Source organism: Pseudomonas reidholzensis (genome assembly GCF_900536025.1).
GTDB lineage: Bacteria > Pseudomonadota > Gammaproteobacteria > Pseudomonadales > Pseudomonadaceae > Aquipseudomonas > Aquipseudomonas reidholzensis.
In genome coordinates this window covers 55,021-169,569 of the sequence record NZ_UNOZ01000039.1, presented here as the reverse complement: position 1 = coordinate 169,569, position 114,549 = coordinate 55,021, and the positions used below count along the sequence as shown (strand labels likewise).

Sequence of the window (114,549 nt, the reverse complement as noted above, 5' to 3'; positions counted from 1 at the left end):
TGCCGCCGGTTACTCCCGAGCCACCCCAGACGCCACGAGCCCCATGAGCGATAGACCGGAATCCGACCAGCCGATGCCGCTGGTCTCGCACCTGACCGAACTGCGCACCCGCCTGCTGCGCTGCGTCGCCGCCATCTTCCTGATCTTCGCCGGGCTGTTCTCGTTTGCCCAGCAGATCTACACCCTGGTGTCGGCGCCGCTGCGTGACCACTTGCCGGCCAACGCGACGATGATCGCCACCGACGTCGCCTCGCCGTTCCTGACGCCGTTCAAGCTGACCATGATCGTCTCGCTGTTCCTGGCGATCCCGTTCATCCTGCAACAGATCTGGGGCTTCATCGCGCCGGGCCTGTACCGTCACGAAAAACGCATCGCCATCCCGCTGCTGATCTCGAGCATCATCCTGTTCTACGCCGGCATGGCGTTCGCCTACTTCCTGGTGTTCCCGCTGATCTTCGGCTTCTTCGCCAGCGCCACCCCGGAAGGGGTGTCGATGATGACCGACATCGCCAACTACCTCGACTTCGTCATGACCCTGTTCTTCGCCTTCGGGGTCGCCTTCGAGATCCCGGTGGCCGTGGTGCTGCTGGTGTGGATCGGTGTGGTCGACGTGAAGTACCTGAAGAAGATCCGCCCGTACGTGGTGATCGGCTGCTTCGTGGTCGGCATGGTCCTGACCCCGCCGGACATCTTCTCGCAGACCCTGCTGGCCGTACCGATGTGGCTGCTGTTCGAGATCGGCGTGCTGTGTGGCGGCCTGATCCGCAAGCGCAGCGACGTTGACGCGCCTGCGGCGGACGACCACAACGACCAACCGCCCGCTACCCAGCCATGAACCTGTTGCTGCTCGAGGAGGCCGACTTCATCTCGGCCGACCGCGTGGTCCTGGCTGATCGGCGCTTCACCCATATGCAGGAGATCCACCGCGTGGCGGTGGGCGACACCCTGCGCGTGGGGCGGATCAACGGGCTCATGGGCCAGGCCACGGTGGTGCGCCTGGAAGGCCACGAAGCCGAGCTGCAGGTCGGCTTCGACCAGCCGCCGCCGGCCAAGCTGCCGTTGACCCTGGTGCTCGCCGTGCCACGGCCGAAGATGCTCCGCCGCCTGTTCCAGACGGTCGCCACCCTTGGCGTGCCGCGGCTGATCCTGGTCAACAGCTACAAGGTCGAGAAGAGCTTCTGGCAGACGCCCTTCCTCACCCCTGAGAGCATTCGCGTCAACCTCATCCTTGGCCTTGAACAGGCACGCGACACGGTGCTGCCGGAAGTGCTGATCGAGAAGCGCTTCAAACCGTTCGTCGAAGACCGCTTGCCCGCCATCACCGCCGGCACCGTCGGCCTGGTCGGTCATCCCGGCCCCTATCCGGCCTGCCCGCGTGCCGTGCAAGAGCCGGTAACGTTGGCGATCGGCCCCGAAGGTGGGTGGATCCCCTACGAAATCGAGCTACTGGGCAAAGCCGGCCTGGCGCCGGTGCAACTGGGCGATCGGATCCTCCGGGTCGAGACCGCAGTCACCGCCCTGCTCTCGCGAATTTTCTGACCAATCGGTCAGTCTTTTAGCCATAAAGTTTCCCCGGCGCGAGCCGATGGCCTTTGCAGTACAACAATTATCTGCGCTGCCATCGCCGGGGAGTCGAACATGTACCAGTGGTTTGCCCAGTCTCTGGGAAATATGAGTGTCAGCCGCAAGCTCGGCTTTGGCTTCGGCCTGGTCCTGCTGCTTACCCTGGCCATTACCTTGACCGGATGGTCGGGTGTCGACAGCGTTACGACGCGTGGCGACAAGCTCGGCAATATCTCGGTCATTCACCAATACACCCAAGAATTGCGCATCGCCCGCCAGCACTATGAGCGTACCCGCGATGAAGCCGGGGTCGCCGAGCTGGACAAGGCCCTGGGCGATATCGAGCGCCAGGTCGAGCGGATGCTCGGCCAGATCGAGCAGCCCGCCGACCTGCAGCGCCTGGAGCAGCAGCGCCAAGCCGTGCGCGAGTATCAGCAGGCCTTCACCGACCTCAAGCAGGCCGGCCAGCGTCGCGAAGCCAGCCGCGGGGTGCTGGGCGACAGCGCCGACAAGGCTGCCGCACTGATTGGCCAGGTCCAGCAGCGCCTGCTCCAAGCCGGCGATATCAGCCAGTACCAGAACGCCGTCGAAGTCAGCGCCCTGCTGCAGCAGGCGCGCTTCCAGGTCCGCGGCTACACCTACAGCGCCAAGGCCGAGTTCCAGCAGACCGCGCTGGGCGCCATCGACCAGGCCCTCGCCGTGCTCAAGGCCCTGCCCGGCAAACTGCCCGCTGAATACGCCGCCAGCCTCGACGACGCCGCCAGCGCCCTCGCCGCCTACCGCGACGCGGTCAACCAGTTCAGCAGTGCCCAGGTGGCCAGCGACCAGGCCCTGCAACGCATGGTCACGCAGGGTACGGTGCTGCTCGACACCAGCCAGCAGATGACCCTGTCGCAGACCGCCGTGCGCGACCAGGGCACCCACCAGGCCAAGCTGCTCCTCGCCGGCGCCACCGGCCTGGCCCTGTTGCTCGGCCTGCTGGCCGCCTGGGTGATCACCCGGCAGATCGTCGTGCCGCTGCGCTACACCCTGACCGCCGCTGAACGCGTGGCCAATGGCGACCTCAGCCAGAACCTGCAGGTTGACCGGCGCGACGAGCTGGGCCAGTTGCAGGCCAGCATGCAGCGCATGACCCAAGGCCTGCGCGAGCTGATCGGCGGCATCGGCGACGGTGTCACGCAGATCGCCAGCGCCGCCGAGGAGCTCTCGGCGGTGACCGAGCAGACCAGCGCCGGGGTCAACAATCAAAAGGTCGAAACCGACCAGGTGGCGACCGCCATGAACCAGATGGCGGCCACCGTGCACGAGGTGGCGCGCAACGCCGAGCAGGCCTCGGAGGCGGCGCTGATGGCCGACCAGCAGGCTCGCGAGGGTGACCGGGTGGTGAGTGAAGCGATCGCCCAGATCGAGCGCCTGGCGGGTGAGGTGGTCAACTCCAGCGAGGCGATGAACCAGCTGAAGGCCGAAAGCGACAAGATCGGCAGCGTGCTCGACGTGATCAAGTCGGTCGCCCAGCAGACCAACCTGTTGGCGCTGAACGCCGCGATCGAGGCCGCACGCGCCGGTGAGGCCGGGCGTGGTTTTGCCGTGGTAGCCGATGAAGTGCGCAGCCTGGCCCAGCGCACCCAGCAGTCGACCGAAGAGATCGAAGCACTGATCGCCGGCCTGCAGAGCGGCACTCAGCGGGTGGCCAGCGTGATGGACGCCAGCCGCGGACTGACCGACAGCAGCGTCGAGCTGACGCGGCGTGCCGGCGGTTCGCTGGAGACCATTACCCGCACGGTGTCGTCGATCCAGGCCATGAACCAGCAGATCGCCACCGCGGCGGAACAGCAGAGCGCGGTGGCCGAGGAGATCAACCGCAGCGTGATGAATGTGCGGGATATTTCTGATCAGACCTCGGCGGCCAGTGAAGAAACGGCCAGCTCGAGTGTCGAGCTGGCGCGGCTGGGCACCCACCTGCAAGGGCTGGTGGGGCGCTTCCGGCTGTGATGTATCGCAGTGCCCTAGGATAATTCCTAGGGCATCTAGCGACTTTTCCTACACGATTTGCAGGTCCAGTCCCACAGCCCCTCTGCCGATGAGCAAGCATGGCCACACCCCCGTGGCCATCACTCGAATGGACGGAGGCATGCCATGTTCGGATACATCAATCAAAGGCTCGGCAACCTGAGCGTCAGGCTCAAGCTTGCCCTGGGCTTCAGCGTGGTCCTGTTGCTCACCCTGGCCACCACGGTCAGTGGCTGGCGGGCCCTCGACGATGCCATCACCCGCTCGCAGCAACTGAGCGAAATCACCCTGATCAGCGACCTGAGCAAAGACCTGCGTGCCGAGCGCATCACCTTCCGGGTGCTGGCGGATGACACCAGCAACGCGCGTATCGGGGCCATCATCGAGCAGTTGGACAAGCGGCTCAGCGCCCTGCACCAGCGCAGCAGCGTCGACGCCTCGCGCGAGCTGATCAGCGACAAGCTCACGCGCTTGCAGCAACTGCGCGCCGACTTCACCGCCCTGCTGCGTGCGGTCGACCAGCGCCGGCAGCTGCGCGAAACCATGCAGGCCCGGGAGCACACGCTCGGCGAGGTGATCGACGACCTGCAAAACCAGGCCCTGCTGAAACTCCCCGCCGACAGCCCGCAAGGCGCCATGCTCGGCCTGATGGACACGCTGTCGCGCCACGTCGACGGTGCCAATCAGCAAAGCCTGGTGCCCGCCTATACCTTCGCCCCGGTGGACGACTTCGCCAAGGTCGGCGACAGCGCCCTGAGCGCCGCTGACAGCACCCTCGCGCAACTGCTCAAAGCGTTGGCGCCGCTGGGCCTGCCCAGCGCCCTGCTGGAGCGGCCGGGGGTCGAGCTGGCCAGCTATCGGCGCAGCCTCGAGCAGTACCGCCGCGCGGCCATAGACGTGGAGCGGCTGCAGAACGACATGGAGAAGATCGGCGAAGAGCTCAGCGCCGCCAGCGTCGCCCTGGGCCAGAGCAAGATCGAGCAGCGTGACCATGAGGCGCTGGCGGCCCGCTCCCTGCTGACCAGCGTCGCCCTGCTGGCGCTGGTGGTGGGTGTGCTCGCCGCCTGGGTGATCACCCTGCAGATCACCCAGCCGCTGCGCCAGACCCTGGCCCAGGCCGCGCGCATCGCCCGTGGCGACCTCAGCCAGGTAACAGCGGTGGCGCGCCGTGACGAGATGGGCCAACTGCAGCAGAGCATGCGCGACATGACCCTGAGCCTGCGTGAGCTGATCGGCGGTATCGACCTGGGCGTTGGCCAACTGTCGAGCGCCGCCTCGCAGCTGGCGAGCGCCAGTGCCGACACCAAGGTGCGGATCAACCAGCAGAGGGAGGAGACCGACCAGGTCGCCACCGCCATGAACCAGATGAGCGCGACGGTGCAGGAGGTGGCGCAGAATGCCGAACAGGCCTCGCAGGCCGCGACCACCGCAGACCACCAGGCGCAGCTGGGTGACGAGGTGGTCAACCAGGCCGTGGCCCAGATCGAGCAACTGGCCGGGCAGATGGACCATTGCCTCGAGGCCATGCAGCACCTGGCGGCGGAGGGCCTGCGCATCGGCAGCATACTCGATGTGATCAAGTCGGTGTCGGCGCAGACCAACCTGCTGGCGCTGAATGCCGCCATCGAGGCGGCGCGCGCCGGTGAGGCCGGCCGCGGCTTTGCCGTGGTGGCCGACGAGGTACGTGGGCTGGCGCAACGGACCCAGCAGTCGACGGAAGAGATCGAGCTGTTGATCGCCAACCTGCACAGCGGTACCGACGAGGTCACCCGCCTGCTCGACAGCAGCAAGCAGCTGACCGAGCGCAGCGTCGCGCTGAGCCGCCAGGCCGGCGACGCCTTGGGCGAGATCACCCAGACCGTGTCGAGCATCCAGGGCATGAACCAGCAGATCGCCACGGCCAGCGAGCAGCAGAGCGTGGTGGCCGAGCAGATCAACCGCAGTGTGATCAATGTGCGCGATGTGTCTGACCAGACCAGTGCGGCGAGTGAGCAGACAGCGGCTTCAAGTGGCGAGCTGGAGCAGTTGGGGCAGCAGCTGCGGGGGATGGTGGGGCGGTTCAGCCTCTGACAGCAGCGCTTAGCTGCAAGCGGCAAGAAAAAGCCGAACGGTGATGGATGGGCCATCGCGGTTCGGCTTTTTCTTTCAGCTTGAAGCTTGCAACTTACAGCTGCTGTTAGAGCACCTGACGCAGGAACGCCTGGGCGCGCGGGTCTCTTGGCGAATCGAAGAACGCCACCGGCGCAGAGTCTTCGAGCAGCTTGCCGTGATCGAAGAACAGCACCCGATCCGCCACTTCCCGGGCAAAGCCCATCTCGTGGGTCACGCAGACCATGGTCATGCCTTCCTGGGCCAGGGTCTTCATCACGTCGAGCACCTCGCCGACCATCTCCGGGTCGAGCGCCGAGGTCGGCTCATCGAACAGCATGACCTTCGGGTCCATGGCCAACGCGCGGGCAATCGCCACGCGCTGTTGCTGGCCGCCCGACAACCGCGAAGGAAACTCGTTGGCCTTCTCGGCAATCCCGACCTTGCTCAGCAGCGCGCGTGCCTTGGCTTCGCGATCCGCCTTGTTGCGCTTGCGCACGACCTTCTGCGCCAGGCACAGGTTTTCCAGCACGGTCATGTGCGGGAACAGGTTGAAGTGCTGGAAGACCATGCCGACTTCACGCCGATAGGCATTGATGTCGGTCTTCGGGTCGTCCAGCTGCAGGCCGTTGATCGACACATGGCCGGCGTCGAAATGCTCCAGGCCGTTCAGGCAGCGCAGGAAGGTCGATTTGCCCGAGCCCGACGGGCCCAGCACCACCACCACTTCGCCTTTGGCCACCTGGGTGGTGACGTTGTCTACCGCACGCACTACCTGGCCGCGGGTGTCGAACACTTTCAGCAGGTCACGGACTTCAATCACTTTGCGCAAGCCTCCGCTCGAGCCGGCTGGCAAGGTGCGACAGCGGCAGGTTGATCAGCAGGTACAGGCCTGCCACGCAGAACCAGATCTCGAAGGTCGAGAACGAGGTGGTGATCGCCTCGCGCCCGCTCTTGGTCAGCTCGGTGATGGCGATCACCGACACCAGCGAGGTGTCCTTGACCAGGCTGATGAATTGCCCGGCCAGCGGCGGCAACACGCGCTTGAAGGCCTGTGGCAGGATCACGTGACGCATCGACTGGCCGGCATTCAGGCCCAGCGAACGGGCCGCCTCGTTCTGCCCCTTGGCGATCGACTGGACCCCGGCGCGGACGATCTCCGCCACATAGGCGCCGGTGAACAGCGCCAGCGCCGCCACCCCGGCGAACTCGCGCGAGAGGTTGAGCACGGTACCGATGAAGAAGTAGAAGATGAAGATCTGCACCAGCAGCGGCGTGCCGCGCACCAGCTCGACATACACCGTCGACAGGTCGCGCAGGGTCGGGTTGTTGGACAGCCGGCAGAGCCCGGCAAACAGCCCGACCAGCAGGCCCAGCGCACCGGACACCACCGACAGCCACAGCGTGGTCCACAGCCCCCAGGCCAGCGGGCCGGGCGCCCAGTGCCGGGTCACGCCAATCTGATCGCCTTCGGCGACGTCGTCACCGCGGCTCAGCTGCAGGCTGTTCTTGTCCACCTCGAGCACTTGCTCGGCGCCGTCCTCACCCTTGAGCGTGACGCGCGCGCTGTCGCCCTGCAGGACGATGTCTGCGACGGTACCGTAGCTGGCCGCACGCTGGGCGTCTTCGGCCTGGTAGGCGAAGTACTGGGGGACGCGGTTCCAGCGCCACTCGTAGGACATCATCGAGGTGGCCAGGTACAGGCTGATCGCCAGGCCCACCAGCACCAGCGCGGTCAGCGCGTGCCAGGGCCACTGGGCTTTCTTGTGTTTGATCACGTGGGGTACTTCCGTAAATGCGAACGCGCAGGGTGTGCCTGCGCGTTGGGGGTCAAAGCCGCGGCTTGTGGCCTGGGCTCTTATTCCATTTCCTTCAGCCAGTCCTTGTTCTTGAACCACTTGTCGTGGATACGATCGTAGGTCCCGTCATGCTTGATCTGGTGCAGGAAGTTGTTGATGAAGTTGACGCTGTCGTAGTCGCCTTTCTTCAGGCCGAAGGCCAGCGGCTCGTAGGTGAAGGGTTCTTCGAGGAACAGCAGCTTGCCAGCGCCGGCCTTCTCGACCGCCACGACGTTGTACGGGGCGTCGTAGACGAAGGCATCAGCCTTGCCATTGACCACGTCCATCACCGCTTCCTGCTCGTTGTCGTAGCCGTGGTACTTGGCTTTGCTGATGAGCTTCTTGGACACCATCTCGCCGGTGGTGCCGAGCTTGGAGGTGATGCGGTACTTGTCGCTGTTGAGGTCCTTGTACGACTTGATCTCGCCGGCCAGTTCCTTGCGGATCAGCAGGGTCTGGCCAACGACGATGAACGGTTCGCTGAAGTTCAGGCGCAGGTTGCGTTCCTGGGTCAGGGTCATGCCGCTGCCGATCATGTCGAACTTGTTGGTCAGCAGGGCCGGGATGATGCCGTCATACGCGGTGGAGACGGTCTCCAGCTTGACGCCCATCGACTTGGCCATGGCCTTGAGGATGTCGACTTCGAAGCCGATGATCTCGCCGCGCTTGTTGGTCATCTGGAACGGCATGTAGGTAGGGTCCATGCCCACCCGCAGGGTGCCGCTCTTGACCGCGTCGTCGATGGCGCCAGCCTGTACGGCCGATACCGCGACCAGCGCAGTGACGCCGACCAGCAGTCGCGACAGGTATTTTTTCATCATCACCAAGTCCCCTAGCAAAGGAAGAGTACGAATCTTATCGTTGGCACGACCGTACCGGCCGGCGTGGAATATCGGAGAGGGATGCTAACGCATGCGCGGCCTGGGACCTAGAGCCGGGGGGGACTTTGTTGGCCAAAATCGGTCGAGGGGGTGTCAGGCAGGAGGGTGTGAAACCCTTCGCGGGTAAACCCGCTCCCACAGGGGCTATGTATCGCCCTGTGGGAGCGGGTTTACCCGCGAAGAGGACGGATCAGGCGCCGACGAGCGTCGGTTGGCCCTCATTCTCCGGGTGCAGCGGCAGCAACGGCGAATGCGGATCGCTGTTGATCGAGTTGCGCCAGAGGTCGATCCAGGCCGCGTGGTGCTCGGCCCAGACCCGCTCGTGCAGGCGCGACAGCGCCACCGGGTCGCTCAGCAAGGCCAGACGGGTATTGCCGTCGAGCCCCTTCGGCCCCACTTCCAGCGCCTTGGCGATGCGCTCTTCGCGCAGCGCTTCGATCGGTGCGGCCTGACCGTGACGGGCGGTGCCCATGGCGCAAGCCAACGCGTTCTGGCGCGGGTCGACCACGGCCCGCACAAAACCGTCGTTCAGTGCATGCCAACGGTTCTCGTGGGTGTACTGGTCGGTGGACAACAGCTCATGCGGCGTGGCGTATTCCTCAGGGATCAGGAACAGCTTCTCGTCCTTGGCACGCAGGCCAAGACGCGTACGGCTGGAGATCACCGACACCGGGATCGACAGCACCAGCGAACCGACGATCGGCGCCAGCCACCAGAGGAAGCTCGGGTTCAACCAGGCCACCAACGCCGCCCAGGCAAAGCCGAGCAGGGTCTGTGGACCATGGCGACGTACCGCTTCGCTCCACGGCGTCGAGTCATCGTCACGCTGCGGCGAGTTCCAGGTCGCTGCCCAGCCGAGGAACGCGGCCAGCACGAAGCGGGTATGGAAGATCATCCGCACCGGCGCCAGCAGCATCGAGAAGAGCATCTCGATGAACATCGACAGGGTCACCTTGATGCGCCCGCCAAACTCGGTGGCACCCTTGGCCCAGATCAGGATGATGCTCAGCAGCTTGGGCAGGAACAGCAACACGATGGTCGTCGAGAACAGCGCGATGGCTTTTTCCGGGTGCCATTGCGGCCACAGCGGGTACAGCTGGAACGGCTCGATGAAGTATTGCGGCTCCATCAGCGTGTTGGTCGCCAGCAACGCCGTCGACAGCACCAGGAAGAAGAACCACAACGGCGCCGACAGGTACGACATCACCCCGGTGAGGAACACCGCGCGGTGTACCGGGTGCATGCCCTTGACCAGGAACAGGCGGAAGTTCATCAGGTTGCCGTGGCACCAGCGGCGGTCACGCTTGAGCTCGTCGAGCAGGTTGGGCGGCAACTCTTCATAGCTGCCCTCCAGGTCGTAGGCGATCCACACGCCCCAGCCGGCACGGCGCATCAGCGCGGCTTCGACGAAGTCGTGAGAAAGGATCGCACCGGCAAAGGCGCCCTTGCCCGGCAACGGCGCCAGGGCGCAGTGCTCGATGAAGGGCTTCATGCGGATGATCGCGTTGTGGCCCCAGTAGTGCGACTCGCCCAGCTGCCAGAAGTGCAGGCCGGCGGTGAACAGCGGGCCGTACACGCGGGTGGCGAACTGCTGCAGACGCGCATAGAGGGTGTCCATGCCCGACGCCTTCGGCGCGGTCTGGATGATACCGGCGTCCGGGTTGGCCTCCATCAGGCGCACCAGGCTGCTCAGGCACTCACCGCTCATGACGCTGTCGGCGTCGAGCACGACCATGTACTTGTACTCGCTGCCCCAGCGACGGCAGAAGTCGTCGAGGTTGCCGCTCTTGCGCTTCACGCGGCGGCGGCGACGGCGGTAGAAGATCCGCCCGAAGCCCTTGGCCTCGCGGCACACGTCCAGCCAGGCCTGTTGCTCGGCAACGGCAATGTCAGGGTCGTTGCTGTCGCTGAGCACGAAGAAATCGAAGCGATCGAGGTTGCCGCTGGCAGCGACCGACTCGAAGGTCGCACGCAGGCCGGCGAAGACCCGTGGCACGTCCTCGTTGCAGATCGGCATCACCAGCGCGGTGCGCGCCTCGGCGGCGATCGGCTCGTTGCCGGCACTGCTGCCGGAGATCTTGTACTTGTCGCGCCCGGTGAGCAGCTCGAGGAAGCCCATCAGCGCGGTCCAGAAGCCCGCCGACACCCAGCAGAAGAGGATGCCGAAGAGGATCAGGATGGACGTCTGCAAGGCGTACGGCCAGACCTGCACGACCGTGTCCCAGAGCGGCTGGTTGAGAATTTCGTCGAGATCGACGAACGACCAGCCCTGGTACGGCAGGATGCCCTTCATGTACCAGCCAGCGACGATGGTCTGGCCGAGCATCAAGGTCAGCAGGATATAGCGGCGCATCGAACCGACCCAGCGCCAGCGCGCCGGTGGCAGCTCGCGCTCGGGTGGCTGGGGCGCGTTGGGGCGGCCGGTCATGCGTCGCCACATGCGCACCAGGATGTTGGTGCGCCACGGCTCGGGCAGGACCCGGGTCCGCTTGATCGGCGGCGCGATCTTCAGGCACAGCCGGCCGTTACCGTCGACGCCGAGCATCTCGGCCTCTTCCAGTTCGGCGGCGCTGCCCACGGTCAGGCGCGAGCCCACCGAGGCCTGGACGGCCTCGCTGGGGTTGGCGCCAGGGTCGGCCGCCAGGCGCTGATGCAGCTCGCTGAACGAGGTGCAGTCAGCAAGCTGCGCGCGCTGCTCGTCGCTCAGGGGGAGGTGGGCCAGGTACTCGCCAAGCGATTCTGGCCTTGCGCTTGAATTACTCATCGGCAGGCAACTGATAGCTCCAGGTTTCGGTCAGCACCTTCTCGGTGGTGGCCGGGGCCCCGTTGGTGGACGCCGCGTCGGCGGCGGGTTGCTCGGCAGGCTTGTCAGCCTTGGCATGCTTGGCCGCGGCCTTGTCCTGCTTGGTTTCCTTGGCAGGCTTTGGCGCTTCGACCGGCACGTCCTGCAGCAGCGCTGCGCGCATTTCAGTGGCTTTGTTGGCTTCCTTGACCTTCAGTCGCAGGGTCAGGCGCCAGCCTTTGGTCTCTGGGTTATAGCGCAGATTGTTCTCGACCACCTCGGCATTGTCGCCAACGCTGATCTGGCTGCGAACCGCGGCGTCTTCCTTGAGGCTGGCCAGCGCAGGGCCGGCGAAGTCGATCAGGAAGGCCACGCTGCCGTCTGGCTGACGGATCAGGTTGGACTGCTTGACGTCACCGGTCGAACGCAGGGTCTGCTTGACCCAACCCAGGTCGGGCGCCTGGAACTTGGGCTCGTCGATGGTCCAGTGCAGGCGGTAGTTGTAGTCGACCGGCTTGCCTGGCTCAGGCAGTGTTTCCGGGCTCCAGAAGGCGACGATATTGTCGTTGGTTTCGTCGGCGGTCGGGATCTCGACCAGATCGACGGTACCTTTGCCCCAGTCACCCTTCGGCTCGATCCAGGTGCTTGGACGCTTCTGGTAATTGTCGTCGAGGTCTTCATAGTCGCTGAAGGCGCGCTGACGCTGCATCAGGCCAAAACCACGCGGGTTCTCCACGCTGAAGTTGCTCACGGCCAGGTGCTTCGGGTTGTTCAGCGGACGCCACAGCCACTCGCCGTTGGCCGCATGAATCGACAGGCCTTCGGAGTCGTGCAGGGCCGGACGGTAGTTGAGCACCTTGGACGGCTGGTTGGGGCCGAACAGGAACATGCTGGTCAGCGGCGCAATGCCCAGGCGGCTGACGTGGTCACGCAGGAACACCCGCGACTTGACGTCGACGATGGTGTCGCTGCCCGGACGCACGGTCAGCTTGTAGGCGCCGGTGGAACGCGGCGAATCGAGCAGCGCGTAGATCACCAGGTGCTTGTCGGCCGGCTTGGGCTTCTCGACCCAGAACTCGGTGAACCGCGGGAACTCTTCGCCAGACGGCAGCGCGGTGTCGATGGCCAGGCCACGGGCCGACAGGCCATAGGCGTGGCCCTTGCCGACCACGCGGAAATAACTGGCGCCAAGCAAGGTCATGATCTCGTCTTGCTTGTCGGCCTTGTTGATCGGGTAGAGCACGCGGAAGCCCGCGTAGCCGAGGTTCTCGACGGTCTTGGCGTCGTGCGGCACGTCACCGAAGTCGAAGCGGCTGGCGTCGTACTTGATTTCCTCGACCTTGGACGCGGTGACTTCGTTGATCTTCACCGGCGTGTCGAAGTGCATGCCCTGGTGGTAGAAGGACAGCTTGAACGGCGTCTTGTCCTGGGCCCACTCGGCCTTTTCCTGGAGGAAACGGATTTTCTGGTAGTCGGCGTACTTCATGTCACGGAACACCGCCGGCAGATTGCTCTTCGGTGCTTCGAACTTCTGGCCGGCCAGATCCTTTGCCTTGGCTGCTACATCGTCAAGATTGAATGCCCACAGCTGCCCGGCGCTCAGCAGGCCGACCAGTGCCACGCCAGCCGCCAGGGCCGTACGCAGCCGATTGCCGGGGATTCTTGGTGCATTACAGGGACTTACAATCACGAGCAACCCTCGCCGAAAACAGATCATGAAACCAACGGCCAGCGACCAATGCCGGGTTGGCGAGCACTGTTCGGACCCCGTGAGGGCCTAATGATTCCCCAAACGGATCCAGACAATGCTCGAGTCAAGGTGAAACGAACCTGCGAACGCAGGTCCACGCAGCGCGCGATTATCCAGCAGGCCGCGTTACAACGCATCAGGCTGTACAAACTATTTATCGTACAAACCCCCTTGTTTTCCTGCAAACAAGGGGATTTTTCGCCTCAGATTTGTAACATAAATGTTACGGGGCCATCATTGACCAGGTGCACCTGCATATCTGCACCAAAACGGCCGCTGGCGACGTCGTCGTGTGACGTCCGTGCCCGCTCCAGCAGGTAGTCGAACAGCTCGGCGCCGAGCGCCGGTGGCGCGGCCGTGGAAAACCCCGGGCGCATGCCGCTGCGGGTGTCTGCGGCCAGGGTGAACTGCGACACCAGCAGCAGGCCGCCGGCGGTGTCCTTGAGCGAGAGGTTCATCTTGCCGTCGGCATCACTGAACACCCGGTAGTTAAGCAGTTTGTGCAACAGCTTGTCGGCATGCTCGCGGGTATCTTCAGGCTCGACCGCCACCAGCACCAGCAGGCCCTGATCGACGGCGCCGACGATTTCCCCGGCAACCTCTACCCGGGCACCGCGCACACGCTGCAGCAGGGCTTTCATGCTTCTTCCAACGGCAGGTCGAGCAGGCGTCGGGCCATCTGGTCGGCGGCGCGAACCAAGGCGTCGGTGATGCCCGGCTCGGACGCGGCATGACCGGCGTCACGGATCACCTTCAGCTCGCTGTTGGGCCAGGCCTGGTGCAGCTCCCAGGCGTTTTCCAGCGGGCAGATGACGTCGTAGCGGCCATGCACGATCACCGCCGGCAGGTGGGCGATCTTGGGCATGTCACGGATCAGCTGGTTCGGCTCGAGGAAGGCATTGTTGGTGAAGTAGTGGCACTCGATGCGCGCAATCGACAGCGCCCGCTGCGGCTCGGAGAAGCGATCGACCACCAGCGGATTGGGGCGCAGGGTCGCGGTGCGGCCCTCCCAGGTCGACCAGGCCTTGGCGGCATGCATCTGGGCGATCTGGTCGTTGCCGGTCAGGCGCTTGTGGAAGGCCTTGACCAGGTCACCGCGCTCTTCCGACGGGATCGGCGCCAGGTAGTCCTGCCAGTAATCGGGGAACAGGCGGCTCGCGCCCTCCTGGTAGAACCAGCGGATCTCCTGCGGCCGGCACAGGAAGATGCCCCGCAGGATCAGCCCATGGACACGCTCGGGGTGGGTCTGGGCATAGGCCAGGGCCAGGGTCGAACCCCAGGAGCCGCCGAACAGCACCCATTTGTCGATGCCCAGGTGTTCGCGGATGCGCTCCAGGTCTTCGACCAGGTGCCAGGTGGTGTTGTTTTCCAGGCTCGCGTGCGGCGTCGAGCGGCCACAACCGCGCTGGTCGAAGGTAATGATCCGATACAGATTGGGGTCGAAGTAGCAGCGGCTCTGGGCGTCGCAGCCGGCGCCCGGGCCACCGTGGATGAACACCACGGGCAGACCTTCTGGCGAACCGCTCTCATCGACATACAACACATGCGGCGCTTCCACGGCCAGATCGTGCCGGGCGTAGGGTTTGATCTGCGGGTACAGGGTCTGCATTGCGCACTCCGTGTGAGGATTTAATCTGCCGTTGGGCATCATAAACCTGAATTGCGCTCAGAGCATGTGTCGTGGTGAATCCTGTGGATATTGTGCTGCCTGGGCCGGCCCTTTCGCGGGGCAAGCCCGCTCACAGGGTCTCTGCAATGCCCAAATTCTGGACTCAACCCGAATCCTGTGGGAGCGGGCTTGCCCCGCGAAAGGGCCGGCCCAGGCAACGCATCACTAACCCGGGTAACGCTCCCTGCCCCACGCCAGCACCGTCTCGAGCAACTGGCGCAACACGGCCTGGGTTGGCTGCGCCCGATCCTCACGGTAGGCAAACGGCTCGACCTCTTCCATATAGGTGCTCTGCGCCAGCTCCAGCTGCACCGCGTGGATATCCTGCGCCGGGTCGCCGTAATGACGGGTGATGTGGCCGCCCTTGAAGCGCCCGTTGAGCACATGACTGTAGCCCCGCGCCTGGGCACACACGCCCTCCAGCCGGTCGGCCAGCTGCGCGTCACAGCTCGCGCCGTTGAAGGTGCCGAGGTTGAAGTCCGGCAGCTTGCCCTCGAACAGGTGGGGGATGTGCGAGCGGATCGAATGCGCATCCCACAGCAATGCATAGCCGAACGTTTCGCGCAGGCGCGCCAACTCCCGGGCAAGGGTGTCGTGGTAAGGCCGCCAGATCTGCTCCAGGTAAGCCGCCCGTTCGGCGGCAGACGGCGCTTGGCCGTCCTTGAACAGCGGCTCACCTTCGAACAGCGTGGCCGGATACAAGCCGGTGGTGGCCCCGGCGTATAACGGCTTGTCATCGTCCGGGCGGTTCAGGTCGATGACGAAGCGCGAATACTCCGCGGCTACCACACTGGCACCCAGTTCACGGGCGAACTCATACAGCCGCGGAATGTGCCAGTCGGTATCGGGCAGGCTGCGCGCCGGCTCGACCAGCCCGTCGCGCACGGCGGGCGTCAGGCTCAGGCCGGCGTGCGGCATGCTGATCAACAGCGGCAACCGGCCCTGGTGAAAACTCAGTACCTTGTCCATCTCGTCTCACTCAAAGGGGTAGTTCATTGCCGCCGCGCACCACGCGCTTGGGCAGGTCGCCGCCGAGCCAGTAGGCCAGGTCGGCGGGGCGGTCGATCTGCCAGGCGACGAAGTCCGCCACCTTGCCGACCTCCAGCGAGCCATGGCTGGCGCCCAGGCCCAACGCCGTCGCGGCATGCACGGTCACGCCGGCCAGGGCCTCCTCGGGGGTCATGCGGAACAGCGTGCAGCCCATGTTCAGCATCAGGCGCAGCGACAGGCCGGGCGAGGTGCCCGGGTTGAGGTCACTGGCCAGGGCGATCTTCACCCCGTGCCGGCGCAGGGCGTCCATCGGCGGCAACTGGGTCTCGCGCAGGAAGTAGAACGCCCCCGGCAGCAACACCGCGACCGTGCCGGCGGCGGCCATGGCGATGGCGTCCTGCTCGGTCATGAACTCCAGGTGATCGGCCGACAGCGCCTGGTAGCGTGCGGCCAGGCTCGAGCCGTGCAACGACGACAGCTGCTCGGCATGCAGCTTGACCGGCAGGCCGAGCTCACGCGCCTTGATGAACACCCGCTCGACTTGGTCCGGGGAAAACGCCAGGTACTCGCAGAAGGCATCCACCGCATCCACCAGCCCCTCCTCGGCCAGCGCCGGCAGCAGCACCTCGCAGATGTGGGCGATGTAGTCGTCCGCCCTGTCCGCATACTCTGGCGGCAAGGCATGCGCCGCCAGGCAGGTGGTGCGCACGGTCAGCGCCAGCTCCTCGGCCAGGCGCCGCGCAACGCGTAGCATCTTGCGCTCGTTGGCCAAGTCCAGGCCGTAACCGGACTTGATCTCCAGCGTGGTGACGCCATCGCGCATCAAGGCCGTGACCCGCTGCCGAGCGCTGGCCAGCAGTTGCTCTTCACTCGCCGCGCGGGTGGCCCGCACGGTGCTGGCGATGCCGCCGCCCTGGGCGGCGATCTCGGCATAACTGACGCCCTGCAGGCGCTGCTCGAACTCGCCGCTGCGGTTGCCGCCGAACACCGCATGGGTGTGGCAGTCGATCAGCCCGGGGGTGACCCAGGCGCCGCCCAGGTCGACCGTGCGCTCTGCGGCAAGCGCGGGCAACTCGCCGCGCGGGCCGATCCAGTCGATCAGCCCGGCACGGGTGACGATCGCCGCATCCTCGATGATCGAGTAACTGCCTTGGGCCATGCTTGCCACATGGCAGTGCTGCCAAACGGTTGTCATAAACGCTCTCCGTGACTAGCGGTGCAGCTCGGCTTGCTCGCTGGCCAGCTGGCCCTGGCCTGCCCGCGGTTTGCACCAGAGCAGGTAGGACGCCACCAGGAACACCACCCAGACCACGCCGACGAGCAACGCCGCCTGGGTGTCGGGGAAGTAGCCGAGTACGCCAAAGATGAACAACATGAAGGCAATCGCCAGCGCTGGGCCATAGGGCCAGAACGGGACCGGGAACTGCAGCTGCGCGGCCTCTTCGCGGCTCATCTGGCGGCGCATCGCGACCTGGGTGACGAGGATCATCAACCACACCCAGACGGTGGCGAAGGTGGCGATCGAGGCGATCAGCAGGAACACGTTTTCCGGGATCAGGTAGTTGAGCACCACGCCGATCAGCAGGGCGGCGCCCATCACCAGCACCGTCAGCCATGGCACGCCATGCTTGGACAACTGGGCGAAGCCGCGTGGCGCATGGCCTTGCTGGGCCAGGCCGTACATCATCCGGCCGGCGCCGAAGATGTCGCTGTTGATCGCCGAGACCGCGGCGGAAATCACCACGATGTTGAGCACGGCGGCGGCCGAGCCGATCCCCAGGTTGCTGAATATCTGCACGAACGGGCTGCCCTCGCTGCCGATCTGCGGCCACGGGTAGAGGCTCATCAGCACGAACAGGGTGAGCACATAGAACAGCAGGATGCGCAGCGGCACCGCGTTGATGGCCTTGGGGATGACCCGCTGCGGGTCCTTGGCTTCACCGGCGGTGATGCCGATGATCTCGATGCCGCCAAAGGCGAACATGACCACGGCGAACGAGGCGATCAGGCCGCCGACGCCATTGGGCATGAAGCCGCCATGCTCGAACAGGTTGCTCACGCCCACGGCCGAACCGCTACCGACCTGGCCCATGCCGAACAGCATGATGCCGAGCCCTGCGACGATCATCGCGACGATGGCGCCGACCTTGAGCAGCGACAGCCAGAACTCCATCTCGCCGAACACCTTGACGTTGCACAGGTTGAGCCCGCCGATCAGGAAGACGATCCCCAGCACCCAGATCCAGCGGGCCACTTCGGGGAACCAGAAGCCCATGTAGATGCCAAAGGCGGTCACGTCGGCGATACAGACGATGATCATCTCGAAGGCGTAGGTCCAACCGAGGACAAAGCCGGCCATGGGGCCGAGGTAGGTGCTGGCGTAATGGCCGAAGGAGCCGGCCACCGGGTTGTGCACGGCCATCTCGCCGAGTGCGCGCATGACCATGAACACGGCGGCGCCGCCGATCAGATACGCCAGCAGCACGGCCGGGCCGGCCATCTGGATGGCCGAGGCGGAACCGTAGAAGAGCCCGGTGCCGATGGCCGAACCAAGGGCCATGAAACGGATGTGGCGGGCCGACAGCCCGCGTTTTAGACCTTGAGCTTGTTGCATATCACGTCCTTATTCTTGTTCTGGTCGTGTAGGTAACGCAGTTGGGGCTGCTACGCAGCCCTTTCCGACCGGTCCGGCGCCCCGGCAAGGCCGCTCCCACAGGGTATGTACTTGCCCTGAGGCAGGCGCGGTCCCTGTGGGAGCGGCCTTGTGTCGCGAAAGGGGCGCGCAGCGCCCCCAGGGGAGTCACAGGCTCGGCAGGACTCCGGCCGGCAGCAGGCCGGTCAGGCAACCCTCGGCCAACAGCGCACTGGCCATTTCGATGTCGGGCGAGAAGAAGCGGTCACGCTCGTAGTGGGCGACTTTCTCGCGCAGCGCCTTGCGCGCCTGCTCGAGCTTGGCCGAGGTCTTCAAGCCCTTGCGCAGGTCCAGGCCCTGGCAAGCGCCGAGCCATTCGATAGCCAGCACGCCACGGGTGTTCTCGGCCATTTCCCACAGCCGCTTGCCGGCAGCCGGCGCCATCGACACGTGGTCTTCCTGGTTGGCCGAGGTCGGCAGGCTGTCGACGCTGTGCGGGTGCGACAGTGCCTTGTTCTCGCTGGCCAGCGCGGCCGCGGTGACCTGGGCGATCATGAAGCCGGAGTTGACCCCGCCGTTTTCCACCAGGAATGGCGGCAACTGCGACATGTGCTTGTCCATCATCAACGAGATACGCCGCTCGCTCAGCGCGCCGATCTCGGCGATCGCCAGGGCCAGGTTGTCGGCGGCCATGGCCACCGGCTCGGCGTGGAAGTTGCCCCCGGAAATCACATCCCCCTCGGCAGCGAACACCAGGGGGTTGTCGGACACCGCGTTGGACTCGATCCCCAGCACCTCGGCGGCCTGGCGCAGCTGGGTCAGGCAAGCGCCCATGACCTGTGGCTGGCAGCGCAGCGAGTACGGGTCCTGGACCTTGCCGCAGTTCTGGTGCGAGCGCGACACTTCAGTGGCTTCGCCCAGCAGGTCGCGGTAGCAGGCCGCGGCGTCGATCTGGCCGCGCTGGCCGCGCACCTCATGGATCCGTGCGTCGAACGGCGAACGCGAGCCCAGCGCCGCTTCGACGGTCAGGCCGCCACAGGTGACGGCGGCGGCAAACAGGTCTTCGGCGTGGAACAGCCCGCGCAGGGCGTAGGCGGTCGAGGCCTGGGTGCCGTTGAGCAGGGCCAGGCCCTCTTTGGCGGCCAGGGTCAGCGGCTCCAGCCCGGCAATCGCCAGGGCTTCGTTGGCCTCTACCCATTGGCCCTGGTAACGCGCCTTGCCTTCACCGAGCAGCACCAGTGACATGTGCGCCAGCGGCGCCAGGTCGCCGGACGCACCGACCGAACCTTTGAGTGGAATATGCGGGTACACCTCGGCGTTGACCAGGGCGATCAGCGCGTCGATGACCTTGCGCCGGATCCCGGAGAAACCGCGGCTGAGGCTGTTGATCTTCAGCACCATGATCAAGCGCACCATGGCGTCGTCGAGCGGCGCGCCGATCCCCGCGGCGTGCGACAGCACCAGCGAGCGCTGGAGGTTTTCCAGGTCTTCGCGGGCGATGCGGGTCGAGGCCAGCAGGCCGAAGCCGGTGTTGATGCCATAGGCGGTGCGGTCTTCGGCGAGGATCTGTTCAACGCAGGCGACGCTGGCGTTGATCGCCGGGCCGGCGCTGTCATCCAGGCGCAGTTGGACGGGCGCGGCGTGGATCGCGCGCAGCTGGGCCAGGGTCAGGGTGCCGGGCTTGAGGGTCAGTTGGGTCACTTCGCTACTCCATTCGCGCGGGGCCCGCAGGCCCCTTCTTGTTATTCAGTATCGCCCTTGTTCACGCGTGCTGATCAGCCTGTGATCATCGGCAGGTCGAGGCCTTGTTCTTTGGCGCAGTCGACGGCGATCGCGTAGCCGGCATCGGCATGGCGCATGACGCCGGTGCCCGGGTCGTTGGTCAGCACGCGGGCAATGCGCTCGGCGGCTTCATCGGTGCCATCGCAGACGATGACCATGCCCGAGTGCTGCGAGAAGCCCATGCCGACGCCGCCGCCATGGTGCAGCGAAACCCAGGTGGCGCCGCTGGCGGTGTTGAGCAGGGCGTTCAGCAGGGGCCAGTCGGACACGGCATCCGAGCCATCCTGCATCGACTCGGTTTCACGGTTGGGGCTGGACACCGAGCCCGAGTCGAGGTGGTCGCGACCGATCACGATCGGCGCCGACAGCTCGCCGCTGCGGACCATTTCATTGAATGCCAGGCCAAGCTTGGCGCGTTGGCCCAGGCCGACCCAGCAGATCCGTGCCGGCAGACCCTGGAAGCTGATGCGCTCGCGGGCCATGTCCAGCCAGCGGTGCAGGTGGGCATCGTCCGGGATCAGTTCCTTGACCTTGGCATCGGTCTTGTAGATGTCGTCGGCCTCGCCGGACAGCGCCGCCCAGCGGAACGGGCCGACACCGCGGCAGAACAGCGGGCGGATGTAGGCTGGCACGAAGCCCGGGAAGTCGAAGGCGTTGCTGACGCCCTCTTCCTTGGCCATCTGGCGAATGTTGTTGCCGTAGTCGAAGGTCGGCACGCCTTGCTTCTGGAAGTCGAGCATGGCCTGCACGTGCACCGCCATCGACTGCTTGGCGGCCTTGACCACGGCCGCAGGCTCGGTCTGTGCGCGGTCACGGTACTGCTCCCAGCTCCAGCCGGCAGGCAGGTAGCCGTTGAGCGGGTCGTGGGCGCTGGTCTGGTCGGTGACCATGTCCGGGCGCACGCCACGCTTGACCAGCTCCGGGAGGATCTCGGCGGCGTTGCCGAGCAGGGCGATGGAGATCGCCTTGCCTTCCTGGGTGTACTTGGCGATACGCGCCAGGGCGTCGTCGAGGTCGCTGGCCTGCTCGTCGACGTAGCGGCTGCTGAGGCGGAAGTCGATGCGGCTCTGCTGGCATTCGATGTTCAGCGAGCAGGCACCGGCCAGGGTGGCGGCCAGCGGCTGGGCGCCGCCCATGCCGCCGAGGCCGGCGGTGAGTACCCACTTGCCCTTGAGGCTGCCGTTGTAATGCTGGCGGCCGGCTTCGACGAAGGTTTCGTAGGTGCCCTGGACGATGCCCTGGCTGCCGATGTAGATCCAGCTGCCGGCGGTCATCTGGCCGTACATGGCCAGGCCCTTGGCATCCAGCTCGTTGAAGTGCTCCCAGTTGGCCCAGTGCGGCACCAGGTTGGAGTTGGCGATCAGCACGCGCGGGGCGTTGGCGTGGGTCTTGAAGACACCGACCGGCTTGCCGGACTGGACCAGCAAGGTCTCGTCGTTTTCCAGGCGGGTGAGGGTCTCGACGATCTTGTCGTAGCATTCCCAGTTGCGCGCGGCGCGGCCGATGCCGCCGTAGACCACCAGTTCCTTGGGGTTCTCGGCCACTTGCGGGTCGAGGTTGTTCATCAGCATGCGCAGTGGCGCTTCGGTCAGCCAGCTTTTGGCGGTCAGCGTATTGCCACGTGGGGCACGGATTTCTACGTCACGGTATTTGTTGTTGTCAGTCACGGGGAAGGTCCTTTGCGTCATCCGACGGCGGTGTGTCGATGAGCAATATACAAACACACCTTTACTTGTATGTACAAGCATGGACAACCAAAAATATTGCTGTGCCTGAAATAGCTTGGGGCCGCTTTGCGGCCCTTCGCGGGCAAGCCCGCTCCTACAGGATTCAGCGCGGACCCTGTAGGAGCAGGTTTACCCGCGAAGGGGCGCGAAGCGGCCCCAGATTGCCAGATTCAGCGCGCAGTCAGTTCGACCAGGCAGAACCGCCCCTGCACCTCCAGCCCGAGCAACCCGTCATTGCCGTCGATCCGCAGACAGTCATACAACCCCAGGCGCTGCCGCTCCTGCCCCGCCATAACCTCGACATGGTTACCGCCGGCAAACAGCAACAGCGTCGAGGCCGAACTGAACACCCGCTGGGTGCCATCCAGCCACTGCAACCGTGCCCGATACCGCTGCGGCGCATAGATCAGGTTGAAATCGCGAATCGACCCACCCAGCAGCTTGCAGCTGACCTGGCTCTCGCCGCTGAACGCGAACGCGTCGAACGCCAGCAGCGGGCGGCTGGGCTGGCCATCGACCAGCAGGCGCATGCCATCGCCCTGCAGCACGCTGATGATCCGTTGATAGCCGGCAAAGCTGGAAAACCCACCGGATTCGTCGATGTCGGCAATCGACAGGCGCCAGCCAAAACCGTCCAGGCCATCGCCGGCATCGCGGGTGATCTCTTCGGTGAAGCCACCGCCGTTCTTCCACGGCATGCGCGGGTAGTCCGCGGCACGCAACAGTTGCACCTGGCTCATTTGCTGAACCGCCCTTCGAGACGATGACGCGAACCGGGATGGATCAACCGCGCGGCAGTCACCGGCTGGCGCCCCGACCAGGTGCGCCGGCGAATCAACAGGCACGGCTCGCCGCGCTCGATCTGCAGCAGTCGGCACTCTTCGGGCTCGGCCAGGATCGCCTCGACCACGTGCTCGCCTTCGGTCAGCGGGGCGACCTGGGACAAATACGCGTAGGGCGTCTGCCGAGTGAAATCCTGCAGCAGGTAGTCCGGTGCAATCGCGGCATTGACGTAGCGGTCTTCGATTTGCACCGGCACGCCGTTCTCACAGTGCACGATCAGCGAGTGGAACACCCGCTGGCCTTCGCGCATGTCCAGCGCCAGCGCCCGCTCGGAGCCGGCCGCCTCTTCGGCCAGCACCATCACCTGGCAGCTATGCTGGTGGCCACGGCTGGCGATCTCGTCGGCAATGTTGTTGACCTCGAACAGCGCCGAGCGAGTCTTGGGCTCGGCGACAAAGGTGCCGACGCCCTGCATGCGCACCAGCAGGCCATCGGCGGTCAGCTCGCGCAGCGCGCGGTTGATGGTCATGCGGCTGAAGCCCAGTTGGCTGACCAGTTCGCTCTCCGAGGGCACGCGGTGATGGGGTGGCCAGCTGCCGTTTTCGATCTGCTGGACGATCATCTGCTTGACCCGGGCGTAGAGCGGCGCCGGCCCATCGCCCATCGGGGCAACCAGCGCGGAGACAGGGGGAGTCGGCACGGCATTGGTCCTTGTGCGGTTTGAGTGAGCGGTAGCTTGCCGGAGTTTACCGGGCAGGCAAACGCCTGTATATGTATATACAAGCTAACAAGAACAGGAAATCCCCGCCATGCCCGTCTTCTTCGCCGAGCGCGCGCTGCTATCCAGCGGCTGGGCGCGCAACGTCCGTCTCGAGGTCGACCCGCAGGGTCGGCTGTCCAGTATCCAGGCCGACGCCTCGGCCGAAGGCGCCGAACGCCTGGCCGGCCCGCTGTTGCCGGGCATGCCCAACCTGCACTCGCACGCCTTCCAGCGCGCCATGGCGGGCCTGGCGGAAGTCGCGGGCAACCCCAACGACAGTTTCTGGACCTGGCGCGACCTGATGTATCGCCTGGTCGGCCGGATCAGCCCCGAGCAACTGCAGGTGATCGCCCGCCAGCTGTACATCGAGATGCTCAAGGCGGGCTATACCTCGGTGGCCGAGTTTCACTACGTGCACCATGACCGGGATGGCCAGGCTTACGCCGACCCGGCCGAGCTGTCACTGCGCATCAGCGCTGCGGCGGCCAGTGCCGGGATCGGCCTGACCCTGCTGCCGGTGCTCTACAGCCATGCCGGCTTTGGCGGCCTGGCGCCTAACCAAGGCCAGCGACGCTTCATCAATTCCAGCGAGCAGTACCTGCGCCTGCAGCAGCAGCTCTCGCCCGTGCTGGCCGCGCAACCGGCGCAGCGCCTCGGGCTGTGCTTCCACTCGTTGCGGGCCGTGACCCCGACGCAGATCGCCGAGGTGCTGGCGAGCGCGGGGCAGGACTGCCCGGTGCACATCCATATCGCCGAGCAGCAGAAGGAAGTCGACGACTGCCTGGCCTGGAGCGGCCGACGCCCGCTGCAATGGCTGTACGAGCAGGTCGATGTCGACCGGCGCTGGTGCCTGGTGCATGCCACCCATGCCGAGCCGGATGAAGTCCGCGCAATGGCCCGCAGCGGTGCCGTGGCCGGGTTGTGCCTGACCACCGAGGCGAACCTCGGCGATGGCATCTTCCCGGCGGTGGACTACCTGGCCCAGGGCGGGCGCATGGGGATCGGCTCGGACAGCCACGTGTCATTGAGCGTGGTCGAGGAGTTGCGCTGGCTGGAGTACGGCCAGCGGCTGCGCGATCAGCGGCGTAACCGGCTGTACCGCGGTGATCAGCCGATGGTTGGCCGGACGCTTTACGACGCGGCGCTCAGCGGCGGTGCCCAAGCCCTGGGGCAAGCGATTGGCGAGCTGGCGGTCGGCAAGCGGGCCGACTGGCTGGTATTGGACGGGCAGGATCCGTACATCGCCACCGCCGAGGGCGATGCCATTCTCAACCGCTGGCTGTTTGCCGGCGGCGATCGCCAGGTGCGTGATGTGATGGTCAATGGGCAGTGGGTGGTGCGCCTGGGGCGGCATGCTCAGGAGCAAGAAAGCGCTCAAGCGTTTGTCGAGGTTTTGCGCCAGTTGCTGGATTGATGAGACGCCTGACCCATCGCTTTCGCGGGTAAACCCGCTCCTACAGGGTTCTGCGCGGGCCCTGTGGGAGCGGGTTTACCCGCGAAGGTAGCGCCGCCGATTCAATGCCGGGCAGCGATATCCCGGTCGGACACGCGCCAGATCAGGCGATTGGTGTCATAGCCCTGCTGACGCGCCTTGGCCAGCAGGTTCTCGCGCTCCCAGGCCGGCAGCGACGGCGTGCGCGACAGAATCCACAGGTACTTGCGGTCCGGGCTGCCGACGATCGCCGTGCGATAACGCGAGTCGACATACAGCACCCAGTACTCACCCCTGGCGACACCCGGCGCCAGCCGCGTGAACCAGTTATCGAACTCGACCCACAGCTTGTCGGTATGCCCCGCCTCCTGCGGCCGGGCATTGCCTTCGGCGCGGATCCACTCGCCATCGAGCATCCGGCAACGGTTGAGAACCCCCAGGGTGCCGTCCGGCTTGGCGTTGTAATGCGCCTCGGACTGCGCGCAGTCACGCTGGAAGTACATCGGCAGGCGCGCCAGCTCGTACCACTTGCCCTGGTAACGCTTGAGGTCCACCGGGCCGGCGGTCTTGGGTGCCAATGTGTCACCACCGCCGGTGGCGCAACCACTCAACAATGCGACCAGGCACAGCCCCAGCAGGAAGCCCAGCCGCCTCATTTGAGGCCCTGCCCGGAATACATCAGGACCTTGTCCGCCGCGTACTGCACGCTGATGAAGCTCTTCTCGTCACCCCAGGTGCAACTGCTCATGCCAAACGCGCCCGCGCATTCGGTCGGCGTGCCGATCAGTTGCTCGACCTCGGCTTTGCTCATGCCGGCCTTGAGCTTGGAATAGTTTTCCTGGTTGATCTTGCTGCAAGCGGTCAGAACGGCGCACAAGGACAACAGGGCGAGGGAACGCAACGACATGAAGGGACACTCCTGGGACATGGGCATCAGGCGAGAGGCCTGTGGAGACCTTAGAAGGCAAAAAGCCTCCTCGGTTCCCTGAACACCGCGCAGACAGTGCGTTCAGGCCATGCCGTTGGTCGCATGGTGCTAAAACGATTAATGTTTTAGCGGGGCGAGTCGACACAGCTTCCAGCGGTGCGGCCGCTGGCCGCACCCTCCCCTTCGACGTGCTTTCGCGCAGACTTTTTGATGACCAACAACCTCAAGTTCAGCCACAAGATCCTGCTGGCCGCCGCCCTCGTGGTGGCCGTCGCCTTTACCTGCTTCGTGCTGTTCAACGACTACCGCCAACGCCAGTCCTTGCGCAGTGACACCCAGACCTCGCTGCAGGACCTCGGCAGCCTGACCGCCGGCAACATCCGCAACTGGTTCGACAGCCGCACCCAGCTACTCGACTCGCTGGCCCAGCAGGTCGCGGTCGATGGCCCGGGCAAGCCCAGCCTGGACCGCGCCCTGGCGCTGCCGGTGTATGCCAGTAACTTCCAGCTGAGCTATTTCGGCGGCCAGGACGGCAGCATGCAGTCGGTGCCGGTCGGTAACCGCGCCGCCGACTACGACCCGCGCGTACGCGGCTGGTACAAGGCCGCCAGCGCCGCCAACCAGACCATCGTCACCGAGCCGTACATCTCGGCCTCGGCCGGCAAACTGGTGATCACCCTGGCCACCCCGGTGCACCAGGCTGGCCGGCTGCTCGGCGTGAGCGGTGTCGACACCGACCTGCAGACCATCAGCAAGCTGATCAACGCCCTCGACTTCGATGGCAGCGGCCACGCCTTCATCGTCAACGGCGAAGGCAAGATCCTCATCCACCCCAAGGGCGAACTGGCGCTGAAGACCCTCGCCGACGTCTACCCGAACGACACCCCGCGAATCGGCAGCGGCCTCAAGGAAGTCGAATTCGAGGGCCGCAGGCAGTTCATCAGTTTCACCCACGTCGACGGCGTGCCCTCGGCGGACTGGTACGTAGCACTGGTGCTCGACCAGGACGCGGCGTTCGCCATGCTCGGCGAGCTGCGCACCTCGGCGCTGGTGGCGACGCTGATCGCGGTACTGGCGATCATCGCCCTGCTCGGCGTGCTGATCCGCGTGCTGATGGAGCCGCTGCACGTGATGGGCCGCGCCATGCGCGATATCGCCGAGGGCGAAGGCGACCTGACCCGGCGCCTGACCATTCACGCCCAGGACGAGTTCGGCAGCCTCGGCCAGTCGTTCAACCGCTTCGTCGAGCGTATTCATGAGTCGATCCGCGAAGTGGCCTCGGCCACCGGCCAGGTGAATGCCGTGGCCAGCCAGGTGGTGAGCGCCTCGAACGCCTCGATCGACAATGCCGACCAGCAGTCGAGCCGAACCAGCAGCGTTGCCGCGGCGATCAACCAACTGGGCGCCGCCGCCCAGGAAATCGCCCAGAACGCCGCCCTCGCCTCGCAACATTCGAGCGACGCGCGCAGCCTGGCCGAGGACGGCCAGCAGGTCGTCGGCCAGACCATCGAAGTGATGCACAAGCTGTCAGCGCGGATCAGCGACTCGTGCGGCAATATCCAGACGCTCAATGGCCACACCGCCAATATCGGCCAGATCCTCGACGTGATCAGCGGCATCTCCCAGCAGACCAACCTGCTGGCGCTCAATGCCGCGATCGAAGCGGCGCGTGCGGGCGAGGCCGGGCGTGGCTTTGCGGTGGTCGCCGACGAGGTGCGCAACCTCGCCCATCGCACCCAGGAGTCGGCGCAAGAGGTGCAGCGCCTGATCGAAGCGCTGCAGGCCGGCGCCCAGGTGGCGGTCAACACCATGAACCAGAGCCAGCAGCAGAGTGAGCAGAGCGTGGGCATCGCCAACCAGGCCGGCGAACGCCTGGGCAGCGTGACTCAGCGCATTGGCGAGATCGACGGGATGAACCAGTCGGTGGCCACCGCCACCGAAGAGCAGACGGCCGTGGTCGAGTCGATCAATGTCGACATCACCGAGATCAATACGTTGAACCAGCAGGGGGTGCAGAACCTGCAGAGCACCTTGCGTGCCTGCAATGACCTGGAGCATCAGGTCGAGCGGTTGAAACAGTTGGTGGGCAGCTTCAGGATTTAAGCTGAACCATGGGGGGCCGCATGGCGGCCCCCATGGCCTCAGAACCTCGAGCCCGGCTCGAGCAGGAAATCCATCTCTTCGCTGGTGCTCGGTCGCCCCAGCATCAGGTTGCGATGCGGGAACCGGCCAAAACGCTCGATCACCCGCTGGTGCTGCTCGGCGTAATCGAGAAAACCTTCGAACAAGCGGCGGTTTGCCTCCGGTTGTTCATCGAGCAGCAGCTGGTAGCGCTCGACGCTCAGGTTCTGCCAGTCCAGCACCTCGGCATGCTCCAGCACCAGCAGCACGAACACCCGCTGAATCGGCAGCAACTGGTAGTCCCAGTCCTGCTGCAAACCCTGCATCGCCACCACCTGCGCGCGCCGATCACCCTCGAAGGACAACGGCGTGTCGCGGTGGATCATGCGCGGCAACTGGTCGAGCAACAGGATCAGGCCGAGCCAGCCCTGCGGGCTCTGCTGCCATTCGTCGAGGCCGCCCGCCAGGGCTTGCTCGCACAGGTCGCCGAAGCGCTCGCGCGCCTCGTCGTCATGGTGCTTGCCGAACCACAGCGTGCTCTTATCGTCAGCCACGGCCTGCGGGCTCTTGCCCGGGCCGAACCACCACTCCAGCAACGGCTGCCAAGGTGCGAGCATGACTTACTCCTTGTGGTACGCGGTAACGCGCTCCACCTCTTCCTTCGAGCCGAGGATGACCGACACGCGCTGGTGCAGGCTGTCCGGCTTGATGTCGAGGATGCGCTCGTAACCGTTGGTGGAAGCGCCGCCAGCCTGCTCGATGATGAACGACATCGGGTTGGCTTCGTACATCAGGCGCAGTTTGCCTGGCTTGCTCGGCTCGCGCGAATCGCGCGGGTACATGAACAGGCCACCACGGGTCAGGATGCGGTGCACGTCGGCCACCATCGAGGCGATCCAACGCATGTTGTAGTTCTTTTTCAGCGGGCCGGTCTCGCCTGCCAGCAGCTCGCCCACGTAACGCTGTACCGGGGCTTCCCAGTGGCGCTGGTTGGACATGTTGATGGCGAACTCGGCGGTGGTTTCCGGCACCTGGATGTTTTCGTGGGTGAGCACGAAGCTGCCCAGTTCGCGGTCCAGGGTGAAGCCCTTGACGCCGTTGCCCAGGGTCAGGATCAGCATGGTCTGCGGGCCGTAGATCGCGTAACCGGCGGCGACCTGCTCGGTGCCTGGCTGCAGGAAGGCGTTTTCGTTGAGGGTTTCGTTCTGGCTCAGGAACTCGTTAGGGCAACGCAGTACCGAGAAGATGGTGCCGACCGAAACGTTGACGTCGATGTTCGACGAACCGTCCAGCGGGTCGAAGACCAGCAGGTAGGCGCCTTTCGGGTATTTGCCCGGGATCTGGTAGGCATTGTCCATTTCTTCGGACGCCATGCCGGCCAGGTGGCCGCCCCATTCGTTGGCTTCGAGGAGGATCTCGTTGGAGATCACGTCGAGCTTCTTCTGCACTTCGCCCTGCACGTTTTCGGTGCCCATGCTGCCCAGCACACCGCCCAAGGCGCCCTTGGACACGTTGTGGCTGATCTCCTTGCACGCACGCGCCACCACCTCGATCAGGAAGCGCAGATCGGCAGGGGTATTGTTGCTGCGGGTCTGCTCAATCAGATAGCGACTCAGGGTAACGCGGGACATGTATGGCTCCGAAAAGGATAGGGGGAGAAAAACCCCCGCAGTTTACAGGGAGTGGTGCGGCCTAGCGAGCGAATGCGCTTTGCCTGGCGGATCAGACGGCGTAAGCGGGGTTGAGTTCATTGGCTGCAAGGCCGGTGGTCGGTGATCGGTGTTGAATACATCGCGGGGTGCGCCGATGCGACGTGCCCCGCGATGACGCGCGTCAATCCAGCGCCTTCCAGATGTCGTTGGCATATTCACGAATGGTCCGGTCCGACGAGAACCAGCCCATCCGCGCGGTGTTCAGCACCGCCACCCGCCACCATTCCTGCGGTGTATGCCAGAGCTCCTCGACCTTGCCCTGGGCATCCCAGTAGGCATCGAAGTCGGCGCACAGAAGGAAGCGGTCATGCGCCACCAGCGAATCGATCAGTTGCACATAGCGCGACGGATCGTCCGGCGAGAACACCCCGCTGCGGATCGCCTGCAGCACATCGCCGAGGCGATGCGAGGCGCCGATCGCCGCCGTGGCGCCGAAGTCGCCGGCGCGTTTGCGCGCCTCCACCTGCTGGGCGGTCAGGCCGAAGATGAACATGTTCTCGGCCCCGACCTGCTCGCACATCTCGACGTTGGCGCCATCGAGGGTACCGATGGTCAGCGCGCCGTTGAGGCCGAACTTCATGTTGCTGGTGCCGGAGGCCTCGTAGCCTGCGGTGGAGATCTGCTCGGAGAGGTCCGCCGCCGGGATGATGCTCTCGGCCAGGCTGACGTTGTAGTTGGGCAGGAACACCACCTTGAGCAGGCCGCGCACGGTCGGGTCGTTGTTGACCACCCGGGCGATGTCGTTGGTCAGCTTGATGATCAGCTTGGCCTGGTGATAGCTGGCCGCCGCCTTGCCGGCGAAGATCTTCACCCGCGGTGCCCAGGCAGTGCCCGGCTCGGCACGGATCGCCTGGTACAAGGCGACGGTGTGCAGCAGGTTGAGCAACTGGCGCTTGTACTCGTGGATGCGCTTGACCTGCACGTCGAACAGCGCCTCGGGGTTGACCGTCACCCCCAGTCGATCCTGGATGATGCTGGCCAGCGCCCGCTTGCTGTGCAGGCGCTGGGCGGCGAACTGCTTGCGAAACGCCGGCTTGTCGGCGAACGGGGCGAGGTTGACCAGGCGTGTTTCCGAGTCGTCGAGCACCTCGATGCCCAGCGCCTCGATGAGCATGCCCGTGAGTTGCGGGTTGGCCTGGTACAACCAGCGGCGGAAGGTGATGCCGTTGGTCTTGTTGTTGATCCGCTGCGGGTAGAGCTTGTGCAGCTCGGCGAACACCGTGCTCTTCATCAGTTGGCTGTGCAGCGCCGAGACGCCGTTGACGCTGTGCGAGCCAAGGAACGCCAGGTTGCCCATGCGCACCCGGCGACCGTTGTCTTCCTCGATCAACGACACCGCGCGCAACACATCGAAGTCGTGCTGGCCTTTGGCCCGGAGGGCGTCGATATGGTAGGCGTTGATCAGGTAGATGATCTGCATGTGCCGCGGCAGCATGCGCTCCATCAGCGCCACCGGCCAGGTCTCGAGGGCCTCGGGCAGCAGAGTATGGTTGGTGTAGGCCAGGGTGCCGACGGTCACCTCCCAGGCTTTTTCCCAAGGGATTTCATGCTGGTCGACCAGCAGCCGCATGAGCTCGGCCACGGCGATCGACGGGTGGGTGTCGTTGAGCTGGATCGCTGCGGCGTCGGGCAGGTTGAGCAAGCTCTTGTGCATGTTCAGGTGGCGACGCAGCAGGTCCTGCAGCGAGGCCGAGACGAAGAAGTACTCCTGGCGCAGGCGCAGCTCCTGCCCCGCTTCGGTGCTGTCGGCCGGGTACAGGACCCGCGAGATGCTCTCGGCCCGCGCCACCTCGGCCACCGCTCCCAGGTGGTCACCGGCGTTGAAGCGCTCCAGGTGCAGCTCCTCCAGGGCCCGGGCGCGCCACAGGCGCAGGGTGTTGACGCTGGCACCGCGCCAACCCACCACCGGCGTGTCATACGCGACCGCCCGCACCGTCTCGCTGGGCGTCCAGACCTGGCGCGGCTGGCCGCTGGAACCCTGCACGGTTTCGACACTGCCGCCAAAGCTGATCGGGTAGATCACCTCGGCCCGCTCGAACTCCCAGGGGTTGCCGAAGTCCAGCCAGTTCTCGGTCTGCTCCTGTTGCCAGCCGTCGACCACCGCCTGGCGGAACAGGCCGTGCTCGTAGCGAATCCCGTAACCATGGGCGGCGATGCCCAGGGTCGACATGCTCTCCATGAAGCACGCCGCCAGCCGGCCGAGGCCGCCGTTGCCCAGCGCCGCGTCGGGCTCGAGCAGGCGGATCCGCTCGAGGTCGACGTCGAGCCCCACGAGGGCCTCGCGGGCGATGTCGAGCAGGCCGAGGTTGCTCAGGCTGTCGAACAGCAAACGGCCGATGAGAAACTCCAGGGAGAGGTAGTAGACGCGCTTCTGGCTGCGGCGATAGGCCCGTCGGGTGTGGTCCATCCAGTGGTCGACCATGTGGTCGCGGGCGGCCAGGGCAATGGCCTCGAACCAGTCATGGTCAAACGCGTGCTCCGGGTCCTTGCCGACCGCGTAGGTCAGCTTGGCCAATACAGCGGCACGAAACTCGGCCACCTCGGCGTCACGAGCTTTGGGTTCCTGGGACATGCGGCATCCTCGAGCAAGTTGACGAAAGCAGTCGGAGAGTGTTCAGACTAGACCCTTCGACCGGGACTGACAGTTCCCGTTCGCAGTTTTCATGCCGAGGGGAGGAATCGGGCAAAAGGTTGTTCACAAATTGAACAACTCCGGTATCATCGCGCGCCCCAAGACCGTGATCTGCCCCCCATAATTATGAAACCGACATTGATTGCCGCGGCCGAAGTCGACCGCCTGGACACCTGGCAGCGCTATTCCAGCCATATGTGCGGGGGCTGCCATTCGACCTGCTGCACGCTGCCCGTCGAAGTGAAGATCAAAGACCTGATCCGCATTGGCGTGGTCGATGACTTCGAAAAGGACGAACCGCCGAAAAACGTCGCCAAGCGCCTGCAGAAGGACGGCATCATCGAGCGCTTCAACCAGAAGTCGGGGATCTTCACCCTGACCCGGATGAGCAACGACGACTGCCTGTACCTGGATCGCAAGAGCCGCCTGTGCACCATTTATGACAAGCGCCCGGACACCTGCCGCAACCATCCCAAGATCGGCCCGCGGCCAGGGTATTGCGCGTACAAGCCCAAGGCGGTCACGCGCTGATCCATCTGGGGCCGCCAAGCGGCCCCGGCGCCTCGAATGAACGCACAAACAAAAACGCCCCCGGTCTCGCGACCGGGGGCGTTTTCATTCAGCCTGAACTAACTCAGTTCTTGGCTTTCTTGGCAGCGCGGGTACGCTCGCTTTCGTCCAGGATCTTCTTGCGAAGACGGATGGACTTCGGCGTGACTTCGCACAGCTCGTCTTCCTGGATGTATTCCAGGGCCTGTTCCAGGGTGAAGCGAACAGGTGGGACCAGGGCGATGGTCTCGTCTTTACCCGAAGCACGCATGTTGTCGAGCTTCTTGCCTTTGGTTGGGTTCACACCCAGGTCGTTGTCGCGGCTGTTCTGGCCGACGATCTGACCGTTGTAGATCTCTTGGCCGTGTTCTACGAACAGCTTGCCGCGAGCCTGCAGGGTTTCCAGCGAGTAGGTCAGTGCCTTGCCGGTTTCAACCGAAACCAGAACGCCGTTCTGACGGCCGGACATGTGGCCCGACTTGACGGTGTCGTAACGGTCGAAGATCGAGGTCAGGATGCCAGCACCGTTGGTCAGGGTCAGGAACTGGTTACGGAAACCGATCAGACCACGAGCAGGGATGTTGTATTCCAGACGCACACGGCCTTTGCCATCCGGCACCATGTTGGTCAGGTCGCCTTTACGCAGACCCATCTCTTCCATGACCTTGCCCTGCGATTCTTCAGGGATGTCGATGGTGACGTTTTCGAACGGTTCTTGCTTGACGCCGTTCACTTCACGAATGATCACTTCCGGACGGCCCAGGGCCATCTCGAAGCCTTCGCGACGCATGGTTTCGATCAGTACCGACAGGTGCAGCTCACCACGGCCGGAAACCTTGAACTTGTCAGCCGAGTCGCCTTCTTCAACGCGCAGTGCAACGTTGTACAGCAGCTCTTTGTCCAGACGCTCCTTGATGTTACGGGAGGTCACGAACTTGCCTTCTTTACCGCAGAATGGCGAGTCGTTTACCTGGAAGGTCATGGAAACGGTTGGCTCGTCGACGGTCAGCGGCTTCATCGCTTCGACGTTCAGTGGGTCGCACAGGGTGTCGGAGATGAACAGCTCGTCGAAGCCGCTGATGCAGACGATGTCGCCGGCAGCTGCTTCTTCAACGTCGATGCGGTGCAGGCCGTGGTGACCCATCAGCTTCAGGATGCGGCCTTTGCGCTCTTTGCCGTCGGCGTCGATAGCGACGACCGGGGTGTTCGGCTTGACGCGACCACGGGCGATACGGCCAACACCGATAACACCCAGGAAGCTGTTGTAGTCCAGTGCCGAGATCTGCATCTGGAACGGGCCGTCACGGTCGACAGCAGGCGCTGGAACGTGGTCGATGACCGCTTGGTACAGCGGGGTCATGTCTTCAGCCATGGCGGTGTGATCCAGACCGGCAATGCCGTTCAGGGCCGAGGCGTAGACAACCTGGAAGTCCAGTTGCTCTTCGGTCGCACCGAGGTTGTCGAACAGGTCGAAGATCTGGTCCAGAACCCAGTCCGGACGCGCGCCTGGACGGTCAACCTTGTTGATAACCACGATTGGACGCAGGCCGGCTTCAAACGCCTTCTTGGTCACGAAGCGGGTTTGCGGCATCGGGCCGTCTTGGGCGTCGACCAGCAGCAGCACCGAGTCAACCATCGACATCACACGCTCAACTTCGCCACCGAAGTCGGCGTGGCCGGGGGTGTCGACGATGTTGATGTGGTAGCCATTCCAGTTGATGGCGGTGTTTTTCGCCAGAATGGTAATACCGCGCTCTTTTTCCTGGTCGTTGGAGTCCATGACGCGCTCGTCGTTGAGCTCGTTACGCTCCAGAGTGCCGGACTGACGCAGGAGTTTGTCGACCAGGGTGGTTTTACCATGGTCAACGTGGGCGATGATGGCGATGTTACGCAGATTTTCGATCACAAATGTATCTCGATCAGAGGATTCGGTTTGCCGCCCAGTCTAGGCGGCCAATATGAAGGTAAAAGGCTCAGCGGGCCCATTGGTCGGGAGGGCGATGGCGGATGCTGCCGCCATACAGCCCTGGCGTCTTATGCCGGACGATAAACACGCACATTGGCATGTCCCTCACTGAGCAGGTGATGCGCATGCAGGCGACTCATGACGCCCTTGTCGCAATAAAGAAGGTACTGACGGTTGCCATCCAGGTGCTTGAAGCGGCTGTTGATGGCATAGAAAGGCATGACCTGGACTTCGACGCCGTCGATCACCAGGGGTTCGTCTTCCTGGGCATCGGGGTGACGAATGTCGATGACGATCTGGCCGGGCATGGCTTCGGCCACTTCTTCGACCTGAATGTCCTGGCCCAACTCGTCGATGACGTTGTCGATCGAAATGAAGCGGGCACGCTCAAGGGCGCGCTCCAGCACTTGCATGTCGAACTGCTTCTCTTCGTGCACGACCCGGTGCGGCTTGGCGCAGGTGGTCGGGTTCACGGAGATCACGCCACAGTATTCTGGCATGTGCTTGGCAAACTCGGCGGTGCCGATCTGATAAGCGGTATCGATGATGTCCTGCTTGTGGCTGGCCAGCAGCGGACGCAGCACCAGTTTTTCGGTGGCCTGGTCGATCACCGCAAGGTTGGGCAGGGTCTGGCTGGAGACCTGGGAAATCGCCTCACCCGTCACCAGCGCGTCGATCTGCAGGCGATCGGCGATGTTCGCCGAAGCACGCAGCATCATGCGCTTGAGGGTCACGCCCATGTAGCTGTTGTCGACCTTGCCGAGAATCTCGCCGACCACTTCTTCGAACGGCACGCTGATGAACAGCACGCGCTGGCTGCTGCCGTACTTCTTCCACAGGTAGTGGGCGACTTCCATCACCCCCAACTCGTGGGCACGGCCGCCAAGGTTGAAGAAGCAGAAGTGGGTCATCAGGCCGCGACGCATCATCTGGTAGGCCGCCACGGTGGAGTCGAAGCCACCGGACATCAGTACCAGGGTCTGCTCCAGGGCGCCCAGCGGATAGCCGCCAATGCCCTGATGCTGGTTGTGGATGACGTACAGGCGCTGGTTGCGGATTTCCATCCGCACCTTGATTTCCGGGTTCTTCAGGTCGATGCCGGCGGCACCGCACTGCTGGCGCAATTGGCTGCCAACATAACGGTCGACATCCATCGAGGTGAAGTCGTGGTGGCCGCCGCGCTTGCAGCGCACGGCGAAGCGCTTGCCGGCCAGCAGATGACCGTAATGCGCCTTGCACTTCTCGACGATGTCGTCGAAGTCGCCCAGCGGGTATTCCTCGACCTGCAGGAAGTGGGTGATCCCCGGCGTGCACGACAGACGCTCGATCATTTCGCGCTGCAGCTTCTCGTCTTCGACGCGGGTGACCACTTCGAGATTATCCCAGACACCGTCAACCTTCAGCTCAGGGTCGATATCCTTGAGCACGTTGCGGATGTTCTTCGAGAGCTGACGGATGAAGCGCTTGCGCACCGGCCGGCTCTTGATGGTGATTTCTGGGAAGACTTTGACGATAAGTTTCATGGGTAAACAGCGCGCCCAGGGCCTGCCGAAAATGAGGGGCGCGAATTATAGCGGAAATTGCTCAGGATTTGACCAACTTTTGTACAGAAAGGTTTGTAGGCCGTCAGGGCCGCCGCTTTCGCGGGTAAACCCGCCGCCTCAGGGTATTGCTGAGCCCTCCGAAGGCTAGCAGGTGCCACTTGAGCGGTGAAGAAGCCCTCAAAGTAAGCACGAAGACCCAGCGCGCACCAGCTTGGTGCGCCGCAGGCAAATTCTGCATCTTATGAGTGCGTTTTTCTTCCGCAGCCGTAGCCAATGTGCCCGCAAACGCCTGCTTTTGTCTCAGGCTCGCCATTTTCGGGCACTGGCATGCAATTTGCTCCCTTGTGAGGCAGGTAAGCTTGGCCGACTATGCGCGCCCGGCCACACCCTTTTTCCAGAGCAGCGGCCCACCGCGCTCTAGACCCTCCGGAGGACAACATGTCGAAGTCGGTTCAGCTCATCAAAGATCATGACGTCAAGTGGATTGATCTGCGTTTCACAGACACCAAAGGCACTCAGCATCACGTGACCATGCCGGCGCGCGATGGTCTGGACGAAGACTTCTTCGAAGTCGGCAAGATGTTCGACGGTTCGTCCATCGCTGGCTGGAAAGGCATCGAAGCCTCCGACATGATCCTGATGCCGGTTGACGACACTGCCGTGCTGGACCCGTTCACCGAAGAACCGACCCTGATCATCACCTGCGACATCGTCGACCCGTCGAGCATGCTCGGCTACGATCGCGACCCACGTGCGATCGCCAAGCGCGCCGAAGAATTCCTCAAGAGCACCGGCATCGGTGACACCGTGTTCGCCGGTCCAGAGCCTGAGTTCTTCATCTTCGACGAAGTGAAGTTCCAGTCGGACATCTCCGGCTCGATGTTCAAGATCTTCTCCGAGCAAGGCTCGTGGATGACCGGTGCTGACATCGAAGGCGGCAACAAAGGCCACCGCCCAGGCGTCAAAGGCGGCTACTTCCCGGTTCCTCCGTTCGATCACGACCACGAAATCCGTACTGCCATGTGCAACGCACTGGAAGAAATGGGTCAGATCGTCGAAGTTCACCACCACGAAGTGGCGACTGCCGGCCAGAACGAAATCGGCGTCAAGTTCAACACCCTGGTGAAGAAAGCTGACGAAGTCCAGGCCCTGAAGTACGTCGTGCACAACGTTGCCGACGCTTACGGCCGCACCGCTACCTTCATGCCTAAGCCGCTGTACGGCGACAACGGCTCGGGCATGCACGTGCACATGTCGATCTGGAAAGACGGCAAGAACACCTTCGCAGGTGAAGGCTATGCCGGCCTGTCCGATACCGCCCTGTACTTCATCGGCGGCATCATCAAACACGGTAAGGCCCTGAACGGCTTCACCAACCCGTCGACCAACTCCTACAAGCGTCTGGTCCCAGGTTTCGAAGCACCGGTAATGCTGGCCTACTCGGCGCGCAACCGTTCCGCCTCGATCCGTATTCCTTACGTCAGCAGCCCTAAGGCTCGCCGTATCGAAGCGCGCTTCCCGGACCCATCGGCCAACCCGTACCTGGCCTTCGCGGCCCTGCTGATGGCTGGCCTGGACGGCATCCAGAACAAGATCCACCCAGGCGACGCAGCCGACAAGAACCTCTACGACCTGCCGCCTGAAGAAGCCAAAGACATCCCGCAAGTGTGCGGCAGCCTGAAAGAGGCTCTGGAAGAGCTGGATAAAGGCCGTGCGTTCCTGACCAAGGGCGGCGTGTTCTCCGACGACTTCATCGATGCCTTCATCGAGCTGAAGAGCGAAGAAGAGATCAAGGTCCGTACCTTCGTGCACCCGCTGGAATACGAGCTGTACTACAGCTGCTGATGTGAGCGACGCCTGGCGTCGCTAAGCATCAACTGAAGACGGCCTCCCTCGGGAGGCCGTTTTCGTTTCTGCGACGGTGAGAACCTTGCCGCACGCACGCCTCCTCCCTGCCCACTGTCTTCTATGCTCTATATTGGTGCGTCATTGGGTGAGATGCCCCGCAATGCACCCCAATATGGATCACATGAATCGTTTCATCCGCAGATTCTGGCTCGCAATAGCGCATATTCAGGGCTTTATCAGGTAATACCGCTTCTTTTCGGAGCCTTGGTTTGTTTCTTGCATTTTCAAACCATCACGCGGATCACCAGCGCGCCCGCCCTTGGTTCAGCCAGCGGCGGCCCATGTGCCAAAAGAGGTCGACGACGCCCCATGACCATCAGCGATGCACAGCACCGCCTGCTTCTGGACAACCTGACCACTGCCACGCTCCTGCTCAACGCCGAGCTGCGCCTGGAGTACATGAACCCGGCTGCAGAAATGCTGCTCGCCGTGAGTGGTCAGCGCAGTCATGGGCAGTTCATCAGCGAGTTGTTCACCGAGTCGACCGAGGCGCTCAATTCGCTGCGCCAGGCCGTCGAGCAGGCGCACCCGTTCACCAAGCGCGAAGCGCAGCTGACCTCGCTGACCGGCCAGAGCATCACTGTCGATTACGCCGTTACGCCGATCCTGCACCAGGGCCAGACCCTGCTGCTGCTGGAAGTGCACCCGCGCGACCGACTGCTGCGCATCACCAAGGAAGAAGCCCAGCTGTCCAAGCAGGAAACCACCAAGATGCTGGTGCGCGGCCTGGCCCACGAAATAAAGAATCCGCTGGGCGGTATTCGCGGCGCCGCGCAGTTGCTCGCCCGCGAGCTGCCCAACGACGGCCTGCGCGATTACACCAACGTGATCATCGAGGAAGCCGACCGCCTGCGTAACCTGGTCGACCGCATGCTCGGCTCGAACAAGCTGCCCTCGCTGGCCATGACCAATATCCACGAAGTGCTGGAGCGGGTCTGCAGCCTGGTCGAGGCCGAAAGCCAGGGCTGCATCACCTTGGTGCGTGACTACGACCCCAGCCTGCCGGACGTGCTGATCGACCGCGAGCAGATGATCCAGGCGGTGCTCAACATCGTGCGCAACGCCATGCAGGCGATCAGCGGCCAGAACGAACTGCGCCTGGGCCGCATCACCCTGCGCAGCCGCGCGGTGCGCCAGTTCACCATCGGGCATATCCGTCACCGCCTGGTGGCCCGCGTCGAGATCACCGATAACGGCCCCGGGATCCCGGCGGAACTGCAGGACACCCTCTTCTATCCCATGGTCAGCGGACGCCCGGACGGTACCGGGCTCGGCCTGGCCATTACCCAGAACATCATCAGCCAGCACCAGGGCCTGATCGAGTGCGAAAGCCACGCCGGCCACACCACGTTCTCGATCTTCCTGCCTCTGGAACAAGGAGCCACTGCCTAATGAGCCGAAGTGAAACCGTCTGGATCGTCGACGATGATCGTTCCATCCGCTGGGTCCTGGAAAAGGCCCTGCAACAGGAAGGCATGACCACCCAGAGCTTCGACAGCGCCGACGGGGTGATGGGGCGCCTGGCTCGGCAGCAGCCGGACGTGATCATTTCCGACATCCGCATGCCGGGGGCCAGCGGCCTCGACCTGCTGGCGCAGATCCGCGAGCAGCATCCGCGCCTGCCGGTGATCATCATGACCGCGCACTCCGACCTGGACAGCGCCGTGGCGTCCTACCAGGGCGGTGCCTTCGAGTACCTGCCCAAGCCGTTCGACGTCGACGAGGCGGTCTCGCTGGTCAAGCGCGCCAACCAGCATGCCCAGGAGCAACAGGGCCTGGACGTGCCGCCAACGCTGACCCGCACCCCGGAGATCATCGGCGAAGCACCGGCCATGCAAGAGGTGTTTCGCGCCATTGGCCGGCTCAGCCACTCCAACATCACGGTATTGATCAACGGTGAGTCGGGTACCGGCAAAGAGCTGGTGGCGCATGCCCTGCACCGCCACAGCCCGCGCGCGGCGTCGCCGTTCATCGCGTTGAACATGGCGGCGATCCCCAAGGACCTGATGGAGTCGGAGCTGTTCGGCCATGAAAAGGGCGCGTTCACCGGCGCAGCCAACCTGCGCCGCGGGCGCTTCGAACAGGCCGATGGCGGCACCTTGTTCCTCGACGAGATCGGCGACATGCCGGCCGACACCCAGACCCGCCTGCTGCGGGTGCTGGCCGATGGCGAGTTCTACCGGGTGGGCGGCCATGTGCCGGTCAAGGTCGACGTGCGGATCATCGCCGCGACCCACCAGAACCTGGAAACCCTGGTGCAGGCCGGCAAGTTCCGTGAGGACTTGTTCCACCGGCTCAACGTGATTCGTATCCATATCCCGCGCCTGGCCGATCGCCGCGAGGACATCCCCACCCTGGCCCGGCACTTCCTTGGCCGTGCGGCCCAGGAGCTGGCGGTCGAGCCCAAACTGCTGAAGCCGGAAACCGAAGAGTTCATCCGCAACCTGCCGTGGCCGGGCAACGTCCGTCAGCTGGAAAACACCTGCCGCTGGATCACCGTGATGGCTTCGAGCCGCGAGGTGCTGATCGGCGACCTGCCGCCCGAGCTGCTCAACCTGCCGCAGGACGCGGCGCCGGTGACCAACTGGGAGCAGGCCCTGCGCCAGTGGGCGGACCAGGCCTTGGCACGCGGCCAGTCGAACCTGCTCGACAGTGCAGTGCCCAGCTTTGAGCGGATCATGATCGAGACTGCGCTCAAGCACACGGCGGGGCGTCGTCGCGATGCCGCGGTGCTGCTCGGCTGGGGGCGCAATACCCTGACGCGCAAGATCAAGGAACTGGGGATGAAGGTGGACGGCGGGGATGACGACGACGGGGATGAGCATTGATCCCGGATTGATGCACTGAATCTGTAGATTTTGGGGCTGCTTTGCAGCCCATCGCAGGCAAGCCAGCTCCTACAGGGACCGCGTCGACTTCAAGGGCGGCGCAATACCTGTAGGAGCTGGCTTGCCTGCGATGGGCCGCAAAGCGGCCCCAAGCTTTTTCAGGGCGCGTGCACCGATCCTGTGCCGAGCGCACCGCGCCAAGGCACAAATCCCCTCAAAACCTGGCAAAAACGCCGTGAAACGCAATGTTTCCGGGCTTTCCGAAACTGGCACGACACCTGCAATAACCCTTGTATATCCAGTTTCGGGGACCTCGGTACAGGCAGGCCGGGAATTCCCCTCTTTTATTCGTGCGGCTCGCTGCACACCCAAACACCCAGCGTCCTCGCAGCGGCCCAGCGCCGCACAGGGGGCGCCACGGTTCTGGGGACCTCGGTACAGGCAGGCCGGGAATCCCCTCTTTTATTCGTGCGGCTCGCCGCACACGCCAACACCCAGCGCCCTCCCGGCGGCCCAACGCCGCACAGGAGACGCCACGGTTCTGGGGACCTCGGTACAGGCAGGCCGGGAATCCCCTCTTTTATTCGTGCAGCCTCACCTGCACCCGCCAACGCCCCGCGTCCTCTGCACCGGCCCACTCGCCCTGCAGCGCACGCGCGGCCACCACCGTCAGCAGCAAACCTTCCTCACTCTTGCGCAACCGCCAGCCGACCGGCTTGCCCTGCAACATCAATTGCCCGCGCGCCGCCTTGCCGGTGGCCTGGAACACCACCGCGACGGTCCCTTCGACATTTTCGCCGTGCAGCTTGGGCTCTTCGTTGAACCACAGGTCGAGACCGCCCTGGACCACCTCGACCTGCTCCAGCACGCGCTCTTCAGGGGCGGTCAGGCGGCCGATCATCAGCCCCACCAGCACACCAAACAGGGCCAGCGAGAGCATGACCCGCAGGAAGGCTTTCGAACGCAGGTCGGGTTCGGGGGTAGAATGCCCGTCATCTTCATGCTTGGAGCCGTGCATGTTTCACGTCATCCTTTTTCAACCAGAAATTCCGCCGAATACCGGCAATATCATCCGCCTCTGTGCCAACACCGGTTGCCACCTGCACCTGATCGATCCGATCGGCTTCGAGTTGGACGACAAGCGGCTGCGCCGGGCAGGGCTGGATTACCATGAGTATGCCACGCTCAAGCGCCATGAGAGCCTGGCCGGATGCCTGGAGAGCCTGGGCCAGCCGCGGCTGTTCGCGTTTACCACCAAGGGCTCGCACCCGTTCCACGAGGTGGCCTATCAGCCGGGCGATGCATTCCTGTTCGGACCTGAAAGCCGCGGCTTGCCGGCCGAGGTACTGGACAGCCTGCCGGCGGAGCAGAAGCTGCGCTTGCCGATGCAGCCAGGGTGCCGCAGCTTGAACCTGTCCAATACCGTGGCCGTGACGGTGTACGAGGCCTGGCGCCAGCAAGGCTTTGCCTGAGCCGGCACTCGCCACAAAAAAAGCGCCCCGAGGGGCGCTTTTTTATCTCGCAGCTGCGATTACTGCAGCGACGGCGCTTCGCCAGCGGCCTGCATGCGCTCCATCTCTTGCGCGTACAGGGCGTCGAAGTTGACCGGCGACAGCATCAGTGCCGGGAACGAACCACGGGTGACCAGGCTGTCCAGGGTCTCGCGCGCGTACGGGAACAGGATGTTCGGGCAGAACGCGCCCAGCGTGTGGCTCATCGACGCGGCGTCGAGGTTCTTGATCAGGAAGATACCGGCCTGTTGCACTTCGGCGATGAACGCGACTTCGTCACCGTTCTTGACGGTAACCGAGAGGGTCAGCACGACTTCATGGAAGTCGCCTTCCAGCGCCTTCTGCTTGGTGTTCAGGTCCAGGGCAACCTGCGGCTCCCACTGCTGACGGAAGACCTGCGGGCTCTTCGGCGCTTCGAACGACAGGTCACGCACATAGATGCGCTGCATGGAGAATTGAGGTGCGGTTTCGTCGGCGGCGGCGCCGTTGTTCTGTTGGTCAGTCATGGCAGATCCTTTTCCTAATGGTTTTCTAAGCGGTGTGCATCAGGCCGCGAGAAGGCTGTCGAGCTTGCCCGCCCGCTCGAGGGCATACAGGTCATCGCAACCACCGACATGGGTGCTGCCGATCCAGATCTGCGGCACCGAGGTACGGCCGGCCTTGTGGCTCATTTCGGCACGCACCTGGGGTTTACCGTCGACCTTGATTTCCTCGAACGCCACGCCCTTGCTCTGCAGCAGGGACTTGGCGCGCATGCAATAGGGGCAGTAGTCGCTGGAATAAACGATGACGGGCTTCATATCACTTCACCAAGGGCAGGTTATCGGCTTTCCAGCTGGAAACGCCACCGCTGAGCTTGGCGGCGGTGTAACCGGCTTTGAGCAGTTCACGGCAGAGGGTGCCAGACTGCTGGCCCATGCTATCGACCAGAATCAGGGTCTTGTCTTTATGCTTGTCCAGCTCGGCCATACGGCTGATGAGCTTGTCTTGCGGGATGTTCAGGGCGCCAACGATGTGGCCGGCCGAGTACTCTTTGCTGGTGCGGATATCGATGACCACGGCCTTGTCGGCGTTGACCAGCGCAGTCAGCTGAGCGTTGCTCAGGCTCTGCCCGCCACGACGGATTTCGTTGATCAGCAGCAGGATCAGCAGAACGAAGAAGATCGCCACCAGAATAAAGTGGTTTGTGGCAAATGTGATCAGGTTGGCAACCATCAGGTGTGTTCCAGGCGATTGAAAATGTCGGCCAGTATACACAGCCCCCAAGGCCCACCAAAGCCCAGCGGCCAGGGAGCAGGACAGCTTTCATCGGCGCCGCCCGGGACCCTGCTCGACCCGTAAGAGGAATTTTCGCCTCAGATGGCGTATTTGCCCTAAAATGTGTGTCTTTATCATCTTCTAGCAACCGTGAGTGGGATTGATGACGAGCACGCCTAAACCCCTGGTCCTGATCATCCTGGATGGATTCGGTCACAGCGAAAGCCCCGAGTACAACGCCATCTTTGCAGCCAACACACCGGTCTACGATCGCCTGCGCGCTACCCTGCCGCACGGCTTGATCTCAGGCTCCGGCATGGATGTCGGCCTGCCGGACGGGCAGATGGGCAACTCCGAGGTCGGCCACATGAACCTGGGGGCCGGGCGTGTCGTCTACCAGGACTTCACCCGGGTGACCAAAGCCATCCGCGACGGCGAGTTCTTCGAAAACCCGGTGCTCTGCGGCGCTGTGGACAAGGCTGCGGGCGCTGGCAAGGCCGTGCACATCCTTGGCCTGCTGTCCGACGGCGGCGTCCACAGCCATCAGGACCACCTGGTGGCGATGGCCGAGCTGGCCGCCCAGCGTGGCGCCGAAAAAATCTACCTGCACGCCTTCCTCGACGGCCGTGACACGCCGCCGCGCAGCGCGCAGTCGTCCATCGAGCTGCTCGACGCCGCCTTCGCCAAGCTCGGCAAGGGCCGCATCGCCAGCATCATCGGCCGCTACTTCGCGATGGACCGCGACAACCGCTGGGACCGCGTCAGCGCCGCCTACAACCTGATCGTCGACTCGGCCGCCGAGTACAGCGCCGACACTGCCGTGGCCGGCCTCGAAGCCGCCTACGCCCGCGACGAGAGCGACGAGTTCGTCAAGGCCACGCGCATCGGCGAGGCGGTCAAGGTCGAAGACGGCGACGCGGTGATCTTCATGAACTTCCGCGCCGACCGCGCCCGCGAGCTGTCGCGGGCGTTTGTCGAGCCCGACTTCAACGAGTTCCCGCGGGCCCGCCTGCCCAAGCTCGCCGCCTACATCGGCCTGACCCAGTACTCGGCGAAAATCGCCGCGCCCGCGGCCTTCGCCCCGGCCAGCCTGGACAACGTGCTCGGCGAATACCTGGCGAAGCACGGCAAGACCCAGCTGCGCATCGCCGAAACCGAGAAGTATGCGCACGTCACCTTCTTCTTCTCGGGTGGCCGTGAAGAACCGTTCGAAGGCGAAGAGCGCATCCTCATCCCTTCGCCGAAAGTCGCCACCTACGACCTGCAGCCGGAGATGAACGCACCCGAGGTCACCGACCGTATCGTCGAGGCCATCGAGCAGCAGCGTTTCGACGTCATCGTGGTCAACTACGCGAATGGCGACATGGTCGGCCACACCGGCGTGTTCGACGCCGCGGTCAAGGCCGTCGAGGCGCTGGACACCTGCGTCGGGCGCATCGTCGAGGCGCTGGACAAGGTTGACGGCGAAGCGCTGATCACCGCCGACCACGGCAACGTCGAGCAGATGGAAGACGAATGCACCGGCCAGGCGCACACCGCCCACACCACCGAGCCGGTACCGTTCATTTATGTCGGCAAGCGCAAGCTGAAGGTGCGTGACGGCGGCGTGCTCGCCGATGTCGCGCCGACCATGCTGCAACTGCTGGGCCTGGACAAGCCTGCCGAAATGACCGGCACCTCGATCCTGGTGGATGCCTGATGCCGCCGGGGCCGCTTTGCGGCCCCGATTGCACGGGTTTCCAGACAAACGCCTCGCCGCAGATGCCGCGAGGCGTTTTTTTTGCAGGCCCGGGCGGGCATACTAGGCCAGTCTCCATCCCTGGTACGCCCAACCTCATGCGCCGCGCCCTGATTCTTCTAGCCCTGTCCTGCCTGCTCAGCCCGGCCTTCGCCGACGAGCGCGTGCAGACCCAGCAACAACTGGATGCCACCCGCCAGGACATCGCCGAGCTCAAGAAGACGCTGGGCAAGCTCCAGGCTGAAAAATCCGGTGTGCAAAAAGACCTCAAGAGCACCGAGACCGACATCGGCGAGCTGGAGAAGCAGGTGGAGGCCCTGCAACACGAACTAAAAAAGACCCAGGGCGAACTGGAGCGCCTTGATAGCGAGAAAAAAAAACTCCAGTCCGCCCGCACTGAACAACAACAGCTGATCGCCATCCAGGCCCGTTCGGCCTACCAGAACGGTCGCGAGGAATACCTCAAGCTGCTGCTCAACCAGCAGAATCCTGAGAAGTTCGCCCGCACCCTCACCTATTACGATTACCTGAGCAAGGCGCGCCTGGAACAACTGCGCACCTTCAACGAGACCCTGCGCCAGCTGGCCAACGTCGAGCAGGACATCGCCAGCCAGCAAAGCCAGTTGCTGGCCCAGCAAGGCGACCTCGACAGCCGCCGCCAGGCGCTCGAAGGCGAACGCAGCAAGCGCCAGCAGGTGCTGGCCAAACTCAACAGTGACCTGAAAGAGCGCGACCAGAAGCTGGCCGCCCGCGAGCAGGACCAGGCCGAGCTGGGCAAGGTCCTCAAGACCATCGAAGAGACCCTGGCGCGCCAGGCCCGTGAGGCCGAAGAGGCCCGCCAGAAAGCCTTGCTGGCCCAGCAGGAAGCCGAAAAACGCCGCCAGCAGGAGGCGCTGGCCGCCGCCGCTCGGGCAACCCCCGAAGCCGTCGAAGCGCCGAAGAAAAAGGCCCTGACCACCCTCGGGCCGCTGGTGTCCGGCGACGGCGCCAACTACGGCGGTGCTTTTTCTGCGGCCCGCGGCAAACTTCCATGGCCCGTCAATGGTCGACTGCTGGCACGCTTCGGCGATGCACGCGGTGGCGATGCCCGAGCCAAGTGGGATGGGGTGATGATCAGCGCCTCCACCGGCACCCAGGTACGCGCCGTGCACGGCGGTCGCGTGGTGTTCGCCGACTGGTTGCGCGGTGCTGGACTTCTGGTCATTCTCGACCATGGTAATGGTTACCTGAGCCTGTACGGCCACAACCAGAGCCTGCTCAAGAGCGCCGGCGACGTGGTCAAGGCCGGCGAAGCGATCTCCACCGTGGGTGACAGCGGTGGCCAGGACAGCGCAGGCTTGTACTTCGCCATTCGCCAGCAGGGCCGCCCCAGCGACCCGGCGCAATGGTGCCGTGGCTAGGCATTTTTTACCTTTTACGGTTTACGGTGGCTGCACCGTTGCTCCCCCGGGAGCACCAACAGGATCAGGAGTTCGTTCGACATGCTGCACTCGCCTCGCCTCACCCAACTGGCCCTGACCGTCGCCCTGGCGATCGGTGCGCCCCTGGCCCACGCCGCCGAGCCGGCCAAGCCAGCTGCTGCTGCGCCCGCGCCAGTGCCGGCCACCGAGGTCACGGCGAAGTCGCCGCTGCCGCTCGAAGAGCTGCGCACCTTTGCCGAGGTCATGGACCGGATCAAGGCCGCCTATGTCGAGCCGGTAGACGACAAGACCCTGCTGGAAAACGCCATCAAGGGCATGCTCAGCAACCTTGACCCGCACTCGGCCTACCTCGGCCCCGAAGACTTCCAGGAGCTGCAGGAAAGCACCAGCGGCGAATTCGGCGGGCTGGGCATCGAAGTCGGCCAGGAAGACGGCTTCGTCAAAGTCGTCTCGCCGATCGACGATACCCCGGCCTCACGCGCCGGCATCGAGGCGGGCGACCTGATCGTCAAGATCAATGGCGCGCCGACCCGCGGCCAGACCATGACCGAAGCCGTCGACAAGATGCGCGGCAAGATCGGCGAAAAGATCACCCTGACCCTGGTCCGTGACGGCGGCACGCCGTTCGACGTGACCCTGGCCCGCGCGGTCATCCAGGTCAAGAGCGTGAAGAGCCAGTTGCTGGAAAACAACTACGGCTACATCCGCATTACCCAGTTCCAGGTCAAGACCGGCGACGAGGTCGGCAAGGCCCTGGCCAAGTTGCGCAAGGACAACGGCAAGAAGCTGCGCGGCGTGGTCCTCGACCTGCGCAACAACCCCGGCGGCGTGTTGCAGTCGGCAGTGGAAGTGGCCGACCACTTCCTCACCAAGGGCCTCATCGTCTACACCAAAGGCCGCATCGCCAACTCCGAACTACGCTTCTCGGCCAACGCCGCCGACGCCAGTGAAGGCGTGCCGCTGGTGGTGCTGATCAACGGTGGCAGCGCCTCCGCCTCGGAGATCGTCGCGGGTGCACTGCAAGACCAGAAGCGCGGTGTGCTGATGGGGACCGACAGCTTCGGCAAAGGCTCGGTGCAGACCGTCCTGCCGCTGGCCAACGACCGCGCCCTGAAACTCACCACGGCGCTGTACTTCACCCCTAACGGCCGCTCGATCCAGGCCCAGGGGATTGTCCCGGACATCGAAGTGCGCCCGGCCAAGCTCACCGCCGAAGCCGACACCGAGAACTTCAAGGAAGCCGACCTGCAGGGTCACCTGGGCAACGGCAACGGCGGCGCCGATCGCCCGACGGGCAGCAGCAAGCGCAAGGATCGCCCACAGGACGATGACTTCCAGCTGAGCCAGGCGCTGAGCCTGCTCAAAGGCCTGAACATCACCAAGGGCGACTGAGCCTGCCCATGCGTTATCTGCTGTTGACGCTGTTCTGCCTGCTGGCGGGCGCCGCACACGCGGCGCCCGCCAAGGCCTACATGAGCATCATCATCGACGACCTGGGGCAGAGCAGCGAGCGCGACAGCCGCACGCTGGCCCTGCCCGGCCCGGTCACCTTGGCGATCATGCCCGATACCCCGCACGCCACCGACTTTGCCCGCCAGGCGCACAAGGCCGGCAGCACGGTGATCCTGCACATGCCAATGGACCCGGCCACCGGGCCCTACGCCTGGCACCCCGAACTGACCCTGACGGAGCTGGCCAGCCGCCTTGACGCGGCATTGGCCAAGGTCCCGTATGCCGCTGGGATCAACAACCACATGGGCAGCCGCATGACCGCCCAGCGCGAGCCGATGGCCTGGCTGATGGCCGAGCTGCAACGGCGCCACCTGTTCTTCGTCGACAGCCGCACCAGCGCAGCCACGGTGGCGGCGGCCAAGGCCCAGGCACTGGACCTGGCGCATGTCTCGCGGGATGTGTTCCTTGACGATGTGCGCACCCGTGACGCTATCCAGGCCCAGTTGCAGCAAGGCGTCGAACTGGCGCGCCGGCAAGGCTCGGCGGTGTTGATCGGGCATCCCTACCCCGAGACGCTGGACGTGCTGGAACGGGAAATGCCCCGGCTCAAAAGCCAGGGCATCGAACTGATCGGCCTGCAGCAGATGATCGCCGAACGCGGCAACCAGGCCATGCCGGCCCACGGCAAGCACGGTCGCTACAGCAACCGCTGAAATGCAAAAGGCCCGAACGCAAGCGTCCGGGCCCAGAGTCATGCACTGCCGGGATCAGCTGTAGACGCGACCCAGCACTTGCCGGTGGCTCTCGAACTGGTCGAGTACATCGCGCACCACCTGCTCAGGCGTGAAGCCCATCAGGTCGTACTCCTGGCTGCCGTCCTGCAGGTACACCTCGGCACGGTAGTAGCGCTGGCGCACTTCCGTCTCACCGTCGCTCGGTGCCTCGCTCGGCGCGGCCAGGTAGCCGTCCAGGCTGACTTCATAGACGAACGGGTTGCCCTCTTCCATCATCACCCGCAGGCCCATCATGTTGCGCGACTGGCCAACTCGGCTCTCGACCTCGAAGCCTTGGCTGCGCAGCTGCTCGGCGGCCTCTTTGAGGGCCGGGCTGACGTGCTTGTCCATGAACCGCTGGACCACCGCCTGGGTAGGCTGCAGCTCCATTGCGCTGAGGCGCTCGCTGAAGCCGCGACGGCCACGGGCGGCCAGTTCGGCGCGCTCGAGTTCAAGCTGGGCGTCCTGCTTCATGGCCTTGTACAGGCCGAACATGAACAGCACCAGCACCACCGAGAACGGCAGGCCGGCGAGCACCACCATGGTCTGCATGGCGGCGAAGTTGCCGGCAAACAGCAGGCCGATGGTGACCAGGGTGATGACCACCGACCAGAACACCACCATCCAGTGCGGGGCATCTTCGTCGACCTGGCCGCCTTTGCACGACAGGTTGGCCATCATCACCGCGCCGGAGTCGGCCGGGGTGAGGAACAGCACGAAGCCGACGAACACCGCGACACCGATGACCACTTTTGCCGCCGGGAAGAACTCCAGCAGCTGGTAGATCGACATCGAAGGCTGCTCGAGCGCGGTCTTGCCCAGTTCCACGGCGCCGTGGTTCATCACCAGGTCCAGCGCCGTGTTGCCGAAGATCGACAGCCAGGCCAGGGTGAAGCCCAGCGGGATCAGCAGCACGCCGGCGACCAGCTCGCGCACGGTGCGGCCCTTGGAGATGCGCGCGATGAACATGCCGACGAACGGGCCCCAGGAAATCCACCAGGCCCAGTAGAACACGGTCCACAGGCCCAACCAGCGCTCGGACTTGTCGCCCTCGCCTTCATAGACGTAGAGGTCGAAGGTCTTCAGCACGATGCCATTGAGGTAGTCGCCGGTATTCTGCACAAAGCCGTTGAGCAGGTGCAGGGTATCGCCGGCCAGCAGGACGAAGATCAACAGGCCGCTGAACAGCACGATGTTCAGGTTGGACAGACGACGAATGCCGTTTTCCACGCCCGACACCGCCGCCACCGTTGCCACCGTGGCCATGACCAGGATCACGATCAGCAGGTTGGTCTTGCTGTGGTCCATGCCGAACAGGTATTCCAGCCCGGAGGCCACCTGCATCGAACCGATACCGAGGTTGGTCACCAGGCCCAGCAGGGTGACGAACATGCCGAAGATGTCCACCGCATGACCGGCGCCACCTTTGACCCAGCGTTCGCCCATCAGCGGGTACAGCGCCGAGCGCAGGGCCAGCGGCTGGTTGTGCCGGTAGGCGAAGTAACCCACGGCAAGACCGACCAGGGCGTAGATCGCCCAGCCGTGCAGGCCCCAGTGCAGGAAGGTCAACTGCAGCGCCTGGCGCGCGGCCTCATGGCTGGCGGCAGCGCCTTCTGGCGGGTTGAAGTAGTGGTCCAGTGGCTCGGACGCGCCGAAGTACAGCAGCGAGATACCGATACCGGAGGAAAACAGCATGCCGGCCCAGGCGCCGTAGCTGAAGTCGGGCTTGTCGTCCTTGCCGCCAAGCTTGAGCTTGCCGAAATTGGAGAAGGCCAGAACGATCACGAAGACCAGGTAACCGCCGATCACCAGCATGTAATACCAGCCGAAGCTGCGCGTCAGCCAGGTCTGGGCGACGTTGAGCACGTCACCGGCTTTTTCCGGTACAGCGATAAGCAAGGCAGTCAGAACAAGGATCAGCAGCGCGGAGGTGATGAACACCACGCGGTTGACCCGGACCCTCTCGGCGGGGGGTTTGGTGAGTGAGGCAGAAGTCATTGCACGAATGCTCCGGGCAGTGCGGGGGTGGAGGCTAATCAGTCAATCCCGAGCAATTGGTGCAATAGCCCCACTGCTACAGGTGTTATAAAAGCACCCTGGAAACCGTGATCCCGAAGCGAAACGTTGCAAAAAAACAGGCCAAAGCCCCGCTCCGAGGGCTGGCCGCGCGGCCTGTGGCCGCTCGGCAGAATCTGTCTCTTGCATCGCTCATGCCCGTCAACGCCTTGTGATTCGGGGGTTGCGCGATTTCCTGGGGTGTCAATCAATGCCGCTTGAACGGCCCTACAGGCTGTCAATGGCACAAATTGTCGCAGAGCTTATTCTTTATTGATTGAACGTTCAATCAAAACAAAATAGACTGGCCTTCGCCGAGGCAGCCGCTTGTCGTCTGCCCGCAGGCCTGAGGAGATTTGCAAGATGCCCAAGGTCGGTATGCAACCCATTCGCCGCCAGCAGTTGATCGACGCCACCCTGTTGGCGGTCGACCAGGTCGGCCTGGGAGATGCCAGCATTGCGCTGATTGCCCGTTTGGCCGGCGTGTCGAACGGCATCATCAGTCACTACTTTCAGGACAAGAACGGCCTGATCGCAGCGACCATGCGCCACCTCATGAATGCGTTGAGCGAAGGCACCGTCGCACGCCGACAGGCCCTGCTCGACCACAGCCCGCGGGCACACTTGATGGTGATCATCGAAGGCAACTTCGACGCCAGCCAGGTGAGCGGCCCGGCAATGAAAACCTGGTTGGCCTTCTGGGCCGCCAGCATGCACCAGCCGTCCTTGCACAGGTTGCAGCGGATCAACGATCACCGCCTGTATTCCAACCTGTGCTTCCAGTTCCGCCGGGTGCTGCCGCGTGATGAAGCACGCAGCGCAGCCCGCGGCCTGGCAGCCTTGATCGACGGCCTGTGGCTGCGTGGCGCCCTGTCGGGAGATGCCTTCGACACCGACCAGGCAGTACGGATTGCTTACGAATACCTGGATCTACAACTGGCTAAACAGCAGCGCCCGGACCTTATCGGCCAGGCCTCTGAACAACCGCGCGCAGCGATTGCCCAACAAGCAGGAGCACGACGCGGCTAGCCGATCACACATTGCACTTGCGAGGACACTATGGCCCGTTTCGGAACGCAAAAACTCTACATCGATGGTGGTTATGTCGACGCTGGCACTGACGCCACCTTCGAAGCCATCAACCCGGCTACCGGCGAAGTCCTCGCCCACGTGCAACGTGCCACCGAGGCCGACGTCGAGCGCGCGGTAGAAAGCGCCGAGCGCGGCCAGAAGGTCTGGGCAGCCATGACCGCCATGCAGCGTTCGCGGATCCTGCGTCGCGCCGTCGACATCCTGCGCGAGCGCAACGATGAGCTGGCCCAGCTGGAAACCCTCGACACCGGCAAGTCCTACTCGGAAACCCGCTACGTCGACATCGTCACCGGTGCCGACGTGCTCGAATACTACGCAGGCCTGGTGCCGGCGATCGAAGGCGAGCAGATCCCGCTGCGTGAAAGCTCCTTCGTCTACACCCGTCGCGAGCCGCTGGGCGTGACCGCCGGTATCGGCGCCTGGAACTACCCGATCCAGATCGCCCTGTGGAAATCCGCCCCGGCCCTGGCCGCCGGCAACGCGATGATCTTCAAGCCGTCCGAAGTCACGTCGCTGACCACCCTGAAGCTGGCCGAGATCTACACCGAAGCCGGCCTGCCGAATGGCGTGTTCAACGTCCTGACCGGCAGCGGCCGCGAAGTCGGCACCTGGCTGACCGAGCACCCACGCATCGAAAAAGTCTCGTTCACCGGCGGCACCACCACCGGCAAGAAAGTCATGGCCAGCGCCTCCAGCTCCTCGCTGAAGGAAGTCACCATGGAGCTGGGCGGCAAGTCGCCACTGATCATCTGCGCCGACGCCGACCTCGACAAGGCCGCCGACATCGCCATGATGGCCAACTTCTACAGCTCGGGCCAGGTCTGCACCAACGGCACCCGCGTGTTCATCCCGGCCTCGATGAAAGCGGCCTTCGAAGCCAAGATCGCCGAGCGTGTTGCGCGTATCCGCGTGGGCAACCCGGAAGACGAGAACACCAACTTCGGCCCGCTGGTCAGCTTCCAGCACATGGAAAGCGTGCTCGGCTACATCGCCAAGGGTAAAGCAGAGGGCGCCCGCGTACTGTGTGGCGGCGAGCGTCTGACCGACGGTGACTTCGCCAAGGGCGCCTTCGTCGCCCCGACCGTGTTCACCGACTGCACCGACGAGATGACCATCGTCAAGGAAGAGATCTTCGGCCCGGTCATGAGCATCCTCAGCTACGAGACCGAAGAAGAAGTGGTGCGCCGCGCCAACGACACCGAATACGGCCTGGCCGCCGGTGTCTGCACCAACGACATCAGCCGCGCCCACCGCATCATCCACCAGCTCGAAGCCGGCATCTGCTGGATCAACGCCTGGGGTGAGTCGCCGGCAGAAATGCCGGTCGGTGGCTACAAGCAGTCGGGCGTCGGCCGTGAAAACGGCGTCAGCTCGCTGGCCCAGTACACCCGCATCAAGTCGGTACAGGTCGAGCTGGGCGGCTACACCTCGGTGTTCTAAGCACCCCGTGTAGTCACGCCCGTGCCGCACGGCACGGGCGTTCCCGCTTCCTGTTCACCGCCAAACGAGGGTACTTGTCATGTCCCAACAGTTCGATTACATCATCGTCGGTGCCGGCTCGGCCGGTAACACGATCGCTACCCGCCTGACCGAAGACGCCAACGTCAGCGTCCTGCTGCTCGAGGCCGGTGGCCCCGACTACCGCTTCGACTTCCGCACGCAGATGCCGGCCGCGCTGGCCTTCCCGCTGCAAGGCCGCCGCTACAACTGGGCCTACGAGACCGACCCGGAGCCGCACATGGACGGCCGCCGGATGGAATGCGGTCGCGGCAAGGGCCTGGGTGGCTCGTCGCTGATCAACGGCATGTGCTACATCCGCGGCAACGCCCTGGACTTCGACGGCTGGGCTGAACTGCCAGGCCTGGCAGACTGGACCTACCTAGACTGCCTGCCGTACTTCAAGAAAGCTGAAACCCGCGACATCGGCCCCAACGACTACCACGGTGGCGAAGGTCCGGTCAGCGTCGCCACGCCCAAGGCGGGCAACAACCCGCTGTTCCACGCCATGGTCGACGCCGGCGTGCAGGCCGGTTACCCGCGTACTGAAGACCTCAACGGTTACCAGCAGGAAGGCTTCGGCCCGATGGACCGTTCGGTGACCAAGAAAGGCCGCCGTTCGAGCACCGCCCGCGGTTACCTGGACCAGGCCAAGAAGCGCCCGAACCTGACCATCGTCACCCACGCCCTCAGCGACCGCATCCTGTTCGACGGCAAGCGCGCCGTCGGCGTGACCTACCTGGTCGGCGACAGCGAAGAGCGCATGGAAGCCCGTGCCCGCAAGGAAGTCATCGTCAGCTCCGGCGCGATCGCTTCGCCGCAACTGCTGCAGCGCTCCGGCGTCGGCCCGCGCGCCCTGCTGGAAAGCCTCGACGTGCCGGTCGTGCATGACCTGCCAGGCGTCGGCGAGAACCTCCAGGACCACCTCGAGCTGTACCTGCAGTACGCCTGCACCCAGCCGGTCTCGCTGTACCCGTCGCTGCTCTGGTGGAACCAGCCGGCCATCGGTGCCGAGTGGCTGTTCAACGGTACCGGCATCGGCGCCAGCAACCAGTTCGAGGCCGGTGGTTTCATCCGCACCCGTCCTGAGTTCGAGTGGCCGAACATCCAGTACCACTTCCTGCCGGTGGCGATCAATTACAACGGCTCCAACGGCGTCAAGGAACACGGCTTCCAGGCGCACATGGGCTCCATGCGTTCGCCTAGCCGCGGCCGTATCCAGCTCAAGTCGAAGGACCCGCGCCAGCACCCGAGCATCCTCTTCAACTACATGGCCACCGAGCAGGACTGGCAGGAATTCCGCGACGGCATCCGCCTGACCCGTGAAATCATGGCCCAGCCGGCGCTGGACCCGTACCGTGGCCGCGAAATCAGCCCGGGCGAGCACGTGCAGACGGACGAGCAGCTGGACCAGTTCATCCGCGAACACGCCGAAACCGCGTTCCACCCGTCCTGCTCGTGCAAGATGGGCACCGACGAGATGGCCGTGGTCGACGACCAGGGTCGCGTGCATGGCATGCAAGGCCTGCGCGTGGTCGATGCGTCGATCATGCCGATCATCATCACCGGCAACCTCAACGCCACCACGATCATGATCGCCGAGAAAATCTCGGACAAGATCCGTGGCCGCCAGGCCCTGCCGCGCAGCACCGCCAAGTACTACGTGGCGAACGGCGCGCCGGTCAAAGGCAAGGCCATGCGTGAAGTGAAGCAAGGCTGAGCTGTTGCGCCTGGCGAGCGCTTCGCGCTCGTTCGCGGGTAAACCCGCTCCCACAAGGGTTCACCGCAACCTCTGTGGGGTTTACCCGCGAAGAGGCCAGCACTTACGACATCTGAAAAGGCACCCGTCGCGGTGCCTTTTTTTCATATGCAGAAACGCTTTACACCCTGCCAATTCATCAGGTTAGAATCGATTGGCACGCGACCTGCTAGCTTTTGCTGAAAAGTCTGCTAGGAAGTCCTCCCCCTGCACTATCCCCCGGAGTAACGCCTTTGGATGCAAGCACCATCAACAGCCTGTTCCTGATCGGCGCATTGCTGGTGGGTGCAAGTATCCTGGTCAGCTCGCTGTCATCGCGCCTGGGCATCCCGATCCTGGTCATCATCCTGGCGGTCGGCATGGTTGCCGGCGTGGACGGTGGCGGCATCATCTTCAACAACTACCCGACCGCCTACCTGGTGGGCAACCTGGCGTTGGCCGTGATCCTCCTCGACGGCGGCCTGCGCACGCGGGTGGCGAGCTTCCGCGTGGCCCTCTGGCCGGCGCTGTCGCTGGCCACCGTGGGCGTGCTGATCACCACGGCGCTGACCGGCATGGTCGCCGCCTGGCTGTTCGACCTGAGCCTGATCCAGGGCCTGCTGATCGGCGCCATCGTCGGCTCCACCGACGCCGCGGCGGTGTTCTCGCTGCTCGGCGGCAAGGGCCTCAATGAACGGGTCACGGCGACACTGGAGATCGAGTCGGGCAGCAACGACCCGATGGCGGTGTTCCTCACCGTCACCCTGATCGACATGATCGCGAGCGGCCAGACCGGCCTGCACTGGAGCCTGCTGACCCACCTGATCCGAGAATTCGGCATCGGCGGCCTGGTCGGCCTGGGCGGCGGCTGGCTGATGCTGCAGATGGTCAACCGGATCAACCTGGCCAGTGGCCTCTACCCGATCCTGGTAGTGGCCGGTGGCCTGGTGGTGTTCTCGCTGACCAACGCCCTGCACGGCAGCGGCTTCCTGGCCGTGTACCTGTGCGGCCTGGTGCTCGGCAACCGGCCGATCCGCAGCCGCCACGGCATCCTGCACATGCTCGACGGCATGGCCTGGCTGGCACAGATCGGCATGTTCCTGGTGCTCGGCCTGCTGGTCACGCCGCACGACCTGCTGCCGATCGCCCTGCCGGCGCTGGGCCTGGCGCTGTGGATGATCCTGGTGGCCCGACCGCTGTCGGTGGTCGCCGCACTGCTGCCGTTCAAGGCCTTCCACGGCCGCGAAAAAGGCTTTATCGCCTGGGTCGGGCTGCGCGGTGCGGTCCCGATCATTCTTGCGGTGTTCCCGCTGATGGCCGGGCTGCCGCAGGCGCAGCTATTCTTCAACCTGGCGTTCTTCATCGTGCTGGTGTCGCTGTTGGTGCAAGGCACCAGCCTGCCGTGGATGGCCAAGCTGCTCAAAGTCACCGTACCGCCCGACCCGGCGCCGATCTCTCGCTCGGCCCTGGAAGTGCACGTCACCAGCGAGTGGGAGCTGTTCGTCTACCGCCTCGGCGCGGAAAAGTGGTGCATCGGCGCCGCCCTTCGCGAGCTGAAGATGCCCGAGGGCACGCGGATTGCCGCGCTGTTCCGCGCCGAACAACTGCTGCACCCGTCGGGCAGTACCGTGCTGGAAGTCGGCGACATGCTCTGCGTGATCGGCCACGAGCACAACCTGCCGGCGCTGGGCAAACTGTTCAGCCAGGCGCCACAGCGTGGCCTGGACCTGCGCTTCTTCGGCGACTTCGTCCTCGAAGGCGATGCCGAGCTGGGTGCCGTGGCGGCACTTTATGGCCTGAAACTGGACGGCCTGGACGCCAATATGCCGCTGGCGCAGTTCATCCGACAAAAGGTCGGAGGCGCTCCAGTAGTAGGGGATCAGATCGAATGGCACGGCACAATCTGGACCGTCGCGGTCATGGACGGGAACAAGATCCACAAAGTCGGCGTCAGATTCCCCGAAGGAACCCGACCTGGCCCTGGCCTGTTCCTCTAAATTCCGATTCGCCTCGATACACAAGAATCCTGCCTATGTCCCTGCGTGTGCACCTGCGCGCAGCCCTCCTCGGGCTGTGCTTGTCCCTCTCGTTTGCCGCCACCGCGGCCGAGGCCCCGACCACCGCCAGCATTCAGAACAGCCTCGACAAGATCGCCGAGCGCAAGCTCCCCGAAGCTGAGCAGAAGGCCCTGCAGCAGGTCCTCGAGCAGACGCTCAGCCTGCTCGGCACCCAGCAGGACAGCGAGAAGAAACTCGCCGAGCTCAAGCAGCAGCTGGCCGACGCGCCGCGCCTGACCAGCGAAAGCCAGCGCGAACTGGCCAAGCTCAAGGCCAGCAAGAGCGTGCTGCCGAGCCAGCGCTACGGCAACTTGTCGGTGCCCCAGCTGGAGCAGATCCTCAGCGAGCGCAACACCCAGCAGGGTGAGTTGCAAAAGGCGCTGTCCGACGCCAACAGCCTGATCATCAACTCGCAGACGCGCCCCGAGCGGGCGCAGGCCGAGATCAGCAACAACCAGATCCGCGCACAAAAGATCAACAGCAGCCTCAAATCCGGCAAGGACAACGGCAAGAGCCTCTCCAGCGATCAGCGCAACCAGCTCAATGCCGAGCTCGCCGCGCTCAACGCGCAGACCCTGCTACGGCGCCAGGAACTGGCCGGCAACGGCCTGCTGCAAGACCTCGGCAACGCCCAGCACGACCTGCTGATCGAACGTGCGGCGCGCCTGGAGCAAGAGATCCAGGCCCTGCAGACGCTGATCAACGACAAGCGCCTGGCGCAGTCGCAGCAAACCGTCACCCAGCAGTCGATCGAAGCACAGAAAGCCGGCGGCAGCAGCCTGCTGGCCAACGAGAGCGCGGCCAACCTGAAGCTCTCCGACTACCTGCTCAAGAGCACCGACCGGCTCAACGAGCTGACCCAGCAGAACCTCAAGACCAAGCAGCAGCTCGACAGCCTGACCCAGGCCGACCAGGCCCTGGACGAGCAGATCAACGTGCTCAAGGGCAGCCTACTGCTGTCCAAGATCCTCTACAAGCAGAAGCAGACCCTGCCGCACCTCAAGCTCGACCGCGACCTGGCCGACCAGATCGCCGACATTCGCCTGTATCAGTTCGAGGTCAACCAGCAGCGCGAACAGATGAGCAACCCGACCGGCTACGTCGACCGGCTGCTCGCCACCCAACCCGAGCAGGACGTCAACCCGGCGCTGCGCAAGGCCTTGCTGGAAGTGGCGGTGACCCGCAACGACCTGCTCGAACGGCTCAACCGTGAACTGTCGGCCCTGCTCAACGAGTCGATCACCCTGCAGCTCAACCAGAAGCAGCTGCTGAGCACCGCCCAAGGCCTGCGCACCACCCTTGAAGAGCAGATGTTCTGGATCCCCAGCAACAAGCCGCTGGACTGGGAATGGTTGAGCACGGTGCCGGGGCGCTTCGTCGAGCAGGTCGCCAGCCTGCCGTGGGGCTCGGGCGTCAAAGAGGTGGTGCAAGGGCTGAGCCAGCGGCCGCTGCTGTTCCTGCCGTTGCTGCTGTTGATCGGGGCCCTGCTGTGGCGCCGGCGCTACCTGTACCAGCGGCTGAGCAAGGTCCACCAGGACATCGGCCACTTCAAGCGCGACAGCCAGTGGCATACGCCGCAGGCGCTGCTGATCAACGTCTTGCTGGCGATGCCGCTGAGCCTGGCGCTGGCGCTGTGCGCGTACATCCTGCAGGTCGATGCGCGCGGGCAGAACGCCAACCTCAGCGCGGCGCTGTGGCAGATCGCCCAGGCCTGGCTGGTGTTCTACACCGCCTACCGGATCCTCGCCCCTGGCGGCGTGGCGGAGATCCACTTCCGCTGGCACAAGCCGCAGGTCGAATTCCTCCGTGGCTGGGTGCGCCGCCTGGGCAGCGTGGTGCTGGCGCTGGTCGGCGTGGTGGCGGTGGCCGAGCACCAGCCCTCGGCGCTGGCCGACGACGTGCTCGGCATCGGCGTGGTGCTGACCTGCTACGCACTGATGGCCTGGCTGCTCAGCCGGCTGCTGTTGAGCAGCCCGGCGCACCGCGACACCTCATTGTTCCGCAAGGCAGTCGGGGTGGCCTTTACCGCCCTGCCGATCGCGCTGTTCGTGGCGGTCTGCTTCGGCTACTACTACACCGCCCTGAAGCTCACCGACCGCCTCATCTACACCCTCTACCTGCTGCTGTTCTGGCTGGTGATCGAAGCCGCGTTCGTCCGCGGCCTGTCGGTGGCGGCGCGGCGCCTGGCCTACCAGCGTGCGCTGAGCAAACGCCAGGCGAGCAAGGAAGGCCTGGACGGCGAAGTGATCACCGAAGAGCCGACCCTGGACATCGAGCAGGTCAACCAGCAGTCGTTGCGGTTGATTCGCCTGGCCCTGCTGGGGGGCTTCATCGGGGGCCTGTACTGGGTCTGGGCGGACCTGATCACGGTGTTCGCCTACCTCAACAACTTCACCCTGTACGAGTACACCAGCGGCACGGGCGCCGCCGCCAGCATGGTGCCGATCAGCCTTGGCGACCTGCTCGGGGCGCTGGTGATCATCGGCATCACCTTTGCCTTGGCCGGCAACTTGCCGGGGCTGCTCGAGGTGCTGGTGCTGTCGCGCCTGAACCTGGCCCAAGGCAGCGCCTACGCCACCACCACGCTGCTGTCGTACGTGATTGCCGGGGTCGGCTTCGTCAGCACCCTGTCGACCCTCGGGGTCAGCTGGGACAAGCTGCAGTGGCTGGTCGCCGCGCTGTCGGTGGGCCTGGGCTTCGGCATGCAGGAGATCTTCGCCAACTTCATCTCCGGCATCATGATCCTGTTCGAGCGCCCGGTGCGCATCGGCGACACCATCACCATCGGCAACCTGTCGGGCACGGTGAGCAAGATCCGCATTCGCGCGACCACCATCACCGATTTCGACCGCAAGGACATCATCGTCCCGAACAAGACCTTCATCACCGGGCAGTTGATCAACTGGTCGCTGACCGACACGGTCACGCGGGTGACCCTCAAGCTCGGCATCGACTACGGCTCGGACCTCGACCTGGTCCGCGACCTGCTGCTCAAGGGTGCCCACCAGAACCCGCGGGTGCTCAAGGACCCGGAACCGCTCGTGTACTTCCTCAACTTCGGCGAGAGTTCGCTCGATCACGAGCTGCGCATGCATGTGCGTGACCTGGGTGACCGCAACCCGACCCTGGATGAGATCAACCGGTACATCAACCGCGAGTTCAAGGCGCACAACATCAAGATCTCGGTGCGGCAGGTCGAGGTGTTCCTGATGGATACGCTGGGGCAAAAGCAGCAGTTGATTGCCGTTGAAGGTGGCGATGGCACGCCGCCGCAGGGCGCTCGGCCAGTGTGACTGGACGTCAGCCAGCGTGAGCCGCAGAATCGCTGCGAGGGCTGCGCCCTCGTTCGCGGGTGAACCCGCTCCCACCAGGACCCAGTGAACCCTGTGGGAGCGGGTTCACCCGCGAAGGGCCGCAAAGCGGCCCCACTTTCGCCATGCCAGGAGCCGGCCTTTGAAAGCCCTCGACCAACTGACCTTCGACAACCGCTTCGCCCGCCTGGGCGACGCGTTTTCCACCCAGGTCCTGCCCGACCCGATCGCCGGCCCGCGCCTGGTCGTCGCCAGCACCGCTGCCATGGCCCTGCTCGACCTCGACCCGGCCCAGGCCGACCTGGCGCTGTTTGCCGAACTGTTCAGCGGCCAGCAGTCCTGGCAAGACGCCGACCCACGGGCGATGGTCTACTCCGGCCACCAGTTCGGCTCCTACAACCCGCGCCTGGGTGATGGCCGCGGGCTGCTGCTGGGCGAGGTGGTCAATGACGCGGGCGAGCACTGGGACCTGCACCTCAAGGGCGCCGGCCAGACCCCGTACTCGCGCATGGGCGACGGCCGCGCCGTGCTGCGCTCGTCGATCCGCGAGTTCCTCGGCTCCGAAGCCCTGCACGCCCTGGGCATCCCCAGCAGCCGCGCGCTGTGCGTGATCGGCTCGAGCACGCCGGTCTGGCGCGAGACCCAGGAAAGCGCCGCGATGCTCCTGCGCGTGGCGCCGAGCCATGTCCGCTACGGCCACTTCGAATACTTCTACTACACGCGCCAGCCCGAGCAGCAGCAGTTGCTCATCGATCACGTGCTCGAGCAGCACTACCCCGAATGCCGCGCGGCCGAGCTGCCGTACCTGGCGATGTTCCGCAGCATCGTCGAGCGCAATGCCGAGCTGACCGCGCGCTGGCAGGCCTATGGCTTCTGCCACGGGGTGATGAACAGCGACAACATGTCGATCCTGGGCATCACCTTCGACTTCGGCCCGTTCGCCTTCCTCGACGATTTCGACGCCAACTTTATCTGTAACCATTCCGATGACCGTGGCCGCTACAGCTATTCGAACCAAGTGCCGATTGCCCACTGGAACCTCAGTGCACTCGCCCAGGCACTGACACCGTTCATCGAAGTCGAGGCGCTGAAGGAAGCGTTGGGGCTGTTCCTGCCGCTGTACCAGGCGCATTACCTGGACCTGATGCGCCGGCGCCTGGGGCTGACTACCGCTGAAGAGGATGACCTGGCGCTGGTCGAGCGGCTGCTGCAGTGCATGCAGCGTGGCGGTGTCGACTACACGCTGTTCTTCCGCCGGCTTGGCGAGCAGCCGGTGGCTGACGCACTGAAGGTGGTGCGCGATGACTTCATCGACCTGGCCGGCTTCGATGCCTGGGGCGCCGACTATCTCGCCCGTTGTGAAGGTGAGCCGGGCAATGCCGAGGGTCGACGGGAGCGGATGCAGGCGGTGAACCCGCTGTACATCTTGCGCAACTACCTGGCGCAGAAGGCCATCGAAGCGGCTGAGGGGGGTGATTACACTGAGGTGCGGCGCTTGCACCAAGTGCTGAGCAGGCCGTTCGAGGAACAACCAGGGATGCAGGCTTACGCCGAAAGGCCGCCGGAGTGGGGCAAGCATCTGGAGATCAGTTGCTCGTCTTGAACCCGCCGCAGCCCGATAAATTCAAGGAAACCGCAATGTCCGACCCGTTAGTAATCCCCTGCCCCCACTGCAACGGCCTCAACCGCCTGCCCACCGCCCGTCTCGACGACGCACCGAAATGCGGCCGCTGCAAACAGGACGTGCTACTGGGCAAACCCTTCGACCTCACTGAAAGCACCTACGCCAGCCAGATCAAAGGCGATCTGCCGTTGCTGCTGGACGTCTGGGCCGACTGGTGCGGCCCGTGCAAAGCCTTCGCGCCGATTTTTACCCAGGCCGCTGGCCAGCTCAGCGGCCGCTGCCGCCTGGCCAAGCTCGACAGCGAAGCGAATCGCAACCTGGCCGGGCAACTGGGCATCCGCTCGATCCCTAGCCTGATCCTGTTCAAGAACGGCCGCGAAGTCGCCCGCCAGGCTGGTGCGTTTCCGCTGCAATCACTGATGGAGTGGCTGCGCAGCCAAGGGGTCTAGGCATTCTCTTCAAGCAGGCTATGCAATTCGACAAACTGCTGCGTCAGCTTGTGCCGAGGCTCCAAGTGGATGAGCGGCAAGCTGGCGTGGTGCGACTCGCGCATCTTCACCGAGCTGCTCAGGTACACCGGCAGCACCGGCATCCCCTCTTCCAGCAACTCGTCGAGCATCTGCTGAGGCAAACTGGCGCGTGACTGGAACTGGTTGACGACGATCCCCTCGACCACCAGGCCCTCGTTGTGGTCTTCCTTCAGCTCCTCGATCTCGGCCAATAGCCCATACAGCGCCTGGCGCGAAAAACTGTCGCAGTCGAAAGGGATCAAAACGCGATCAGCCGCGATCAACGCTGAAACCGCATAGAAATTCAGCGCCGGCGGGGTATCGATGTAGATCCGCTCATAGTCCTCATCAAGATCATCCAGCAGCTTTCGCAGCTTGTTGATCTTGTGCTTGGCCTCGAGCTTGGGCTGCAGGTCGGCCAGCTCGGCGGTCGCGGTGACCACATGGAGGTTGTCGAAAGGCGTCTCGTAGATATCGACTTTGTTCTTCTTGGTAAACGGCCCGCTGGACAGGCTCTGCTTGAAGAAGTCGGCAATCCCCATGGGGATGTCGTCACCGGTCAGCCCGGTCAGGTACTGGGTCGAGTTGGCCTGGGCATCCAGGTCGATCAACAGGGTCCGATAGCCCTCGTTGGCGCTGACCGCCGCCAGGTTGCAGGCAATGCTCGACTTGCCCACGCCACCTTTCTGATTGAACACCACGCGCCGCATGAGAGACCTCCGTGTATCAACGAATGCCCGAGTATGTGTGCAGCGACCAGGCTTGACCAGCCCATGTTGTCGGTTGCACCGCCACTGATCGTGCGCCCCGGCAATTTTTCCGCGAAACGCTGTCCAAGCAACAATTGCTACCACTCGCCAGCACCGGGATAATGCGCGCCACTGGAGCACATCCCTGTCTCATTCCCACGGCGAGCACATCTCCACAGGGCAGGAAGCAGATACATCGTGATCACCTTCGACATCAGCCAATGGCGCGCTTGGGCTCCAGGCCTGCAGGTGCCCGCCGATTGGCAGGCCTGGGCCGACACCGGCGTGCTGCCTACAGGCGCCGAGCAGGCGCCGGACGTCGCGTTCCTGCCGGCCATGCAACGGCGCCGCCTGAGCCCGCTGGCGCGCATGGCGTTCGCCGTCGGCTGGCCGCTGGCCGAGGGTATCGAGGCGCTGCCACTGGTGTACGTCTCGCGCCACGGCGAAACGCCGCGCACCTTCAACCTGCTCAGCCAACTGGCCGAGCGCCAGCCGCTGTCACCCACCCAGTTCAGCCTGTCGGTGCACAACGCGGTGATCGGCCTGTGGTCGATCCTGCGCGGCGAAACCAGCGAAATGACCGCCCTGGCAGCCGCCGGCGACGGTTTCGAACAGGGCATCCTCGAAGCGGCCGGGCTGCTCCACGACGGTGCTGCCGCCGTGCTGGTCATCGTTGCCGAAGAACAGCCGCCGGCGGCCTATGCGCCATTCATCGACGACGTGCCGTTCTCCTACGCCCTGGCCCTGCTGCTGACCCCCGGCCAGCAGTGGTCGCTGGCGCTCGCCCCGGCCTGCGACAATAGCCCAGCCGAACTGCCGCATGCCCTCGACTGGCTACGCGCCCAGCTCAGCGGCCAGGACCACCTCGACCACCCCGGAAAACAGCGCTCATGGACCTGGCAACGACACCCATGAGCGGCCGCCGCGATAGCTACCACTGGCGCCTGCTGGCAACCGCGCTGAGCTTTCTGCTGTTCGGCCTCGGCGGCCTGTGCCTGCGGGTGCTGGTGTTCCCCTTGCTGGCCTGCCTGCCCGGCGGCAGCGAACGCCACCAGCAGCGGGCCCGGCGCACCATCGGCTGGCTGTTCTGGCGGCTGGTGCGGTTCATGCGCGGCAGCGGTGTGCTGACTTATGAGATCATTGGCGCCGAGGGCCTCGGGCGCCCTGGGCAGATGATCATCGCCAACCATCCGTCGCTGATCGATGTGGTGTTTCTCATCGGCCTGGTGCGCAACGCCAACTGCGTGGTCAAGCAGAGCCTGTTCGCCAACCCGTTCACCCGTGGCCCGGTCCGCGAAGCGCAGTACCTGGGCAACGATGGCAGCATGCAGATGTTCGACGCGGCGGCCGAAACGCTGCGCCAGGGCCAGCCGCTGATCATCTTCCCCGAAGGCACGCGCACACCGCCTGGGCAGGCCCCGGCCTTTCATCGTGGCGCGGCCGCGATCGCCCTGCGCGGTGCGAAGATCATCACCCCGGTGACCATCAGCGTCAGCCCCACCACGCTGACCAAGAACGAACCGTGGTACCGCATCCCGCCACGCCGGGTGCATGTGCGCCTGAAGGTCGGGGCCGACATCGACCCGGCCAGTTTCAGCGCCCTCGGCCCGGCGCCGCTGGCGTCACGCCGGCTCAACGATTACCTGCACCAGTACTTCATCAAGGAGCTCGCCACAGATGAGCGAAGCACAGCAAGACCTGTACCGTGATATCAAGCAGTTGATCATCGACGCGCTCGGCCTCGAAGACATTGCCGTGCACGACATCGACGACCAGCAGCCGCTGTTCGGCGAAGGCCTGGGCCTGGACTCGGTGGACGCGCTCGAGCTCGGCCTTGCCCTGCAGAAGCATTTCGGCATCAAGATCGACGCCGATGCCAAGGACACCCGTAGCCATTTCACCAATGTCGCCAGCCTGGCGGCATTCATCACTGCCCGTCGGGCCGCCTGAGACCGCACCATGCAAACCCGCGAAGACATCTTCAACATCCTGCGCGACGCCCTGGTCGAACTGTTCGAACTGGACCCGGCGAGCATCAACGCCAACGCCAACCTGTACCAGGACCTGGAAATCGACAGCATCGATGCCATCGACCTGATCGACCACATCAAGCGCCAGACCGGCAAGAAGATCAGCGCCGAAGACTTCAAGTCGGTGCGCACCGTCGGTGACGTGGTCGACGCCGTGTTCCGCCTGGTCAACAGCGCGGCATGAAACGCCTGGTCGGCCCCGTGCTGGTGCTGGCCGGCGTGCTGTATCCGTTTGCCGTGCACCTTGGCCTCGGCCACTTCGCGCCCTGGCAATTCGCCGTGCTGCTCGGCGGCCTGTGGCTGGCGCGCGGGCTGAGTGCGCCGCGCCGGCCCGGCAACCGTTGGATGAGCGTCGTGGCACTGGGCTTCTGCGGGCTGCTGGCGGTGTCCGACAGTGCCGCGCTGCTGCGCTGGTACCCGGTGCTGGTCAACGGCTTCATGCTGGTGCTGTTCGGCGCCAGCCTGAAATACGGGCCGCCACTGGTCGAGCGCCTGGCCCGGCTGCGTGAGCCTGAACTGCCCGCTGCAGCCATCGGCTATACCCGCCGGGTGACCGAGGTGTGGTGCGGGTTCTTCCTGGTCAACGGGCTGATCGCTGCGGGCCTGACCCTGTGGGCGCCGCTGGCCTGGTGGACGCTGTATAACGGCCTGATCGCCTATATCGCGATGGGCCTGCTGTTTGCCGGCGAATGGCTGATACGACAACAGGTGCGAGGACGCGCATGAACTGGATCAACCCCGAGCACCTGCTGCGGCCACTGGATGTGCCGCGGCCGGTGACCCTGGCGCCGGCACTCGATCACGCCGACCTGTGCGCCCAGGCCCTGCGCCTGGCTGGCGGCCTGCGTGAGCGAGGCATCCAGCGCCTGGCGGTGCACCTGCAGGATGCCGGCGAGCTGGCGATTGCCCTGCTCGGCGCCTGGCGCGCCGGGGTGCAGGTGCTGCTGCCCAGTGACCTGCAAGCGCAGACCCGCGCCCGCTGGCACGACCAGGTCGACCTGTGGCTCAGCGACCAGCCCTCCGACCACGGCATCGCACAGCTGCAAGGCGCAGCGCTGCCGCCCGCCGACCTCGACCTGGATCACTGCCGGATCGGCCTGTGCACGTCGGGCTCCAGTGGCGAAGCCAAGCTGATCGACAAGCGCCTGCGCCAGCTGGGCAATGAAGTCAGCGCCCTCGAGCAGCTCTGGGGCGAGGCGCTCGGCGATGCCTGGATCATCGGCAGTGTCGCCACCCAACATATTTACGGGCTGCTGTTCCGCGTGCTCTGGCCGCTGTGCGCCGGCCGCGGCTTCAGCCGCCAACCACTGCCCTTCCCCGAAGACCTGCAGCGTGCCAGCCGCGAGCACCCGGCCTGCGCCTGGGTCACCAGCCCGGCACTGCTCAAGCGCATGGGTGACAACCTCGACTGGCCGGCGCTGAGCCAGGTACGCCGGGTGTTCTCGTCGGGCGGCCAGCTGCCGGCGCAGGCTGCCGAACGCCTGCACCAGCGCCTTGGCCAATGGCCGACGGAAATCCTCGGCAGCTCGGAAACCGGCGGCATCGCCTGGCGTCAGGGCGACGTCCTGTGGCAGCCGTTCAACGGCGTCCAGCTTGCGCTTGATGAGCACGGGGCACTGCGCGTCGCCTCGCCTTACCTCGCCCCCGGGCACTTCGAGCAGACCGCCGACGCCGCCGAAATCAACGGCGATGGGCGCTTGCGGCTGCTCGGCCGTCTCGACCGGATCGTCAAACTGGAAGAAAAACGCATTGCCCTGCCCCAGCTCGAACAGGCCCTGTGCGCCCACGCCTGGGTCAGCGACGCACGTCTTGGGGTGGTCGAAGAAGGCCGCGCCGCGCTCGGTGCGTTGCTGGTGCTCAGCCCGGCCGGCCTGCATGCGCTGCGCAGCCAGGGCCGCCGCGCCCTGCTCGACGGCCTTCGCCAGCACCTTGCTGCACATTGCGAAGCCCTGGCCCTGCCACGCCGCTGGCGGTTGCTGCGCGAGTTGCCGGTGAATGCCCAAGGCAAGCTGCCGCAGGCCCTGGTGCAAGCCTTGCTGATGGCGCCGCGGGCCAATCGACCGGAGATCCTTGAACAGCGCCATGACGGGGCGGAACTGCGCCTGTGGGTGCCGGCCGACCTGCCATGCTTCACCGGCCATTTTCCGACCACGCCGATCCTCCCCGGGGTGGTCCAGATCGACTGGGCCATCGCCCTTGGCGCCACGGTTACCCCTCCGGGACTGCGCTTCGCCGGCATGGAAGTGCTCAAGTTCCAGCACCTGGTGCGCCCCGGCGACGAGCTGGACCTGACCCTGCGTTTCGATGCGCCCCGCAGCAAGCTGTACTTCGCCTTCAGCCTGCAGGGCCAGCCCTGCTCCAGCGGGCGCATTCTGCTGGAGCCGACCGATGCATAAGCCTTGCGCGGTGATCCCGGTGTACAACCACGAGCAGCCACTGCCTGGCGTGGTCGCAGCACTGCTGCGCGCCGGGCTGCCCTGCGTCCTGGTCGACGACGCCAGCCATGCGCCGTGCGCCGCGGTGCTGCGCCAGCTGGCCGAGCAGCCACAGGTGTTCCTGGTCAGCCTCGGCGCCAACCAGGGCAAGGGCGGGGCGGTCATGACCGGCCTGCGCGAGGCGGCCCGGCTGGGCTTCAGCCATGCCTTGCAGGTGGACGCCGACGGCCAGCACGACCTGGCCGACGTGGCCACCTTCGTGGCCCAGTCGCAGGCCCATCCACAGGCGCTGATCTGCGGTTATCCACAATACGACGCCAGCGTGCCCAAGGGGCGCCTGTACGCCCGCTACCTGACGCACGTGTGGGTCTGGATCAACAGCCTGTCGCTGGCGATCCCCGATTCGATGTGCGGCTTTCGGGTCTACCCGCTGCCACCGACGCTGGCCTTGATCGATGCAGTGCGCCTCGGCCGGCGGATGGACTTCGACCCGGAGATCCTCGTGCGCCTGGCCTGGCGCGAACAGCCGATGCGCTGGCTGCCGACTCGGGTGCACTACCCGCAGGACGGCCTCTCGCACTTTCGCCTGGTGCACGACAACGCGCTGATCTCACGCATGCACGCCAAGCTGTTCGTTGGCATGTTGCTGCGCGCACCGATGATCCTCTGGCGCCGGTGGCGCCGATGAGCAGCCCGTCACGGCACTGGGCCGAGCACGGCGAGCGCGGCAGCTTCTGGCTGATGAAGCTGACCGCGCTGCTGGTGCGCCTGCTTGGCCGACGCCTGCTGAGCCCGCTGATCCATGCCATCGTGCTGTACTTCTTCCTGTTCGGCCGCCGCGCCCGGCGCAGCGCCTGGCAGTACCAGCAACGCCTGGCCGACTGGAGCGGCGGGCGCACGCCGGCACCCAGCCACTGGCAGGTGTTCCGCCAGTTCATGGCGTTTGCCGACTCGCTGCTGGACAAGCTCGACGCCTGGAACGGCAAGCTGCGCCTGCAGGACATCGCGATCGACGACCCCGCCGGCCTGCGCCAGCAACTGCGCGGCGCACGCGGGCAAATGCTGGTCGGCGCGCACCTGGGCAACCTCGAGGTGTGCCGGGCACTGGCCGAGCTGGGCGAACAGGTGACCATGAACGTGCTGGTGCACACCCGTCACGCCGAACGCTTCAACCGCCTGCTCGGCGAAGCCGGCGCCAGCCATGTGCGGCTGATCCAGGTCAGCGAGCTGGACCCGGCGGTCATGCTGCAACTGTCCGAACGGCTGGAGCGCGGCGAATGGCTGGCGATCGCCGGCGACCGCATCCCGCTGCACGGCGCGCGCACCGTCGAGGTGGATTTTCTCGGCCATCCGGCGGCCTTGCCGCAAGGCCCCTGGCTGCTGGCCGGGCTGCTCGGCTGCCCGGTCAACCTGCTGTTCTGCTTGAAGCTTCACGGCCGCTACCGGATCACCCTGGAGCCGTTCGCCGAGCGCCTGCACTGGCGCCGCGACACCCGCGAGCAGGTGATCGCCGAATGGGCCACGCGCTACGCCGCACGCCTGGGCCATTATTGCCAACAGGCGCCGACCCAGTGGTTCAACTTCTACCCCTTCTGGAAAGACCGATGACCCAGTCCGTAACCTTCGGCGAGGCGCCGCTCGCCATCGAGGATGTCCTCGCCCTCAGCCAGCGCCAGGCCACCGCACGCCTCGAAGAGGACCCTGTGTACCGCGAGCGCATCGCCCGCGGCGCGCGTTTTCTCGACACCCTGCTGGACAAGGAAGGGGTGATCTACGGCGTCACCACCGGGTATGGCGATTCCTGCGTGGTGGCGGTGCCGCCGGAGCACGTGGAGGCGCTGCCGATCCACCTGTACACCTTTCACGGTTGCGGCCTGGGCAAGCTGCTCGAGCCGGCCGCCACCCGTGCGGTGCTGGCGGCGCGGCTGCGCTCGCTGAGCCACGGCATGTCCGGGGTGCGCTTCGAGCTGCTGGAGCGCCTGCAGGCGTTTCTCGCGCATGACATCCTGCCGCTGATCCCCGAAGAAGGCTCGGTGGGCGCCAGTGGCGACCTGACGCCGCTGTCGTACGTGGCAGCCACCTTGTCTGGCGAGCGCGAAGTGCTCTACCAGGGCGAGCAGCGCAGCAGCGCCGATGTCCATCGCCAACTCGGCTGGCAGCCGCTGGTGCTGCGGCCGAAAGAGGCCTTGGCCCTGATGAACGGCACGGCGGTGATGACCGGCCTGGCCTGCCTGGCCTTCGGCCGCGCCGACTACCTGCTCAAGCTGGCCACGCGCATCACCGCGCTCAACGTCATCGCCCTGCAAGGCAACCCGGAGCATTTCGACGAGCGCCTGTTCGCCGCCAAGCCGCACCCCGGCCAGACCCAGGTCGCCGCCTGGCTGCGCCAGGACCTGGCCATCGAGGCGCCGGCTGCGCCGCTGCACCGCCTGCAAGACCGCTACTCGCTGCGCTGCGCGCCGCACGTGCTCGGGGTACTGGCCGACAGCCTGGGCTGGCTGCGCAGCTTTATCGAGACTGAACTGAACAGCGCCAACGACAACCCGATCATCGACGGTGACGCCGAGCGCGTGCTGCACGGCGGGCACTTCTATGGCGGCCATATCGCCTTTGCCATGGACAGCCTGAAAACCCTGGTGGCGAACGTCGCCGACCTGCTCGACCGGCAGCTCGCGCTGCTGGTCGACGTGCGCTACAACCATGGCCTGCCGAGCAACCTGTCCGGTGCCCAGGCCGACCGCGCCATGCTCAACCATGGCTTCAAGGCCGTGCAGATCGGCGCCAGCGCATGGACCGCCGAAGCCCTCAAGCAGACCATGCCGGCCAGTGTCTTTTCGCGCTCCACCGAATGCCACAATCAGGACAAGGTGAGCATGGGTACGATCGCCGCACGCGATGCCCTGCGCGTGCTCGAGCTGACCGAACAGGTCGCCGCGGCGAGCTTGCTGGCTGCCAACCAGGGCGTCTGGCTGCGTGCTCGCCAGGCGGATGCACGGCCATTGCCACCGGCGTTGGAGACCATGCATCAGGCGTTGCTGGCAGACTTTGCCCCGGTCATCGAGGACCGCGCCCTGGAGCGCGAACTGCGCCTGTGCCTGGCGCGCATCGCCGAGCAGCACTGGAGGCTGCATGCGTAACCCTGGGGTGTTCCACGTCGACAGCGAGATCGTCGTGCCGTTCTTCGATGTCGACAGCATGCACATCGTCTGGCACGGCCATTACGTGAAATACCTCGAAGTCGCCCGCTGCGCCCTGCTCGACAGCCTGCAGCACGATTACCGCAGCATGCAGGCGAGCGGCTACATGTGGCCAGTGATCGACCTGCAGCTGCGCTATATCCGCGGCGCCAGCTTCGGCCAGCGGCTGAACGTGCGCGCCAGTCTGGTCGAGTGGGAGCACCGGCTGAAGATCAACTACCTGATCAGCGACGCCGCCACCGGCGAACGCATGACCCGCGCCAGCACGGTGCAGGTCGCGGTGCACATCGACAGCGGCGAGATGCAGCTGGCCTCGCCGCAGGTGATGCTCGACGCGGTGCGCGGGGTGCTGTCATGAGCAGGCTGCTGCGCGCCGTTTCTGCGCTGGCCCTGCTGATCGGCAGCCCGCTGGCCCTGGCGTTCGACCTGCAAGACCTGCAGCGGCAGCTGAGCGAACCCGCCGTGGTCAAAGGCAGCTTCATCCAGGAAAAACACCTGCGTGCCCTGCCCCAGCCACTGCTGAGCCGCGGGCAGTTCATCCTGGCGCGTGACCACGGCCTGCTCTGGCTTCTGCAAACGCCGTTGCGCCAGGACTACCGGATCAGCGCTCAAGGCATCGCCCGGCGTGACCCGAGCGGCTGGCAAAGCGTGCCCAGCCGCAGCGCGGGTGCGGAGCAGAACCGGTTGTTCTTCGCCGTGCTGCAAGGCGACAGCAGCGGCCTGCAGCGCGACTTCGCGCTGACCCTGGAAGGCAGCGCCGAGCACTGGCAACTGCGCCTCGACCCACGCTCGCTGCTGCTCAAGCAGATCTTCACGCGCATCGACATCGCCGGCGGCCGTTACGTCGAACGCATCGAACTGCAAGAAACCCAGGGCGACAGCACCGTACTCCGGATGCCTGACAGCCGCGGCGCGCCGGCCTTGAGCGAGACGGAGCGCAACGACTTTGCCGAGTGAACGCCTGCTGCCGCGCCTGTTCCTGGCCTTGCTGGTAATGGTGCTGGCGGTCGCCGGCTGGCAGTGGCACGGCGCCGCACCGCTGTCGGGCGACCTGATGGCGCTGGTGCCGGGGGACACCCAGGACCCGCTGGTGCAGCGCGCCGAACAGCGCATGCAGGCGCCGCTCAACCGCGAGGTGCTGGTGCTGGTCGGCCACCCGCAGCGCCAGCAGGCGGTGGCCATGGCCGAGCGCCTGGCCGGGGAATGGCAGGCCAGCGGCCTGTTCGAAAAGGTCCAGTGGAGCGTGCAGACCGACCTGCAAGCGGTGCGCGAACAACTGCTGCAAGGTCGCCTGGCGATGCTCTCGGCCAGCGACCGCCAGCAACTGCTTGACCAGCCCCAGGCCTTTGTCGAACAGCGTGTGCAAAGCCTGTTCGACCCGTTCAGCGGCTTCAGCCTGGTGCCCAGCCAAGAGGATTGGCTGGGCCTGACTGGGCGCATCCAGGCCAGCCAGCCGAAACCGGCCAACATTCAGCTCGACACCGCCAGCGGCGCGCTGATCGCCGAAGCCGACGGCCAGCAGTGGGTGTTGTTGCGCGCGCGCAGCTTGGGCGACGCCTTTGACCTGAAGCTGCCATTGCAAGTGGCGGACCTGCTCGCGGCCAGTCGCCTGCACGCCGAGCACGACGGCGCCCGGCTGCTGGCCGTCAGCGGCCTGTTGCACGCCGCCAACGGCCAGCGCCAGGCCAGCCGCGAGATCACCTGGGTGGGCGGCGGCGCCACGCTGGGCATTCTGCTGTTGCTGTTGCTGGCATTCCGCCGCTGGCGGGTGCTGCTGGCCTTCGTCCCGGTGCTGGTGGGCATGCTGTTCGGCGCTGTGGCCTGCGTCGCCCTGTTCGGCAAGATGCATGTGATGACCCTGGTGCTGGGCTCGAGCCTGATCGGGGTGGCCGTGGACTACCCGTTGCACTACCTGTCGAAGGGCTGGAGCCTGCGCCCCTGGCACAGCTGGACGGCGCTGCGGCTGACCCTGCCGGGGCTGAGCCTGAGCCTGGCGACCAGTTGCATCGGCTACCTGGCGCTGGCCTTCACGCCGTTTCCGGCACTCACGCAAATCGCCGTGTTCTCTGCGGCCGGCCTGGTCGGCGCCTACCTGAGCGCGGTGTGCCTGCTGCCCGCCCTGCTGCAAGGTGTCGAGCTGCGCCCGGCACAGTGGCCGCTGCGCCTCGCGCAAGCCCTCACCGCGCTGCGTGAGCGCTTGCTGCGCAACGTCCACAGTGCCGTGCTGCTGGGCCTGCTGCTGGTGTTTTGTGCGGCGGGCCTGTGGCAACTGGACAGCCGCAACGACATTCGCCAATGGGTCGGCAGCTCACCGCAACTGCTCGAAGAGGCGCAGGCCGTGGCGCGTATCACCGGCTACCAACCGACCAGCCAGTTCTACCTGGTGCGTGGCGCCGACCCGGGGCAACTGCTCGAGCGCCTGCGGGCGTTGAGCGGCAAGCTCGACGAACTGGCTGCGCTGGACAAGCTCAAGGGCTACATGAGCCTCAGTCAGCTGGTGGCCAGCCCCGCCGAGCAGCAGCAGGCGCGCAGCGCCCTCGCGCAGTTACCCCGGCATTGGCAGCCGCTGCTGGCCTTGGGCGTGCCGCAGGCCGCGTTGACGGCAGAACTGGAGCACCTGCGCCAGCTGCCCGATCGCTCGATCGAGGAGGTCCTGGCCGGCCCGCTCGGCGAAGCCTGGCGGCCGTTGTGGCTGGGCCAGGACGCCAGCGGCGTGGCTGCGATCGTCAGCCTGCAAGGGCTCAACGACCCGGCCCTGCTGCGCTTGCAGACCGATGAGCTGGCGGGCGTGCAACTGGTCGACCGGCTCGGCCAGTTGAACCAGCTGTTTGCCGCCACCCAGATCAGCGCCGCCGAACTCAAGCTGCTGTCCTGCGTGTTGATCCTGGCCCTGCTGGTGCTGCCGTTCGGCCTGGGCGGCGCGCTGCGCCTGGTCGCCCTGCCGTTACTCGCCGCGCTGTGCAGCCTGGCCAGCCTCGGCTGGCTGGGCCAACCGCTGACCCTGTTCAGCCTGTTCGGGCTGTTGCTGGTGACGGCCATCAGCGTCGACTATGCGATCCTCATGCATGAACGGATCGGTGGCGCTGCGGTCAGTTTGCTCGGCACCCTGCTGGCGGCACTGACCACCTGGCTGTCGTTCGGCCTGTTGGCGCTGTCGAGTACCCCGGCGGTGAGCAACTTCGGCCTGGCGGTCAGCCTCGGCCTGGCCTTCAGTTTTGTCCTTGCGCCCTGGGCCGCACCCCGCGAACGAGAGACCCCGCTGCCATGAAACGCCTGCTGTCGCTGTTGTTGCTGCCCCTGTTGCTCGCCGCCTGCGCTGCGCAGCCGCCGCTGCCCGCCCGGCAACCCATGCTGGAGCTGCCGCAGCAACTGCATGTACAGCGCGAGCAAGACGCACAACGCCAGGACTGGCTGCTGGTGGTACAGGCTGAGAACGGCCAGTTGCGCTGGTCGCTGCTGGACCTGATGGGCATCCCCCAGGCGCGCCAACTGCTCGATGGCCACACTTGGCGCGCGGATGGCCTGCTGCCGCCCAATCCCGCTGCGCGTGAGCTGTTCGCCGCCGTGCTGTTTGCCCTGACCCCGCAAACCGAACTGGCGCGACTTTATCCACAGGCGCGCCAGAGAGGCCTGCGGCGCTCGCTGGGTACGCGTTGGCAGGTCGACTACCGCCAGGCCGACGATTTCACCCTGAGCCTCGCCCAAGGCCTGCGTTATCACGTCAGCCCTTTGCCCAACGAGCCTGCGCCATGACCGCCTACCTGAATGCTCTGGGCCTGGTCTGTGCCCTCGGCCAGGGCCAGGCCGAGGTCGCCCGCCGGTTGTTTGCCGGCGACTGCTCGGGCATGCGCGCAGCGCACGGCTGGGTGCCTGACCGGTGCCTGCCGGTCGGTGCCGTCGACGCCCCGCTGCCGCCACTGCCGCTGCCGACTCAGCAGAGCCGCAACAATCAGCTGCTGTACGCCGCGGCGCTGCAGATCGAGCCGGCCATCCGCCAGGCCATCGACCGGCATGGCCGCCAGCGCATCGGCATCGTGCTGGGCACCAGCACCTCCGGGATCGCAGAAGCCAGCAGCGGGATAGCCGATTACCTGCGCAGCGGGCAGTTCCCCGACGACTATCGCTATGACCAGCAGGCGCTTGGCGCACCGGCTGCGTTTCTCGCCGCCTGGCTGCAACTCGAAGGGCCAGCCTACGTCATCTCGACCGCATGCACCTCCAGTGGCCGGGCCTTGCTCAGTGCCCGCCGGCTGCTCGACCTGGGCCTGTGCGATGCGGTGCTGTGCGGCGGCGTCGACAGCCTGTGCGGCCTGACCCTGAACGGCTTCACGGCGCTGGAGGCGGTCAGTGCACAGCGCTGCAACCCGCTCTCGGTCAACCGTGACGGCATCAATATCGGCGAAGCCGCGGCACTGTTCCTGATGACCCGCGAAGGGCCGGGCACCGCCCTGCTGGGCGCGGGTGCCAGCTCTGACGCCTACCATATCTCCGCGCCCGAGCCGAACGGCAAGGGCGCCTTGCAGGCCATGGGCAAAGCGCTGGACAATGCCCGGCTGACGCCCGCGCAGATCGACTACCTGAACCTGCACGGCACCGCCACCGCGCATAACGACGCCATGGAGTGCCGGGCCGTACACCACCTGTTCGGCGCCAACCTGCCGTGCTCGTCGAGCAAGCCGATGACCGGCCACACGCTCGGCGCCGCCGGCGCGCTGGAGGCGGCTTTTTGCTGGTTGACCCTGAGCGAGCACAACCCCCACGGCCTGCTGCCGCCCCATTGCTGGGACGGCCAGCACGACCCTGAGCTGCCCCGGCTGACGCTGGTCGAGGCCAACCATCGCCTGCCAGGCCAAGGCCCGCGCCGGTTGATGAGCAACTCGTTCGCCTTTGGTGGCAACAATGTCAGCCTGATTCTCGGAGACGCACCATGACCACCTGGCCCTTGGCCGACCTGCTGCCGCACGCCGGTGACATGATCCTGATAGACGCCATCGACAGCTGTGACGAGGAGCAGATCCACACCCACGCCACGGTGCGGGCGGGCGGCCAGTTCAACCGTGCCGACGGCAGCCTGCCGGCCTGGCTGGCCCTCGAGCTGATGGCGCAGAGCGTGGCGGCCTACGCCGGTCATCGTGCGCGACGCCTCGGCCAGGCAGTGGAGATGGGCTTTCTGCTCGGCACGCGCAAGTTCGCGTGCAACGTCGAGCATTTTCCCGCGGGTACCGAGCTGCGCATCCATGCCCAGCGCTCGCTGGAAGACGACAACGGCATGGGTGTGTTCGAATGCCACCTGCGCGGCGATGGCATCCATGCCAGTGCCCGCCTGAATGTCTACCGCCCGCCCCAGGCGAGCCAGTACCTGGCCGAAGCGGCCCCTGAGGACCACCCGCATGACTGACACCATCCTCGTCACCGGCTCCAGCCGTGGCATCGGCCGCGCCATCGCCCTGCGCCTGGCGCGCGCCGGCCATGACCTGGTGCTGCACTGTCGCAGTGGCCGCAGCGAAGTCGAGGCGGTTGCCGAAGCCGTGCGCGGGCTGGGGCGCCAGGCGCGCATCCTGCAGTTCGATATCGCCGACCGGGCGGCCTGCGCGGCCCTGCTCGTTGCAGATGTCGAGGCGCATGGCGCCTATTACGGCGTGGTGTGCAATGCCGGCCTGACCCGTGATGGCGCCTTCCCGGCGCTCAGCGAAGACGATTGGGACCAGGTCATGCGCACCAACCTGGATGGCTTCTACAACGTTCTGCACCCGCTGATGATGCCGATGATCCGCCGCCGCGCCCCCGGGCGCATCGTCTGCATCACCTCGGTCTCGGGGCTGATCGGCAACCGCGGCCAGGTCAACTACAGCGCCTCCAAGGCCGGCCTGATCGGTGCTGCAAAAGCCCTGGCGATCGAGCTGGGCAAGCGCCGCATCACCGTCAACTGCGTCGCCCCGGGGCTGATCGACACGGCCATGCTCGATGAGCACGTGCCGGTCGAGGAGCTGCTGAAGATGATCCCGGCGCAGCGCATGGGCACGCCAGAGGAAGTCGCCGGCGTGGTGAACTTCCTCATGTCCGATGAGGCAGCCTACATCACCCGCCAGGTCATTTCGGTCAACGGAGGGCTGTGCTGATGCGCCGGGTCGTGGTCACCGGCATGGCCGGCATCACTGCGCTGGGCAATGACTGGGAGACGCTTGCCGGGCATTTCGCCAATCACCACAGCGGCATCCGCCGGATGCACGAGTGGGACCGCTTCGAGGAGCTCAACACCCGCCTCGGCGCCCCGATCGACGACTTCCAGGTGCCCGCCCACTGGACCCGCAAGCAGCTGCGCAGCATGGGCCGGGTGGCGCGCCTGGCGGTCGCCGCCGCCGAGCGGGCGCTGGCCGATGCCGGCCTGCTCGACGACCCGAGCATTCGCGACGGCCGCATGGGCGTGGCCTGCGGCTCCTCGGCGGGCAGCACCGACGAGATCAAGGCGTTCGGCAACATGCTGCTCAATTCGCGCGCCGATGGCCTCAACGCCAACTCCTACGTGCGCATGATGCCGCACACCACGGCGGCCAATATCAGCATCTTCTTTGGCCTCACCGGGCGCCTGATCCCCACCTCCAGCGCGTGCACCAGTGGCAGCCAGGGCGTCGGCTATGCCTACGAGGCGATCAAGTTCGGGCGCCTGCCGATGATGCTCGCCGGTGGCGCCGAAGAGCTGTGCCCGACCGAGGCGATGGTGTTCGACGCGCTGTACGCCACCAGCCTGAAGAACGACACCCCGCACCTCTCGCCACGCCCTTACGACAGCGCCCGTGACGGCCTGGTGGTCGGCGAAGGCGGCGGCATGCTGGTGCTCGAGGAACTGCAGCACGCGCTGGCCCGCGGCGCGCGCATCCATGCCGAGATCGTCGGCTTTGGCAGCAACGCCGATGGCCAGCACATCACTCGCCCGGAGCAGGCCACCATGCGCCGTGCGATGGAACTGGCGCTGGAGGATGCCGGCTTGGCGCCTGATGCCATCGGCTACGTCAACGGCCATGGCACCGCCACCGAGCAGGGCGATATCGCCGAGACCCAGGCCACCCACGCGCTGTTTGGCGCGCGGATGCCGATCAGCTCGCAGAAGAGCTTTCTCGGCCATACCCTGGGGGCCTGTGGCGCGCTCGAGTCGTGGTTCAGCATCGAGATGATGAACCGCGACCAGTACGTGCACACCCTCAACCTCGATCACATCGACCCGCGCTGCGCCGAGCTGGATTACCTGCGTGGTGCCATGCGGGCGATGAGCAACGAGTACGTGATGAACAATAATTTCGCTTTTGGCGGGGTCAACACGTCGTTGATTTTCCGCCGCTGGCACTGAGCAATACCTACTGAATGACTGGAGAGAAAGGAATGTCTTCGTTACTGCGCGCCACGGCATTGGGCCTGGCGCTGATCGGCCTGGCCGGCTGCACCTCGAAACCTGTGTTGAACCCTTCCGAGCAACTGGTGGCCAACCATGGCTATAGCCAGTCGCAGGTGCAGCTGGCGATCCTCAAGGGTATCGCCAACCGCGGCTGGACCGCGCAAAAGCTCGCGCCGGGGCTGATCCAGGCGGACATCCTGGTGCGCGGCACCCACTACGCGGCGGTGGATATCCACTACAGCGCCAGCGAATACCGCATCAGCTACCGCGACAGCCGCGAGATGGACTACAAGAACGGCAGCATTCACCGCAACTACAACCGCTGGGTGGCCAACCTGGACAAGAACATCCTGCGTGAGCTGAACAACCTGGCGACCGACAACATCATGCGCCAGTCGGCCACCACCCAGAACTGATCCGAGCCCTTCATCGCGGGGCAAGCCCGCGATGAAGCACTAACCGTGTAGCCCATTGCCCGTCAGCAACTCGGCAAACGCGGTGGCCATCGCTGAACCGCCTTTCTGCCGCTGCACCAGCCAGACCGCCGTCCCTGCGCCTTCATCCAGCAATGTCCGGTACACCACGCCATCAATGCGCATGCGCTGGAAAGACGCCGGCAGCACCGACACCCCCAACCCCGCCGACACCAGACCGATAATGGTCATCGCCTCCCCCGCCTCCTGGGCAAAGTGCGGGCTGAAGCCTGCCTGCCGCGCGAGGCTCAGCAGTTGCGCGTGCAAGCCGCTGCCATAGCTGCGCGGGAAGAACACGAACGGTTCGTGCGCCAGCGCGGCCATGTGCAGGCCCTGCTCGCTGCCTTCGGCCAGCGGATGCGAGGCATTGATCACCGCCACCAGTGGCTCGCGGAACAGCTCGGTAGCGACCAGCCCGGCGGGCAACGGCATGGGCCGCATCAGACCGACTTCGATGGATTCGTCGAACACCGCTTCGGCGACGTCGCGGCTGCTCATCTCCTTGAGGTTGAGGTGCACCGCCGGGAAGCGCTGGCGAAACGCGTGGATCGCCTTGGGGATCTTCGAGGTGAACGGCGCTGACGAGGTAAAGCCGATCTTCATTTCGCCCAGCTCGCCCAGTTGCGCCCGCCGCGCGACGTCGGCGGCCTTTTCGACCTGGGCCAGGACCTGGCGCGCCTCGTCGAGAAACAGCCGCCCCGCTTCGCTGAGCTCGACCCGACGATTGGTACGCTCGAACAGCCGGGCGCCGAGTTCCTGCTCCAGCGCCTGGATCTGCTGGCTCAAGGGCGGTTGGGAAATGCCCAGTTGCTGCGCGGCGCGGCCAAAGTGCAGTTCTTCGGCAACGGCGATGAAGTAGCGCAGGTGGCGCAGTTCCATGATCAGCTCCAAACGAGTCGTAAAACGTCTTAAACAGGTCGAACAATATATTGGATCTAATCATTAGCCAGCTATATGCTTTTTTCAATTCGCAACACCGGCCTTCGCGCCCGAGGTAACCCTTCGTGAAAACAGCTGTAGCCCCACTGCCTGCCGACCCTGAGCCTGCCGCCCTCAACGACATCTGGATCGAGAAAGGCACACCGGCCTTCCTCAAGACCGTGCTGGCCCTGTTCAGCGGCGGCTTCGCCACCTTTGCCCTGCTCTACTGCGTGCAACCCATGATGCCGCTGCTGTCGCACGAGTTCGCGATCAATGCCGCGCAGAGCAGCCTGGTGCTGTCAGTGGCGACGGCGATGCTGGCCATCGGGCTGCTGATCACCGGGCCGATTTCCGACCGTATAGGCCGCAAGCCGGTGATGGTCTTTGCGCTGGTCTGCGCCGCGCTGTCGACCCTGGCCAGCGCGGTCATGCCGAGCTGGGAACTGGTGCTGGCGACGCGGGCCCTGGTCGGCTTGTCGTTGAGTGGCCTGGCAGCGGTGGCGATGACCTACCTGAGCGAAGAAATCCACCCGCAGCACATCGGCCTGGCCATGGGCCTGTACATCGGCGGCAACGCCATTGGCGGCATGAGTGGGCGGCTGATCAGCGGCGTGCTGATCGACTTCGTCAGCTGGCACACGGCGATGCTGGTCATCGGCGGCCTGGCGCTGGTGGCGGCGGTGGTGTTCTGGAGGGTCCTGCCGGAGTCTCGCAATTTCCGCCCGCAGGCGATGAACCCGCGCAGCTTGCTCGACGGCTTCGTCATGCACTTTCGCGATGCCGGCTTGCCGTGGCTGTTCCTCGAGGCGTTCTTGCTGATGGGCGCGTTCGTCACCCTGTTCAACTACATCGGTTACCGCCTGCTGGCCGAGCCGTATCACATGAACCAGGCGCTGGTCGGCTTGCTCTCGGTGGTCTACCTGTCGGGCATCTACAGCTCGGCGCAGGTCGGCGCCCTGGCGGACAGGCTGGGCCGGCGCAAGGTGTTCTGGGCGAGCATCCTGGTGATGGCCGGCGGCATGCTGATGACCATGGCCAACCCATTGCCGATGGTGGTGCTGGGCATGCTGGTGTTCACCTTCGGCTTCTTCGGGGCGCACTCGGTGGCCAGCAGCTGGATTGGCCGACGGGCGTTGAAGGCCAAGGGACAGGCGTCGTCGCTGTACCTGTTCTGCTACTACGCGGGGTCGAGCGTGGCCGGGACGGCCGGTGGGGTGTTCTGGCACATGGCCGGGTGGAACGGCATCGGGCTGTTTATCGGCAGCCTGCTGGCCGTGGCGTTGCTGGTGGCGCTGCACCTGAGTCGGCTGGCACCCAAGACGGCGTGACGCCGGGGCTGCCACGCAGCCCCGAGGCACAAACGATCAGTTGATGATCTCGACGATGTCCGCATCCACTTCGCGGCTCATCAGGTTCTTCTCGACTTCGCCGGTCAGCTTGACCTTGGTCTTGTCGTTGAAGCCGGCGGCGGGCATGTCTTCATCGTCGATCTCGACCTTGATGGTGCCGGTGTTGTCCTTGAACTCGTACTTGTCGTCGTTATCCAGCTTCTTGGTGACGAAACCCTGCAGCACCACGCGGGTGTCGTCGGCGGCTTCGTTGGCAGCGGCAACGGTGGTGACCGGCTGGGCACCCGGGCCGGTGTAGGTGTTGGCCAGGGCGGCGGTGCTGAACAGTGGGGCGAGGATCAGAGCAAGGTAGCGAGCTTTCATGGGATCAGGTCCTGTATCGGTTTGGATTGGGACCAGATTAGCGACGATCGCTGAATTTAACCTTAATGCACAAAAAACCCGGCACATGGCCGGGTTTTTTATTCAGCGACGGATCACTGATGGTACTGCGCAGACAACTCGTGCACCGCGTTGATGAACACGCCGGCATGCGCGGGGTCGACCTCAGGGGTGATGCCGTGGCCGAGGTTGAACACGTGCCCCGTGCCCTTGCCATAACTGGCAAGGATCCGCCCGACTTCCTGGCGAATCGCCTCGGGCTTGGCGTACAGCACGGTCGGGTCCATGTTGCCCTGCAATGCGACCTTGTCACCCACGCGGCGACGCGCGTCGCTGATCTCGCAGGTCCAGTCCAGGCCCAGTGCGTCAGCACCCGCGTCGGCGATGCTTTCGAGCCACATGCCGCCGTTCTTGGTGAACAGGATGACCGGCACCTTGCGCCCGTCATGCTCGCGGATCAGGCCGCTGACGATCTTGCGCATGTAGGCCAGGGAGAACTCCTGGTAGGCCGCCGCCGACAGGTTGCCACCCCAGGTGTCGAAGATCTGCACCGCCTGGGCACCGGCCTGGATCTGGCCGTTGAGGTAGCTGGTGACCGACTGGGCGAGCTTGTCGAGCAGCAGGTGCATGGCCTGCGGGTTGTCGTAGAGCATCGCCTTGGTCTTGCGGAAGTCTTTCGACGAACCGCCTTCGACCATGTAGGTGGCCAGGGTCCAGGGGCTGCCGGAGAAGCCGATCAGCGGCACGCGGCCGTTGAGCTCGCGACGGATGGTGCTGACCGCGTCCATCACGTAACCCAGGTCCTTGTGCGGATCGGGGATCGGCAGCGCCTCGATGTCGGCCAGGGTGCTGACGACCTTCTTGAAACGCGGGCCTTCGCCGGTCTCGAAGTACAGGCCCTGGCCCATGGCGTCGGGGATGGTGAGGATGTCCGAGAAGAGGATCGCTGCGTCCAGCGGGTAGCGCTCGAGTGGCTGCAGGGTGACTTCGCAGGCGAACTCAGGGTTCATGCACAGGCTCATGAAGTCGCCGGCCTTGGCCCGGCTGGCGCGGTACTCCGGCAGGTAGCGGCCGGCCTGGCGCATCATCCAGACGGGGGTGACGTCTACAGGTTGCTTGAGCAGTGCACGCAGGAAACGATCGTTCTTCAGGGCAGTCATGTCGGCATCCGGAAAAATAGTGCAGGCATTTTCTCAGACGCACAGCGAAAAGGCACGGTTGTTTGTCTGCCCGTATGCCTTGGATCAATCTTTTTGTATACAAGTTACATCCGGCGAGGGCTTCGCCTCGATCGCGAAGCAAGGCCGCTCCCACAGAGACCGCGCACTCACAGGTGTACGCGGCCCCTGTGGGAGCGGCCTTGGGTAGCGAAAGGGCCGCAACGCGGCCCCAGGATCCATCAGACTTCGAGGTAGTCGAGGATGCCCTCGGCGGCCACACGGCCTTCGAAGATCGCCGTCACCACCAGGTCCGAACCGCGCACCATGTCGCCACCGGCAAACACTTTCGGGTTGCTGGTCTGGTGCTTGAACTTGCTCTGCTCCGGGGCGATCACGCGGCCCTGGCTGTCGGTCTGGATAGCGTACTGCTCGAACCACGGCGCCGGGCTCGGACGGAAACCAAAGGCGATCACCACGGCGTCTGCCGGGAGGATCTCTTCGGAACCCGGGATCGGCTCCGGGCTGCGACGGCCACGTGCGTCCGGCTCGCCCAGGCGAGTCTCGACGACCTTGACGCCTTCGACCTTGTCTTCACCAACAATGGCGATCGGCTGGCGGTTGTAGAGGAACTTGACGCCCTCTTCCTTGGCGTTCTTCACCTCTTTGCGCGAGCCCGGCATGTTCGCCTCGTCGCGGCGATAGGCACAGCTCACCGACTTGGCGCCCTGGCGGATCGAGGTGCGGTTGCAGTCCATCGCGGTGTCACCACCGCCGAGCACCACGACCTTCTTGCCCTTCATGTCGACGAAGTCTTCCGGCGACTTTTCAAAGCCCAGGTTGCGGTTGACGTTGGCGATCAGGAAGTCCAGTGCATCGTGCACGCCTGGCAGGTCTTCACCGGGGAAACCGCCCTTCATGTAGGTGTAGGTGCCCATGCCCATGAACACTGCGTCGTACTCGGCGAGCAGCTGCTCCATGGTGATGTCCTTGCCCACCTCGGTGTTCAGGCGGAACTCGATGCCCATGCCGGTGAAGACTTCGCGGCGATGGCTCAGCACGGTCTTTTCCAGCTTGAACTCGGGGATGCCGAAGGTCAGCAGGCCACCGATCTCAGGGTTGCGGTCGAACACCACCGGGGTCACCCCGGCGCGCACCAGCACATCGGCGCAGCCCAGGCCCGCCGGGCCGGCACCGATGATCGCGACACGCTTGCCGGTCGGCTTGACCTTGGACATGTCCGGGCGCCAGCCCATGGCGAAGGCGGTGTCGGTGATGTACTTCTCGACCGAACCGATGGTCACCGCGCCGAAGCCGTCGTTGAGGGTGCAGGCACCCTCGCAGAGACGGTCTTGCGGGCACACACGGCCGCACACTTCCGGCAGGGTGTTGGTCTGGTGCGACAGCTCGGCGGCGGCGAGGATGTTGCCTTCGGAGACCAGCTTCAACCAGTTGGGGATGAAGTTGTGCACCGGGCACTTCCATTCGCAGTACGGGTTGCCGCAACCCAGGCAGCGGTGCGCCTGGTCGACGGACTGCTGGGGCTTGAAGGGCTCGTAGATCTCGACGAACTCTTTCTTGCGCTGACGCAGGAGCTTTTTCTTCGGGTCTTTGCGCCCGACTTCGATGAACTGGAAGTCGTTGTTCAGACGTTCAGCCATTTTCAATACCTCTTTACAGCAGCTGCTAGCACTAGGCTGCAAGCCACAAGACGATCACGTAAGCCGGGCAAACCCCGCACTGCTTTTACCTGCAGTTGGGGGCTTGCCACTTGCAGCTGCTTTTACTGCGGGTTGGCACGGGTGCTGGACAACAACTGCTTGAGCGTGGCCGCCTTCGGCTTGACCAGCCAGAAGCGCCGCACGTAGTCGTCCAGGTTCTCCGAGAGCTCACGCCCCCACTCGCTGCCGGTCTCATCGACGTACTCGGCAAGGACCCGCGCCAGGTGGCTACGGTAGGCCTCCATCGCTTCACCACTGATGCGCTGGATTTCCACCAGTTCGTGGTTGAGCTTGTCGACGAAGCTGTTGTCCATGTCGAGCACGTAGGCAAAGCCGCCAGTCATGCCAGAACCGAAGTTGTAACCGGTCTTGCCCAGAACGCAGACAAAGCCGCCGGTCATGTATTCACAGCAGTGATCACCGGTGCCCTCGACCACAGCGTGGGCGCCGGAGTTACGCACAGCGAAGCGCTCACCCGCGGTACCGGCGGCGAACAGCTTGCCGCCCGTGGCGCCGTACAGGCAGGTGTTGCCGACGATGGCGCTGTCCTGGGTCTTGAACGGGCTGCCGGCCGGCGGCACGATGGTGACCTTGCCACCGGTCATGCCCTTGCCGACGTAGTCGTTGGCGTCGCCTTGCAGGTGCAGGTTCAGGCCACCGGCGTTCCACACGCCAAAGCTCTGCCCGGCGGTACCCTTGAAGCGGAAGGTGATCGGCTTGGCGGCCATGCCTTGGTTGCCGTACAGCCGGGCGATTTCGCCGGAGATACGCGCACCGATGGAACGGTCGCAGTTGCAGATGTCCAGGCTGAACTCGCCACCGGCCTGGTCGCGGATCGCCGGCAAGGCCATCTCGACCATCTTCTCGGCCAGCTCGCCCTTGTCGAACGGCGGGTTCTTGTCGACTTCGCAGAACTGCGGCTTGTCGGCCGGGATGTGCGAGCTGCCCAGCAGCGGCGTGAGGTCCAGGTGATGCTGGCGCTCGGTGTCGCCGGGCAGCACGTCGAGCAGGTCGGTACGACCGATCAGCTCGCCGAGGCTGCTGACGCCCAGCTTGGCCAGCCACTCACGGGTCTCTTCAGCGACGAACTTGAAGAAGTTGATCACCATGTCGACGGTGCCGATGTAGTGATCCTTGCGCAGCTTGTCGTTCTGCGTGGCGACGCCGGTGGCGCAGTTGTTCAGGTGACAGATGCGCAGGTACTTGCAGCCCAGGGCGATCATTGGCGCGGTGCCGAAGCCGAAGCTCTCGGCGCCGAGGATGGCGGCCTTGATCACGTCCAGGCCGGTTTTCAGGCCGCCGTCGGTCTGTACCCGGACCTTGCCGCGCAGGTCGTTGCCGCGCAGGGTCTGGTGGGTTTCCGCCAGGCCCAGTTCCCACGGCGCGCCGGCGTACTTGATCGAGGTCAGCGGCGAAGCGCCGGTGCCGCCGTCGTAACCGGAGATGGTGATCAGGTCGGCATAGGCCTTGGCCACGCCAGCGGCGATGGTGCCGACACCGGCTTCTGCGACCAGCTTGACCGAGACCAGCGCCTGCGGATTGACCTGCTTGAGGTCGTAGATCAGCTGGGCCAGGTCTTCGATCGAGTAGATGTCATGGTGCGGCGGTGGCGAGATCAGGGTCACGCCGGGTACCGCATAGCGCAGCTTGGCGATCAGGCCGTTGACCTTGCCGCCTGGCAGCTGGCCGCCTTCACCTGGCTTGGCGCCCTGGGCGACCTTGATCTGCAGCACTTCGGCGTTGACCAGGTATTCCGGGGTGACACCAAAGCGGCCGGTGGCGACCTGCTTGATCTTCGAGCTGCGCACGGTGCCGTAGCGCGACGGGTCTTCGCCGCCCTCACCGGAGTTGGAGCGCGCGCCGAGGCGGTTCATGGCCTCGGCCAGCGCCTCGTGGGCTTCGGGCGACAGCGCGCCGAGCGAGATACCGGCGGAGTCGAAGCGCTTGAGGATCGCCTCCAGCGGCTCGACCTGGTCCAGCGCCAGCGGCTGCTCGGCGACCTTGACCTTGAGCAGGTCGCGGATCATCGACACCGGACGGGTGTCGACCAGCGCGGTGTATTCCTTGAACTTGGCGTAGTCGCCCTGCTGCACGGCGGCCTGCAGGGTGTTGACCACGTCCGGGTTGTAGGCGTGGTACTCGCCCCCGTGGACGAACTTCAGCAGGCCACCTTGCTGGATCGGCTTGCGCGCGCTCCAGGCTTCGGCGGCGAGCAGCTTCTGGTCGCTTTCGAGGTCGACGAAGCGCGCGCCCTTGATGCGGCTCGGCACGCCCTTGAAGCTCAGGCCGACCACTTCGTCGGACAGGCCAATGGCCTCGAACAGCTGCGCACCGCGGTAGGACGCAACGGTCGAGATGCCCATCTTCGAGAGGATCTTCAGCAGGCCCTTGGAGATGCCCTTGCGGTAGTACTTGAAGACTTCGTCGAGATCACCCAGCACTTCGCCGGTGCGGATCAGGTCGGCCAGCACTTCGTAGGCCAGGTACGGATAGACCGCCGAGGCGCCGAAGCCGAGCAGTACGGCAAAGTGGTGCGGGTCACGCGCGGTGGCGGTCTCGACCAGGATGTTGCTGTCGCAGCGCAGGCCCTTCTCGGTCAGGCGGTGGTGCACCGCGCCGACCGCGAGGGAGGCATGCACCGGCAGTTTGCCCGGGGCAATGAAACGGTCGCTCAGCACCAGCTGGGTCTTGCCGCCACGCACCGCTTCTTCAGCCTGATCGGCGATGTTGCGGATGGCGGCTTCGAGGCCGAGGCTTTCTTCGTAGTTGAGGTCGATCAGCTGACGCTCGAAGCCTTCGCGCTCCAGGCTCATCAGCGCGCGCCACTTGGCAGGCGAGATGACCGGCGAGCTGAGGATCACCCGCGAAGCATGCTCCGGGGACTCCTGGAAGATGTTGCGTTCGGCACCCAGGCAGATTTCCAGCGACATCACGATCGCTTCGCGCAGCGGGTCGATCGGCGGGTTGGTGACCTGCGCGAACTGCTGGCGGAAGAAGTCGTACGGCGAACGCACGCGCTGCGACAGCACCGCCATCGGCGTGTCGTCACCCATCGAGCCGACTGCTTCCTGGCCCTGCTCGCCGAGCGGACGCAGCACCTGGTCACGCTCTTCGAAGGTGACCTGGAACATCTTCATGAATTGCTTGAGCTGGTCAGCGTCGTAGCTGGCCGCGCCCTGGTCGTCGCTCAGGGTCGCCTGGATACGCGTGGCGTGCTGGCGCAACCAGCGCTTGTACGGATGGCGCGATTTGAGGCGGTTGTCGATGGCGTCGGTGTCGAGGATCTGCCCGGTTTCGGTGTCCACGGCAAAGATCTGGCCCGGGCCGACCCGGCCCTTGGCGATGACGTCTTCAGGCTGGTAGCCCCAGACGCCGATTTCCGAGGCGATGGTGATGTAGCCGTTGCGCGTGGTGACCCAACGCGCCGGGCGCAGGCCGTTGCGGTCGAGCAGGCAGACCGCGTGACGCCCTTCGGTCATGACGATGCCGGCCGGGCCATCCCACGGTTCCATGTGCATGGAGTTGTATTCATAGAACGCGCGCAGGTCGGCGTCCATGGTCTCGACGTTCTGCCACGCCGGCGGTACCAGCATGCGCACGCCGCGGAACAGGTCGATGCCACCGGTGACCATCAGCTCGAGCATGTTGTCCATGCTCGAGGAGTCGGAACCGACACGGTTGACCAGCGGGCCGAGTTCTTCGAGGTCGGGGATCTGGTCGTTGGCGAACTTGGTGCGACGGGCCATGGCCCAGTTGCGGTTGCCGGTGATGGTGTTGATTTCGCCGTTGTGGGCGAGGAAGCGGAACGGCTGCGCGAGCGGCCATTTCGGCAGGGTGTTGGTCGAGAAGCGCTGGTGGAACACGCAGATCGCGGTTTGCAGGCGCTGATCGTCGAGGTCTGGATAGAACGCCGCGAGATCGCGCGGCATCATCAGGCCTTTGTAGATGATGGTCTTGTGCGAGAAGCTGCAGATGTAGTGGTCGGCGTCGTGGGCGTTGGCCACGGACGAGCGGCGACGAGCACTGAACAGCTTGATGGCGAATTCCTGATCGCTCAGGCCGTCACCGCCGATGAACACCTGTTCGATCTGCGGCAGGCGCTCGAGGGCCAGGCGACCGAGCACGCTGGTGTCGATCGGCACTTTGCGCCAGCCCACCAGCTGCAGGCCGGCGGCGAGGATCTCGCGGTCCATGTTGGCGCGGGCAGCCTGGGCTTTGACCGGGTCCTGGTTGAAGAACACCATGCCCACGGCGTACTGCTTGGGCAGCTCGACGGCGAAGTGCTCTTGAGCCATGGCGCGCAGGAACTGATCGGGCTTCTGCATGAGCAAGCCGCAACCGTCGCCGGTCTTGCCGTCGGCGTTGATCCCACCGCGGTGGGTCATGCAGGTCAATGCCTGCATGGCAGTTTGCAGAAGGTGGTGACTTGGCTCGCCCGTCATATGGGCGATCAGGCCAAAACCACAGTTGTCCTTGAATTCTTCGGGATGGTACAGACCTGTTTTCATAGACACATTCTCACCAGGTTCACCTCTCGACGGAGGCAAATCTCTTTTTAGTACAACCACTTACCATCCACACCGGTCGAATGCCAGCTTTTTTGCGGGGGGCAACTGAAACCATTGTTGCACAGCGACAGGGAAGCCCACAAATTTTAACGACGCTTCGTTGAAAATTTATGTCGCAATTTTGAATGTTTTTGGCCTGTCGCCGTGGTACGGCAATGACCGGAGTCTGAAGCGTTTCAGCCTGAACTGCAACACAGGGCTTGTGGCCGGCAGTCTGGGACAGAAAAGCCTGCCGCGTTCAACGCAGCAGGCTAGACGAAAGTCAGGAGTCGCTCAGCATCTGGGCGGCGGGGTGGTGCCGCCCGGAAGGTATCAGCGGGCCGTGGCCAGCTCTTGTTGGACGCTGCCGACGGTACGTGGCCAAGGTTTACCAGCCTGGACCTTCGCTGGCAAGTTCTTGATTGCCGCAACCGCTGCATCGCGGTTGGCAAAGTTGCCGTAGGTGATCACGTACAGCGGCTTGCCCTGCAGGTTTTTCTTGAAGTAGCGATAGTCGCCACCCTGCGCCTTGACGAACGACTGGGCCGACGCCTCGGAGCTGGTGCCGAGGATCTGCACCACATAATTGCCGGCCTTCTGGCCGCTGTACCAGCTGCTGTTGCCGCTGCCGCCGGCGGCCGGTTTGGCGGCGGGCTTGGCAGTGGCGACCTGAACCGGTTCAGGGGCTGGCTTGGCAGGTGCAACCGGCTTGGCAGGCTGGGTTGCAACCGGCTTGGGTGCTGGCGCAACCGGCTGGCTCGGGGCACTGGCAATCGGCTGGGCCGGCGTCACCGCAGGCCCGGCAGGCACGCCTGCCGGCGGCGCAATGGTGGTCACGGTAGGCGGGTTGGACGGCTGCAGGGCAGTGTCGCCCGCCGGGCCGGTCTCGTCGCCATCGCCCATGCCAGCGGCTTCGGCCAGCGGCTCGCGCATCACCGGCTGCGACTGGCCGACCAACGGCAGCGGCATCGGCTGGGAAGACCCGGAGAACTCGATGGCCGGGTTGCCATTGTTCGACTGGCCGGCGGCCGGCTGACCTTCACCCAGCGGCAGTTGAGCCTGGGCCGCCGGTGCGTCGGTGGGGACCTTGTCGGCGCCCTTCTTGGGCATCAGGACCGCCGCGGCAACGGCGACCACGACGACAGCAGACAACGCGAGCACGTGTTTCTTAGGCATATTGAACCCCATGGATGGTCGCTTCGCCGTACTGCGGGTGGCGATCATGGCTTCGATCAAGGTATCGCGGGCGACCTGGTTGATGGTGCCAGGCCAACCGTCCGAATGTTCATGGATATCGGCGATCTGTTCAGCGGTGAACACCTCGATGCCCCGGCCAGCACCGTCCAGGCGCTGCTCCAGGTACTCGCGGGTCTCCTCTTCACTATAGGGGGCCAGCTCGATGACGTGAAACCGCTCACCCGCCGCATCGAGCTCGTCCAACCCGGCAATCAGCGAAGGCTCACCGAACAGGAACACATGCGGACGCCCTTCCGGCACGCCCGCCGCCAACTCCAGCAACGCTTGGAGTGCCGACTCGTCGAGTTGTTCCGCATCGTCCACCAACAGATAGACTTCCTGGCCGGTCAGGGCCAGTTGCACCACCTGCGACAGGATCGACTGCACCTCGGGCTGGGCCACACCCAGCGACTGGGCGACCTGGCCGAGCACGCTGGCGGCATCGCTGGCGCCGCGCGCGGACACCACCACGCTCTGCACCGACTGCTTGTTGGTACTCGCCACCAGGGCCTGGCGCAGCAAGGTCTTGCCACTGCCCAACGGCCCGGTGACCACCAGCATCAGCTGACTGTAACGGGCCAGGTGGTGGAGTTGGCCAAGCACCGGCTTGCGCTGGGCCGGGAAGAACTTGAAGCCGGGCACACGCGGCGCGAACGGATCGTGGCTCAGCTGGTAATGGTCGAGAAACGCCTCATCGGCATGCAAACTGGTCATTGCGCTGTCACAACCTCAAAGCTGGGCCACGATCGCGCGGTAATCCGCCGCCAGCGTGGCCTGAAGGATCTCTTTCGGATAGTCGTCGGTGATCACGGCCTCGCCCAACTGGCGCAACAGCACCAGCCGCAAGCGACCGTCGAGCACCTTCTTGTCGACCGCCATATGCTCCATGAAATGCGCCGGGGTCATTTCCTGTGGTGGCACCACCGGCAATCCTGCGTCCTGCAGCAGGCGAATTCCGCGATCACGCGCGGGCTGGTCGATCCAGCCCAGGCGCATGGACATTTCCAGGGCCATCACCGTGCCCGCCGCCACGGCTTCGCCATGCAGCCAGACACCGTAGCCCATGTGGGTCTCGATGGCGTGGCCAAACGTGTGGCCGAGGTTGAGGGTGGCGCGCACGCCCGTCTCACGCTCGTCGGCACCGACCACGGCGGCCTTGGCCGCGCAGGAGCGGCGAATGGCCTCGGTCAGGGCGCTGTTGTCGAGGCCGCGCAGGGCGGCCATATTCTGTTCGAGCCAATCGAGGAACGGCTTGTCGCAGATCAGGCCGTACTTGATGACTTCAGCCAGGCCCGCCGACAGCTCACGCGGCGGCAGGGTCTTGAGGCTGGTGGTGTCGATCAGCACCGCATTGGGCTGATAGAAGGCACCGACCATGTTCTTGCCCAGCGGGTGGTTGATGCCGGTCTTGCCGCCAACCGAAGAATCCACCTGGGACAGCAGCGTGGTCGGCACCTGGATGAAGTCCACACCGCGCTGATAGCAGGCGGCGGCGAAGCCGGCCATGTCACCGATGACGCCGCCGCCGAGGGCGACCACGGTGGTGCGCCGGTCGTGACGGGCGGTGAGCAGGCCATCGAAGATCAGCTGCAGGGTTTCCCAGTTCTTGTAGGCTTCGCCGTCGGGCAGCACCACATGCACCACGGCATAGGCGCCCAGCGTGCGACTCAAGCGGTCGAGATACAGAGGCGCGACGGTTTCGTTGGAAACGATGGCAACCTGGCGCCCGGCAATGTGCGGTGCGAGCAGCTCAGGCTGATCCAGCAGGCCTTCGCCAATGTAGATCGGGTAGCTGCGTTCGCCCAGATCGACCTTTAGTGTCTGCATGTATCCCCACAATGTGCTTGGGCGCGGCATCGCCTGAGCGAGCCGCGCTAACGTTGAACCCTGCCTCCCGGCTTAGCGGGGCGGCAACTTCTCCAGGCGCTCGAGAATATCGAGCACGACCATGCGCGGCGGCCGTTCGTCGGTTTCTACCACCACGTCGGCGATTTCGCGATACAGCGGGTCGCGCGACTCGAGCAGGGCGCGCAGGGTCGCCTCCGGATTGGCAGTGCGCAGCAGTGGCCGGTTACGGTCACGTGCCGTGCGGCCGACCTGCTGCTCCACCGAGGCGTGCAGATAGATCACCCGACCGCCGGCATGCAGGGCCTGGCGGTTGGCTTCGCGCATGACGGCGCCGCCGCCCGTTGCGACGACCACGCCGTCCAGCTCGCAGAGCTCGGCGATCATCGCCTCTTCACGATCACGAAAGCCCGGCTCGCCTTCTTTGTCGAAGATCCACGGGATATTGGCGCCGGTCCGCAGTTCGATTTCCTTGTCGGAATCTTTGAACAGCAGACGCAGCTCTTTGGCCAGAAGGCGACCGATGGTGCTTTTACCCGCACCCATCGGGCCTACAAGTATCAAATTTCGCACAGAATCAACGACTCACAGCAATCGCCTGGTCACTCATGATACGCGGAGTCAGGAAGACCAGCAGCTCGGATTTTTTCTCTTGTAATGCATCGCGTCGAAACAGCCGCCCAACATACGGCAGATCGCCAAAAAATGGCACCTTGTCGACCACATTGTTTTGCGTGGTCGAGTAGACGCCACCAATGACGATGGTCTGGCCATCACCCACACGCACCTTGGCATTGAGCTCATTCTTGCGGATCGGCGGCACATCGTTCAGTGCATTGACGTAATCCGGCTCGTCCTTGGTCACCCTCACCGTCATGATCACCTGACCATCGGCGGTGATCTGCGGGGTGACTTCCAGCGACAACGAGGCCTCGCGGAACGACACCGAGGTGGCGCCACTCTTGGTGGTCTCCTGGTAGGGCACCTCGGTGCCCTTGAGGATGCGTGCGGTCTCCTTGTCGGCGGTGACCACCTTGGGCTGGGAGATGATCTCGCCGTTGCCGCTTTTTTCCATGGCGCTGAGTTCCAGGTCGAGCAGTGCATCACCGCGCAGCAGCCCGAGGCCGACCCCGGACGTGGCGCGGTCCACGCCCAGGTCGACGAACAGCCCGCTGCCTGGCGGCGCCCCCGCGACAGGCAGCGGCGAACCCCAGCGCACGCCAAGGCTTTTCTCGTAGTCGATGTTGGCCTCGACAATCCGCGCCTCGATCATGACCTGGCGCACCGGCACGTCCAGCGCAGCCACCAGGCGGCGCAACTCGGCGAGGCGGTCCGCCGGCTGGTTGGCCAGCAGGGTATTGGTCCGTACATCGACCCCAAGGCTGCCGCGACCGGTGAGAATGCCATCGTCAGCCAGGGTAGCCAGGAGCAACTCGGCCAGCTCTGACGCTTTGGCGTGATGGACCGGCAGCAGGGCCCGTTCGAGCGGCTGCAATTGCGCGTCCAGCTCCAGCCCCGCCCGCGCTTCGCGTGACTGCCCGGCCAGCTCGCCAGCCGGAGCCACCAGCAGCACATTACCCTCCTGTCGCCGGGCCAAGCCTTTGCTGCGCAGCACCAGCTCGAGCGCCTGATCCCACGGCACCTGATCCAGCCGCAGGGTGACAGTGCCACTCACCGAGTCACTGACCACCAGGTTGATCCCGGCGTAATCCGCCAAGACCTGCAGGATCGAGCGTATTTCCACATCCTGGAAGTTCAACGAGATCGGCTCATTCGCGTCGTCGATCGCGGCGGCCACCGGGACCGACAGGCACATGACCATTGCCCACACCCACAGCTGTTTGATGCACATCCATGCCCCCTGTGCCCGCGCGATTCCTCAGCGCGAGATACGTCGTGCGTTGCTGCCAGGCACCGCCGAGAAACACCCGTTCGAGCACTTCCAGCTGGTGCTCATCGACGCGCACTACCACCCCACCGTCCCTGCCCAGACGATCACCGGGACCCAGCCGATACAAGCGCCCCGCCGACCACAGCAACGCTTGATAGTCCCCATCGCGCGCCAGGCTGCCGACCATTTCCAGCTGTGCCAGCGGCACCCTGGCCAATCCATCAGCCCCGGCCGCTGACGACCAGGGTCTGAAGGGATCGGAATGCACAGCCTGCGTGGCTGGCCGCGCCGGGTCATCGGCCAGCGAAAGCGCTGCCGGCAAGCGCAGACCGGGGTGATAGGTCTGCACCTGCAGGCGAAAACGCAGCAGCGCCTGGCGCCCCGGCACCGCAGCAAGCTGCAGGCTTGAGGGCCGCAGCAGGCGCACCTGGCCGAGCCATTGATCCAGCCAACCGCGCAGTGCCCCATAGCTGCCGACAACCTCGAGCTGCAACGGCGTCGTCCGGTAATCCTCCGCTTCGACCTCTTCAAGTACTTCGAGCTGTTCGAACAGCAGCCCATGGGCATGCGCGGCATTCGCCAACTGATCGAGCAGATCGCTCACACCTTCATCCGCCGCCAGTCGCCAGCGTGCATCCTGCAGGTCGGCCATGCCGCGCTTCAGTGCGCTGCGCGCGGGGAGTAATTGCCCCGCCAGCAGTGACTTCTCGGCATGCACCTGGTCAAACCCGCGGAGCGTCTCGATACCTCGCCGATAGACTTGCTGAGCCTCGTGCAAACGAAACACCCAGCCCGCCGCGAGCACAGCGAGCGCGGCAAGCACTGGCACCGCCACTTTGAAGGCCAGTGAGCGCTCAGCGAGCCCCTGCCAGTCGGGCATCCACGCGCCGCTCACCGGCGCAGCGCCGACACGCGCGCCACCAGCAAGAACTCATCGCCCTGTGAATCCGCTCGGAGGTGCTTGAGTTCAAGCGCCTCGATTAATTGCGACTGCTGCAGATCACGCATCAACTGCGCGATAACGGCGGGTGACGCGGCCAGGCCGAGCAGATGCAGGCGCCCGTCCTGGACGGACAACTCGGTCAGCTGCAGGCCGCTGGAAAACGCCTGCTCCAACTCGGCGAGCAGCCGTGGCAGTTGCACCTGCTCGGTTCTCAGGGCCGCCAGCGAAGCAGACCGGGCACGCACGCCATCCTGCGCCTGACGCACCTCGGTGAGTTGTTCCAGCTGCCCGTCCAGCTCGACGATAGCGGCCTGGCGCTCGGCAATCGCCGCGGCCTGCAACTGCCCACGCTGGCGCGCCAGGGCGTCGAGCAGCATCACCGCGCAGAGCGCCAACAACAGGCTGCCAATCAGCGCACGCTGGAATCGCCGCACGGCAGCCAAACGTTGCCGCTCGCGCCACGGCAACAGATTGAGACGGATCATCCTGCACCGCCTCCCAGGGCCAGGCCGTAAGCCAGCGCCATGGAGCACGTCATGCCTGACAGCGCCTGCCTGTCGACCCACTGAGCCGAGGCCACCCCAGCCAAGGGCTGCAACGCACCACAGGTGATCCCCAGGCGCTGCCGCAAGGCGCTTATCCAGCCTGACGCCAGGTCATCATCGGCGCCGATCAGCAGGCCAGGCGGTCGCCCGGGCCCGCCGCCCGCCGTCAACAGCCGCACGACACGCTGCAAGCGTTGTGCGGCGGTGTCCGCGGGCTCAAAGCGTATCTCCTGACGCTCCGGTAGCCCCCCACGCGACCACCCATGCAGCGATGCCGCAGCCGTCTCGATGCGCAGCAATCGCTGGGTCTCGGGCAACACGCGCTGCAGCGCGATGCCGTCGACCTCGACTGCCGCGATCTGCAGACCCGCCTCTGCAAACAGTTGCTCAAGCACCTCGAGCGAACGCTGGCGGCAGGCAGCCACCAGCACTTCGACATCGCCAGCCGGTTCGGGCGCAGGGCCGAGCACCTGGAAGTCCATCGCCAGGTCTTCAAGTGCAAAGGGAAACAAGCGCTCCGCATCGGTCAGCAGCCGCGCTTCCATCTGGCTTGCCGAAAGCCCCGCCGGGAGGCGACAGACCTTGCAGATCACCTCGGCGCCGGGCAACGCCACGGCGACCCGGCGACACTTGCTGCCACTGCGCTGGTAGGCGTTGCGCAAGGCCTCCAGCAGGGGCTCGGCATCCCGCGTCCAGTCGCTGCCCAAGGGCGACGGCAGCGGCTGCCGTGCCCAGGCGATCACGCTGCAACGCCCTTGGCGCCGCTGCAGTTGCAGCATCCGTACCGAGTCGGCGGCAATTTCCACCCCCAACAGTGAACCGGCATCCTTGCCAAAGCGTCCAAGCATCGCTGCCTCCCTGCTCAATCGGCGCCAAACCGCGCGAGCCGATCCGCCCGGATGGGCCGGCCGGTCGCCCGATAAGGCGAAAAATGCTTATAATGCCCAGCGTTTTTTCCCTGTCCGCCGGACTCGCGTGCACTCCATTTCTCAATCTGGACACCCAAAAGCCTTGATACGCCTGCTGAAGTTCTTCTGGTGGTCTTTCGTCGCAGTCATCTGCGCGCTCGTACTCGGTCTGAGCGGCGCGTTTCTGTATCTTAGTCCCAGCCTGCCTTCGGTCGAGTCGCTCAGAAGCATCCAGTTGCAGATCCCCCTGAGGGTGTACAGCAGCGACGGCAAACTGATTGCCGAGTTCGGCGAGATGCGGCGGTCTCCGATCCGTTTCGCGGAAATTCCCCCACAGTTCATCCAGGCACTTCTGTCAGCCGAAGACGACAATTTCCTCAACCACTACGGGGTCGATCCGAGCAGCCTGATGCGCGCCGCGACCCAGCTGGTGAAGTCGGGTCACATCCAGACCGGCGGCAGCACGATCACCATGCAGGTGGCGAAGAACTTCTTCCTCACCAGCGAGCGCAGCTTCTCGCGCAAGACCAACGAAATTCTCCTGGCCCTGCAGATCGAACGTGAGCTGACCAAGGACGAGATCCTCGAGCTGTACGTCAACAAGATCTACCTGGGCAACCGCGCCTACGGCATCGACGCCGCCGCGCAGGTCTACTACGGCAAGTCGATCCGTGACGTCAGCCTGGCGCAGATGGCCATGATCGCCGGCCTGCCCAAGGCACCGTCGCGCTTCAACCCGCTGGCCAACCCGACCCGCGCCAAAGAGCGCCGCGACTGGATCCTCGGCCGCATGCACAAGCTCGGCAAGATCGACGACGCCAGCTACCAGACCGCCCTGGCCGAGCCGCTGAATGCCAGTTATCACGTGCCGACGCCGGAAGTGAACGCGCCGTACATCGCCGAAATGGCCCGCGCTGAAATGGTCGGCCGTTATGGCAGCGAGGCCTATACCGAAGGTTTCCGGGTGACCACCACGGTGCCCAGCGACATGCAGCGGATGGGCAACGATGCCGTGCTCAATGGCCTCTCCGATTACGATGAGCGCCATGGCTACCGCGGCCCTGAGTCACGCTTCCCCGGCAAAACCCACGCCGCCTGGCTGCAGGAGCTGGCCAAGCAGCGCACCCTCGGCGGCCTGGAACCCGCCATCGTCACCCAGGTCGACAAGTCCGGCCTGACCGTGCTCACCCGCAACGGCGAAGAGCAGAGCGTTGCCTGGGACACCATGAAATGGGCCCGGCCGTTCCTCAACAGCAACTCCCAGGGCCGCGCGCCGCAGTCGCCGGCCGATGTCGCCCAGATCGGTGACCTGGTCCGCGTGCAGCGCCTCGAAGAGGGCAAGCTCAAGTTCAGCCAGGTGCCTGGCGCACAGAGCGCACTGGTCACCCTCGACCCGTACAACGGCGCCATTCGTGCCCTGGTCGGCGGCTTCTCGTTCGAGCAGAGCAACTACAACCGGGCGATGCAGGCCAAGCGCCAGCCAGGTTCGAGCTTCAAGCCGTTCGTCTACAGCGCCGCACTGGACAGCGGCTACACCGCCGCCAGCCTGGTCAACGATGCGCCGATCGTGTTCGTCGACGAGTACCTGGACAAGGTCTGGCGGCCGAAGAACGACACCAACACCTTCCTCGGCCCGATCCGTATGCGCGAGGCGCTGTACAAGTCGCGCAACCTGGTATCGATCCGCCTGCTGCAGGCGATGGGCGTCGACCGCACGATCGACTACATCGCCAAGTTCGGCTTCAACAAACAGGACCTGCCCCGCAACCTGTCCCTGGCGCTGGGCACTGCGACGCTGACACCGATGGAGATCGCCACCGGCTGGAGCACCTTTGCCAACGGCGGCTACAAGATCACCCCGTACTTGATCGACCGCATCGACAGCCGCAATGGCGAGACGCTGTTCACCGCCAATCCGGCCCGTGTCCCGCAAGGCAACGGCCAGGATCAAGCCGGCATTGCCGCGCCTGAGCAGCCGATCAGCACTGCCGCCATGCCTGGCGAGGCACCTCCGGTGTTCGGCCAGGTGACACCTGCCCCGCAGGCGCCGGTGATCGCCGAACAGATCGTCGACGGCCGTACCACCTACATCCTCACCAGCATGCTTCAGGACGTGATCAAGCGCGGCACCGGCCGCCGTGCGATGGCACTGGGGCGTACCGACCTGGCGGGCAAGACCGGTACCACCAACGAGTCGAAGGACGCCTGGTTCTCCGGCTATAACGCCGACTACGTGACCACCGTGTGGGTCGGTTTCGACCAGCCGGAAACCCTCGGCCGCCGTGAATATGGCGGTACCGCGGCGTTGCCGATCTGGATGAGCTTCATGGGCGCAGCCCTGAAGGACAAGCCTAACCACCCACCGGCCGAGCCCGACGGCATTCTCAGCCTGCGGGTCGACCCGATCAGCGGCCGCGCCGCCACGCCGAGCACGCCGAACGCCTACTTCGAGCTGTTCAAGGCCGAAGACTCGCCGCCTTCTGCGGATGAGCTGGGCAATGGCGCGGCGCCTGGCAGCCCGCTGCCGGCGGATGAAGCGGCGCCGATGGACCTGTTCTGAGGCATGGCATCAAGTTGACGCAACGTGCATGAATGCCTATGTTCGTTGCGTCGAAGCGACTGACCGGATGAGATTGAGCGCTTCCCAGCGGCCTTGGCCGTAACCGCGCAAGGCGGTTCGCAAGTGGTGTCCGGATCTGCTTCAGCCCACAAAAAAGCCCCGACTCTCTCGAGCCGGGGCTTTTTATGAAGCTACCACCGATCAGCCGTTGAACACGTCATCCACGCTTTTCAGCGGGTAGTGCTTCGGATACGGCAGGGTTGCTACACCGCTTTCGATTGCGGCCTTGGCCACAGCATCGGAAACCAGGGTGATCAGGCGTGGGTCCATTGGCTTCGGAATGATGTACTCACGACCGAATTCCAGGGCCTGTACGCCGTAGGCATCGCAGACTTCCTTCGGCACTGGCTGCTTGGCCAGGTCTTTCAGGGCGATGGCCGCAGCGATCTTCATCTCTTCGTTGATGCGCTTGGCGCGAACGTCCAGGGCACCACGGAAGATGAACGGGAAGCCCAGGACGTTGTTGACCTGGTTCGGGTAGTCGGAACGACCGGTGGCCATGATCACGTCGTCGCGGGTGGCGTGAGCCAGCTCCGGGCTGATCTCTGGATCCGGGTTCGAGCAGGCGAACACGATCGGGTTGGCAGCCATCGACTTCAGGCCTTCTGCGCTCAGCAGGTTCGGGCCGGACAGGCCAACGAACACGTCAGCGCCTTGCAGGGCATCAGCCAGGCTGCGCTTGTCGGTGGCGTGAGCGAACTGCGCCTTGTACTGGTTCAGGTCGTCACGGCCAGCGTGGATCACGCCGGTACGGTCGATCATGAAGATGTTCTCGACCTTGGCACCCATGCTGACCAGCAGCTTCATGCAGGAGATGGCGGCAGCACCGGCACCCAGGCAGACGATCTTGGCTTCGTCGAGCTTCTTGCCGGCGATTTCCAGGGCGTTGATCATGCCGGCCGCGGTGACGATGGCGGTGCCATGCTGGTCATCGTGGAACACCGGGATGTCGCACTGTTCGATCAGGGTGCGCTCGATCTCAAAGCACTCAGGCGCCTTGATGTCTTCCAGGTTGATACCACCGAAGGTGATGGAAATGCGGCGAACGGTGTCGATGAAAGCCTGCGGGCTTTCCGATTCGACTTCGATGTCGAATACGTCGATACCGGCGAAACGCTTGAACAGAACGCCCTTGCCTTCCATGACCGGCTTGGAGGCCAATGGGCCGAGGTCACCCAGGCCAAGAATGGCGGTACCGTCGGAGATCACGGCGACCAGGTTGCCCTTGCCGGTGTATTTGTAGGCCAGCTCTGGATCACGACCGATCTCGCGCACAGGCTCGGCGACGCCCGGGCTGTAGGCCAGGGACAGGTCACGCGCGGTGGCGGTAGGCTTGGTGAGCTCGACGCTCAGTTTCCCCGGACGAGGCTGAGCATGGTATTCGAGAGCGGCGGTTTTCAAGTCTGACATGGTGGGCAATTCCGCTATTTACTGTTCTGACGGACCGCCGAGGATACGCAAAGTGCCGGAAAGCGACAAGACTGGCCGGTCACATGTGTCAAGGCCCTTGGCCTACGACTTTACGCTACAACCCACGGGGCATGCGGGCTTCAGTGTGTACAATCGAGCACTGCAATGTCTACAATTTTTTAACCAGATGTACGTTGCAGCATGCTCGGATCGGTCAATGGCAGCATCCAGCGCCGCTGGCCGGGCTTCAGGCCGCCCTTGCGGGAACGATCCAGCAGCCAACCTCGCGCCTCGACCTGGCGTCCCTTGAGGTTATCGAAGAAGCTCGCCGGGAAGTTGCGCCGCAGACGAGCGGGCACGTGCAGTACGACGCGCTCGCCGAGGTCCAGCCAGACCCCGCCGCGGGTGTGCTGAATGCGCTGGATGGTGCCGCCCAGGATGGCGAAGCCTGGCTGCCGGACATCGCGCTCGGGGCGTACCGGTGACTGCCGCCACAGCCCCGCCCTGACCGCCCTCGCGGCCTGCTCGGCCGCCTGGTGGCAGCCTGACAGGCGCACGTTTGGGGCAAACGCCACGCGAAACCCAAGCCCCTCGCTGAGCAGCACCGCCTCGAGATTGTCGCCATTGCGCCCATAGATGTGCGCCAGGGTGCGCCCGTACTTGTCCTTGGACTCGACCCCCGGCACCAGGCCCACTCGGCCATCACTGGCCTTGATCAGCGCCTGCAGGCGCTGGCGGGCGGCCTCGGCATAGGGTTCGCTGGCGCGCCCCTTGCGGCCGATCTCAGGGGTGTCGATGCCGATCAGACGTACGCTGCGACCGTCGCTCAGACGCACGGTATCGCCATCCACCACCTGGCGCACCGCCACCTGCTGCGGGCTGTCTGGAGAGGGGCAGAAGGCCAGCGCCGGCACGTGCCAGATCGCGGCCATAAAAAAAGCGCCCACAAGGGGCGCTTTTTTTGGCAACAGTGCGAGACCCGAGGGCATCGCCATGCGCATGATTACTTCTTGGCACCGAACATGCCGAAGCGATCTGCGAACTTCTGTACGCGACCACCGGTGTCCAGGACTTTCTGCTTACCAGTGTAGAACGGGTGGCACTGGGAGCACACGTCGATCGCCAGCGGCTTGGCCAGGGTCGAACGGGTTTCGAATTTGCTGCCGCAGCTGCAGGTGACTGCAACTACTTCGTAGTTCGGATGAATATTGGCTTTCATGGTCACTTCCTCGAGCTGCGTGCCGCCACCCAACACCATTGTTGAATACCGCACGTAATTAGGCGGGGAATAATACCAGAGCGCAGCGTCTACGCAAGTTGTCGCTTGCACCGACCGTCGTCTGCTAGGCTCGGCGCATCCCGAAACAGTCCGAAATGCCCTTCAGAGACCTTCTGCGTGTCCGACGTCATCCTGCGCCTTGCCCTGCCCTCGCCCCTGCGTCGCCTGTTCGACTACCGGGCCACGGCGGCGATGGCGCGCCAGCACCTGACCCCCGGCATGCGTATCCGCGTGCCGTTTGGCCGCCGCGAAATGATCGGCGTGCTGGTCGAGGTCTGCGACAAGAGTGAGGTTCCGGCCGACAAGCTCAAGCCGGCCATCGCCCTGCTCGACCCGGTCTCGCCGCTACCGCCGGCACTGTTCAAGCTCTGCCTGTGGACCGCCCAGTACTATCAGCACAGCCTCGGCGACACGCTCAGCTGGGCCCTGCCGGTCCTGTTGCGCCAAGGCGAGCCGGCCGAGATCCGTCAGGAGCGCTTCTGGCAAGTGGCCCCCGGCGCGCGCCACGAAGACCCGCGCATCGCCCGCGCGCCGCGCCAGCGCGAGGCCCTAAAGACCTTGTCGCAACATCCGCATGGCGTGGCCCACAGCCTGCTCAGCAAGCTCGGCCTGAACAAGGACAGCCTCGACCTGCTGCTGGCCAAGGAACTGGTCCAGCTCGAGGTGCGCCGCCAGCTGCCCACGGCGCGCCACGAGCATTGGCTGGCGCAGCCTGAGCTGCCGCTCAACGATGAGCAACGGGCCGCCTTCGAGGCGGTGCGCTCAGGGTTTGGCAGCTTCCACGCGTTTCTCCTGGCCGGGGTCACGGGCAGTGGCAAGACCGAGGTCTACCTGCAACTGATTCGCGAAACCCTCGAGGCCGGCAAGCAGGCGCTGATCCTCATCCCGGAGATCAACCTCGGGCCGCAGACCCTGGCGCGCTTCGAGCAGCGCTTCAACGCGCGGATCGCCTTGCTGCACTCGGCGGTCAATGACCGCGAACGCCTGGATGCCTGGCTGGCCGCTCGCGACGGCGAGGCGGACATCATCATCGGCACCCGTTCGGCGTTGTTCACGCCAATGAAGAACCCCGGCCTGATCATCATCGACGAGGAGCACGACGGCTCCTATAAACAGCAGGAAGGCCTGCGCTATCACGCCCGCGACCTGGCGCTGGTGCGGGCACACCAGGAGCGCATCCCGATCCTGCTTGGCTCCGCCACGCCGTCGCTGGAAAGCCTGCACAACGCCCACAGCGGACGCTACGGCCTGCTGCGCATGGACCAGCGCGCCGGTGGCGCGCGCCAGCCGCGCTTCCTGCGCCTGGACGTGCGCAGCCGGCCGCTCGACAGCGGCATCAGCGGCCCGTTGCAGCAGGCCATCGGCCAGACCCTCGCGGCCGGCCAGCAGGTGCTGGTGTTCCTCAACCGCCGCGGCTTCGCCCCGACCTTGCTGTGCCACGACTGCGGCTGGCTGTCGGAATGCCCCCGCTGCGATGCGCGGATGACCGTGCACCAGCGCTCCGGCGTGCTGCGTTGCCACCACTGCGGCTACGACGAGCGCCTGCCGCTGTGCTGCCCGAAGTGCGCGCATGTCGACCTGCGCCCGGTAGGCGCTGGCACCGAGCGCGCCGAAGAGCGCCTGAAGATTCTCTTCCCGGACTTCCCTGTGCTGCGCGTGGACCGCGACAGCACCTCGCGCAAGGACGCCATGCACAACCTCTTCACCACCATCCAGCGCGGCCAGCCCAGCATCCTCGTGGGCACCCAGATGCTGGCCAAGGGGCACCACTTCCCGCGGGTGACCCTGGTGGCGATTCTCGATGCCGACGGCGGGTTGTTCTCCGGCGATTTTCGCGCCAGCGAACGCATGGCGCAGCTCATCGTCCAGGTCGCCGGCCGCGCTGGCCGCGCCGAGGAGCCGGGCAAGGTGATCATCCAGACCCACCTGGCCGAGCACCCGTTGCTGGTGCAACTGACCGAGCAGGGTTACTTCGCCTTTGCCGAGCAAGCGCTGAGCGAGCGCCGCGCCGCCGGCCTGCCACCGTTCGCCCACCTCGCCCTGCTGCGCGCCGAAGCGCACAAACCTGGGCAGGCCGAAAGCTTCCTCGATGAAGCCTGCAGCGCCGCCGAGCGATTGCTCGCCGAGCAAGGCGGGCAAGGCATCGAACTGCTCGGCCCGGTACCGGCGCCGATGGAGCGCCGGGCCGGGCGCTACCGGGCGCAACTGCTGCTCCAGGCCAATGCCCGGGCCTCGCTGCATCGGCTGATCAGTGCCTGGTTGCTGGTGCTGGAGCAAATGCCGTCCGGGCGCGCGGTACGCTGGTCGCTGGATGTCGATCCGGTGGACCTGTATTGAGCCTGTGCGGCCCCACGGGCAACCCGCTCGCCCTCAAAGGTTGGCAACCACGGCTGAGCCACGGATAATGTCCAGTTTTTCCACCTGCGCATCGAAGCGCCCCGCCGCGCTTGCGGTCGAAAAGAGAATCCCATGAAAGACACCATTCGCCAGCTGATCCAGCAAGCCCTCACCCAACTCGTCACCGACGGTGTGTTGCCTGAAGGGCTGACCCCGGCGATCCAGGTGGAAAACGCCCGCGACAAGACCCACGGCGACTTCGCCAGCAACATCGCCATGATGCTGGCCAAGCCGGCCGGCATGAAGCCGCGCGACCTGGCCGACAAGCTGATCGCCGCGCTGCCCGCCAGTGACGACATCAGCAAGGTCGAAATCGCCGGCCCGGGCTTCCTCAACTTCTTCCAGAACACCGCCGCCCTGGCCCAGCGCCTCGACGCCGCCCTGGCCGACGCCCAGCTCGGCGTGCGCAAGGCCGGCCCGGCCGAAAAAGTGGTGGTCGACCTGTCGGCCCCCAACCTGGCCAAGGAAATGCACGTCGGCCACCTGCGCTCGACCATCATCGGCGACAGCGTGGCACGCGTGCTGGAGTTCCTCGGCGACACCGTGATCCGCCAGAACCACGTTGGCGACTGGGGCACCCAGTTCGGCATGCTGATGGCCTATCTGCAGGAAAACCCGATCACCAGCGACGAGCTGTCGGACCTGGAGAACTTCTACCGCGCGGCGAAAAAGCGCTTCGACGAATCCGAAGAGTTCGCCACCCGCGCCCGCGGCCTGGTGGTCAAGCTGCAGGCCGGCGACCCGGATTGCCTGGCGCTGTGGACGCGCTTCAAGGACATCTCGCTGTCGCACTGCCAGAAGACCTACGAGCTGCTCAACGTCAAGCTGAGCATGGCCGACGTGATGGGCGAGAGCGCCTACAACGACGACCTGGCCAACGTGGTTGCCGACCTCAAGGCCAAGGGCCTGCTGGTCGAGAGCCAGGGCGCTCAGTGTGTGTTCCTCGACGAGTTCAAGAACGCCGAAGGCGAGCCGCTGCCGGTGATCGTGCAGAAGGCCGATGGCGGCTACCTGTACGCCACCACCGACCTGGCCGCTGTGCGCTACCGCAGCAACACGCTCAAGGCTGATCGCGCCCTGTACTTCGTCGACCAGCGCCAGGCCCTGCACTTCAACCAAGTGTTCGAAGTGGCCCGCCGCGCCGGCTTCGTCGGCCACCCGATGCACATGGAGCACATGGGCTTCGGCACCATGAACGGCGCCGACGGCCGTCCGTTCAAGACCCGTGACGGCGGCACCGTCAAGCTGATCGACCTGCTCACCGAAGCCAAGGAACGCGCCTACGCGCTGGTCAAAGACAAGAACCCGAGCCTGGCCGAAGACGACCTGCGCAGCATCGCCGAAGTCGTCGGCATCGGCGCGGTGAAGTACGCCGACCTGTCCAAGCACCGGACCAGCGACTACAGCTTCAACTTCGAGCTGATGCTCAACTTCGAGGGCAACACCGCGCCGTACCTGCTGTACGCCTACACCCGCGTGGCCGGCGTGTTCCGCAAACTGGGCAAGGGCTATGACGAGGTCGACGGCCAGATCGTCTTGCAGGCCGCCCACGAGCAGGACCTGGCGGCGCGCCTGGCACAGTTCGGCGAAGTGCTGAACAACGTCGCCGACAAAGGCACCCCGCACGTGCTGTGCAGCTACCTGTACGACATCGCCGGGCTGTTCTCGAGCTTCTACGAGAACTGCCCGATCCTCGCCGCCGAAACCGCCGAACAGCAGCAGAGCCGCCTGCGCCTCGCCGCCCTGACCGGCCGTACGCTCAAGCAAGGCCTGGAGCTGCTCGGCCTGGAAACCCTGGAGCGCATGTAAGTTGGCTGCCAAGAAAAAACCCGCACCCAAGCGCGGCGCCAGCCGCCAACAGGCCCCGGCCAAACAGCCGATCCCCGGTTGGGTGTGGCTGGCGGTCGGCCTCACGGTCGGCGCCTTCATCGTCTTTCTGATGAAGCTCGAGCCGGGCGGCGACGACATCAAGCGCGCCAAGCCCGAGCAGCAGAAGCCGGCCAAGGTCGCCGAAGCCGCCAAAGGCAGCACGGCGACGCCCCAGCAACCGCTCAAGCCGAAGTATGATTTCTATACCCTGCTGCCAGAGTCGGAAGTCATCGTGCCGCCCGAGGCCGTGCCGGAGAAGACCCCGCCCGTGCCAGCGCAACCGGTGACCCCGGTAACGCCAGCAGAGGCGGCAAAGATCGACACCGCCCGCGCCCAGGCGGCCCTGCTGGGGCAGACGCCGCCGCCCCCGCCGCCGGTGATCAAGCCGGCCGCGACCACGCAGTTCTTCCTGCAGGCGGGGTCGTTCCGCAAGGAGGCTGATGCCGACAAGGTGCGTGCGCAGATCATCCTGCTGGGTCAGGTGGTCAAGGTGGAGTCGGGCACGGTCAAGGAAGAGACCTGGTACCGCGTGCTGGTCGGCCCGTTCAGCAACCGAGAACAGCTGACCGTGGCGCAGAAGCAGTTGGCAGGCGCGGGGTTCAACAACCTCCTGCTGCAACAGCGGCAGACCCGCCAGTAAGCAAAAAAGGCCCTGCCGCAGTCATGCGACAGGGCCTTTTTTGTGGCGACCTCAAGGCCTTGCGGCATTGACCTCGGAGATCTGCCGGTTGAGGGTCCAGAAGTCGTACAGCACGCCCACCAGGAACAGCCCACCGGTGAAGAAATAGATGATCGCGCTGATCCACTTGCCCTGATACAGGCGATGCGCGCCAAAGATGCCCAGGAACGTCAGCAGCACCCACGCCAGGTTGTAGTCCACGCGCCCGGCCTGGAAGCGCATATCGGCTTCACGGTCCATCGCCGGGATCAGGAACAGGTCGATCAGCCAGCCGATGCCCAGCAGCCCCAAGGTAAAGAACCAGATCGTCCCGGTGATCGGCTTGCCGTAGTAGAAACGGTGCGAGCCGGTAAAGCCGAAGATCCACAGCAGATAGCCGAGGACCTTGCTGTGGGTGTCGTGAAACGGCGACCCCTGTTGATAACTGTTCATTCTTAACCCTCGTCGCTTAGCCCAAAATTTTCCAAGAAAAAATGTGACTTTTTCGTGGCGAGTCGACGTATGGCACCCTGCCAGTCGACCAACGGATCATTTTTTGAGCAAAAAGCTGTTATAAAGTTGCGCGCCAACACCTAATTTTAAACATATGAGCTTCATCTATGCCGCCTTTACTCAAGACATGGCTGACCCTCTGCCTTTTATTACCACTGGCAGCCCACGCCACCAATCGTGAGCAACGTCTTCCCAACGGCTTCACGGGCTATACCACCAACGCCACCGTGAAGCGCGCACCGGCCAAAACCAGCAGCCTGCGTGCCCGCCCGAACAACGCCGCCAAGGCGCGTGATGGCGTGCCTGCCCTGGCCATGTCGGCCAAGCAGAGCAGCGATGTGCTCAGCCGCGCGGTGAACGTCCTCGGTACGCCGTACCGCTGGGGCGGCAGCAGCCCGACCAAGGGCTTCGACTGCAGCGGCCTGGTCAAGTACGCCTTCAACGATGTGGCGGACGTCGACCTGCCGCGCACCTCCAACGCCATGGCCCAGGGGCATGGTGTCAAGGTAGCACGCAACGATCTCAAGCCTGGCGATCTGATCTTCTTCAACATCAAGAGCCGCAAGGTCAACCACGTCGCCATCTACCTGGGCAACGACCGCTTCATCCACGCGCCGCGACGTGGCAAGCGGGTGAGCATCGATCAGCTGAGCAAGCCGTACTGGCAGAAGCATTACGTCGTTGCCAAGCGCGTGCTGCCCAAAGACCAGCAGGCGCAGGCGCTGCGTCTGGCCAAGGGCTGATCACCACGGCCTCTTCGCGGCGAGCGCGAAGCGGCCGGCACTGACCTACGCGGGCTCGATCACCCCCTGAGCCCGCAAGGCCTGCAACGCCGCCTCCATCGTCCGCATCCCCACCGCCCCACCCGTCTGCATCACCGAGTACAACTGCGCCATCCGACCCTCGCGAATCAGGTTGCGCACCGCCGTCGTGCCCACCAGCACCTCACGCGCCGCCACTCGCCCGCCGCCCACACGCCTGACCAGCACCTGCGCCACCACCAGGCGCAGCGAGTCGGCCAGCATCGCCCGCACCAATGGCTGCTCCTCGGCGGCAAACACCTCCACCAGGCGGTCGACGCTGTTGACGGCCGAGCGGGTATGCACGGTCGCCAGCACCAGGTGGCCGGTCTGCGCGGCACGCAGGGCCAGGCGAATCGACTCCAGGTCGCGCAGCTCACCGAGCATGATCACATCCGGATCCTGGCGCAGGGCACTGCGCAGCGCCTGGGCGAAGTCGCGGCTGTGCCGACCGATCTCGCGCTGGGTGACCAGGCTGCGTTGCCCGCTGTGGATAACTTCGATGGGGTCTTCAAGGGTGATGATGTGCAGCGCGCGCTCACGGTTGAGCCAGTCGACCAGCGCGGCCAGGCTGCTCGACTTGCCGCTGCCGGTCGGGCCACCGACCAACACCAGACCGTCGGTGTATTGCGCAACAGGTTGAAACACTTCCTCAAGGCCCAGCTCGGCGAGGGTCGGCACCCGCCCAGGTAACAGGCGCACGCTGGCAGCCAGGCCAGCGTGCTGGCAAAACAGGTTCAACCGACAGCGGCTGCCATCGGCCAGGCTCACGGCCAGGTCGAGCTCTTCGCAGGCGCGCCACTGGCGTCGCTGGTCGTCCTCGAGCAGCGGCGCCAGGCCTTCAACCAGCTGGCTGGCCGACAACGGCGCCAGGTCCATGCGCTGCAATTGCCCATCCAGGCGCAGCAGCGGTGTCTCGCCCACGGCCAGGTGCAGGTCGGATGCCCCCGCGGCTGCGGCCCGGGCCAGCAGGTCGGTAACGTCCATGAGACTCCCCAAAGGCCATCAAGCAGGTAGAATGCCGCAGACCCCTGAGCCGCCGGCATCGATCCATGTCCACCATAGCAGACAACCTTGGCGCCCTCGCCGCGCGCATCGACAGTGCGGCGCAGGCCTGCGCACGCGACCCGGCCAGCATCCAGTTGCTGGCCGTGAGCAAGACCAAACCGGCCGCCGCCGTGCGCGAAGCCTATGCGGCAGGCATACGCCATGTCGGTGAAAATTACCTGCAGGAGGCCTTGGCCAAGCAGGAAGAATTAACCGACCTGCCCTTGACCTGGCACTTCATCGGCCCCATTCAGTCGAACAAGACCCGTGCAATCGCCGAACATTTCGACTGGGTACACTCCGTGGACCGCCTGAAGATCGCCCAACGCCTGTCCGAACAACGCCCTGCCGGGCTGCCACCGCTGAACATCTGCCTGCAGGTCAACGTCAGCGGCGAAGACAGCAAGTCCGGTTGCGCGGCGGCCGAGCTGCCTGCCCTGGCCGCCGCCGTTGCGGCGTTGCCTGGCCTGCGCCTGCGCGGGCTGATGGCGATCCCCGAGCCCAGCGATGAGCGTGCCGAGCAGGAAGCCGCCTTCGCCCGCCTGCGCACACTGCAGGAGGGCCTGGGCCTTGGCCTGGACACCCTGTCGATGGGCATGAGCCATGACCTCGAAGCCGCAATCGCCCAAGGCGCGACCTGGGTGCGCATCGGTACCGCTTTGTTCGGCGCCCGTGACTACGGACGCGCATGAAACCTGTTCAACTCACTCTTTCCCTCAAGGACCTGACATGAGCGACACACGTATTGCCTTTATCGGCGCCGGCAACATGGCCGCCAGCCTGATCGGCGGCCTGCGTGCGCAGGGTCTGGACGCCAAGCAGATCCGCGCCAGCGACCCGGGCGCCGAGACCCGCAGCCGCGTCCAGGCCGAGCACGGCATCGAGGTATTCGAAGACAACGCCCAGGCGATCGCCGACGCCGACGTCATCGTCCTGGCGGTCAAGCCGCAGGTCATGAAGGCCGTCTGCCAAGACCTGCAGGCCAGCCTGCGGGACGGCCAGCTGATCGTCTCGATCGCCGCCGGCATCACCTGTGCCAGCCTGCAGGACTGGCTGGGCGCGCGCCCGGTCGTACGCTGCATGCCCAACACCCCGGCGCTGCTGCGCCAAGGCGTGAGTGGCCTGTACGCCACCGCCGAGGTGTCCAGCGCGCAACGCCAGCAGGCCGAGCAACTGCTGTCGGCGGTCGGTACCGCGCTGTGGCTCGACCAGGAGCAGCAACTGGACGCGGTCACCGCTGTTTCCGGCAGCGGCCCGGCGTATTTCTTCCTGCTGATCGAAGCCATGACCGCAGCCGGCGAGAAACTCGGCCTGCCGCGCGAAACCGCCTCGCAGCTGACCCTGCAAACCGCCCTGGGCGCCGCACGCATGGCTGTCGCCAGTGACGTCGACGCCGCCGAACTGCGCCGCCGGGTGACCTCGCCCGCTGGCACCACCGAGGCGGCGATCAAGTCGTTCCAGGGCAACGCTTTCGAGGCCATCGTCGAACAGGCGCTGCAGGCTGCGGCGACTCGTTCCGCCGAGCTGGCCGAACAATTGGGCAAATAAGGAGCTGTTGATGAATGCACTGTCCGGCGCCGCGATTTTCGTGGTGCAAACCCTGGTCAGCCTGTACCTGGTGATCGTCCTGCTGCGCTTCGTGCTGCAACTGGTCAAGGCCGACTTCTACAACCCGCTGAGCCAGTTCGCGGTGCGCGCCACCCAGCCACTGCTCAAGCCAATCCGCCGTATCGTCCCCAGCATCGCGGGCCTCGACACGTCGTCGCTGCTGCTGGCCATCGTCATCCAGGCGTTGCTGATGGCCTTCGTGATGCTGTTCGTCAATCTCGGCTACACGCCGCTGCAATTGATCATATGGGCAATCATTGGCATCACCTCGCTGTTCCTGAAGATTTTCTGGGTGGCGATGATCGTCATGGTGATCGTCTCCTGGGTCGCACCGAACAGCCACAACCCCGCCGCAGAACTGGCCTATCAGATCAGCGAACCGGTGCTGGCACCGTTCCGCAAGCTGGTGCCGAACCTGGGTGGCATGGACATCTCGCCGATCTTCGCTTTCCTGGCGATTCAGGTGATTCAGGCATACGCCATGCCGCCGCTGGCTGACTATGTCGGCATGCCGGAAATCCTCTGGCGACTGATCTGATCTGCTAGCGCCCACCAGCGGCAAGCCTTTGCTTGCCGCTGGGGGTAGCGCTCTTTAGACTTACGCCTCCGTCAAGCGTGAGCAGGGTCGATGTCCACTGTCTTTCCCGAAGATTCCGTCGGTCTGGTAACACCGCAGACTGCCCGGTTCGATGAACCGTTGGCCCTTGCCTGTGGCCGATCGCTGGCCAGCTACGAGCTGGTCTATGAAACCTATGGCACGCTGAACAGCAGCGCGAGCAACGCCGTGCTGATCTGCCATGCGCTGTCCGGCCATCACCATGCCGCAGGCTTCCATAGCGCAGACGACCGCAAGCCGGGCTGGTGGGACAGCTGCATCGGCCCCGGCAAGCCAATCGACACCAACCGGTTCTTCGTGGTCAGCCTGAACAACCTCGGTGGCTGCAACGGCAGCACCGGCCCGAGCAGCCTCAACCCGCTCACCGGCAAGCCCTACGGCGCCGACTTCCCGGTATTGACGGTCGAAGACTGGGTGCACAGCCAGGTGCGCCTTGCCGATCGCCTGGGCATTGGCCAGTGGGCCGCCGTGGTCGGTGGCAGCCTGGGCGGCATGCAGGCGCTGCAATGGACCATCACCTACCCGGACCGGGTTCGCCACTGCGTGGACGTCGCCTCGGCCCCCAAGCTGTCGGCGCAGAACATCGCCTTCAACGAAGTGGCGCGCCAGGCCATCCTCACCGACCCCGAGTTCCACGGCGGTTCGTTCCAGGACCAGGGCGTGATCCCCAAGCGCGGCCTGATGCTGGCGCGCATGGTCGGCCACATCACCTACCTGTCGGATGACTCGATGGGTGAAAAATTCGGCCGCGAGTTGAAAAGCGACAAGCTCAACTACGATTTCCACAGCGTCGAATTCCAGGTCGAGAGCTACCTGCGTTACCAGGGTGAAGAATTCTCCGGCCGCTTCGACGCCAACACCTACCTGCTGATGACCAAGGCGCTGGACTACTTCGACCCGGCCGCGGCCCACGGCGGCGACCTGTCGGCAACCCTCGCGCACGTCACTGCGGACTACTGCATCATGTCGTTCACCACCGACTGGCGCTTCTCGCCGGCCCGCTCGCGGGAAATCGTCGACGCCCTGATGGCGGCGCGCAAGAACGTCTGTTACCTGGAAATCGACTCGCCCTACGGGCACGATGCCTTCCTGATCCCCACGCCTCGCTACATGCAGGGATTCTCGAACTACATGAACCGCATCGCCCTCTGAGGACCGCATGAGAGCCGACCTGGAAATCATCCAAGACTGGATCCCCGCCGGCAGCCGGGTCCTCGACCTGGGCTGCGGCAACGGCGAGCTGCTGGCTTCGTTGCGCGACCGCAAGCAAGTCACCGGCTATGGCCTGGAAATCGACGCCGACAACATCGCCGCCTGCGTGGCCAAGGGCGTCAACGTCATCGAGCAAGACCTCGACAAGGGCCTGGGCAACTTCGCCAGCAACAGCTTTGACGTGGTGGTCATGACCCAGGCCCTGCAGGCCGTCGAATACCCCGACCGGATCCTCGCCGAAATGCTGCGGGTGGGCCGTGAGTGCGTCATCACCTTCCCCAATTTCGGCCACTGGCGCTGCCGCTGGTACCTGGCGACGAAGGGCCGCATGCCGGTCTCGGACTTCATGCCATACACCTGGTACAACACGCCGAACATCCACTTCTGCACCTTTGCCGACTTCGAACGGCTGTGCCTCGACCACCGGGCGAAGATTCTCGACCGGCTGGCAGTCGACCGTCTGCACCGTAACGGGTTGGGCGGGCGGGTTTGGCCTAATCTTCTAGGTGAGATCGGTATCTATCGCGTCAGCAGCCCTGGCCTGGCGGAACACCAGGTCGCGGTCTGACCCGCCCACCCCGGAGGAATGGCCCCATGCGTCGTCTAGCTGTTTTCCTGTTCAGCCTGTGCCTGGCATTGCCGGTACTGGCTGCCGATGCCGCCAAGCCTGAGCGCAAGGAAGTCTTCGGCGACGTGACGGTACACTACAGTGCCTTTACCTCGAGCATGCTGCAGCCGAACATCGCTGCCGCCACTGGCCTGACCCGCAGCAAGAACCAGGGCGTGCTCAACGTGGCGGTGCTCAAGGCCGGCAAGCCGGGCATGGCGGTGGTCAGCGGCACCGTCAAGGACCTGACCGGGCGCAGCAGCCCGCTGTCGTTCAAACAGATCAGCGATCAGGGCGCGGTGTATTACATCGCCCAGTTCAAGATCGAACAGCCAGAAACCCTCACCTTCGACCTGAATGTCGAGACCGGCGGGGTCAGTCACAAACTCAGCTTCAACCAGGAAGTGTTCCCAGGCGAATGATCAATTTCCAGCAACTCGTATTGGCCAGCCACAACGCTGGCAAACTCAAGGAACTCCAGGCCATGCTCGGCGTGTCCGTGCAGCTGCGCTCGATCGGCGAATTCAGCCAGGTCGAGCCGGAAGAGACCGGCCTGTCGTTCGTCGAAAACGCCATTCTCAAGGCGCGTAACGCTGCGCGGATTTCCGGCTTGCCGGCGCTGGCCGACGACTCCGGCCTGGCCGTGGATTACCTCGGCGGTGCACCCGGCATCTACTCGGCGCGCTACGCCGATGGCAAAGGTGATGCGGCCAACAACGCCAAGTTGCTCGACGCCTTGAAAGATGTCCCGGATGATCAGCGCGGGGCCCAGTTCGTCTGCGTCCTGGCGCTGGTACGGCACGCCGACGACCCACTGCCGATTCTCTGCGAAGGCCTGTGGCATGGCAGCATCCTGCACGCCGCCAGCGGCGAGCACGGTTTCGGCTACGACCCGCTGTTCTGGGTGCCCGAGCGCAGTTGTTCGAGCGCCGACCTCGCGCCGCTGGAAAAGAACCAGCTCAGCCACCGCGCCCGGGCCATGGCCCTGCTGCGTCAGCGTCTGGGACTGGCATGACCGAAAAGCCGTCCATCCAGCTGCTCCACCCCGGAGCGGCTGGCGCCAACCTGCATGTGCCACGCCTGGCACTGCCAGAGCTGCCGCCGCTGTCGCTGTACATCCATATCCCCTGGTGCGTGCGCAAGTGCCCCTATTGCGACTTCAACTCGCACCAGGCGGGCCCTGAGCTGCCAGAAGAGGCCTACGTCGATGCGCTGCTGGCCGACCTCGACGAGGAGCTTGGCGCCGTGCTGGGTCGGCCGATCAGCTCGATCTTCTTTGGTGGCG

At 64.9% G+C, this 114,549-nt stretch carries 99 protein-coding genes and 3 pseudogenes (2 of these 102 cut by a window edge); 58 read left to right on the top strand and 44 right to left on the bottom strand.

All coding sequences use genetic code 11. From position 1 onward, the window contains the following. The 7 genes and pseudogenes from tatB to CCOS865_RS28895 form a co-directional block, all read left to right on the top strand. Positions 1 to 47, top strand: the 3' portion of a protein-coding gene (gene tatB, locus CCOS865_RS27280; RefSeq protein ID WP_119146777.1) for a Sec-independent protein translocase protein TatB. Its footprint begins 370 nt before the window's first position; the window shows 47 of its 417 coding nt (coding positions 371-417); its start codon lies beyond the left edge, outside the window; it ends in the stop codon at positions 45 to 47. After that, entirely contained in the window at positions 44 to 835 is a 792-nt protein-coding gene (gene tatC, locus CCOS865_RS27275) for a twin-arginine translocase subunit TatC (RefSeq protein WP_119146775.1), read from the top strand. The genes tatB and tatC overlap by 4 nt, the downstream gene beginning before the upstream one ends. Further along, entirely contained in the window at positions 832 to 1,539 is a 708-nt protein-coding gene (locus CCOS865_RS27270; protein WP_119146773.1) for a 16S rRNA (uracil(1498)-N(3))-methyltransferase, read from the top strand. Before tatC ends, CCOS865_RS27270 begins: the two co-directional genes overlap by 4 nt. 99 nt (positions 1,540 to 1,638) lie before the next feature. Further along, a pseudogene (locus CCOS865_RS28910) lies at positions 1,639 to 2,700 on the top strand (methyl-accepting chemotaxis protein); the annotation flags it as partial. After that, positions 2,683 to 3,555: a methyl-accepting chemotaxis protein gene (locus CCOS865_RS28905; protein ID WP_415842592.1), complete on the top strand. Its 873-nt coding sequence runs from the start codon at positions 2,683 to 2,685 to the stop codon at positions 3,553 to 3,555. The pseudogene CCOS865_RS28910 and the gene CCOS865_RS28905, both read left to right, overlap by 18 nt. A 144-nt stretch (positions 3,556 to 3,699) precedes the next feature. Beyond that, positions 3,700 to 4,788 (top strand): annotated as a pseudogene (locus CCOS865_RS28900) (methyl-accepting chemotaxis protein); the annotation flags it as partial. After that, positions 4,771 to 5,643 carry a methyl-accepting chemotaxis protein gene (locus CCOS865_RS28895; protein WP_415842591.1) on the top strand — a complete coding sequence of 291 codons (873 nt, stop codon included), beginning with the start codon at positions 4,771 to 4,773 and terminating at the stop codon, positions 5,641 to 5,643. The pseudogene CCOS865_RS28900 and the gene CCOS865_RS28895, both read left to right, overlap by 18 nt. A gap of 106 nt (positions 5,644 to 5,749) precedes the next feature. On the opposite strand, the gene CCOS865_RS27255 is transcribed toward CCOS865_RS28895, so the two are convergent. The 14 genes from CCOS865_RS27255 to hutC all read right to left on the bottom strand — a co-directional run bounded on the left by CCOS865_RS27255 (position 5,750) and on the right by hutC (position 23,159). Then, a complete protein-coding gene (locus CCOS865_RS27255; protein ID WP_119146767.1) occupies positions 5,750 to 6,484 on the bottom strand; it encodes an amino acid ABC transporter ATP-binding protein in 735 nt (244 codons plus the stop codon). After that, on the bottom strand, positions 6,477 to 7,439 hold the full coding sequence (locus CCOS865_RS27250; protein WP_119146765.1) for an amino acid ABC transporter permease: 963 nt from the start codon (positions 7,437 to 7,439) through the stop codon (positions 6,477 to 6,479). The genes CCOS865_RS27255 and CCOS865_RS27250 overlap by 8 nt, the downstream gene beginning before the upstream one ends. Positions 7,440 to 7,519: 80 nt before the next feature. Then, a complete protein-coding gene (locus CCOS865_RS27245) occupies positions 7,520 to 8,317 on the bottom strand; it encodes a transporter substrate-binding domain-containing protein (protein WP_119146856.1) in 798 nt (265 codons plus the stop codon). A 253-nt stretch (positions 8,318 to 8,570) separates the two neighbouring features. Beyond that, on the bottom strand, positions 8,571 to 11,144 hold the full coding sequence (mdoH, locus tag CCOS865_RS27240; protein ID WP_119146763.1) for a glucans biosynthesis glucosyltransferase MdoH: 2,574 nt from the start codon (positions 11,142 to 11,144) through the stop codon (positions 8,571 to 8,573). Continuing rightward, positions 11,137 to 12,852, bottom strand: a complete 1,716-nt coding sequence (locus CCOS865_RS27235) for a glucan biosynthesis protein G (protein ID WP_208644572.1) — start codon at positions 12,850 to 12,852, stop codon at positions 11,137 to 11,139. Before CCOS865_RS27235 ends, mdoH begins: the two co-directional genes overlap by 8 nt. Positions 12,853 to 13,115: 263 nt before the next feature. Next, positions 13,116 to 13,553, bottom strand: a complete 438-nt coding sequence (gene dtd / locus CCOS865_RS27230) for a D-aminoacyl-tRNA deacylase (protein ID WP_119146761.1) — start codon at positions 13,551 to 13,553, stop codon at positions 13,116 to 13,118. Beyond that, on the bottom strand, positions 13,550 to 14,521 hold the full coding sequence (pip, locus tag CCOS865_RS27225; RefSeq protein WP_119146759.1) for a prolyl aminopeptidase: 972 nt from the start codon (positions 14,519 to 14,521) through the stop codon (positions 13,550 to 13,552). Before pip ends, dtd begins: the two co-directional genes overlap by 4 nt. A 225-nt stretch (positions 14,522 to 14,746) precedes the next feature. Continuing rightward, the gene (gene hutG / locus CCOS865_RS27220; RefSeq protein WP_119146757.1) at positions 14,747 to 15,550 is read right to left on the bottom strand and encodes an N-formylglutamate deformylase; all 804 of its coding nucleotides are present in this window, start codon (positions 15,548 to 15,550) and stop codon (positions 14,747 to 14,749) included. Between the two features lie 10 nt (positions 15,551 to 15,560). Then, entirely contained in the window at positions 15,561 to 16,766 is a 1,206-nt protein-coding gene (hutI, locus tag CCOS865_RS27215; RefSeq protein ID WP_119146755.1) for an imidazolonepropionase, read from the bottom strand. 15 nt (positions 16,767 to 16,781) lie between these two features. Continuing rightward, positions 16,782 to 18,185 (bottom strand): amino acid permease, encoded by a 1,404-nt coding sequence (locus CCOS865_RS27210; protein ID WP_119146753.1) that lies wholly within the window; start codon positions 18,183 to 18,185, stop codon positions 16,782 to 16,784. Between the two features lie 186 nt (positions 18,186 to 18,371). Beyond that, positions 18,372 to 19,904 (bottom strand): histidine ammonia-lyase, encoded by a 1,533-nt coding sequence (gene hutH / locus CCOS865_RS27205; protein ID WP_119146751.1) that lies wholly within the window; start codon positions 19,902 to 19,904, stop codon positions 18,372 to 18,374. A 74-nt stretch (positions 19,905 to 19,978) separates the two neighbouring features. Next, positions 19,979 to 21,673: a urocanate hydratase gene (gene hutU / locus CCOS865_RS27200; protein WP_415842587.1), complete on the bottom strand. Its 1,695-nt coding sequence runs from the start codon at positions 21,671 to 21,673 to the stop codon at positions 19,979 to 19,981. A 209-nt stretch (positions 21,674 to 21,882) separates the two neighbouring features. Further along, positions 21,883 to 22,452: a HutD/Ves family protein gene (locus CCOS865_RS27195; protein ID WP_119146747.1), complete on the bottom strand. Its 570-nt coding sequence runs from the start codon at positions 22,450 to 22,452 to the stop codon at positions 21,883 to 21,885. Next, positions 22,449 to 23,159 (bottom strand): histidine utilization repressor, encoded by a 711-nt coding sequence (gene hutC, locus CCOS865_RS27190; protein WP_167469115.1) that lies wholly within the window; start codon positions 23,157 to 23,159, stop codon positions 22,449 to 22,451. Before hutC ends, CCOS865_RS27195 begins: the two co-directional genes overlap by 4 nt. Before the next feature lie 145 nt (positions 23,160 to 23,304). Between hutC and CCOS865_RS27185 the strand changes: the two genes are divergently transcribed. Further along, a complete protein-coding gene (locus CCOS865_RS27185) occupies positions 23,305 to 24,669 on the top strand; it encodes a formimidoylglutamate deiminase (protein WP_119146743.1) in 1,365 nt (454 codons plus the stop codon). Positions 24,670 to 24,770: 101 nt separating this feature from the next. Here the strand turns inward: CCOS865_RS27185 and CCOS865_RS27180 are convergent, their stop codons facing one another. Together CCOS865_RS27180 and bamE are read right to left on the bottom strand one after the other, a co-directional pair. After that, on the bottom strand, positions 24,771 to 25,343 hold the full coding sequence (locus tag CCOS865_RS27180) for a lipocalin family protein (RefSeq protein WP_119146741.1): 573 nt from the start codon (positions 25,341 to 25,343) through the stop codon (positions 24,771 to 24,773). Continuing rightward, positions 25,340 to 25,594, bottom strand: coding sequence for an outer membrane protein assembly factor BamE domain-containing protein (gene bamE, locus CCOS865_RS27175; protein WP_119146739.1), 255 nt, complete (start codon positions 25,592 to 25,594; stop codon positions 25,340 to 25,342). Before bamE ends, CCOS865_RS27180 begins: the two co-directional genes overlap by 4 nt. A gap of 231 nt (positions 25,595 to 25,825) precedes the next feature. Between bamE and CCOS865_RS28890 the strand changes: the two are divergent. Both CCOS865_RS28890 and CCOS865_RS28885 read left to right on the top strand, forming a co-directional pair. Further along, positions 25,826 to 26,863: pseudogene (locus tag CCOS865_RS28890) on the top strand (cache domain-containing protein); the annotation flags it as partial. A 24-nt stretch (positions 26,864 to 26,887) separates the two neighbouring features. After that, the gene (locus CCOS865_RS28885; RefSeq protein WP_415842590.1) at positions 26,888 to 27,718 is read left to right on the top strand and encodes a methyl-accepting chemotaxis protein; all 831 of its coding nucleotides are present in this window, start codon (positions 26,888 to 26,890) and stop codon (positions 27,716 to 27,718) included. 38 nt (positions 27,719 to 27,756) lie between these two features. Here CCOS865_RS28885 and CCOS865_RS27165 read toward each other — a convergent pair whose 3' ends face one another. The 3 genes from CCOS865_RS27165 to CCOS865_RS27155 form a co-directional block, all read right to left on the bottom strand. Beyond that, the gene (locus tag CCOS865_RS27165) at positions 27,757 to 28,353 is read right to left on the bottom strand and encodes a DUF924 family protein (RefSeq protein WP_119146736.1); all 597 of its coding nucleotides are present in this window, start codon (positions 28,351 to 28,353) and stop codon (positions 27,757 to 27,759) included. Positions 28,354 to 28,356: 3 nt separating this feature from the next. Beyond that, on the bottom strand, positions 28,357 to 29,367 hold the full coding sequence (locus CCOS865_RS27160; RefSeq protein WP_119146734.1) for a class 1 fructose-bisphosphatase: 1,011 nt from the start codon (positions 29,365 to 29,367) through the stop codon (positions 28,357 to 28,359). 202 nt (positions 29,368 to 29,569) lie between these two features. Then, the gene (locus tag CCOS865_RS27155) at positions 29,570 to 32,020 is read right to left on the bottom strand and encodes a glycogen/starch/alpha-glucan phosphorylase (protein ID WP_119146732.1); all 2,451 of its coding nucleotides are present in this window, start codon (positions 32,018 to 32,020) and stop codon (positions 29,570 to 29,572) included. Positions 32,021 to 32,206: 186 nt separating this feature from the next. Between CCOS865_RS27155 and CCOS865_RS27150 the strand changes: the two genes are divergently transcribed. Beyond that, entirely contained in the window at positions 32,207 to 32,611 is a 405-nt protein-coding gene (locus tag CCOS865_RS27150) for a YkgJ family cysteine cluster protein (protein WP_119146731.1), read from the top strand. A gap of 103 nt (positions 32,612 to 32,714) precedes the next feature. Here CCOS865_RS27150 and typA read toward each other — a convergent pair whose 3' ends face one another. Further along, entirely contained in the window at positions 32,715 to 34,535 is a 1,821-nt protein-coding gene (gene typA, locus CCOS865_RS27145; protein WP_119146729.1) for a translational GTPase TypA, read from the bottom strand. A 128-nt stretch (positions 34,536 to 34,663) separates the two neighbouring features. Next, entirely contained in the window at positions 34,664 to 36,118 is a 1,455-nt protein-coding gene (gene thiI, locus CCOS865_RS27140; RefSeq protein WP_119146727.1) for a tRNA uracil 4-sulfurtransferase ThiI, read from the bottom strand. Between the two features lie 459 nt (positions 36,119 to 36,577). Here thiI and glnA point away from each other — a divergent pair, with 459 nt between their 5' ends. The 3 genes from glnA (at position 36,578) to ntrC (ending at position 40,875) form a co-directional block, all read left to right on the top strand. Next, positions 36,578 to 37,984 carry a type I glutamate--ammonia ligase gene (glnA, locus tag CCOS865_RS27135; RefSeq protein WP_119146725.1) on the top strand — a complete coding sequence of 469 codons (1,407 nt, stop codon included), beginning with the start codon at positions 36,578 to 36,580 and terminating at the stop codon, positions 37,982 to 37,984. 372 nt (positions 37,985 to 38,356) lie between these two features. After that, positions 38,357 to 39,439, top strand: a complete 1,083-nt coding sequence (gene glnL, locus CCOS865_RS27130) for a nitrogen regulation protein NR(II) (RefSeq protein WP_119146723.1) — start codon at positions 38,357 to 38,359, stop codon at positions 39,437 to 39,439. Beyond that, entirely contained in the window at positions 39,439 to 40,875 is a 1,437-nt protein-coding gene (gene ntrC / locus CCOS865_RS27125) for a nitrogen regulation protein NR(I) (RefSeq protein WP_119146721.1), read from the top strand. The genes glnL and ntrC overlap by 1 nt, the downstream gene beginning before the upstream one ends. Positions 40,876 to 41,455: 580 nt before the next feature. Here ntrC and CCOS865_RS27120 read toward each other — a convergent pair. After that, positions 41,456 to 41,893 carry a hypothetical protein gene (locus CCOS865_RS27120; protein ID WP_119146719.1) on the bottom strand — a complete coding sequence of 146 codons (438 nt, stop codon included), beginning with the start codon at positions 41,891 to 41,893 and terminating at the stop codon, positions 41,456 to 41,458. Here CCOS865_RS27120 and trmL point away from each other — a divergent pair. Next, positions 41,892 to 42,347 carry a tRNA (uridine(34)/cytosine(34)/5-carboxymethylaminomethyluridine(34)-2'-O)-methyltransferase TrmL gene (trmL, locus tag CCOS865_RS27115; protein ID WP_119146717.1) on the top strand — a complete coding sequence of 152 codons (456 nt, stop codon included), beginning with the start codon at positions 41,892 to 41,894 and terminating at the stop codon, positions 42,345 to 42,347. The genes CCOS865_RS27120 and trmL overlap by 2 nt on opposite strands. A gap of 59 nt (positions 42,348 to 42,406) precedes the next feature. On the opposite strand, the gene secB is transcribed toward trmL, so the two are convergent. The 3 genes from secB to CCOS865_RS27100 are packed head-to-tail and all read right to left on the bottom strand — an operon-like array spanning position 42,407 to position 43,601. Beyond that, entirely contained in the window at positions 42,407 to 42,892 is a 486-nt protein-coding gene (gene secB, locus CCOS865_RS27110) for a protein-export chaperone SecB (RefSeq protein ID WP_119146715.1), read from the bottom strand. 39 nt (positions 42,893 to 42,931) lie between these two features. Further along, positions 42,932 to 43,186 carry a glutaredoxin 3 gene (grxC, locus tag CCOS865_RS27105; protein WP_119146713.1) on the bottom strand — a complete coding sequence of 85 codons (255 nt, stop codon included), beginning with the start codon at positions 43,184 to 43,186 and terminating at the stop codon, positions 42,932 to 42,934. 1 nt (position 43,187) lies between these two features. Then, a complete protein-coding gene (locus CCOS865_RS27100) occupies positions 43,188 to 43,601 on the bottom strand; it encodes a rhodanese-like domain-containing protein (protein ID WP_119146711.1) in 414 nt (137 codons plus the stop codon). 205 nt (positions 43,602 to 43,806) lie between these two features. On the opposite strand from CCOS865_RS27100, the gene gpmI reads away from it, so the two are divergent. The 4 genes from gpmI to CCOS865_RS27080 all read left to right on the top strand — a co-directional run bounded on the left by gpmI (position 43,807) and on the right by CCOS865_RS27080 (position 48,967). Then, entirely contained in the window at positions 43,807 to 45,342 is a 1,536-nt protein-coding gene (gene gpmI, locus CCOS865_RS27095) for a 2,3-bisphosphoglycerate-independent phosphoglycerate mutase (protein ID WP_119146709.1), read from the top strand. Positions 45,343 to 45,479: 137 nt separating this feature from the next. Beyond that, the gene (locus CCOS865_RS27090) at positions 45,480 to 46,781 is read left to right on the top strand and encodes a murein hydrolase activator EnvC family protein (RefSeq protein ID WP_119146707.1); all 1,302 of its coding nucleotides are present in this window, start codon (positions 45,480 to 45,482) and stop codon (positions 46,779 to 46,781) included. A gap of 81 nt (positions 46,782 to 46,862) precedes the next feature. After that, positions 46,863 to 48,194, top strand: a complete 1,332-nt coding sequence (locus CCOS865_RS27085; RefSeq protein WP_119146705.1) for a S41 family peptidase — start codon at positions 46,863 to 46,865, stop codon at positions 48,192 to 48,194. Positions 48,195 to 48,202: 8 nt separating this feature from the next. Continuing rightward, positions 48,203 to 48,967 carry a divergent polysaccharide deacetylase family protein gene (locus CCOS865_RS27080; protein WP_119146703.1) on the top strand — a complete coding sequence of 255 codons (765 nt, stop codon included), beginning with the start codon at positions 48,203 to 48,205 and terminating at the stop codon, positions 48,965 to 48,967. Between the two features lie 54 nt (positions 48,968 to 49,021). Here CCOS865_RS27080 and betT read toward each other — a convergent pair whose 3' ends face one another. Beyond that, on the bottom strand, positions 49,022 to 51,025 hold the full coding sequence (betT, locus tag CCOS865_RS27075) for a choline BCCT transporter BetT (protein ID WP_119146702.1): 2,004 nt from the start codon (positions 51,023 to 51,025) through the stop codon (positions 49,022 to 49,024). A gap of 420 nt (positions 51,026 to 51,445) precedes the next feature. Between betT and betI the strand changes: the two genes are divergently transcribed. From betI to trxC, 7 genes are all read left to right on the top strand, one after another. Beyond that, on the top strand, positions 51,446 to 52,111 hold the full coding sequence (betI, locus tag CCOS865_RS27070) for a transcriptional regulator BetI (RefSeq protein ID WP_119146700.1): 666 nt from the start codon (positions 51,446 to 51,448) through the stop codon (positions 52,109 to 52,111). Between the two features lie 30 nt (positions 52,112 to 52,141). Then, a complete protein-coding gene (gene betB / locus CCOS865_RS27065; protein WP_119146698.1) occupies positions 52,142 to 53,614 on the top strand; it encodes a betaine-aldehyde dehydrogenase in 1,473 nt (490 codons plus the stop codon). Positions 53,615 to 53,693: 79 nt separating this feature from the next. Then, on the top strand, positions 53,694 to 55,391 hold the full coding sequence (gene betA, locus CCOS865_RS27060) for a choline dehydrogenase (RefSeq protein ID WP_119146696.1): 1,698 nt from the start codon (positions 53,694 to 53,696) through the stop codon (positions 55,389 to 55,391). A gap of 272 nt (positions 55,392 to 55,663) precedes the next feature. Further along, positions 55,664 to 57,406, top strand: coding sequence for a potassium/proton antiporter (locus CCOS865_RS27055; protein WP_119146694.1), 1,743 nt, complete (start codon positions 55,664 to 55,666; stop codon positions 57,404 to 57,406). 35 nt (positions 57,407 to 57,441) lie between these two features. Continuing rightward, complete coding sequence (gene mscK / locus CCOS865_RS27050) at positions 57,442 to 60,759, top strand: mechanosensitive channel MscK (RefSeq protein WP_119146692.1); 3,318 nt, start codon at positions 57,442 to 57,444, stop codon at positions 60,757 to 60,759. A gap of 160 nt (positions 60,760 to 60,919) precedes the next feature. After that, positions 60,920 to 62,380 carry a protein adenylyltransferase SelO gene (gene selO / locus CCOS865_RS27045; RefSeq protein ID WP_119146690.1) on the top strand — a complete coding sequence of 487 codons (1,461 nt, stop codon included), beginning with the start codon at positions 60,920 to 60,922 and terminating at the stop codon, positions 62,378 to 62,380. A gap of 35 nt (positions 62,381 to 62,415) precedes the next feature. Beyond that, positions 62,416 to 62,850 carry a thioredoxin TrxC gene (trxC, locus tag CCOS865_RS27040; protein ID WP_119146688.1) on the top strand — a complete coding sequence of 145 codons (435 nt, stop codon included), beginning with the start codon at positions 62,416 to 62,418 and terminating at the stop codon, positions 62,848 to 62,850. On the opposite strand, the gene CCOS865_RS27035 is transcribed toward trxC, so the two are convergent. Further along, positions 62,847 to 63,620 (bottom strand): ParA family protein, encoded by a 774-nt coding sequence (locus tag CCOS865_RS27035; protein ID WP_119146686.1) that lies wholly within the window; start codon positions 63,618 to 63,620, stop codon positions 62,847 to 62,849. The two genes, trxC and CCOS865_RS27035, sit on opposite strands and share 4 nt — an antisense overlap. A 237-nt stretch (positions 63,621 to 63,857) precedes the next feature. On the opposite strand from CCOS865_RS27035, the gene CCOS865_RS27030 reads away from it, so the two are divergent. Genes CCOS865_RS27030 through CCOS865_RS26945 form a run of 18 tightly spaced genes read left to right on the top strand, consistent with a single transcriptional unit; the run spans position 63,858 to position 79,127 of the window. Then, positions 63,858 to 64,574, top strand: a complete 717-nt coding sequence (locus CCOS865_RS27030) for a beta-ketoacyl synthase chain length factor (protein ID WP_119146684.1) — start codon at positions 63,858 to 63,860, stop codon at positions 64,572 to 64,574. Next, positions 64,550 to 65,368 carry a lysophospholipid acyltransferase family protein gene (locus CCOS865_RS27025; protein WP_119146682.1) on the top strand — a complete coding sequence of 273 codons (819 nt, stop codon included), beginning with the start codon at positions 64,550 to 64,552 and terminating at the stop codon, positions 65,366 to 65,368. Before CCOS865_RS27030 ends, CCOS865_RS27025 begins: the two co-directional genes overlap by 25 nt. After that, entirely contained in the window at positions 65,337 to 65,609 is a 273-nt protein-coding gene (locus CCOS865_RS27020; protein WP_119146680.1) for a phosphopantetheine-binding protein, read from the top strand. The genes CCOS865_RS27025 and CCOS865_RS27020 overlap by 32 nt, the downstream gene beginning before the upstream one ends. 9 nt (positions 65,610 to 65,618) lie before the next feature. Further along, positions 65,619 to 65,873: an acyl carrier protein gene (locus tag CCOS865_RS27015; RefSeq protein ID WP_119146679.1), complete on the top strand. Its 255-nt coding sequence runs from the start codon at positions 65,619 to 65,621 to the stop codon at positions 65,871 to 65,873. Continuing rightward, positions 65,870 to 66,415, top strand: a complete 546-nt coding sequence (locus CCOS865_RS27010) for a COG4648 family protein (RefSeq protein ID WP_119146677.1) — start codon at positions 65,870 to 65,872, stop codon at positions 66,413 to 66,415. The genes CCOS865_RS27015 and CCOS865_RS27010 overlap by 4 nt, the downstream gene beginning before the upstream one ends. Further along, a complete protein-coding gene (locus CCOS865_RS27005; protein ID WP_119146675.1) occupies positions 66,412 to 68,085 on the top strand; it encodes an ApeI family dehydratase in 1,674 nt (557 codons plus the stop codon). The genes CCOS865_RS27010 and CCOS865_RS27005 overlap by 4 nt, the downstream gene beginning before the upstream one ends. Continuing rightward, complete coding sequence (locus CCOS865_RS27000) at positions 68,078 to 68,812, top strand: glycosyltransferase family 2 protein (RefSeq protein ID WP_119146673.1); 735 nt, start codon at positions 68,078 to 68,080, stop codon at positions 68,810 to 68,812. Before CCOS865_RS27005 ends, CCOS865_RS27000 begins: the two co-directional genes overlap by 8 nt. After that, entirely contained in the window at positions 68,809 to 69,732 is a 924-nt protein-coding gene (locus CCOS865_RS26995) for an LpxL/LpxP family acyltransferase (RefSeq protein WP_119146671.1), read from the top strand. Before CCOS865_RS27000 ends, CCOS865_RS26995 begins: the two co-directional genes overlap by 4 nt. Next, positions 69,729 to 71,261 carry an HAL/PAL/TAL family ammonia-lyase gene (locus CCOS865_RS26990; RefSeq protein ID WP_119146669.1) on the top strand — a complete coding sequence of 511 codons (1,533 nt, stop codon included), beginning with the start codon at positions 69,729 to 69,731 and terminating at the stop codon, positions 71,259 to 71,261. Before CCOS865_RS26995 ends, CCOS865_RS26990 begins: the two co-directional genes overlap by 4 nt. Next, a complete protein-coding gene (locus CCOS865_RS26985) occupies positions 71,254 to 71,679 on the top strand; it encodes an acyl-CoA thioesterase (RefSeq protein WP_119146667.1) in 426 nt (141 codons plus the stop codon). Before CCOS865_RS26990 ends, CCOS865_RS26985 begins: the two co-directional genes overlap by 8 nt. Continuing rightward, a complete protein-coding gene (locus tag CCOS865_RS26980; protein WP_119146666.1) occupies positions 71,676 to 72,278 on the top strand; it encodes an outer membrane lipoprotein carrier protein LolA in 603 nt (200 codons plus the stop codon). Before CCOS865_RS26985 ends, CCOS865_RS26980 begins: the two co-directional genes overlap by 4 nt. Beyond that, positions 72,268 to 74,589 (top strand): MMPL family transporter, encoded by a 2,322-nt coding sequence (locus CCOS865_RS26975; protein WP_208644570.1) that lies wholly within the window; start codon positions 72,268 to 72,270, stop codon positions 74,587 to 74,589. Before CCOS865_RS26980 ends, CCOS865_RS26975 begins: the two co-directional genes overlap by 11 nt. Beyond that, complete coding sequence (locus tag CCOS865_RS26970; RefSeq protein WP_119146664.1) at positions 74,586 to 75,074, top strand: DUF3261 domain-containing protein; 489 nt, start codon at positions 74,586 to 74,588, stop codon at positions 75,072 to 75,074. The genes CCOS865_RS26975 and CCOS865_RS26970 overlap by 4 nt, the downstream gene beginning before the upstream one ends. Beyond that, on the top strand, positions 75,071 to 76,252 hold the full coding sequence (locus CCOS865_RS26965; protein ID WP_119146662.1) for a beta-ketoacyl-[acyl-carrier-protein] synthase family protein: 1,182 nt from the start codon (positions 75,071 to 75,073) through the stop codon (positions 76,250 to 76,252). Before CCOS865_RS26970 ends, CCOS865_RS26965 begins: the two co-directional genes overlap by 4 nt. Beyond that, entirely contained in the window at positions 76,249 to 76,719 is a 471-nt protein-coding gene (locus CCOS865_RS26960; RefSeq protein ID WP_119146660.1) for a hotdog family protein, read from the top strand. The genes CCOS865_RS26965 and CCOS865_RS26960 overlap by 4 nt, the downstream gene beginning before the upstream one ends. Next, positions 76,712 to 77,440, top strand: a complete 729-nt coding sequence (fabG, locus tag CCOS865_RS26955) for a 3-oxoacyl-ACP reductase FabG (RefSeq protein ID WP_119146658.1) — start codon at positions 76,712 to 76,714, stop codon at positions 77,438 to 77,440. Before CCOS865_RS26960 ends, fabG begins: the two co-directional genes overlap by 8 nt. Further along, complete coding sequence (locus tag CCOS865_RS26950) at positions 77,440 to 78,666, top strand: beta-ketoacyl-ACP synthase (RefSeq protein WP_119146656.1); 1,227 nt, start codon at positions 77,440 to 77,442, stop codon at positions 78,664 to 78,666. The genes fabG and CCOS865_RS26950 overlap by 1 nt, the downstream gene beginning before the upstream one ends. A 32-nt stretch (positions 78,667 to 78,698) precedes the next feature. Continuing rightward, entirely contained in the window at positions 78,699 to 79,127 is a 429-nt protein-coding gene (locus tag CCOS865_RS26945) for a hypothetical protein (protein WP_119146654.1), read from the top strand. A 39-nt stretch (positions 79,128 to 79,166) separates the two neighbouring features. Here the strand turns inward: CCOS865_RS26945 and CCOS865_RS26940 are convergent, their stop codons facing one another. Then, on the bottom strand, positions 79,167 to 80,063 hold the full coding sequence (locus CCOS865_RS26940; RefSeq protein WP_119146652.1) for a LysR family transcriptional regulator: 897 nt from the start codon (positions 80,061 to 80,063) through the stop codon (positions 79,167 to 79,169). Positions 80,064 to 80,188: 125 nt separating this feature from the next. Here CCOS865_RS26940 and CCOS865_RS26935 point away from each other — a divergent pair, with 125 nt between their 5' ends. Then, a complete protein-coding gene (locus tag CCOS865_RS26935; protein WP_119146650.1) occupies positions 80,189 to 81,433 on the top strand; it encodes an MFS transporter in 1,245 nt (414 codons plus the stop codon). A gap of 36 nt (positions 81,434 to 81,469) precedes the next feature. On the opposite strand, the gene CCOS865_RS26930 is transcribed toward CCOS865_RS26935, so the two are convergent. The 11 genes from CCOS865_RS26930 to pilM form a co-directional block, all read right to left on the bottom strand. Continuing rightward, on the bottom strand, positions 81,470 to 81,817 hold the full coding sequence (locus CCOS865_RS26930; protein ID WP_119146648.1) for a NirD/YgiW/YdeI family stress tolerance protein: 348 nt from the start codon (positions 81,815 to 81,817) through the stop codon (positions 81,470 to 81,472). Between the two features lie 113 nt (positions 81,818 to 81,930). Then, on the bottom strand, positions 81,931 to 82,995 hold the full coding sequence (gene hemE, locus CCOS865_RS26925; protein ID WP_119146646.1) for a uroporphyrinogen decarboxylase: 1,065 nt from the start codon (positions 82,993 to 82,995) through the stop codon (positions 81,931 to 81,933). Positions 82,996 to 83,234: 239 nt separating this feature from the next. After that, positions 83,235 to 84,653, bottom strand: a complete 1,419-nt coding sequence (locus CCOS865_RS26920; protein ID WP_119146644.1) for an FAD-dependent oxidoreductase — start codon at positions 84,651 to 84,653, stop codon at positions 83,235 to 83,237. 122 nt (positions 84,654 to 84,775) lie between these two features. Next, positions 84,776 to 89,221, bottom strand: coding sequence for a glutamate synthase large subunit (gltB, locus tag CCOS865_RS26915; RefSeq protein WP_119146642.1), 4,446 nt, complete (start codon positions 89,219 to 89,221; stop codon positions 84,776 to 84,778). A 372-nt stretch (positions 89,222 to 89,593) separates the two neighbouring features. Further along, positions 89,594 to 91,210 (bottom strand): AAA family ATPase, encoded by a 1,617-nt coding sequence (locus CCOS865_RS26910; RefSeq protein WP_119146640.1) that lies wholly within the window; start codon positions 91,208 to 91,210, stop codon positions 89,594 to 89,596. Between the two features lie 15 nt (positions 91,211 to 91,225). Continuing rightward, on the bottom strand, positions 91,226 to 92,323 hold the full coding sequence (gene aroB, locus CCOS865_RS26905; protein ID WP_119146638.1) for a 3-dehydroquinate synthase: 1,098 nt from the start codon (positions 92,321 to 92,323) through the stop codon (positions 91,226 to 91,228). Positions 92,324 to 92,395: 72 nt separating this feature from the next. After that, positions 92,396 to 92,914 (bottom strand): shikimate kinase AroK, encoded by a 519-nt coding sequence (gene aroK, locus CCOS865_RS26900; protein WP_119146636.1) that lies wholly within the window; start codon positions 92,912 to 92,914, stop codon positions 92,396 to 92,398. Between the two features lie 4 nt (positions 92,915 to 92,918). Next, entirely contained in the window at positions 92,919 to 94,163 is a 1,245-nt protein-coding gene (locus CCOS865_RS26895; protein ID WP_167469114.1) for a type IV pilus secretin PilQ, read from the bottom strand. Next, positions 94,111 to 95,112 carry a pilus assembly protein PilP gene (locus CCOS865_RS26890; RefSeq protein WP_119146632.1) on the bottom strand — a complete coding sequence of 334 codons (1,002 nt, stop codon included), beginning with the start codon at positions 95,110 to 95,112 and terminating at the stop codon, positions 94,111 to 94,113. Before CCOS865_RS26890 ends, CCOS865_RS26895 begins: the two co-directional genes overlap by 53 nt. Positions 95,113 to 95,123: 11 nt before the next feature. Next, on the bottom strand, positions 95,124 to 95,660 hold the full coding sequence (locus tag CCOS865_RS26885) for a PilN domain-containing protein (RefSeq protein WP_119146630.1): 537 nt from the start codon (positions 95,658 to 95,660) through the stop codon (positions 95,124 to 95,126). Further along, positions 95,657 to 96,568, bottom strand: coding sequence for a type IV pilus biogenesis protein PilM (gene pilM, locus CCOS865_RS26880; protein WP_119146628.1), 912 nt, complete (start codon positions 96,566 to 96,568; stop codon positions 95,657 to 95,659). Before pilM ends, CCOS865_RS26885 begins: the two co-directional genes overlap by 4 nt. 166 nt (positions 96,569 to 96,734) lie before the next feature. Between pilM and CCOS865_RS26875 the strand changes: the two genes are divergently transcribed. After that, positions 96,735 to 99,188, top strand: a complete 2,454-nt coding sequence (locus CCOS865_RS26875; RefSeq protein ID WP_415842589.1) for a penicillin-binding protein 1A — start codon at positions 96,735 to 96,737, stop codon at positions 99,186 to 99,188. Between the two features lie 201 nt (positions 99,189 to 99,389). On the opposite strand, the gene CCOS865_RS26870 is transcribed toward CCOS865_RS26875, so the two are convergent. The 3 genes from CCOS865_RS26870 to rpmE all read right to left on the bottom strand — a co-directional run bounded on the left by CCOS865_RS26870 (position 99,390) and on the right by rpmE (position 101,877). Then, the gene (locus CCOS865_RS26870; RefSeq protein WP_119146624.1) at positions 99,390 to 100,658 is read right to left on the bottom strand and encodes a malic enzyme-like NAD(P)-binding protein; all 1,269 of its coding nucleotides are present in this window, start codon (positions 100,656 to 100,658) and stop codon (positions 99,390 to 99,392) included. A gap of 179 nt (positions 100,659 to 100,837) precedes the next feature. Then, the gene (locus CCOS865_RS26865; protein ID WP_119146622.1) at positions 100,838 to 101,659 is read right to left on the bottom strand and encodes a thermonuclease family protein; all 822 of its coding nucleotides are present in this window, start codon (positions 101,657 to 101,659) and stop codon (positions 100,838 to 100,840) included. Positions 101,660 to 101,661: 2 nt separating this feature from the next. Further along, entirely contained in the window at positions 101,662 to 101,877 is a 216-nt protein-coding gene (gene rpmE, locus CCOS865_RS26860; RefSeq protein ID WP_119146850.1) for a 50S ribosomal protein L31, read from the bottom strand. A gap of 177 nt (positions 101,878 to 102,054) precedes the next feature. On the opposite strand from rpmE, the gene CCOS865_RS26855 reads away from it, so the two are divergent. The 3 genes from CCOS865_RS26855 (at position 102,055) to CCOS865_RS26845 (ending at position 106,843) form a co-directional block, all read left to right on the top strand. Continuing rightward, positions 102,055 to 104,274 (top strand): primosomal protein N', encoded by a 2,220-nt coding sequence (locus CCOS865_RS26855; protein ID WP_119146621.1) that lies wholly within the window; start codon positions 102,055 to 102,057, stop codon positions 104,272 to 104,274. A 132-nt stretch (positions 104,275 to 104,406) separates the two neighbouring features. Further along, positions 104,407 to 106,143: an arginine--tRNA ligase gene (argS, locus tag CCOS865_RS26850; protein ID WP_119146619.1), complete on the top strand. Its 1,737-nt coding sequence runs from the start codon at positions 104,407 to 104,409 to the stop codon at positions 106,141 to 106,143. A gap of 1 nt (position 106,144) precedes the next feature. After that, positions 106,145 to 106,843, top strand: coding sequence for an SPOR domain-containing protein (locus tag CCOS865_RS26845; RefSeq protein ID WP_119146617.1), 699 nt, complete (start codon positions 106,145 to 106,147; stop codon positions 106,841 to 106,843). 51 nt (positions 106,844 to 106,894) lie between these two features. Here the strand turns inward: CCOS865_RS26845 and CCOS865_RS26840 are convergent, their stop codons facing one another. Further along, positions 106,895 to 107,314, bottom strand: coding sequence for an NINE protein (locus CCOS865_RS26840; protein WP_119146615.1), 420 nt, complete (start codon positions 107,312 to 107,314; stop codon positions 106,895 to 106,897). A gap of 167 nt (positions 107,315 to 107,481) precedes the next feature. On the opposite strand from CCOS865_RS26840, the gene CCOS865_RS26835 reads away from it, so the two are divergent. Further along, positions 107,482 to 108,117 (top strand): C40 family peptidase, encoded by a 636-nt coding sequence (locus tag CCOS865_RS26835; RefSeq protein WP_119146613.1) that lies wholly within the window; start codon positions 107,482 to 107,484, stop codon positions 108,115 to 108,117. A 45-nt stretch (positions 108,118 to 108,162) separates the two neighbouring features. Here the strand turns inward: CCOS865_RS26835 and CCOS865_RS26830 are convergent, their stop codons facing one another. Next, positions 108,163 to 109,161: a type IV pilus twitching motility protein PilT gene (locus tag CCOS865_RS26830; protein ID WP_119146611.1), complete on the bottom strand. Its 999-nt coding sequence runs from the start codon at positions 109,159 to 109,161 to the stop codon at positions 108,163 to 108,165. A 65-nt stretch (positions 109,162 to 109,226) separates the two neighbouring features. Here CCOS865_RS26830 and CCOS865_RS26825 point away from each other — a divergent pair, with 65 nt between their 5' ends. The 8 genes from CCOS865_RS26825 to hemW all read left to right on the top strand — a co-directional run. After that, positions 109,227 to 109,913 carry a YggS family pyridoxal phosphate-dependent enzyme gene (locus tag CCOS865_RS26825; RefSeq protein ID WP_119146609.1) on the top strand — a complete coding sequence of 229 codons (687 nt, stop codon included), beginning with the start codon at positions 109,227 to 109,229 and terminating at the stop codon, positions 109,911 to 109,913. Between the two features lie 37 nt (positions 109,914 to 109,950). Further along, positions 109,951 to 110,769 carry a pyrroline-5-carboxylate reductase gene (proC, locus tag CCOS865_RS26820; RefSeq protein ID WP_119146607.1) on the top strand — a complete coding sequence of 273 codons (819 nt, stop codon included), beginning with the start codon at positions 109,951 to 109,953 and terminating at the stop codon, positions 110,767 to 110,769. 10 nt (positions 110,770 to 110,779) lie between these two features. Then, positions 110,780 to 111,367, top strand: a complete 588-nt coding sequence (locus CCOS865_RS26815; protein WP_119146605.1) for a YggT family protein — start codon at positions 110,780 to 110,782, stop codon at positions 111,365 to 111,367. 90 nt (positions 111,368 to 111,457) lie between these two features. Further along, entirely contained in the window at positions 111,458 to 112,597 is a 1,140-nt protein-coding gene (gene metX, locus CCOS865_RS26810; RefSeq protein WP_119146603.1) for a homoserine O-succinyltransferase MetX, read from the top strand. Positions 112,598 to 112,604: 7 nt separating this feature from the next. Next, complete coding sequence (gene metW, locus CCOS865_RS26805; protein ID WP_119146601.1) at positions 112,605 to 113,225, top strand: methionine biosynthesis protein MetW; 621 nt, start codon at positions 112,605 to 112,607, stop codon at positions 113,223 to 113,225. Between the two features lie 26 nt (positions 113,226 to 113,251). Then, entirely contained in the window at positions 113,252 to 113,686 is a 435-nt protein-coding gene (locus CCOS865_RS26800) for a DUF4426 domain-containing protein (RefSeq protein ID WP_119146599.1), read from the top strand. Further along, on the top strand, positions 113,683 to 114,279 hold the full coding sequence (gene rdgB / locus CCOS865_RS26795) for an RdgB/HAM1 family non-canonical purine NTP pyrophosphatase (RefSeq protein ID WP_167469113.1): 597 nt from the start codon (positions 113,683 to 113,685) through the stop codon (positions 114,277 to 114,279). The genes CCOS865_RS26800 and rdgB overlap by 4 nt, the downstream gene beginning before the upstream one ends. Then, a protein-coding gene (hemW, locus tag CCOS865_RS26790; protein WP_119146598.1) for a radical SAM family heme chaperone HemW crosses the window boundary here: on the top strand, positions 114,276 to 114,549 show its beginning. The gene runs 941 nt beyond the window's last position; the window shows 274 of its 1,215 coding nt (coding positions 1-274); the start codon lies at positions 114,276 to 114,278; its stop codon lies beyond the right edge, outside the window. The genes rdgB and hemW overlap by 4 nt, the downstream gene beginning before the upstream one ends.

Bases quoted from the DNA above. Each gene is read 5' to 3' on its own strand.
- tatC (WP_119146775.1), top strand. From the start codon at position 44: ATGAGCGATAGACCGGAATCCGACCAGCCGATGCCGCTGGTCTCGCAC.
- CCOS865_RS27270 (WP_119146773.1), top strand. From the start codon at position 832: ATGAACCTGTTGCTGCTCGAGGAGGCCGACTTCATCTCGGCCGACCGC.
- CCOS865_RS28905 (WP_415842592.1), top strand. From the start codon at position 2,683: ATGCAGCGCATGACCCAAGGCCTGCGCGAGCTGATCGGCGGCATCGGC.
- CCOS865_RS28895 (WP_415842591.1), top strand. From the start codon at position 4,771: ATGCGCGACATGACCCTGAGCCTGCGTGAGCTGATCGGCGGTATCGAC.
- CCOS865_RS27245 (WP_119146856.1), bottom strand. From the start codon at position 8,317: ATGAAAAAATACCTGTCGCGACTGCTGGTCGGCGTCACTGCGCTGGTC.
- mdoH (WP_119146763.1), bottom strand. From the start codon at position 11,144: ATGAGTAATTCAAGCGCAAGGCCAGAATCGCTTGGCGAGTACCTGGCC.
- dtd (WP_119146761.1), bottom strand. From the start codon at position 13,553: ATGAAAGCCCTGCTGCAGCGTGTGCGCGGTGCCCGGGTAGAGGTTGCC.
- pip (WP_119146759.1), bottom strand. From the start codon at position 14,521: ATGCAGACCCTGTACCCGCAGATCAAACCCTACGCCCGGCACGATCTG.
- hutG (WP_119146757.1), bottom strand. From the start codon at position 15,550: ATGGACAAGGTACTGAGTTTTCACCAGGGCCGGTTGCCGCTGTTGATC.
- hutI (WP_119146755.1), bottom strand. From the start codon at position 16,766: ATGACAACCGTTTGGCAGCACTGCCATGTGGCAAGCATGGCCCAAGGC.
- CCOS865_RS27210 (WP_119146753.1), bottom strand. From the start codon at position 18,185: ATGCAACAAGCTCAAGGTCTAAAACGCGGGCTGTCGGCCCGCCACATC.
- hutU (WP_415842587.1), bottom strand. From the start codon at position 21,673: ATGACGCAAAGGACCTTCCCCGTGACTGACAACAACAAATACCGTGAC.
- CCOS865_RS27195 (WP_119146747.1), bottom strand. From the start codon at position 22,452: ATGAGCCAGGTGCAACTGTTGCGTGCCGCGGACTACCCGCGCATGCCG.
- hutC (WP_167469115.1), bottom strand. From the start codon at position 23,159: ATGGGCGATGGGCCGGCGCCGCTCTACGCCCGGGTCAAGCAGATGATC.
- CCOS865_RS27185 (WP_119146743.1), top strand. From the start codon at position 23,305: ATGCCCGTCTTCTTCGCCGAGCGCGCGCTGCTATCCAGCGGCTGGGCG.
- CCOS865_RS27180 (WP_119146741.1), bottom strand. From the start codon at position 25,343: ATGAGGCGGCTGGGCTTCCTGCTGGGGCTGTGCCTGGTCGCATTGTTG.
- bamE (WP_119146739.1), bottom strand. From the start codon at position 25,594: ATGTCGTTGCGTTCCCTCGCCCTGTTGTCCTTGTGCGCCGTTCTGACC.
- CCOS865_RS27165 (WP_119146736.1), bottom strand. From the start codon at position 28,353: ATGCTCGCACCTTGGCAGCCGTTGCTGGAGTGGTGGTTCGGCCCGGGC.
- CCOS865_RS27160 (WP_119146734.1), bottom strand. From the start codon at position 29,367: ATGTCCCGCGTTACCCTGAGTCGCTATCTGATTGAGCAGACCCGCAGC.
- CCOS865_RS27155 (WP_119146732.1), bottom strand. From the start codon at position 32,020: ATGTCCCAGGAACCCAAAGCTCGTGACGCCGAGGTGGCCGAGTTTCGT.
- CCOS865_RS27150 (WP_119146731.1), top strand. From the start codon at position 32,207: ATGAAACCGACATTGATTGCCGCGGCCGAAGTCGACCGCCTGGACACC.
- thiI (WP_119146727.1), bottom strand. From the start codon at position 36,118: ATGAAACTTATCGTCAAAGTCTTCCCAGAAATCACCATCAAGAGCCGG.
- glnA (WP_119146725.1), top strand. From the start codon at position 36,578: ATGTCGAAGTCGGTTCAGCTCATCAAAGATCATGACGTCAAGTGGATT.
- glnL (WP_119146723.1), top strand. From the start codon at position 38,357: ATGACCATCAGCGATGCACAGCACCGCCTGCTTCTGGACAACCTGACC.
- ntrC (WP_119146721.1), top strand. From the start codon at position 39,439: ATGAGCCGAAGTGAAACCGTCTGGATCGTCGACGATGATCGTTCCATC.
- trmL (WP_119146717.1), top strand. From the start codon at position 41,892: ATGTTTCACGTCATCCTTTTTCAACCAGAAATTCCGCCGAATACCGGC.
- CCOS865_RS27120 (WP_119146719.1), bottom strand. From the start codon at position 41,893: ATGCACGGCTCCAAGCATGAAGATGACGGGCATTCTACCCCCGAACCC.
- secB (WP_119146715.1), bottom strand. From the start codon at position 42,892: ATGACTGACCAACAGAACAACGGCGCCGCCGCCGACGAAACCGCACCT.
- grxC (WP_119146713.1), bottom strand. From the start codon at position 43,186: ATGAAGCCCGTCATCGTTTATTCCAGCGACTACTGCCCCTATTGCATG.
- CCOS865_RS27100 (WP_119146711.1), bottom strand. From the start codon at position 43,601: ATGGTTGCCAACCTGATCACATTTGCCACAAACCACTTTATTCTGGTG.
- gpmI (WP_119146709.1), top strand. From the start codon at position 43,807: ATGACGAGCACGCCTAAACCCCTGGTCCTGATCATCCTGGATGGATTC.
- CCOS865_RS27090 (WP_119146707.1), top strand. From the start codon at position 45,480: ATGCGCCGCGCCCTGATTCTTCTAGCCCTGTCCTGCCTGCTCAGCCCG.
- CCOS865_RS27085 (WP_119146705.1), top strand. From the start codon at position 46,863: ATGCTGCACTCGCCTCGCCTCACCCAACTGGCCCTGACCGTCGCCCTG.
- CCOS865_RS27080 (WP_119146703.1), top strand. From the start codon at position 48,203: ATGCGTTATCTGCTGTTGACGCTGTTCTGCCTGCTGGCGGGCGCCGCA.
- betT (WP_119146702.1), bottom strand. From the start codon at position 51,025: ATGACTTCTGCCTCACTCACCAAACCCCCCGCCGAGAGGGTCCGGGTC.
- betI (WP_119146700.1), top strand. From the start codon at position 51,446: ATGCCCAAGGTCGGTATGCAACCCATTCGCCGCCAGCAGTTGATCGAC.
- betB (WP_119146698.1), top strand. From the start codon at position 52,142: ATGGCCCGTTTCGGAACGCAAAAACTCTACATCGATGGTGGTTATGTC.
- betA (WP_119146696.1), top strand. From the start codon at position 53,694: ATGTCCCAACAGTTCGATTACATCATCGTCGGTGCCGGCTCGGCCGGT.
- mscK (WP_119146692.1), top strand. From the start codon at position 57,442: ATGTCCCTGCGTGTGCACCTGCGCGCAGCCCTCCTCGGGCTGTGCTTG.
- trxC (WP_119146688.1), top strand. From the start codon at position 62,416: ATGTCCGACCCGTTAGTAATCCCCTGCCCCCACTGCAACGGCCTCAAC.
- CCOS865_RS27035 (WP_119146686.1), bottom strand. From the start codon at position 63,620: ATGCGGCGCGTGGTGTTCAATCAGAAAGGTGGCGTGGGCAAGTCGAGC.
- CCOS865_RS27025 (WP_119146682.1), top strand. From the start codon at position 64,550: ATGGACCTGGCAACGACACCCATGAGCGGCCGCCGCGATAGCTACCAC.
- CCOS865_RS27020 (WP_119146680.1), top strand. From the start codon at position 65,337: ATGAGCGAAGCACAGCAAGACCTGTACCGTGATATCAAGCAGTTGATC.
- CCOS865_RS27015 (WP_119146679.1), top strand. From the start codon at position 65,619: ATGCAAACCCGCGAAGACATCTTCAACATCCTGCGCGACGCCCTGGTC.
- CCOS865_RS27010 (WP_119146677.1), top strand. From the start codon at position 65,870: ATGAAACGCCTGGTCGGCCCCGTGCTGGTGCTGGCCGGCGTGCTGTAT.
- CCOS865_RS27005 (WP_119146675.1), top strand. From the start codon at position 66,412: ATGAACTGGATCAACCCCGAGCACCTGCTGCGGCCACTGGATGTGCCG.
- CCOS865_RS27000 (WP_119146673.1), top strand. From the start codon at position 68,078: ATGCATAAGCCTTGCGCGGTGATCCCGGTGTACAACCACGAGCAGCCA.
- CCOS865_RS26995 (WP_119146671.1), top strand. From the start codon at position 68,809: ATGAGCAGCCCGTCACGGCACTGGGCCGAGCACGGCGAGCGCGGCAGC.
- CCOS865_RS26990 (WP_119146669.1), top strand. From the start codon at position 69,729: ATGACCCAGTCCGTAACCTTCGGCGAGGCGCCGCTCGCCATCGAGGAT.
- CCOS865_RS26985 (WP_119146667.1), top strand. From the start codon at position 71,254: ATGCGTAACCCTGGGGTGTTCCACGTCGACAGCGAGATCGTCGTGCCG.
- CCOS865_RS26980 (WP_119146666.1), top strand. From the start codon at position 71,676: ATGAGCAGGCTGCTGCGCGCCGTTTCTGCGCTGGCCCTGCTGATCGGC.
- CCOS865_RS26970 (WP_119146664.1), top strand. From the start codon at position 74,586: ATGAAACGCCTGCTGTCGCTGTTGTTGCTGCCCCTGTTGCTCGCCGCC.
- CCOS865_RS26965 (WP_119146662.1), top strand. From the start codon at position 75,071: ATGACCGCCTACCTGAATGCTCTGGGCCTGGTCTGTGCCCTCGGCCAG.
- CCOS865_RS26960 (WP_119146660.1), top strand. From the start codon at position 76,249: ATGACCACCTGGCCCTTGGCCGACCTGCTGCCGCACGCCGGTGACATG.
- fabG (WP_119146658.1), top strand. From the start codon at position 76,712: ATGACTGACACCATCCTCGTCACCGGCTCCAGCCGTGGCATCGGCCGC.
- CCOS865_RS26950 (WP_119146656.1), top strand. From the start codon at position 77,440: ATGCGCCGGGTCGTGGTCACCGGCATGGCCGGCATCACTGCGCTGGGC.
- CCOS865_RS26945 (WP_119146654.1), top strand. From the start codon at position 78,699: ATGTCTTCGTTACTGCGCGCCACGGCATTGGGCCTGGCGCTGATCGGC.
- CCOS865_RS26940 (WP_119146652.1), bottom strand. From the start codon at position 80,063: ATGGAACTGCGCCACCTGCGCTACTTCATCGCCGTTGCCGAAGAACTG.
- CCOS865_RS26930 (WP_119146648.1), bottom strand. From the start codon at position 81,817: ATGAAAGCTCGCTACCTTGCTCTGATCCTCGCCCCACTGTTCAGCACC.
- hemE (WP_119146646.1), bottom strand. From the start codon at position 82,995: ATGACTGCCCTGAAGAACGATCGTTTCCTGCGTGCACTGCTCAAGCAA.
- CCOS865_RS26920 (WP_119146644.1), bottom strand. From the start codon at position 84,653: ATGGCTGAACGTCTGAACAACGACTTCCAGTTCATCGAAGTCGGGCGC.
- gltB (WP_119146642.1), bottom strand. From the start codon at position 89,221: ATGAAAACAGGTCTGTACCATCCCGAAGAATTCAAGGACAACTGTGGT.
- CCOS865_RS26910 (WP_119146640.1), bottom strand. From the start codon at position 91,210: ATGACCAGTTTGCATGCCGATGAGGCGTTTCTCGACCATTACCAGCTG.
- aroB (WP_119146638.1), bottom strand. From the start codon at position 92,323: ATGCAGACACTAAAGGTCGATCTGGGCGAACGCAGCTACCCGATCTAC.
- CCOS865_RS26895 (WP_167469114.1), bottom strand. From the start codon at position 94,163: ATGGTCATGTGCCTGTCGGTCCCGGTGGCCGCCGCGATCGACGACGCG.
- CCOS865_RS26890 (WP_119146632.1), bottom strand. From the start codon at position 95,112: ATGCCCGACTGGCAGGGGCTCGCTGAGCGCTCACTGGCCTTCAAAGTG.
- CCOS865_RS26885 (WP_119146630.1), bottom strand. From the start codon at position 95,660: ATGATCCGTCTCAATCTGTTGCCGTGGCGCGAGCGGCAACGTTTGGCT.
- pilM (WP_119146628.1), bottom strand. From the start codon at position 96,568: ATGCTTGGACGCTTTGGCAAGGATGCCGGTTCACTGTTGGGGGTGGAA.
- CCOS865_RS26870 (WP_119146624.1), bottom strand. From the start codon at position 100,658: ATGTCAGACTTGAAAACCGCCGCTCTCGAATACCATGCTCAGCCTCGT.
- CCOS865_RS26865 (WP_119146622.1), bottom strand. From the start codon at position 101,659: ATGCGCATGGCGATGCCCTCGGGTCTCGCACTGTTGCCAAAAAAAGCG.
- rpmE (WP_119146850.1), bottom strand. From the start codon at position 101,877: ATGAAAGCCAATATTCATCCGAACTACGAAGTAGTTGCAGTCACCTGC.
- argS (WP_119146619.1), top strand. From the start codon at position 104,407: ATGAAAGACACCATTCGCCAGCTGATCCAGCAAGCCCTCACCCAACTC.
- CCOS865_RS26840 (WP_119146615.1), bottom strand. From the start codon at position 107,314: ATGAACAGTTATCAACAGGGGTCGCCGTTTCACGACACCCACAGCAAG.
- CCOS865_RS26835 (WP_119146613.1), top strand. From the start codon at position 107,482: ATGCCGCCTTTACTCAAGACATGGCTGACCCTCTGCCTTTTATTACCA.
- CCOS865_RS26830 (WP_119146611.1), bottom strand. From the start codon at position 109,161: ATGGACGTTACCGACCTGCTGGCCCGGGCCGCAGCCGCGGGGGCATCC.
- CCOS865_RS26825 (WP_119146609.1), top strand. From the start codon at position 109,227: ATGTCCACCATAGCAGACAACCTTGGCGCCCTCGCCGCGCGCATCGAC.
- proC (WP_119146607.1), top strand. From the start codon at position 109,951: ATGAGCGACACACGTATTGCCTTTATCGGCGCCGGCAACATGGCCGCC.
- CCOS865_RS26815 (WP_119146605.1), top strand. From the start codon at position 110,780: ATGAATGCACTGTCCGGCGCCGCGATTTTCGTGGTGCAAACCCTGGTC.
- metX (WP_119146603.1), top strand. From the start codon at position 111,458: ATGTCCACTGTCTTTCCCGAAGATTCCGTCGGTCTGGTAACACCGCAG.
- metW (WP_119146601.1), top strand. From the start codon at position 112,605: ATGAGAGCCGACCTGGAAATCATCCAAGACTGGATCCCCGCCGGCAGC.
- CCOS865_RS26800 (WP_119146599.1), top strand. From the start codon at position 113,252: ATGCGTCGTCTAGCTGTTTTCCTGTTCAGCCTGTGCCTGGCATTGCCG.
- rdgB (WP_167469113.1), top strand. From the start codon at position 113,683: ATGATCAATTTCCAGCAACTCGTATTGGCCAGCCACAACGCTGGCAAA.